The following is a 115,343-nucleotide window of genomic DNA, read 5'->3' as shown; positions in this document are numbered from 1 at the left end:
AGAGTCCCCAGACGGTGTAGGTGAAGTTGAGCGTGTAGACCCTGCCGTCGAGCGTGCCGTCGGCCACCACCCCGGGCAGCAGGGTGTCCCGGACCTTCGTGCCGGGGTCGTCCAGCGAGGGCGCGTCGAGCAGTTCGGTGAGGTCGGTCAGCTTGCCGGCGCCGACCAGGGTGGCCAGGTCGAGCCGGCCGGCGCCGGTGTTGTCGACCACGTCCGGCGGGGTGTCGGCGACGAACCGGGGTTGCAGCGCCTCGCCGACCTTCTGGATCGCCTTGTGCTCGACGGTCGCGCCGGGGAACCGTCCCTTGTAGATGTTCTCGGCGTTGACCGCGTACTCGTCGCCGTAGCCGCCGTCGAAGATGACCACCTCCAGCGGGGTCGAGGCGGGCACCCCGAGCGGGTTCTCGGCGCTGGTCTCGCCCTTGGCGGCGGCTGGCTGGCCGTCGTCACCGCCGCTGGTGACGCAGCCGGCCAGCGCCGGGGCGGCCAGCCCGACGGCGGCGGCCCGCAGCAGGGCGCGTCGTCTCGGGCCGGTGGTCGGTGCCGGCCCGGAGCGGGCCGGACGGAAAGAGTTCATGGCGCCTCGCCTTCTCTGCTCAGGCGGTGCGCCGGATGCGTCCGGCGTACCGCGCCTCTAGCTCGCTGTTGCGCTCCCGACCGCCGGGTACGTTCGCGGACAGGTAGACCGGTGGCCGGGTACCGGCGTCGAGCAGCCGGGCGACGACCTCCGCGACGACCTGTTGGGCGAGCAACGCGCCGGTGATCGAGGAGATCGCCCCGACGGCACCGCCGTCGGGCAGGGGCAGGGCGGCGTCGCCGTACGGCGCCCCGTTGTCGAGTACGACGTCCGCGAGGTCGGCGAGCCGCCGCCCCGACGGGTGTCCCGGGGTGACCCGGGCGGTGTGGTCGAGCGAGGTGATCCCGATCAGCGGGTGGCCGTGCTCCTTGACCAGCAGGGCGAACTCGACGATCACCCCGTTGACGCCGGAGTTGGAGGTGAGCACGAAGACGTCGTCCGGCTTGACCGGGGCCAGTTCGTAGAGCCGGTGCGCCACGGTCGGGTCGCGTTCCAGCAGCGGGTCTTCGAGTATCGACCGGTCGGCGCCGCCGTAGAGCACGAGGTCGCGCAGGGCGATCCGGTTGCTGGGGACCAGTCCGCCGGCCCGGCCGGCGATCTCCATCGAGAGCGCCTCGGAGTGCCCGCAGCCGAACGCCTGCACCACGCCGCCCCGGTCCAGCGCGGCGGTGATCAGGTCGGCCGCCCGGCGTACGCCCTCGGTCTGGGTCCGGGCGACCCGGTCGATCGCGGCGGTGACGGCGGTGAGGTAGGCGGGTGCGCCGATCTCGTTGGTCATTGGCCCTCCGTAACTTTGAGCTGTCGACGGGCGGCCCGCGGCGAGTCGTCCGGCACCCGGTGCGCGTCGACGGCCCGGGCAGTCACCTCGAACGCCTCGGTGGTGCGCTGGTAGGTCCGCTGGGCCACGGCGACGTAGATCAGGTCGAGCACCAGCAGTTGGGAGTGGAGCGCGGAGAGGGCCGCCAGCCGGAACGTCGTCTCCTGCACGGCGGTGGTCAGCACCACGTCGGCGACCTCGGCCAGCGGCGACCGCCGGAACGAGGTGACCGCGACGGTCAGCGCGCCGTGGTCGGCCGCCTCGGCCAGCACCTCGATCACCTCCCGGGTACGCCCGCTGTGCGACAGCCCGATCGCCACGTCGCCGGGGCCGAGCAGCGCGGCGTTGGTCAGCGCGGTGTGCGGGTCGGCCCGGTGCCAGACCGGGATCCGGATCCGTTCCAGCCGGAACGCCATCTCCCGGGCGGCGTTGCCGGAGCTGCCCAGCCCGAACAGGTCGACCCGGTTGGCCCGCGCGACGGCCTCGGCGACCCGGTCGACGGCGGAGAGGTCGACCTGGCCGGCGGTGTCCTGGATCGCCCGGGCGTCGGCGCTGGCCACCACCCCGAGCAGGTGGTCGAGCGGGTCGTCCGGCCCGATCTCCCGGTCGATGTCGGTGTCCCAGCGCGCCTGGGCGGCTCGGCCGATCTCGGTGGCGACGGCCACCCGGAGCTGCGCGTAGCCCCGGTAGCCGAAGACCCGGCAGAACCGGGTCACGGTCGCGGTGGAGGTGCCGGCCCGCTCGGCCAGGTCGATGATCGTGGCCCGGGCGGTCTCCTCCGGCGCGATCAGGATCTGCTCGGCGACCCGCTGTAGGGCGACCGGCAGCGTGGCCAGCTCGGTGCGCAGCCGGCCCAGCAGCCCGCTCTCCTCCATCAACATTCCTTTCACGACTTCCGGGTGATGAAAAAAGTTATGACCATCGAGCCGGTCACGTCAATAGGTTTGACATTTTCTATCGATACCCCGCACCATCGGCAGGGTGACCGATGCGCTCGTGCTCGGCGTCGACTGCGGCGGCACCGCCACCCGGGCGGTGCTGGCCACAGTGGGCGGTCGGATCGTCGGCCGTGGCCGGGCCCGGGCCGGCAACCCGGTCGCCGCAGATCCGGCCGTGACCGCCGCCGCGCTCGGCGAGGCCGCCGGGGCGGCGCTGCACGGACACGACCCGGCCCGGGTGGTCGGCGCCGTGGTCGGACTCGCCGGAGTGTCCCGGCTCGCCGAGCCGGAGGTTTCCGCCCGGTACGCCGCGCAGTGGGCACGGCTCGGGCTGACCTGCCCGATGCGTACCGTCGGCGACGCCGTGGTGGCGTTCGCGGCCGGCACGGCGGCGCACCGCGGCACCGTGCTGATCGCCGGCACCGGCGCGGTCGCCGCCGAGGTGCAGGACGACGCCGTCGGCCGGACCGCGGACGGCCTCGGCTGGCTGCTCGGCGACGAGGGCTCGGGGTTCTGGCTCGGCCTGGCCGCGGCGCGGTCGACGGCCCGGGCACTCTACCGGGGCCCGCCGACCGGTCCGCTGACCCGAGCCGTGGCCGGGCAACTCGGCAGTACCGATCCGGACGCCTTCGTGACCCGGGTCTACCAGCTCGGCCGCGACCGGCTGGCCGGGCTCGCTCCGCTGGTCAGCACGGCGGCCCGGGACGGCGACCCGAACGCGACGGCCATCCTGGAGAGCGCCGCCGAGCGGCTCGCCGGCACCCTGCTGTCGCTGCATCCGGCGCCCGGCCCGGTGGTGCTGGCCGGCGGTGTCCTGGCCGGGGTACCGGAGATCCGCGCCGCCGTGCAGCAGCGGCTCACCGCCCGACTGGGCCGGCCCGGCATGCCGGCCGGGGACGCCGCCGCCGGCGCCGCCTGGGTCGCCCTGCGTCTCCTCGGGTACGCCGACCCCGCGCTGCACGCCCGGCTCCTGGCCGCCCCGCCCGACACCGCCCGCCCCGGCACCGCCCGCCCCGGCAGCGCCCGTCCGGGGCGGACGGAGGGCCTACAGTCCCACTGACGGAGGTGCCAGGAAGTCACCATGGTGACTTCCTGGCACCTCGCTCGATGGAGACATCGGAACTACCTGGGGGTGAACTCCACCCAGTTGAGGTTCACCAGGCCGGTGGTCGGACCACCGGTGACCGGCTGGAAGACCAGGTAGAGCCGGTGACCACCGGCCGGCTGGTCGACCGCCAGGGTCTGGCTGGACCAGTCGTTGTTGCCGGTCGTGGCGTTCAGCGTGGCGGTACCGACCAGCGGGCCGGTCGGCGAGTCGAGCCGCAGCTCGACGGTGGCCCGGGGCGTACCGGCGGTGGCCGCCGAGCCGCCCGAGACCCGGAAGGTGACCGCGCTGGCGTCACCCAGGTTGATCGGGTCGAACGCGATCGCGTCACCCGCGTCGATCCCGTTGACGTGCTGACCGCCACCGGTGTCGCTGCTGTTGGCGATCGTCACGTTCTGCTTGACCTGGGCGAACTCGGCCTGCTGCCGGGGCGTCTGGATCACGACCTGGTTCACCGTGGTCAGCCCCGGCTGGCCGCCACCGCCGAGGTCGGTGTAGGAGGCGCTGATCCCGCCGTACAGGTAGCCGCCGGCGTGGTCGGCGCCGTCGGCCGGGGACTGGAGCACCCCGGTGCAGCCGGTCGTCGAGCCGTGCTCGTGGCCGTGGGTGTCGTGCCCGAGTACGAAGCTGACCGTCACCCGGGAACAGTCGATGGTGCCGTCCTCCGGGTCGGTGACCGTCACCGTGTACGGCACCGGGTCACCCCAGTTGAAGAAGGAACCCGGGACCGGGCTGGTCACCGTCACCGTCGGGGCGGTGTTGCCGACCGTGATGGTCCGGGTCAGCACCCCCGTCCGGCCGCTGGAGTCGGTCACCGTCAACCGCGCCGTGTACGTCCCGTTCGCGGTGTAGGTGAACGACGTGGTCGGATCGGCCGAGTCGACCGTACCGTCGCTGGTGAAGTCCCAGGCGTAGGAGATCGACTCCCCCGGGTCGGGATCGTGCGAGCCGACCGCCGAGAAGTTCACCGTCAGCGGCGCCTGCCCGGAGGTCGGGCTCGCGTTCAGCACCGCGACCGGCGACCGCTTGCCCTTGACGTAGCGGATCACCGAGAGCTGGGCGTCCGGGTTGGCGGTGAAGAAGCCGTCGCCGTACTCCAGCAGATAGAGGCTGCCGTCCGGGCCGAACTCCATCTCCATCGGGTTGTCGAAGACGAAGCCGGGCAGCAGTTGCTCGACGCCGGCCAGGTTGCCCCGGCCGTCGGTCCGCATCATGAAGATCTTGTCCCGGGTGAACTCGCCGAAGACCACCGCGTTGTCGTAGTACTCCGGGAACTTCGTCTCCGAGGTCGACTCCGGGTCGTAGTGGTAGATCGGTCCGCCGTGCGGGCCGACCCCGCCGGTCCCGATCACCGGCCACTTGAAGTCGCAGCTCGTCGGCGGCGTCTCCAGGTACGCCCCGGGGCACGGGGTACGCGCCTCGTAGGTGTACCAGAACTGCGGGTCCTGCACCGGCGGCAGCACCGTCCGGCCGGTGTTCCGGGGCGAGTCGTTCACCGGGGCACCACAGTTGAACGGCTTCCCGGAGGTGCGGGTGGCGAAGTCGTAGTCGACGTACGGCAGGGCCGGCGAGTAGCAGTACGGCCAGCCGTAGTTGCCGGCCTTGTCGGTGGCGAACCACCGACCGGTCCCCTCCGGTCCCCGGGCCGGGTTGGCGGTCCGGCTGTCCGGCGAGTAGTCGGCGACGTAGACCCGGCCCGAGGCGTCGACGTCGAACCGGAACGGGTTGCGCAGCCCCATCAGGAAGATCTCCGGACGGGTCTTGTCGTCGTGGTCCTGCGCCTCCGGGAAGAGGTTCCCGGCCGGGATCGTGTAGGTGCCGTTCGGCCGTACCCTGATCCGGAGCAGCTTGCCGCGCAGGTCGTTGGTGTTGCCGGCGGAGCGCTGGGCGTCGTAGCCGGGGCCCTGGGTCGGCGACTCGTTGATCGGGGTGAAGCCGTCCGAGCCACCGGCGTTGGTGTCGTCGCCGGTGATCAGATAGAGGTTGCCCTTCCCGTCGAACTTCACCTTGCCGGCGACGTGACAGCAGATGCCCCGGTCCACGTCGACCCGCAGGATCTGCTGTTCGGTGCTCATGTCCAGGTGCGGGTTCTCGCCGTCGACGAACTTGACCCGGGAGAGCTGGTTGTAGCCCTTGAACTTGTCCCAGACGGTCGGGTCGGCGCTGGTGGCCGGCGCGTCACCCTCGTTGACCCCCGGGGTGGCCGGGTTGTCGACCGGGGTGTTCAGCGGCGGCGAGTAGTAGAGGTAGACCCACCTGTTGGTGGCGAAGTCGGGGTCGATCGAGACGGTCTGCAGCCCGTCCTCGTCGTGGCTGTAGACCGGGATCGTGTTGATCACCGGGCTGGCGCCGCTGGCCGGGTCGTAGAGCCGGACCTGGCCGCCCCGGGTGTTGTGCAGGACCCGGCCGTCCGGCAGCACGGCCAGCGACATCGGCTCGCCCGGCTCGTCGTTGAGGGTGACCTTCTCGTAGTTGCCGGTCACGGTCGCGCCGCAGTCGCCCTCGACCACGCCGGCCGCCCACTGGATGCCGCCGAGGAGGTGCCGGGTGAACGGCTTGGAGCGATAGGTCTCGATGGCGTGGCCGAGCCCGGTGTACCAGGAGCGGCCGCCCTGGTAGTCCTTGCACCAGGCGATCGGGTGGTCGAAGCCCATCCCGCCACCGGCGAAGCTGCGCTCGTCGGCGGTGGCGAGCACGTGCGAGACGCCCCGGACGTTGGCGGAGAAGTTGTACCACTCCTCGGTCAGGGTGAGGGTGCGCGGCACCGTCTCGGTCGACGGGTGCGCCCGGTCGGCGACGTCGATGTTGCCCGGCTCGACCGGGGAGACGCCGGTGGCCTTCGCGCCGAGCAGGCTCTGGTAGAAAGCCCAGTCCGGCTCGGTCTCGGCCGCCGCATGCACCCCGGCGAACCCGCCGCCGGCCTTGACGTACTTCTCGAACGCCGCCTCCTGGGTGGCGTTGAGGATGTCGCCGGTGGTGTTGAGGAAGACCACCGCCCGGTACGTGCCGAGGTTCTGCTCGGTGAACGCCGCCGCGTCCTGGGTGACGGTGACCCGGAACCCGTGTTCCCGGCCGAGGTCACGGATCGCCTTCACCCCGTCCGGAATGGACGCCCGCCGCGCCCCCGCCGTCTTGGTGAAGACCAGTACGCCGTAGTCGCGTGGGGCCCGGGCGTCCGAGCGGAGCGCCGCCGGACCGTTCTCCTCGGCCACCAGCTGCTCGGCGGGTACGCCGCCGGAACCCGGTCCCGGGTCCGGTACCGCCGCCGCCGGGGCCTGGACCGTCAACGGGACGATCGTCGCGGTCGCCGCCAGCACGGTCAGCCAGCGCCGCATCCTTGTCGTCATCTCTCCTCCGTCTGCACGCCGTAGGGGTTACGGAAGGTGGGCGGTCACCGGCGGTAGATGGTCAGCTCCGACATGTTCGTGTAGCTGAGCGCCGCGAAGTCGAGCGACTGGCCGGGGTTGGCCGCGCCGCCAGGGGCGGTGTCCTGCTCCCAGTTGGCGTGCCGGAAGTCCGGGTCGCCGATGGTCTGGAAGAACTGCTGGAAGTTGATGTCGCCCTCGCCGAGCGGGGTCATCTCGTAGCCGTTGGCCAGCGCGCTGTTCCGGTTGCCGTCCTTGGCGTGGAAGAGCGGGAACCGCTTGCTCTGCGAGACGACGTTGAGGATCGGGTCGAAGAGGTCGGTCTTCTCCCGGCCCCACCGGTCGACGTACCTCTGGTGCTTGAAGCGGGCGACGTAGGCCCAGTAGATGTCCAGCTCGAAGAAGACGTACCTCGGGTCGGTCTTCCGGAAGAAGTACTCCAGCCGGCGGGTGCCGGAGGAGCGGGTCGGTCGGCCGTTCGCGTCCAGCGGCCCGGCGTCGAGCAGGAAGGAGTACGCGGCGTCGTGGTTGTGCGTGTAGAGCCGCAGCCCGCGTCGGCGGGCCTGCCGGCCCAGCTCGTTCCAGACGTCCGCCGCCGCGTCCCAGTCCGAGGTGTACGCCGAGTTCGTCGGGTCGCTGCCGGTGCCGATGTTCTTCATGCCGAGCGTCTCGGCGATGTCCATCTGCTGCTCGAAGGTGGCCGGGTTGATCGAGGCGTGGGTGCCGTTGGCGACCAGCCCGTTGTCGTCGAGGATCTTGCGGATCTCGGCCGGGGTGATCTGCCGGCCCAGGATCTCCGGGCTCTGGGTGTAGCCGGCGAACTCCACCTCCTGGTAGCCCAGCTCGGCGATCCGGGCCAGCACCCGCTCGAAGCCGTACGGCACACCGCTGTCGTCCGGTGCCGCGGAGATCCGGTCCCGGACGCTGTAGAGGATGATGCCCCGGTTGCGGCCCGGGATCAGCGGCTCGGCCCGCAACTGCCCGTGCGCGACGGCGGGGGTCTCGGTCTGGACCACGTTGGCGCCGACCGCGCTGAGCGCGGCGGCCGCACCGGCCGAGGCGGCCAGGATGCTCCGCCGGGTGAGCCGGCGCCGCTCGGCCGGGTCCATCGGTTCGCGCTGCGTCTTCCCCATGTCCTGCACCTTCCCGATTGGATCGATTCAAGGAGTCCTCGCTGGACAGTCCCGATGCTCCGGTGGGTGCCCGCGCGAAGAGAGTCGAGGAGTACGGGCGCGCTCACGTGCCACTCGTGGCGCGCGGAACGTACGTCGCGGCCGTGGCGGGCCGGACGCGAGATATGACGATCAGCGGTCGTCTCTGTTACGAATAGACACACGCTAGAGGCTGCGCAGCGAGAAGAAAAGAGCAGAGCTCGGCAACTTTGGTCGCGATCAACAAAAGTTCGCCGTACCCAGCGAAAAGTTTCCGTCAGAAGTAGGTGCGCAGCAGGTCCACGATGGTGTGGTCGTCGTCGACCACCGGCAGCACCCGCCACTTGTCGAAGGCGGTGCACGGGTGCGAGATGCCGAAGCAGACCAGGTCACCGGGGTACAGCTCGACGTCCGGCGGCACCGAAAGATAGCCGTGGTGGTCGTTGAGCCGGCTCACCGTCATCCCGGTGACGGCGTGCTCCACACCGGAGCGACGCCGGATCCGCAGCGGCACCGGCAGGCCCTCGTCGTACGGGGCGTCCCGCTTGCCCATCCCGACGATCGCCAGCCCCGGCTCCGGAGTGGAGGTGACCTGCGCCCAGAGTTCCAGTGCGGCGTCGAGCCGCCCCTGACCCGGGATCCGCCGGAACGGTGTGTGCGCGGCGTAGAAGCCGTGGTCGTGGGTGACGTAGGCGCCGCTGCGCAGCACCACCCGCAGGTCGTGACCGGTCAGCCAGGCACCGCCGAGCTCCTCGGCCACCAGGTCGAACCAGGCACTGCCACCGGCGCTGACGATCACCTCCGGGCCGACCAGCCCCCGGTGGGCCAGCTCGGTCGCCGCCGTACGGAGCCGCCGCAGGTACGCCGACACCGCCGCGCCGTCCGGCAACCCGCCCTCGTAGCCGGCGACGCCGTCGAGGCGTACCTGGGTCGCGGCGAGCGCCTCGGCGACCTCGACCACCTGCTCGACGGTGCGGCAGCCGGTCCGGCCGCCGGGGAAGCCGAGTTCGACCAGGACCCGCAGCGGCGCACCGGCCGGCCGGTCGGCCAGCGCCGCGCCGATCACCTCGACCCCGGCGACCGAGTCCACGAAGAAGAGTGCCTCGAAGCCCCGGTCGACCTCCCGGGCCAGCCAGCGCAGCGGCTCCGGGTCGAGCAGCTCGTTGGCGAGCAGCACCCGGGGTACCCCGAGGGCACGGCAGGCGAGCGCCTGGTTGGAGGTGGCCACGGTGATCGCCCAGGCACCGGCGGACAACTGGGCGTCGAGCAGCGACGGAGCCATGCTGGTCTTGCCGTGCGGCGCGAACGAGAAGCCGTGACGGGCACAGAACTCGGCCATCGTGGCGACGTTGTGCGCGACGGCGGACCGCCGGACCGCCAGTACCGGCCAGGTGACGGCGCCGCCGAAGAGCGAGTGCCCGGCGGCGCCGAACGCCGCGTCCGGGACCGGCCCGTCGGGCTGCCAGAACCCCTTGGCGCGCCAGTCGAGCGCGGGCTCGTCGAGTTGGTGGCGCACGGCTCTCCCCGGACAGGTTCGGATATGGCTCGCTATCGGCTGCCCAGCCTGCCCGACGCGAAGCCGATTCGTCAACGACTTGACGAGGACGGCCAGCAGGGCCGAGGCTATCCGCGCCACCGTTAACGGACCATTTTCGAACCTGGGGAGCCGGATGGTGATCGGTCTCGTCATCCACGCCAGCCACCGCGCCGTCTTCGAGGACGCCGCGCGCACGCTGGCCGGGGTGACGCTGGAGTGGGTCGTCTACGAGCACGAGGACGCGGTCCGGGGACTCGTCGACGGCCTGCTCGCCCGGCAACGCGTCGACGGCCTGCTGCTCGGCCCGGTCCCGTACGCGAAGTGCCGGGACCTGCTCCCGGCGGACCTGCCGGTGGCGATCCTGCGCTCGGCCGGGCTGGACCTGTCGCTGGCGCTGTTCAAGGCGCTCTCCCGGGGCTGGCGACCCACCCCGGTGAGCATCGACACCTACGACATCCAGACCGTCGACGAGGTGGCCCGGGCCCTGGAACTGGACCGGGCGCAGATCAGTTGCCTGCCGTACGACCCGGAGCAGAGCGTGGCCGAGATCGTCGCGTTCCACCGGTCGGCACTGGCCCGGACCGGCGCCGACTACGTGATCAGCCTGCGTACGGCGGTCGCCGCCCAGCTGCCGGAGAGTACCCGGGTCCTCGGCGGCCTGCCCGGGCCGGCCACCCTGCGGGCCCAACTGCACGAGCTGGCCCTCCAGATCCAGTCCAAACAGGCCAGTGCGCTGCGCTTCGCCGCCGGCATCTTCCTGGTCGGTCGGGCCGGGCCGCAGCTCGACCTGGACCGGGCCCGGGTGGGGCTGATGAACCTGCTGCTCAACACGCCGGAGTTCGGGGACGCCTGGATCGAGAACCGGGGCCGGCGCGGCGTGGTGGTCTTCGCCCACCAGGCCCTCTTCGAGCAGGCGACCAACAGCTGGGTGTCGCTGCCCGCGCTCGGCCAGGCGCAGGAGACCCTCGGCATCCGGGTGGCCGCCGGGTTCGGGGTCGGCGCCTCGGCCCGGAGCTGCCTGCACCTCGCCGAACGGGCCGTCGCCCGCGCCGAGCAGGAGGAGTCGCCGAGCGCGTACCTGGTCGAGGACGGTGGCGTCATCATCGGCCCGATGAGCCCGGCCGGGGCCGCGCTCGCCTTCACCTACCGGGAACACGGCGCCGAACTCGAACGGCTCGCCGGTGAGGTGGGGCTGAGCGCCGCGACGCTCTCCCGGCTCGCGGCGATCGAACGGTCGCTGGAGGGTCGGGCCATCTCCCCCGCCGACCTGGCCCAGCAGCTCGGCATCACCGACCCGAGCGGCCGGCGGCTGATCCGCAAGCTGAGCGACTCCGGACTGGTCGAGGTGGAGGGGAGCACCCAGGTGCACCGCAAGGGCCGCCCGGCCCGGCTCTACCGGCTGCGCATCGGCGCCGCCGGCGGGACGGGGCCGGCGGCCACCCCGGCCGAGGCGGCCCGGTGACCGCGCCCGAGATCGAGCCCGCCGTCGAGGCCGCCGTCGCGCCCGGTCCGGAGGGCTGGGACCTGCTCTTCACCGGCGCCGAGCTGCTCGACCCGGGTACCGGCCGGACGGGGCGGCACGACGTCGCCGTACGCGACGGCCGGGTCGCGGCGGTCGCACCCGTACTGCCCCGGGACCGGGCCGCCGAGCGGGTCGAACTGGCCGGCAGGCTGGTCACGCCCGGCCTGGTCGACCTGCACACGCACGTGTACGCCGGTGCGACGTACTGGGGCATCGACCCCGATCCGGTGGCCTGGCGCTCCGGCGTGACCACCTGGGTGGACGCCGGCTCCGCCGGGGCGTACGGGTTTGCGGCCTTCGCGGCCGTCTCGGCCCGGTACACCGTCCGGGTGCCCGCGCTGCTGAACATCTCGGCGGTGGGGCTGGTCGCTCCGGTCGGCGAGTCCCGGGAACTGGCCAACTGCGACGTGGAGCTGGCGGTGGCGACCGTACGGGCGCACCGGGAGCGCATCGTCGGGATCAAGGTGCGGATGGACCGGCACAACGTCGGTACGCACGGCCTGGCCCCGTTGCGCCGGGCGGTCGAGGTGGCCGGGGAGTGCGGGCTGCCGGTGATGGTGCACATCGGGGCCGGACCGCCGACGGTGGCGCAGATGCTGCCGCTGCTGCGCCCCGGTGACCTGATCACGCACTGCGCCAGCGGCATCGCGGCCGGACCGGACGGCTTCGACCCGGCGGCGAAGGAGGCGTACCAGGCGGGGGTGCGCTTCGACCTCGGGCACGGCTCCGGCGGCTTCGCCTTCGACGTACTGGAGGCGCAGTTGGCCGCCGGGATGCCGCCGCACGCCGTCTCCACGGACCTGCACAGCCGGTCGCTGCACGGCCCGGTCTTCGACCTGCCGACCACGATGGCCAAGATGCTGGCGGTCGGGATGAGCCTGCCGCAGGTGGTGGCGGCGGCGACCGTCGGACCGGCCCGGGCGCTCGGCCTGCCGGACGGGACCGGCACGCTCGCGGTCGGCGCCCCGGCCGATCTCGCGGTCTTCTCGACCGAGCCCGGCCGGCACGAGCTGGTCGACGTGCACGGGCAGCGCCGGTACGCACCACTGCGGCTGGTCAACGAGGCGACCTACCGGGCGGGCCGGCTGCTGCCACCCCGGCAGCCCGAACCCGTGCCGCCGTGGATTCCGCTCACCGGGGCGCAGCGCGCCGCACTCGCCGACCGGGACCGGGCGGTACGTCGACTTCTCACCCCACCCCTGGTGGGCCCGGACGGGCTCGCCGAACAGTTTCCCCGACACGGAGGTTGACCCATGCCCAAGCAGATCGTCGTGGCCGACCGGGCCGCACCGCCCGGCGGGCCGTACTCGCACGCGGTGGTCGCCGGGGACTTCGCGTACCTCTCCGGGGCCTGCCCGGTGCGCCCGGACGGTACCTGGGTGCAGGGCGGCTTCGCCGAGCAGGCCCGGGCGGCCTTCGCCAACCTGGCGAAGGTGGCCGAGGCGGCCGGCGGTGACCTCGACCGGGCGGTACGGGTCGGCGTCTACCTGCGCGACTTCGCCGACTTCCCGGCGATGAACGAGATCTACCGGGAGTTCTTCGGCACCGAGAGCCTGCCGGCCCGGACCACCCTGCCGGTGGCGCTGGAGGGCTTCGACATCGAGATCGACGCGGTGCTCTACCTGGGCGACTGAGCCGCCCCGGGCAGTGCCGTCCGGTCGGGCCGGACGGCGGTTCCGTGCTGTCCTGGCAACGGCTCTGAGCAGGGAAATTGTTACTTGACGGGTAGCCGGCGGAACCCCAGCCTGGATGACATCCATATCGACCTAATTACGAACCTAGCTCGTTATTCGAGGAGGAAGCCCGTGCGGAAACTCCTGGCACTTCCCGCGCTGCTCGCGCTGGCGCTCGGCGCCGGCGCCTGCGCGCCCTCCACCGACGCGCCAACCGACAGCACCGACAGCCGGACCGGCACCCTGCGGGTCTGGCTCTTCGACGAGGCCAACCGGGCCGCCAAGGAGGCGGTGGTCAACGAGGCGATCGCCGAGTTCACCGCGAAGAACGCCGACGTGAAGGTCGACGTCAGCTACCTGGCCACCGACACCCGGGCGGAGAAGTACAAGGGCGCGCTGAACGACCCGGCGAGCGCCCCGGACGTCACCGAGGTCGGCAACACCGACCTGGCCAACTTCGTCGCCTCGGGCGGGATGGCCGACGTCACCGAGGAGAACAGGAAGTGGGCCGAGGCCGCCGACCTGCCGGCCGACCTGGTCCAGACGGTGACCGTGGCCGACAAGGCGTACGGGGTGCCGTGGTGGATCGGCGTCCGCGCCCTCTACTACCGCACCGACGTCTTCGCCGAACTCGGGCTCACGCCCCCGACCTCGTACGCCGAACTGGTCACCGCCGCCAAGAAGATCCGGGCCGAACGCAAGGACATGCTCGGGATCGCCGTCGGCGGGCTCTACACCTTCGGCGCGCTGCCGTTCGTCTGGGACGCCGGTGGCGACATCGCGACCAACTCCGGTGGGAAGTACACCGCAGCCATCGACTCGCCCGGGTCGAAGGCGGGGATCAAGGCGTACACCGACCTCTTCAGTCCGGAGATCTGCCCGGCGCAGCAGTGCGTCGACCTGACCGGCGGCGGCACCGTCGAGGCGTTCGCGGCCGGCCGGGCCGGGATGGGCATCCTGGGCAACTTCAACCGCTCGGCGGTGGAGGCCGGTGCGGTGAAGGGGAAGTACGGCGTGGTGCCGCTGCCCGGCGCCAAGCCCGGCTCGATCGCGCCCGCCTTCGCCGGCGGCAGCAGCCTCGGGGTGTTCCGCTCCACCACGCACCGCAGCCTGGCCGTCGAGTTCATGCAACTGCTGGCGAGCAAGAAATACACCCTCAAGCTCTACGACGCGATGGGCTTCGTGCCGGCGATGAAGTCCGGCCGGACCGAGGTGATTGCCAAGGAGCCGTTCCTGAAGCCGTTCGTCGAGACGATGGAGGCGGGCACGAGGTTCGTCCCGGTGGACAAGGCGTGGACCACGATCGACGCCGAGAAGATCCTGCCGAACATGCTGCAAAAGGTGATCACCGGCCGGGCCACCGTCGACGCCGCGGCCGCCGAGGCGAACACCCAGATCACCGCGGCGTTCGGGAAGTAGCCACCGGTGCCCTCGTCCGCAACGATCCGCCGGCAGCAGCGGCTGATGCCGCTCTGGCTGCTGCTGCCGGCGCTCGCCGTGCTGGTGCCGATGTTCGCGTACCCGCTCTACCAGCTCGGCCTGCTCTCCCTCTTCGACTACGGGCAGCCGCAGGTCTCCGGCGGCGAGCCGGCCCGGTTCGTGGGGGCGGGGAACTTCCGTACCCTCTTCGGCGATCCGGCGTTCTGGACCGTGCTCGGCCAGACGGTGGTCTTCGCCGCCGGCTGCGTGCTGGTGACCCTCGCCCTCGGTGCCGCGCTGGCGGTGCTGATGACCCGGATCGGCAGGCTGGCCCGGACCCTGCTCTCGTACGCCGCGCTCACCGCCTGGGCGGCACCGGCGATGACCGGCTCGGTGGTCTGGATCTTCCTCTTCGACAGCAACCTCGGGCTGGTCAACGAGGTGCTGGGGCTGGACGGCTACAACTGGCTCTACGACCGGACCGTGGCCTTCGCCCTGGTCGGCGCGGTGGTGGTCTGGCACTCCTTCCCGTTCGTGATGATCACCCTGTACGCGGGGATCCAGGCCGTCCCGCCGTCGGTGCTGGAGGCGGCGGCGCTGGACGGTGCGGGTGCGGCGACCGTGTTCCGCCGGATCACGGTGCCGATGCTGCGGCCGCTGATCGCGATCGTGGTGATCCAGTCGATCATCTGGGACTTCAAGGTCTTCACCCAGATCTACGTGATGACCCGGGGCGGCGGCATCGCCGGCCAGAACATGGTGCTCAACGTGTACGCGTACCAGAAGGCCTTCGCCTCGTCGCAGTACGGCCTCGGCTCGGCGATCGGCATCGTGATGACCCTGATCCTGCTGGCGGTCACCCTGCTCTACCTGCGGGCGCTGCGCCGCACCGGGGAGGTGCTGTGAGTGCGAGGAGTGAGCCGGGTCTGCGAGCCCCGCAGTCACGAACGAAAGGCGGCACCGTAATGCGTCGCCGTGTCGCCGACGGGGTGGCGATCCTGGTCGCGCTGGTCACCGTCTTCCCGATCTACTGGATGGTGCTGTCGGCGCTGAAGCCGACCGGCGAGATCCTCTCGGCCGACCCGCGCCCGTGGACGCTGCACCCGACGCTGGACCACTTCCGCTCGGCGCTCGGGGTGAGCGGCTTCGGCCGGTACTTCCTGAACAGCCTGGTGGTGGCGCTGGCCGTGGTCGCGCTGAGCGCGCTGGTCGCCTTCCTGGCCGCGGTGGCGCTGACCCGCTACCGGTTCCGGACCCGCAGCACCGTCCTGGTGATGTTCCTGATCGCCCAGATGGTGCCGGTCGAGGCGCTGAGCATCCCGCTCTTCTTCCAGATCCGCGACCTCGGCCGGACCGTACCCGGGGTCGGGCTGAACACCCTCGGCTCGCTGGTACTGGTGCAGTTGGCGTTCAGCCTGCCGTTCGCGATCTGGATGCTGCGCGGCTTCGTCGCGGCGGTGCCGCCGGAGGTGGAGGAGGCGGCCACCATGGACGGGGCCTCCCGGTTCACCATCCTGTGGCGGATCCTCTTCCCGCTGATCGCGCCCGGCCTCGCCGCCACCAGCGTCTTCTCCTTCATCACCGCCTGGAACGACTTCCTCTTCGCCAAGACCTTCATCATCAGCGCCACCGAGAACCAGACCCTCCCCGCCGCGCTGCTGGTCTTCTTCAAGCCGGACGAGAACGACTGGGGCGGCATCATGGCCGCCTCCACCCTGATGACCGTGCCGGTACTCGTCTTCTTCGTCTTCGTCCGGCGCCGGCTGGTCTCCGGGCTGGGTGGGGCGGTGAAGGACTGATGCCGCTGCCCCGTCCGCTGACCACCCGCCCGGGGTCGGGGGCGTTCGTCCTCGGCCCGGCGACGACGCTGCGCGCCGATGCCGACTGTGCCGGGGTGGCCCGGCTGCTCCGGGAGACGCTGTCGCGCTCCACCGGTCTGCCCCTGCCGGACTCCTCCCCCGGCGACGGCGCCCGCAACGGGGGTGGTGCCGTCGCCGGGGGAGGCGACATCGCGCTCGCCGTCGACCCGGCACTGCCCGCCGAGGGCTACCACCTGCGGGTACGCCCCGACGGCGTCGCCATCACCGGTGGCGCGCCGGCCGGCGTCTTCTACGGTACGCAGACGCTGCTCCAGTTGCTGCCGCCGGCCGTGCACCGCCGGGCCCGGGTGGCGGCCGGCCCGTGGACGGTGCCGGCCGTCGAGATCTCCGACGCGCCCCGGTTCGGCTGGCGCGGCTGCATGCTCGACGTGGCCCGGCACTTCATGCCGGTGGCCGGGGTACTCCGCTTCGTCGACCTGCTCGCCGCGCACAAGCTGAACGTGCTGCACCTGCACCTCACCGACGACCAGGGTTGGCGGGTGCAGATCCGGCGGTACCCCCGGTTGACCGAGGTGGGCGCCTGGCGGCACGAGTCGATGGTCGGCTCCCGCCAGCACGAGCGCTTCGACGGCCGGCCGCACGGCGGCTACTACAGCCAGGACGACCTTCGGGAGATCGTCGGGTACGCGGCGGAGCGCTTCGTCACCGTCGTACCCGAGATCGACCTGCCCGGGCACACCCAGGCGGCGATCGCCGCGTACCCGGAACTCGGCAACGACCCCGGCGAACCGGTGGCGGTCTCGACCCGGTGGGGGATCTCCCGGCGGGTGCTGAACGTCTCCGACGGGACGCTCGACTTCGTCCGGAACGTGCTCGACGAGGTGCTGGAACTCTTTCCGAGCCGGCACGTCGGGATCGGCGGCGACGAGTGCGACAAGTCCGAGTGGCGGGCCAGCCCGGCCGCCCAGCGGCGGCGGCGCGAGTTGGGGCTGCGCGACGAGGACGAGTTGCAGAGCTGGTTCGTCCGGCAGCTCCAGCGGCATCTGGCGGCCCGCGGCCGGGCGCTGTTCGGCTGGGACGAGGTGCTGGAGGGCGGCCTGCCCGACCCGGCCACCATCGCGGCGTGGCGGGGACCGGCGCTGGCGGTCGCGGCGGCCCGGGCCGGGCACGACGTCGTCTCCTGCTGGGACACCTCCGCCTACCTGGACTACCGGCAGTCGGACCGGCCGGACGAGCCGATCCCGGTCGGCACCGTCCTCACCGTCGCGGACGTCCGGGCCTTCGATCCGGTACCCGCCGAACTGCCGGCCGAGCTGCGGCACCGGATCGTCGGCGCGCAGTGCAACCTCTGGACCGAGCACGCCGACAGCCCGCGTACCGTCGACTACCTGGCCTTCCCCCGGCTCTCCGCGTTCGCCGAGGCGGTCTGGTCGGCGCCGGGGTCGGCGGAGGGTTTCGACGACCGGTTGCGCGAGCACCTGGCCCGGCTGGACGCGTTCGGCGTGGAGTATCGCCCGCCGGCCGGACCGCTGCCCTGGCACCGTCGGCCGGACGCGGCGGGCTGGCCGCGCCAGCGGGCCGACCGGGACGCCGAGCTGGCCCGACTCACCGGCAACGTGCTGCGGCCCCGCCGGGCCGAACCCGGTTCCGAGGCCGGGACGACTCCGCCCGGTCCCGGCCGTCCGGCCGCCCCGTCGAGTTCATGATCCGGGGCAGCGCCTCGACTGTCCTCTCTGGAACAATGCTCGCCTGATCCGGCGCCCTGGCGTACCAGCAGAGAGGCTGAACCCCTTGTCGACACCGCAACCCGTGGACGGTACAGATCCAGAACCGATGCCGGGGAGACGTTCCCGACGCGCGATGATCCGTGGCGGCGGCCTCGCCGTGGCCGGGCTGGCGGGGGTGACCGGTGCCGGCATGTTCGACCCGGAACCCGCGTCGGCCGCCGCTGTCGGACCGTGGGAGTACGTCGCTCCGGGCGGCTCCATCCAGGCGGCGATCAGCGCGGGCGCCACCGCTGTCCAGCTCGGCGCCGGTCGGTACACCATCGCCGCGCCGATCGTGCCGACCCGGGGCTGCACCATCCGTGGCGTGGGCCGGCTCACCGAGATCGTCGCCCAGTCGACGATGACCGCGATGATCGAGATCGGCCAGGGCCGCGCCACCGACGGCGTCTACGTCGGCGACCTCGTGCTGGACTGCCAGCAGAGGGCCACGACCGGCATCGACGTGCACATCGTCGGCACCGAGGGCAACTACAAGGGCGAACCGGACTCGATGTGCCGGCTGGACAACATCTGGCTCTACAACCCGGTCCGGGACGGTGTGGCCTACCGGGGTACGGACACCCAGGCCACGGTGACGAGCCGGCTCCGGGTACGCGGCGCCGGTCAGTACGGGTTCATGATCGACGCACCGGACAACTGGTGGCACGCCTGCGAGGCGACCACCCGCGACTCCACCGGGGCGAACGCCGGCTTCTACGTCGGCGCCAACGCGGCCAACAACTTCTTCCAGGTGTGCAAATCCTGGTACACCCGGGGCTACGGTTGGCACGTCAGGGCCAACCGGAACAAGTTCGTCGGCTGCGAGTCCCAGGACACCAGGCTGCACGGCTGGTACGTCGAGTGGGACCGGAACACCTTCGTCGGCTGTGTCGCCGACACCGCCGCCATGTACGACGTGCAGGGCACCGCCGACACCGCCGACGGTTTCTACGTCGCCGACGGCGCCGCCACCTCGATGGTCGGCTGCCAGGCGTTCGACCGCCGGCCCGGCGGCCGCGTCGCCCAGCAGCGTTACGGCTTCAACGTCCCCGCCAGCATGGTCAGCGGCGGACGACTCGTCGCGGCGACCGGATGGGACAACACCGGCGGACTGATCCGGCAGCGGTAGCCCGACAGGGCGCTCTGGCAGGCAGCGAACAGGGCTGCCCCGGGACGACGGCGGGCCGCGCGCGCCACCGTGGCACGCGCGGCCCCGACCCGGGCCCGGGAGCACCGGTCCGCTATGCCGCCATCGCCACGCCCGTCCGGGCGGTACCGCGCGACTGCTGCGCCGTCACCAGGTGCCGGGCGTACGCCTCGGTGGTGAAGAAGGCCGGCAACTCCTCGCCGAGCGCGACCCGGACGAAGATCTCCGCCGCCCGGGTCAGCCGGTCCCGTTCCGACACCGACCGTTCCGCGTTCAGCCGCGTCACCTCCTCGACCAGGATCGACCGGACCAGTTCCTCGGTGACCCGGCCGCCCTCGGCCAGCGGCGTCGCGTGGTGCAGCCACTGCCACACCTGACAGCGGGCGATCTCGGCGGTGGCGGCGTCCTCCATCAGGTCGAAGATGGCCGCCGCGCCGGTGCCGCCGAGCCAGGCGTCGAAGTAGCGCAGCGCCACCGCCACGTTGCCGCGCAGCCCCACGCCGGTCACCCGGCCCGGCGTCCGGTCCACCGACAGCAGGTCGTCCGCGCCGACGGTGACCTCGGGGCGGCGCCGGTCGAGCTGGTGCGGCCGGTCGCCGAGCACCGCGTCGAAGGCGTCCCGGCAGACCGGGACGAGGCCGGGGTGGGCCACCCAGGAGCCGTCGAACCCGTCGGCGGCCTCGCGCTGCTTGTCGGCCCGGACCTTGCCCAGGGCGACCGCGTTCACCTCCGGGTCGCGGCTCGGGATGAAGGCGGCCATCCCGCCGATCGCGTGCGCGCCACGCCGGTGACAGGTCTGGACCAGCAGTTCGGTGTACGCCCGCATGAACGGCACCGTCATCGTCACGTCGCCCCGGTCCGGGAGTACGAAGTCGTCGCGCCAGCCGAAGTTCTTGACGATGCTGAAGATGTAGTCCCACCGTCCGGCGTTCAGCCCCGCGCAGTGCTCGCGGAGTTCGTACAGGATCTCGTCCATCTCGAACGCGGCGGTGACGGTCTCGATCAGCACGGTTGCCCGGATGGTCCCCTGCGGGATGCCGAGCCAGTTCTGCGCAAACCGGAAGACGTCGTTCCAGAGCCGTGCCTCGCGGTGGCTCTCCAGCTTCGGCAGGTAGAAGTACGGGCCGCTGCCGGCGTCGAGCTGCCGCCCGGCGCAGTGGAAGAGGTAGAGCCCGAAGTCGACCAGGCTGGCCGAGATCGCCCGCCCGTCGACCACGATGTGCTTCTCCACCAGGTGCCAGCCGCGCGGCCGGACGACGATGGTGGCGAGGTCGTCGCCGAGGGCGTAGCGCTTGCCGCCGGGCGCGGTGAAGTCGATCCGCCGGTCGATCGCGTCGACCAGGTTGAGCTGGCCGCCGATCACGTTGTCCCAGGTCGGCGCGAGCGCGTCCTCGAAGTCGGCCAGCCAGACCTTCGCACCGGAGTTGAGGGCGTTGACCGTCATCTTCCGGTCGGTCGGGCCGGTGATCTCGACCCGCCGGTCGTGCAGGCCCGGTGCCGGCGGCGCCACCCGCCAGCTCGGGTCGGCCCGGATCGCCTCGGTCTCGGGCAGGAAGCCGGGGAGCTGACCCTCGGCGTAGCGGGCCCGGCGGGCCCGCCGGGTGTCCAGCAGGGCCACCCGGCGGGCCGCGAACTCGCTGTCGAGCGCGACCAGGAAGTCCAGCGCCTTGGGGCTGAGGATCTCCTCGTAGCGCTCTCGCAGCGGCCCGGTGACGTGGATTCTCATGCGAACTGTTCCTCCTCGGTCGAACCGCGCAGCGCGGTGGTCTCGGCGGCCGGGTTCAGCACCGTACTGACCAGGTCGAAGTAGCCGGTGCCGACCTCGCGCTGGTGCTTGACCGCCGTGTAGCCGTACGCCTCGGCGGCGAACTCCCGCTCCTGCAACGACACGTACGCCGGCATGCCCTCGGTGGCGTAGCCCCGGGCCAGGTCGAACATCGAGTAGTTGAGCGCGTGGAACCCGGCCAGGGTGATGAACTGGAAGCGGTAGCCCATGTGCCCGAGTTCCCGTTGGAACTTGGCGATGGTGGCGTCGTCGAGGTGCCGGCGCCAGTTGAACGACGGCGAGCAGTTGTAGGCCAGCATCTGGTCCGGGTAGACGGCCTTGATCTCCTCGGCGAACCGGCGGGCCAGCTCCAGGTCCGGGGTGCTGGTCTCCATCCAGAGCAGGTCGGCGTGCGGGGCGTAGGCGAGTCCCCGGGCCACACAGGCGTCGAATCCGTTGCGCACCCGGTAGAAGCCCTCGGCGGTCCGCTCGCCGGTGACGAAGGGCCGGTCCCGCTCGTCGACGTCGGTGGTGAGCAGCGTCGCCGCCTGCGCGTCGGTACGCGCGATGATCACCGAGGGGACGCCGGCCACGTCGGCGGCGAGCCGGGCGGCGTTGAGGGTCCGGATGTGCTGCCCGGTCGGTACCAGCACCTTGCCGCCGAGGTGCCCGCACTTCTTCTCCGAGGCGAGCTGGTCCTCCCAGTGCACCCCGGCGGCGCCGGCCACGATCATCGCGGTCATCAGCTCGTACGCGTTCAGCGGCCCGCCGAACCCGGCCTCGGCGTCGGCGACGATCGGGGCGAGCCAGTCGATCCCGGCGTCGTCGCCCTCGGTACGGCGACCCTCGGCGGTCTCGATCTGACCGGCGCGCAGCAGCGCGTTGTTGATCCGGCGCACCACCGCCGGGACGGAGTTGGCCGGGTAGAGGCTCTGGTCCGGGTAGGTGTGCCCGGAGAGGTTGGCGTCGGCGGCGACCTGCCAGCCGGAGAGGTAGATCGACTTCAGCCCGGCCCGGACCATCTGCACCGCCTGGTTGCCGGTGAGCGCGCCGAGCGCCGGCACGAAGTCCTCCCGGTGCAGCAGCTCCCACAGCCGCCGGGCCCCCCGGTCGGCGAGGGTGTGCTGCTCCTGTACGACGCCACGCAGCCGGACGACCTCGTCCGCGTCGTAGGCCCGCTCGACGCCCCGCCAACGCGGGTCGGTGGCCCATTCGGTACGCAACCGCTCTGCCGGCGTGCTCATGGAAGTCTCCTCCGAGGTTGGGGTCGACGGTCGGCAACTCGCCGCCAATCAGGACTTGGCGAAACTGTGGCACGCTCTCCGCCGACGGGTCGAGACACGGAAACAGCCAACTATTGAAAAGTCGGATCCCCATTCTGCGAAGTTGTGAATGCGCTTCTTTACAGTTGTGTTAATGTGACGGGATCCGGGCGGAGGGAGGCGCCGTGGCCAAGACGTTCGCGGGTGCGCGGCTGCGCCGGCTGCGCGAGGAGCACGGCATCAACCAGATCGAGCTGGCCCGGCAGCTCGCCATCTCGCCCAGCTATCTCAACCAGATCGAGCACGACTCCCGCCCGCTGACCGTCCCGGTGCTGATCCGGATCACCGAGGTCTTCGGCGTCGACACCGCCTACTTCGCGCCGCACGACACGCCCCGGCTGGTCGCCGAGCTGCGCGAGGCGCTGCCGACCCGGGCCAGCCTGCCCGACCTCACGGAACTCGCCGGCAAGCTGCCCGAGGTGGCCGAGGCGGTGATCGACCTCTACCGGCGCTACCGGCAGGTCGACGACCAGCTCGCCGACGTGCTCGGCGACCGCGAGCTGGTGCCGGGTCGCAGCCCGCACGACCAGGTCAGCGACTTCTTCTACCGGCGACAGAACTACGTCCCGGAGCTGGACGAGGCGGCCGAGGCGCTGGCGGCGCAGATCGGGATCCGCCGGGGCGAGACCCGGGCCGCGCTGAGCGACCGGCTGGCCGGCCGGCACGGCGTCCGGATAGTCCGGCAGGACCCCGACTCGCTCGCCGGCGACCTGCACCGCTACCGGCCGGAGACCCGCACCCTGCACCTGTCGACGTCGCTGCGCTCGGGCCAGCGGGCGATCCGGATGGGCGCCCAGATCGCACTTCTGGAATTCGCCGACGTCATCGACGAAATCATCGAGGCGGAAAACGTCGCCGACCTTCAGACGCAGATCCTGATGCGGGTCGGATTGGCGAACTATTTCGCCGCCGCGCTCGTGCTGCCGTACCGGGAGTTCCTCACCGCGGCCGAGACGATGCGCTATGACATCGAACTGCTGACCGACCACTTCGCGATGGGCTGGGAGAGCGTCTGCCACCGGCTGAGCACGCTGCAACGCCCGAGGGCGCGCGGGGTGCCGTTCTCGTTCGTCCGGGTGGACCGGGCCGGCAACATGTCCAAGCGCCAGTCGGCGACCGGCTTCCCGTTCTCCCGCTCGGGCGGGACGTGTCCACTCTGGAACGTCTACGAGGCGTTCGGCGCACCGGGCCGGGTGATGACCCAGGTGGCGGCGATGCCCGACGGCCAGCGCTATCTCTGGATCGCCCGCACGGTCACCCGGCACCACGGCGGGTACGGCCAGCCCGGCAAGACCTTCGCGATCGGGCTGGGTTGCGAGACCCGGCACGCCGGCCGGCTCGTCTACTCCGCCGGGATGGACCTGCACGCCACCGAGGCGGCCACCCCGATCGGGCCGGGTTGCCGGACCTGCGAGCGGATGACCTGCCCGCAGCGGGCCGCCCAGCCGATCGGTCGGCAACTCGACCTCGACGAGAACCGCAGCACCTTCATCCCGTACCCGTTGCGGGAGCGGGACAGCTAGTCCACAGGGGACATTCAGCGGGAGCGAGGAAATCGCTTACCGTAACGGATTTGTTGGCTCTGCGTGACAGTACGGCTCGACTTACGTCGCATGCTCGACACTAGGTGGACGACCCCGGTGACGCTGCGGACTCTTGGCCCTAAGTCGACTGAGACCGGCATGGGGCACCGGGCCGGGTCGGCTGGTCCGCGCCGATCGCGGACGTTCACGGGGGTCCAGGCCGAGCGGACGCGTTCCGTCGTCGTGCGTACGTGCCTGTCGTGCACATCCCTCCCCCGTCAGCCGAACCGGGTCCGGATGCCGGTCACCACGAGGGAGGAACGACGAATGAAACGGCACATGCGGGAGGACTACCTCGTCGAGGGCGAGGGCCTGCTCCTTTTCGACGACAATCACGAACCGAGCACCCGCCGCCCGTCGACAACCGCCGAACTGCGCAAGTTCCGGTTCTCCCGGCTCGGCCCGGAGGGTCGGGCACTCTCCGAGCCGACCCGCACCGCCGTCGCCGAGGCGATGGTCGCCGGTGCGAACGCCGACTCGGCCGACCCGGCCGTTCCGGCCGGGTACACGTACCTCGGCCAGTTCGTGGACCACGACCTGACCATGGACAACACCGCCGCCGCGCTGGGCGAGGACGTCTCCGTCGACGAGCTGCTCCAGGGCCGCTCCCCGGCGCTGGACCTGGACTCGCTCTACGGCCGTGGGCCCGGGGACAAGCACGACCGGGTCTTCTACGCGGCTGACGGCGTACACCTCAAGACCGGCACCACGGCGGCGGTCGCCGGCGACGACCCGGTGGTCAACCAGGACCGGGACGGTTTCGACCTGCCCCGGTCCGGGCTCGGGTCGAGCAAGCGGGAGCGGCGGGCGGCGCTGATCCCGGACGCCCGCAACGACGAGAACCTGGTCGTCGCACAGACCCACCTGGCGTTCATCCGGTTCCACAACCGGGTGGTCGACCAGTTGGCCGAGGGCGGACTCGCCGGGCCGGCGCTGTTCCGGGCGGCCCGCTCGGTGGTGGTGAAGCACTACCAGTGGCTGCTGGTGCACGACTTCCTGCCCCGGATCGTCTCGCCGGACGTCGTCGACGACGTGTTCAGCCGGGGCCGCAGGTTCTTCGAGGTCTCCCCCGGCTACGGCTCGCGGCGACGGGACCGGGCCGTGCAGCCGGGCGACCGGCCGACGATGCCGATCGAGTTCTCCGTCGCGGCCTACCGGCTCGGACACAGCATGATCCGTGCCGTGTACGACTGGAACCGCGTCTTCAACACCTCCGGCCTGCCGGGCGTGCTGGCGCCGGGCACCCTGGAACTGCTCTTCCAGTTCTCCGGCACCAGCGGCATCCTCTCGCCGGACGGCACCGTCGCCGATCCGGAGTCCGGGTCGTTCGAGCGGCTGCCCACCAACTGGATCGCCGACTTCCGCCGGCTGTACGACTTCACCGAGGCGGGCCGGGACGACCTGGTCGCGGTCGTCAGGCGGGATGAGAACGATCCCGGGCAGCGGCAGCTCAACCTGACCCAGCGGATCGACACCCGACTGGTGGACCCGCTGCGCAACCTGCCGCTCGGATCGTTCGGCGGCCAGGAGGCGCCGCCGCCGATCGAGCTGAACCTCGCCTTCCGCAACCTCACCCGGGCCGTGATGGTGCGGCTGGCCAGCGGTCAGCAGATGGCGCAGCTCTTCGACCTGGTACCGCTCAAGGGCGACGAGATCCTGAGCGGGCTGGACGGGGCCGTACTGGACGGGCTGAGCGACGAGCAGAAGGCCGAGCTGACCACCAACACGCCGCTGTGGTTCTACATCCTGCGCGAGGCGGAGTTCAACGGCGGCCGGCTCGACGGTGTCGGTGCGCGGATCGTCGCCGAGGTGTTCCACCGGGCCATCGAGGGGAGCCGGATCTCGATCCTGCGTGACCCGACCTGGCGGCCGACGCTCGGACCGGACGACGAGACGTTCCGGATGGTCGACCTGCTGCTGTACGCCTTCGAGGGCAGCGCGGAACTGCTCAACCCGGTCGGCTGAACCGAGCCGTACCCCGACCCGCCCGGTGTGCCCGGCGAGTGTGCCGGGCACACCCGGGCGGGTCGGCTCAGCGGGCGACCCGGTACCAGAGGTTGGTGACCAACGCCGCCTCGGTCACGCCGATCCGTTCGAGCCGGACGTCGGCGCCGCCCGGCTCGGCGAAGAGCCGGGTACCGTCGCCGAGCAGGACCGGCACGACACAGACCAGGACCTCGTCCAGTACCCCGGCGGCGAGGCACTGCCGGGCGACGTCGGCGCCGAGGACGTTGACGTACCCGTTCCCGGCGGCGGCACCGGCGGCGGCGACCGCGCTCGCCAGGTCACCGACGAAGGTGACCCCCGGGACCGGTCGCTCCGGCGGGCGGTGGGTCAGCACGAACTGCGGCCCGCTCCACCCGCCGCCGAACGCCTCGCCCTGCTGCGGCGTGTCCCGGTACGGGTCGTCGCCGCCGTAGCTGCGGTTGCCGGCGAGGATGGCGCCCACCCTGCCGATCAGGTCGTCGATCGTCGGGTTCGGCCCGAGGTGCCTGGTCAACCAGGACATGTCACCTCCGGGGCCGGCGATGAAGCCGTCCAGGGACATGCTCGCCGAGTAAAGGAACGTGGCCACGGGTTACCTCCGGATCGCTTGGCTCTCACTCTCCCCGTTGCGACGGCCGGCCGGCCGGAAACTCATCGGTGGCCGGGCAGCGACGGAGGCAGCGCGAACGCCGGAAACAGCCCGGGGTCGTGGAACGCGACGATCTCGGTGATCCGACCGCCCCCGAACCAGAACACGGAGATCGCGAACGGCCGGTGGTCGGGTTCTCCGGGCCGCCGGACGTACGTGGCCACCGCGGGGCGCCCGTTCGCCCGGGTCGGCAGGGTCCGGAACCGGCCGACGTACCCCGGCAGCGCCGGATCCCAGCTCGTCGCCAGCGCTCGCAGCACCGACTCCCGCCCCCGGAACCAGGTCGGGTACGGCGGCATCGTCGTCCGGACGTCCTCGGCCAGCAGCTCGGCCACCGTGGCCAGGTCGGCGCGCTCCAGCGCGTCGACGTAGCGCCGCAGCACCGTCCGCTCCTCCTCGCTGGGTGCCGCCGTGGGCGCCCAGTCGAGGCGGCGCTCCGGCAGGTGCTCCCGGATCGTGGCCCTGGCCCGTTGCAGGGCGCTGTTCACCGACGCCACGGTGTTGTCGAGCAGGGTCGCGGTCTGGCTGGCCGGCCAGCCGAGCACGTCCCGCAGGATCAGTACGGCCCGCTGTCGCGGCGGCAGGTGCTGGATCGCGGCCAGGAACGCCAGCTCGATCGTCTCCCGGGTGACCGCCACGGCGTCCGGTTCGGTCTCGCTCGGCGCGGCCGGCTCCCACAGCCGGTCCGGGAACGGCTGGAGCCAGTGGATGTCGGTGGGCGGCGCCAGGTCGTCGTCCGGGTTCGACGGGCCGCTCAGGTGGTGCGGGAGCATCCGACGGGTCCGGCCGTCGAGGGCGTCCAGGCAGGCGTTGGTGGCGATCCGGTAGAGCCAGGCCCGGATCGTGGCGCGGCCCTGGAAGCCGGCGATGTTCTTCCACGCGCGCAGGAACGTCTCCTGCACCAGGTCTTCGGCGTCGTGGTAGGAACCGAGCATCCGGTAGCAGTGCACCCGCAGCTCCCGCCGGTGCCGCTCCACCAGGGTCCTGAACGCGGACTCGTCGCCGTCCCGCGCCGCCGCGACGAGCAGGTCGTCGTGCCCGGTCCCCACCTGCCGACCTCCGTCCGCCCCGTCCCGGTCTACCAGTTGCCGGCGCGGCGGTCCCGCCAGGCCCGACCGTCCGGATCGTAGACCAGCCGGTACGTCGGGACCGCCCAGAGCCGCTGGTGCCACGGCAGTCGGCTCGTCTCGTGCGGGACCAGCCGTCCCGGTGGCCGGGGACCCCGCCGGCCGCCCGCGTGCCAGTCCCGCAGCGCGTTCGCGGCGGATTCGACGGCGTCGACCGCCGAGTCCGGGTCGAGAAGGTCGTCGTCGTCGCCGGGTGCCCGGTCCAGGTGCTCGCGGAGCAGGGCCAGCCGCAGGTCACGGGGGAACCGGCGGGCGCCGTCGCCGAGGCCGGCCGGGTCGCGCGGCTCCCGCTCGTCGCGGGTGTCGTCGAGGACGGCGCAGGAGAGTTCGCTGTCGTGGGTCCAGGAGCGCCGGTTGAAGTTGTCGCTGCCGATGCTGCACCAGACGTCGTCCACCACGCAGACCTTCGCGTGCACGTAGACGGGGGTGCCGGCGTGGTTCTCCACGTCGTACACGTGCACCCGGTCGGCGGCGGCCTCCCGGCAGAGTGCGATGGCCTGCTCCCGGCCGACCTGGTTGGGTGGCAGTGCGAACCGGCCGTCCACGTCCGGATGCCGGGGCACGACGGCGACCAGGTGCAGGTCGGGGTTCTCGCGCAGCGCGTCGGCGAAGAGCTTCGCCACCTCCCGGGACCAGAGATACTGGTCCTCCAGGTAGACCAGCCGGCGGGCCCGCTTGATCGCCTTGGTGTAGCCACGGGCGATCGTCTGCTCGCCGAGCTTCGCGAAGCCGTAGGCCGGACGCATCGCCGGATAGGTCCGGAGCACCTGGATCCGGTGCGGTCCGCAGGCCGGCGGGTCGGGCGGCTGCGGTGGCAGCCGGTCGGCGTGCAGGTCGGCGCCGTCGAGCTTGTCGCGTACGGTGCTGATCGGCCCGTGCTGGTCCAGCGGCGCCGGGTCGGTCCAGCGCTCCCGGAAGGTGAGGTCGAGCGCGCCGACGACCGGGCCGCGGAGCGCGAGCTGCACGTCGTGCCAGGGCGGGCGGTCGCCGTACGCCCTGGCCATCCGCACGGCCTGCGGGTCGCCCCGATGGTCGGCGTCGTCGCGCCGGCTGTGGCACAGGTCGATGCCGCCGGCGAACGCGATGTCCCGCTCCGGCCGGCCGGGATGCCGGAGTACGACCAGCTTCTGGTGGTGCGAGCCGCCGCGCCGGACCCGCTGGTCGAGCAGTACCTCGCCGCCGGCCGCCTCGACCTCCTCGCCGAGGTGCCGGTTCTCCTCCTCGCTGTAGGCGAACCGGTCGAGGTGGGAGCGCCAGATCAAGCCCTTGACGACCACGCCGCGCCGGGCGGCGTCGGAGAGCAGCTCGACGATGGTGGGGCCGTCGTCGCGCATTCGCTCGTCCGGGTCGCCGCGCCAGTCGGTGAAGAAGACGTAGTCACCCGCTTCGAGCGCCTCGACCTCGGTGGCGAGCCGGTCGAAGTAGGTGGCGCCGTGGATCAGCGGCTCGGCCAGGTTGCCGTCGGTCCAGGCGGGGAGGGCGGAGTCGGGGTTGTCCCGCTCCGCCGCGCTGAGAAACCACTCCTGAACAGGCACGCGGCACCTTCCGGTAGGCGATCACCCCACGGTAGGACGGGCGCCGCCGCTCTGCATCCCGTACCCCCGGTGTCGGATGGCCCGGGACGGCGGCGACCGACATCCTGTTCGAGCGTGGTGACACCGTGGCACCATGGTGCCAGGGTGTCACCACGCTCAGACACATCCACGCCGCCGGGCCGGCCCGCGAAGCTCCCTCAGTTCGTCAGCGGCAGGGTGAGTCGGCTCGGCGAGAGCTGCACGGTGACCCCGGCCGCCAGCGAGTCGGTGGTCAGGTATTCACCGTGGTTGGCGACGAGCACCAGCCCGATCCGGCTGCCGACCGGGAAGACGTAGTCCTTCGGCTCCAGCCGGATCGTCACCGTGTAGGCGGTACCCGGCGTCAGCGGGGTACCGCTCGTCAGCGAGCTGCGGTTCTTGGTGTCGATGGCGCCCCGGCTCACCACCCGGGTCGGTACCCCGTCGGTGTAGTGCACCAGCACGGCGGTCAACGGGGTACTCGTCGAGGTGGCGCTGAACCGCACCTCGACCGTGCCGGCCCCGGCGAGGCGCCGGGCGGTGGTCAACGCCGGGGCGAGAAAGACCAGCCGGTTCGGCTTGGCCGTCTCCGGCTGGCTGGTCATCGCGTACTCGAGCTGGCCCCGACTGTCGGTGAACGACTGGCTGACCGCCGGGCCGGGCGCGGTGAGCAGGGTCCCGGCGGCGCCACCGCCCGGCCCGCCGAGGTGGTAGTTGGTCGAGGTGACCGTCCCCGGCCAGCTCGGATAGGTGCTCGTCGTGCCGCCGGGCCGCTTGATGGTGGCCTGCGGCTCGTTCATGATCCCGTTGGCGATGTCGTAGAGCCAGTGGTCCATCCAGCGGCCCACGGTGTCCCGCCCCACCAGGTCGCTGCCGAACGGGTCGACGTGCCCGCCGTCGTGCAGCCACAACTTGCGCGGCACGCCCTGGGCGGCGATGGCATCCCAGTACCGGCCGAAGTGGATGGTCTTGGTGTTGTTGTCCTGCTGGCCGTGCACCAGGAAGACCGAGGCGTCCACCGAGGCCGCCCCGTCCCGGTAGTCGCGCTGCTGCCAGAAGGCGTTCATGTCGGCGGTGGCGTCGTCGGCCGAGTTGCCGAGCGCGGTGTACCGGGCGTCGCACTCGGCGTCGTGCGCGGGCGAGGAGACGTACCGGGCCAGGGATTCCGGGTAGCGGCTGCCGAAGCCGCCGTACGCGATGCCCTGGGCGCGGGCGTAGTCGTACCAGGCGGAGATGCTGGCGATCGGGACGATCGTCTCCAACCCCTCGATGCCGGTCTCGGCGACGGCGATCGGCAGGGTGCCGGCGTACGAGACACCGATCATGCCGACCGCGCCGGTGCTCCAGTCGGCGACCGCGGGCGTACCGTCGGAGTAGCTCGCGGTGGCGCGGCCGTTCAGCCAGTCGATGGCGGCGCTCGCACTGCGGACGTCCTCCGGGCCGCCGATGGTGGCGCAGCCGTCCGACCCGGCGGTCCCCTGCATGTCGACCTCGACGACGGCGTAGCCGCGCGGCACGAAATAGTCGTCGTACCAGGCGGTGAAGTGTGCCGGGACGATCAGGTCGCCGCGCGGCGCGGTGCCGTCCCCGAAGTACGGGCTGGCGTGCATCACGGTGGCGACCTGCAGCCCGGCCTCGGTCTCCTCGGGCCGGATCACCTGCACGGCGATCCGGTCCGTCGCACCGTCCCCGTCACTGTCCATTCCGGAGTTGACGTAGACGGTCTCCTGGATCGCCGCGTCCCTGGCGAAGACGGGCTGGGTGGCGCCGTTCTCGACCCGCAGGCCGGGTGGCGCGGCGACGGCCGGCGCCGTGCCGACCAGCACGCCTCCCGCCGTCAGCACCCCGGCCGCCAGGGCGGCGGCGAACGATCTGGACATGGCTGTGCCAACGCGATGGCGCATGGTCCCTCCCCCGTACCGGACACGTGGCGCCACCATATCGACTCAGTACGATCTGACGGAAGTCGATGTGGGGAAGGCGAACAGGGCCGCGCGAGGCCGAGAGGGCGCGGTCAGCGCCGGCGGCGGCTCCGGTTCTCCTGCTCGTGCAGCTCCTCGACCACCTGGCAGGCGTTGTGCATCGGGTCGAGCCGGTCGGCGTGGATCGCCACGCGTTGCAGCAGCTCCTTGAAGGCCGACTCGTCCCGGCCGAGTACGCCGAGGATCTCGGCCTCGGCACCGGCCAGCGCGGCCTGCCGGTCCTGCCAGAGCGCCCTGCCGGCCTCGGTGGCGACGACCCGGCGGCTGCGCCGGTCGGCCGGGTCGGGTTGCCGGGAGACCAGTCCGGCGGTCTCCAGGTCGTCGATCAGGTAGGTGAGGACCGTCCGGTCGATGCCGAGCTGGGCGGCCATCGCACCCTGGTTGGTCGCCAGGTTCTGGCTCGCCGAGGCGACGACCTGGTAGCCCCGGGGGCCACCGGGCACGTCCTTGACGATCTCCTCCGCCGCGCGGAGGTAGCGCCGCATGATCACGCCGAGCGCCCAGGCGAAGTCGTCCTTGAGCAACTCCGCCGCGATCCGACCGCCGCCGTCCTCGGGACGTGCGGCGGATGGCGCGGGAGCTGCGGCGTCGGACACGTGACCAGCATACCCGTCAAGAAGATCATCGCCCGATAGATGTTCTGTGCAACAGAAGTGTTTGCAAAAAGATAATCTGGATCACAGTTGTGCTGTGTTACAACTTATCTGAAGCTAACTTGGTCGGGACCACAGAACATCCTGGAGGTAAGAGTGAGCCTGTTCCGACTCGACGCCAGCATCCGCGGCGAGCAGTCCGTCAGCCGGGCCGTCGCCGACACCGCCGAGGCGGCCTGGACCCGTACCCACCCGTCCGGGTCGGTCATCCGCCGCGACCTGGCCGCCTCACCGGTACCGGTCGACGCCTGGGCCACGGCGGTCAGCGCCGGATTCGTCCCGGCCGACCAGCGCGGCGAGGCGCAACTCCGGGCCGCCGCCCTCGCCGCCAGCTACGTCGACGAACTCGTCGCCGCCGACGCCTACCTGCTCGCCGTGCCGCTCTACAACTACGGCGTGTCCCAGCACGTCAAATCCTGGATCGACATCCTGCTCACCGACCCGCGACTGGCGCCCGGCCAGGCGTCGCCGCTGCGCGGCCGGCCGGCGGCGCTGATCGTCACCCGGGGCGGCGGCTACGGTCCGGGCACCCCACGGGAGGGCTGGGACCACGCCACGCCGTACTACCGCCGCTTCTTCGGGGACATACTCGAACTGGACCTGCACGTCAGCGAGGTCGAGTTGACCCTGGCCGAGGTCACCCCGGCGATGGAGCCGCTGCGGGACCTGGCCCGACAGAACCTCGAAGCCGGGCACACCTCGGCCGGCAAGCACGGCGAACTGCTCGCCCAGCACGCGCTCGGCAAGGTGGCCTGACCGGCCGCTCCGACCGGTACGCGTACGGGGCTCCGCCGCCCGGCACACCCCGTACGCGACCCCCGGCCACCTGCGTAGGCTTGCTGGTCGTGCTGATCCTGCTGCCCCCGTCGGAGGGGAAGACCGCGCCCCGCTCCGGCCGGCCGGTGAACCCGGACACGCTCAGCCTGCCGGCGCTCAACCCCGGCCGGGAACGCGTCCTCGACGCGCTCGTCGCGCTCTGCGCCGGACCGGACCGGAACCGGGCCAGGGAGGTGCTCGGACTCAGCCCGGGGCAGGACGAGGAACTGGACCGCAACGCCCGGCTGCGCACCGCTGCGGCCCAGCCGGCGGCCAAGGTCTACACCGGGGTGCTCTACGACGCGCTCGGCTTCGGCACCCTGCCCGGTCCGGCCCGGGCGCGGGCCCGACGCTCCGTACTCGTCTTCTCCGGGCTCTGGGGCGCGCTCCGGATGGACGACCGGATCCCGGCGTACCGCTGCGCGATCGGGGTGAACCTGCCCGGGCTGGGCGGGCTCGCGGCGTACTGGCGCGGGCTGCTCGACCCGGTGCTCACCGAGGCGGCCGGCGGCGGACCCGTGCTCGACCTCCGCTCCAGCGGGTACGCGCCGATGTGGCGCCCTACCGGCGGGCTGGCCGAGCGCACCGTGACGGTCCGGGTGCTGCACGAGCAGGTGGTCGCCGGTGAGCTCCGGCGTTCGGTGGTGAGCCACTTCAACAAGGCCAGCAAGGGTCGGCTGGTCCGCGACCTGCTGCTGGCCGGCGCGGCACCCCGGTCGACCGGCCGGCTGGTCGAGGCGCTGCGCGACCTGAAGTACACCGTCGAGGAGCAGCCGGTGGTCGCCGGCCGCCCGCGTCAGCTCGACCTGGTGGTCACCGAACTGTGACCTCACCCGGACCGGCCGGGGAACCCCTTTCCCGCCGCCCCTGAGCGGGTTTCCGGTCCCGGGCGGGCTAAGATCAGCGCGCCGTCCGCAGCCCTCGACCCCACTTCCGGGAGTGCTCGTGACCAACCAGGACTCCGTGCCGTCCGGTATCGACACCACGCAGATGAGCCACGCCCGCGCCTACGACTACGTGCTCGGCGGCAAGGACAACTTCGCGGTGGACCGGGAGGCCGCCAAGCAGGTCATCGCGCTCGCCCCGGACCTGCCCGCCCTCGGCAGGGCGCAGCGGAGGTTCCTGCTCCGGGTCACCCAGATGTGCGCCGACGCCGGCATCAAGCAGTTCCTCGACGTGGGCGCCGGCATCCCCACCGCGCCCAACGTGCACGAGACCGCCCGGGCCATCACCCCGGACGCCCGGGTGGTCTACGTGGACAGCGACCCGATCGTCTTCATCCACAACCGGGCCCTGCTGGCCACCGACGAGAACGTGGCCTCGATCCAGGCCGACGTACGCCGGCCGGACGAACTCCTCGACGACCCGCAGGTGCAGCGGCTGATCAACTTCGACGAGCCGGTACTGCTGCTCTTCATCGGCCTGTTCCACCTGGTCACCGACGCCGAGGACCCGGCGGCGCTGGTCGCGCGGTTCCGCGAGCGGTTGGCTCCCGGCAGCTACGTCTGCATCTCGCAGTTCTGCACCGACGGCAGCGACCCGGCGGCCAAGGCGAAACTGGAGGAGATCTCGGCCAACTCCCCCGCGCCGATGACGTTCCGGCGCCGGGAAGAGATCGAACGGTTCTTCGACGGCTTCGAGCTGCTCTCGCCCGGCGTCGTCGACCTGCAGCAGTGGTGGCCGGACGAGAATGCCGCGCCGACCATGCTCAAGGTCGCCGCCGGGGTCGGCCGGAAGCTCTAGCCCGGCCGCACCCGCGACCGTACTTTCGGCCGGTTCGGCGCCCCGGCTCAATTCCGTAGCCTGACCGGCGTGAACGTCGCGAACCGGCTGGCCGGTCGGGCCCGGGTCGCCGCCGACGCCGGGCTCGGCATCCTCTTCGGCGCCGCCCTGCTGAGCACGGCGACCGCGCTCGCCGCGAGCTGGGGTGGCCACTACTGGCTCTTCGGCTGCGCCGCCGGAGCGGTGGTCTGCGGCCTCGCCCTGACGCGGCGGCGACACCGGCTCGGGGCCGCGGTCGCCGGCCTCGCCGTCGCGGCCGTCGCCATCGTGGTCGCCCGGGCCGCCGGACTGCCCGCCGAGCCCGGCCCCGCCTCGGCCCTCGCCCTCGCCGTGCTGGTGGGTTCGGCGGTCCGGAGACTCCCGGTACGGTCGGCCGGCGCGATCGCGGTCGCCGGACTGGGCATCGTGGTCGGGGCCCATCTCGCCTTCCCACCCTCCGGCACCGTCGTCGGCGGCGTCCCCGGGCTGAACGCCCTGGGCTGGCTCGCCGCGCTGACGGTCGGGCTGGGCCTGCGGCTGCTGGCCGCCCGCCGCCGGGCCGTGGCCGATCGGGTACGCCGGGACGAGCGCCTGGAACTGGCCAGGGAACTGCACGACGTCGTCGCCCACCACATCACCGGCATCGTGGTGCAGGCCCAGGCGGCCCAGATCGTCGCCCGCCGGCATCCCGAGCGGGCCGGCGCGGCCCTGGCCGGCATCGAGTCGGCCGGCTCGGACGCGCTGGCCGCGATGCGCCGGGTGGTCGGACTGCTGCGCGACACCGACGACGCCGCCCCGACCAGCCCCAACCCCGAACACCTCGGCGAGCTGGTCCGGCGCTTCGACGGGCACGGGCCGGCGGTACGGCTGCGGCTGCCGGACGGCGAGGAGACCTCGACGTGGCCGCCCGAGGTGACCACTACGGTGCACCGGGTGGTACGGGAGTCGCTGACCAACGTCGCCCGGCACGCCCCACACGCCCGCTCGGTCACGGTGACCGTCGGCCGGGACCGGACAGCCGTCACCGTCGAGGTCGTCGACGACGCCCCGCCGGCCGCGACCCGCTACCCGCACCGTGCCGGCTACGGGCTGATCGGGATGCGGGAGCGTCTCGAAGCGCTCGGCGGCACCTTCCGGGCCGGGCCGGGTCCCGACGTCGGCTGGGCGGTACGCGCCACCGTGCCCGTACCGGCCGGGAGCCGTCGATGACCATCCGGGTGCTGCTCGCCGACGACCAGGCGATGGTACGCAGCGGCCTGCGGCTCATCCTGGAGGACCAGCCCGACATCGACGTGGTCGCCGAGGCCTCGGACGGCGGGCAGGCGGTCGCGCTCGCCCGACGACTGCGCCCGGACGTCAGCCTCGTCGACATCAGGATGCCGCGGCTCGACGGCATCGAGGTGACCCGTGCGTTGGCCGGCCCCGACATCTCCGATCCACTCCGGGTGGTCGTGGTCACCACCTTCGACCTCGACGAGTACCTCTACGGCGCACTCCGCGGCGGAGCCGTCGGCTTCGTACTCAAGGACGCCGGCCCGGCGCTGCTGGTCGAGGCGGTCCGGGCCGCGCACGCCGGTGACGCCCTGGTCTCGCCCTCGGTCACCGTGCGACTCCTGCGCCACCTGCGCAGCATCGGGGCACCCGGCAGCGGGCGGGCCGCCCGGGCCCTCTCCGAACGGGAGCTCCAGGTGGTCCGGGCCATCGCCCGGGGGCGTACCAACGCCGAGATCGCCGCCGAGCTGTTCATCTCGATCAGCACGGTCAAGAGTCACCTCTCCGGCATCCAGACCAAGCTGGGGCTGCGCAACCGGGTCGAGATCGCGGCCTGGGCCTGGGAGAACCACGTCGTCGGGCTCGGTTGAGGCATTCGGCCCGGCCGATTCCGGGTTTGCCCGCCGAGTTCCGGGGGTAGCCCGCCGGGACACCCGGGGAACGGAGCCGGCGGTTGAGGGTCGCGAAGTACCTGCACTCGTGCCTGCTCGTCGAGGAGGCCGGGGTGCGGCTGCTGATCGATCCCGGCCGGTTCAGCTTCGCCGAGGGCCGGGTACGCCCGGAGGACTTCGGCCGGCTCGACGCCGTCGCCCTCACCCACCACCACCCGGACCACGCCGACCCGGCGGCGCTGGTCGAGATCGTGCACCGGACCGGTGCGCGACTGCTCGGCAACCGGGAAACCGCGCAGGCGCTGCGCGGGTACGGACTCGACGTGACGGTGGTGGAGGCGGGCGAGTACCGGATCGGGGCACTCCGGCTCGACGGCGTTCCCGCCGACCACGAGCCGATCCTCGACGACCACACCCCGGCCAACACCGCGTACCTGGTCGGCGGAGTACTGCTGCACTGCGGCGACTCGCTGCACCCCGGGCTGCTGGCCCACCGGGGTGTCGCGGTGGCGGCGGTACCCGTGACGGCGCCCTTCCTGACCGAACGCGCGGTGGCCGGATTCGTCGCCCAACTCCAACCCGGTGCGGTGCTGCCGGTCCATGACGGTCACGCCCGGGACTTCTTCCTTCAGCAGCGCTACGACACCTACCGCCGGTACGTCGAGCGGCTCGGCGTCGTCTTCCACGCCCTGATCGAACCGGGCGCCGGCATCACCGTCGGGCGGCCCGGCCCCCCTTGACGCCGCCGTGCCCCGGGCGATTCGCCATTGCATTGCGGAATTGCGCAACCGATTCAGGAATTGATCTCCGTCGCGTCGGTAAACCGATATTGTCTGTTCCCGCGACCCTGTATGTGTACGTCAGGCTGCGTATTTCCGATTGCCCGATGTTGTGTCAGCCTGTCGAAGACGCGGGGGCGGAGAGGGCGATGGTCAACGGGGTGGAATTCGGGCTGCTCGGGCCCATCGACGTGCGGGTGGACGGCCGGCCGGTGCCGATCCGGTCGCCGAAGTGCCGGACACTGCTGGCGACACTGCTGCTGGAGACGGGCCGGCTCGTCTCGGTCGGACGGCTGACCGAGGCGATCTGGGACGACCGGCAGCCGGACAATCCTCGCCGGGCGGCGCAGTTGTATGTCACCCGGCTGCGGGCACTGCTCGAAGAGGCGGGCTCGCCACCACTGATCAGCACCGGTTCCGACGGCTATCTGATCGAGGCCGGCGACGATCTCGTCGACCTGGGGCGGTTCCGGCACTGGCTGCTGGCGGCCGACCGGGCGGCCCGGCGCTGCGATCCGGACGGCGAGTCGACGGCGCTGCGCGCCGCGCTGCGGCAGTGGCGCGGCGATCCGCTCTGCGACGTACCGTCCGAACTGCTGCATCGGGAGAGCGTCCCCGGCCTGCGGGAACAGCGACTCCGTACGCTGGAGCGGCGGATCGACGTGGACCTGCGGCTCGGCCGGTACGCCGAACTCGTCGAGGAGTTGCGCGGGCTGACCGCCCGGGACCGGCTGCGGGAACGGCTGTGGCTGCAACTGGTCACCGCACTGCACCGCAGCGGGCGCCGGGCCGAGGCGCTGGACGCCTACCACCAGGGTTGCCGGCACCTGGCCGAGGAGCTGGGGCTCGACCCCGGCGAGGAGTTCCAGCGACTGCACGCCCAGGTGCTCGCCGGCACCCCGACGGCACCCGCCGAGACGGTGGGGCTGCCGCCGGTACCCCGGCAGCTGCCGCCGGACGTCTCCGGCTTCGCCGGCCGGAGCGCCGAGGTGGACCGGCTGCACACCCTGCTGCACACCCGCGACCTCCGCCCCGGTGGCGCCCCCGGCATCCTGGTCCTGAACGGTACGGCCGGGGTCGGCAAGACCGCGCTGGCGCTGCACTGGTCCCGGCGGGTCGCGGAGTCCTTCCCCGACGGGCAGCTCTGGGTCAACCTGCGCGGCTACGACGACCGGGCCACGGTGACCCCCGAGCACGCGCTGGCGCTCTTCCTGCGCGCGCTCGGGCTGCCCACCGCGCAGATCCCCGCCGACCTCGACGGGCAGACCGGGCTGTACCGGTCCCTGATGGACGGCCGCCGGATGCTGATCGTGCTGGACAACGCGGGCGACGCCGAGCAGGTCCGGCCGCTGCTGCCGGGCGGGACCGGATCCTTCGTGCTGATCACCAGCCGCAACGAACTATCCGCGCTGGTGGTGACCGAGGGGGCCCGGTCGGTCCGGCTGGACCCGTTCACCACGTGCCAGGCCCGGCAGATGCTCGCCGCCCGGCTCGGCCGGCAACGGATCGACGCCGAACCCGAGGCGGTGGACCGGATCGTCGAGGCGTGCGGCCGGCTGCCGCTGGCCCTGGCCATCGTCGCCGCCCGGGCTGTCGCCCGCCCCGACTTCCCGCTGGCGGCGCTGCACCGGCAACTGGCCGAGGCCGGGGACGGGCTGGACAGGTTCGCCAGCCCGGACACGGCGGTGGACGTACGCGCGGTCTTCTCGTGGTCGCACCGGACCCTCGGCACGCCGGCCGCCCGGCTGTTCCGGCGGCTCGGCCTGCACCCCACCCCGGAGCTCTCCGCACCGGCCGCCGCCACCCTGGCCGGGGTCGACGAGCCGCGCAGCCGGCCCCCGCTCGACGAACTCGCCGCCGCGCACCTGGTCAGCGAGCATGCCCCGGACCGGTTCGTGGTGCACGACCTGCTCTACGCGTACGCCGCCGAACTCACCGCCGAGCAGGACCCGCCCGCACTGCGCGACGCCAGTCAACGCCGGCTGGTCGAATGGCTGACCCGCAGTGCCCTGAACGCCCGGCCGCTGCTCCAGCCGAGCGAGTCCGAGGTGACGGTGCCGGTGCCGGGAGTACCACCGGACGTCGCACCGCTGACCTTCTCCGCCGAGCGGCAGGCGCGGGAGTGGTACGGGACCGAGCGGCACAACCTGATCGCCGCCGTGGAACTCGCGCAGGCGCGCGGCTTCGACGACCTCTGCTGGCGCCTCGCCTACGCCACCTGGGTCCACCTGCACCTGACCCGGGCCTGGGCGGAGCTGATCCGCACCCACCGGGCCGGACTCCGCGCCGCCGAGCGGACCGGTGACCGGATCGGCCAGGCACACATGCTCAGCGGCATCGGCACCGCCTACCGGTCGACCCGGCAGACCGGGCTGGCGGTGCGGACGCACCAGCGGGCCCTGGAGATCTTCCGGGAGGTGGACGACCCGGCAGGCATCGCGACGGTGCTGAGCAACCTCGGCGCCGCGTACCGGGACGCCGGTGAGCACCTGCGCTCGCTGCGGTGCAGCCGGCAGGCGTACGCGCTGGAACGGGCGCACGGCGAGACCGGAAACATGTCGATCTCGCTCTACCAGATCGCGCTGACCCTGACCGTCGCCGGCCGGCCCGCCGAGGCGGTACCGGTGATCACGGAGTCCCTGGAGATCTTCCGGTCGATGGGTCACCGCCGGGGTGAGGCCCGGGCCTTGCAGGCCGCCGCGACCGCGCACAGCCAACTGGGCCGACACGGCGCGGCGATCGCCCAGTACCGGCGGGCCGCCGAGATCTACCGGGACCTCGACGACCGCTGGTACCACGCGGCCAGCCTGCACCGGCTCGGCGACGCGCTGCGGACGGCCGGGCGCCGCCAGGACGGCCGGGTGGTCTGGCGGCAGGCCCTCGCCGTCTACGAGGAACTCGGCGCGCCGGACGCGGCGGCCCTGCGCCGCAAGCTCCGGGAGTGAGCACCGCGCCGAGCCGCGTGCGCGTCAGCGCAGTTGCCGGAAGAACTCCCGGACATCGCCGACCAGCAGCTCCGGGGCCTCCATCGCGAGGAAGTGCCCGCCCCGGTCGAGTTCGGTCCACCGTACGACGTGATGGTCCCGCTCCGCCCAGCGCCGGATCGTCACGTCGTGGGTGGAGACCAGCACCCCGGTCGGTACGGTGCCGCGCGACGCCGCCGCCCACTCCCCGGCTCCGGCTTCCGCCCCGGCGCTCCCGTCGTCGCTGCCGCCCCCGTCCCAGTCCCCGGCCCAGTCGGTCGCCGACATCGACTCGTAGTAGATCTGCGCGGCCGAGCCGGCGGTGCCGGTGAACCAGTAGAGGGTGACGTCGGTCAGCATCCGGTCCCGGTCGACGCTCTGCTCCGGCAGGCCCTCCTCGGGATCGGTGAGTTCCTTGAACTTCTCCACGATCCAGCCGAGCTGGCCGACCGGCGAGTCGTGCAGCGCGTACGCCACCGTCTGCGGCCGCTTGGAGTTGCACTGGAGGTAGCCGTCGTTGAAGTCCTGCATCGCCTGCCAGCGGCGCTGCTCGACCTCGGTCAGCCCGTCCAGTTCGCCGTCGACGCCGGCCGGGAAGGTGAGCAGGGCGTTGAGGTGCAGCCCGACCACCCGGTCCGGATGGCGCCGGGCCAGCTCCGGGCCCACCCAGGCGCCGGTGTCGTAACCCTGTACGCCGTACCTCTGGTAGCCGAGTCGGGACATCAGCTCGCCGAGTACCGCCGCCATCCGGGCCGGCCCCATCCCGGGGCCGGCCAGCGGGGTGGAGAAGCCGAACCCGGGCAGCGACGGGATGACCAGGTGGAACGCGTCGGCCGGGTCGGCGCCGTACGCACCCGGCTGGGTCAGCGGCCCGATCACGTCGAGGAAGTCGACCACGCCACCCGGCCAGCCGTGCAGCAGGAGCAGCGGGGTGGCGGCCGGCTCGGTCGAGCGTACGTGCAGGAAGTGCAGGTTCTGCCCGTCGACGGTGGTGACGAACTGGGGGTACTCGTTCAGCGCCGCCTCGTGCACCCGCCAGTCGTACTTCGTCCGCCAGTACTCGGCGAGTTCCCGCAGATATCCCAGCGGTACGCCACGGCTCCAGCCGACGCCGGGAAGCTCGTCCGGCCAGCGCGTGTTCGCCAGCCTCGCGTGCAGGTCGTCGAGCTGGGCCTGGGGAATGTCGATGCGGAAGGGACGGATCAGGGGTTCGGGGTTGGTCATGGCGGTCACGCTAGGCCGCACTCCGGTCAGCTCCTGGCCGGAATTGCGCAGCCGCCGGGTGGGCCGGTCGGAGATCCGGGTGCCCACCCGGCGGCCGTCCCGACCGGAGGTCAGGCCGCTCCGGCCGGCCGGCCCTCACCCGCCGGCTCGGCGGTCCCGGAAGCCTGGGTCGGGCTGGACGACTGGGCTCCGGTGCTCGCGGTGGTGGTCGAGCCGGCCGGGCTGGATGACTCGGCCTCGGTGCTCGCGGTGGTGGCCGGGCCAACCGGGCTGGACGACTCGGCTCCGGTGCTCGCGGTGGTGCTCGGGCCGGCCGGTCCGCTGGTCAGCGCCGCCGCCTCGGCGGCCGCCGGCTTGGTCGACTCCTCGTCCGCTCCGCCGTCGCCCTCCTCGCCCTCGCCTTCCTCGCCCTCGCCTTCCTCGTCCCCGTCTTCTTCGTCCTCGTCTTCTTCTTCGTCTTCGTCGTCTTCCTCGTCCTCGGCGGCGCTGGTGGCGGCCGCGGGATCCGTCCAGGAGAACTCGATCTCCACGGAGATCTCGGCGCCGTCGCGCTCGATTTCCAGCTCACATTCGACCTGGTCGGTGACGGCGACCGCACCGGCCGCGCCGTAGAAGATCTTTCCCTCCGAATCGAGCTGGTGGGCCAGCTGGCGCAGCCAGCCCGCCAGGTCCGCCCGCGACACCGTACGCTCGTCCTCGTAGATTTCCATGGCCGCCATGCTCGCACTCCACACAGGACCGGCCGCGCCTGGGTCCGGCCGGGCAACGCCACGGTGCCGCCCCGATGCGGAGCACCGACGATCCCGGCCTACACCCCGCCACCGGCACACCGAGATCGTCGCCGGACGGGGGTACCGCCACCCACACCGCCGGGGCACGGGACCGGCCCGGGTCGGTCCGGGCTGGTCGACCAGGTTCGTGGTAGGCAGTGCCCAGGACCGCGACCGGATCGTTCACCGCCCGAGGGCCGGTGACGCGGGCGCCAGGCAGCAGAGACGAGAGAGAGCATGACGGGTCAGCGGATCGGTTTGGTGGTGCACGAGGGCCGGGCGGCGGCGGTGGCGGCGGCCCGGACCGTCCGCGGCTGGGCGGCCGACCACTCGATCGGGATCAGCGACATCGACGTCTGGGAGCCGTCCTGGGAACACCGGCAACGGCGCAACGCGGGTGACGAGGCCGAGGCCGCCGGGCACCCGGCGCTGGTGGTGACGATCGGCGGGGACGGGACGTTCCTGCGGGGCGCGCGGATCGCCGCCAAGGACGGGGTACCGGTGCTCGGCGTCAACGTCGGCCGGGTGGGTTTCCTGACCGAGATCGAGCCCACCGAGATCGACACGGCGCTGGAGGCGTTCTTCTCCGGCCGGGTACAGCTCGACGAGCGGCTGATGCTGACGCTCTGCGCCTCCCGGCCGCTGGAGATCCCCGGCGGGATGGAGGCGCTGCTGCGCTACGGGCGCGGGCCGCTGCTGCCACCGCCCCCGCCACTGCCCCGTACCGCCGAACCGGTCGACCAGCCCGGCGTGGCGCTGGACGTCACCGCACTCAACGACATCGTCTTCGAGAAGCTGGCCCGGGACCGTCAGGCGAGTCTCGGGGTGTACCTGGACGAGACCCTCTTCGCGTCCTACTCGGCCGACGCCCTCGTGGTGGGCAGTCCGACCGGCTCCACCGCCTACAACTTCGCGGCCGGTGGCCCGATCCTCTCCCCCCGACTCGGCGCGCTGGTCCTCACCCCGGTAGCCCCGCACATGGTCTTCAACCGCAGCCTGGTGATGGCCGCCGAGGAGGCGGTGACGGTACGCGTCCTCGACCAGTCGGGGCAGGTCGCGGTCAGCGTGGACGGGCAGCTTCGCGGGGTACTCGATCCCGGCGACTGGGTGACGGTGCTGCCGGCGCGCGAGCCGGCCCGGCTGGTACGGCTGCGCCCCTCCCGGTTCTACTCACGGTTGCGGGAGCGGTTCTCCCTCGCCGACGCGCCCGCGGCGGTGGCGGACAGCCGGCGGCCCGACCAGGCCGACGGCTGAGCGCACCCGGACGACGGACCGCGACGAACCGGCGACCGGGCCACGGGGGTGACTAGTACCGGCCGGGGTCGGCGCCGTTCGGGGTGTAGACGGGCGGCTGCGAGTGCGGATGCCCGTGGTGCTGTGGCTGGTGCGGGTGCTGCTGCGGCTCGAACATGTTCACCGCCGGCTCGGGCTGCTCGACCGGCTCGAACATGTTCACCGCCGGTTCCGGCTGCTCGACCGGCTCGCGCTGCTCCGGCAGGTCGGGCTGCTCGACCGGCTCCGCCGCCTGCTCGGCCATGGCCCGGTTGGCCTCCTGGCGCACCGCGACCATCTGGTATTCGCCGGTCTCCCCGGTGATCGCGGCAGCCGCCAGCACCGCGGCGGCGGCCCGGTCGGCCAGCCGCTTCGCCTCGCGCTGCGTCCGGGCCCGCACCTCGGCCGCCTGCCGCTCGGCCTGCTCGGCCGCCCGGCGGGCCTCGTCCAGCCGGTTGAGTTCGGCGGTCAGGTCCTGCCGGACCTCACCGAGCCGCTGCTGCAACTGGGCGAACTCCTGCTCCGCCGTGGCACCCTCCTGGCGGGACTGCGCCAGTTTCTGCTGCGCGCTCTCCTGGGCCGCCTGCAACTGGCCGAGCGACTGCTGCCGCGTCTCGATCTCCTCCTGGAGCGCCGCGAGCTGCTGCTGGTGCGCCGTGGCCTGCTCGTCCGCCCGTCGGCGCAGGTCGGAGGCGTACTGCTGTGCCTCCGACCGGAGGTTGGCGTTCTCCTCCTCGACCTGCTTCTGCACCCGGGTCAGCTCCGCCTCGGTGCTGTTGCGCAGCTCGGTCAGCTCCCGCTCCACGTTGGCCTGCCACTGGCCGAGTTCCTGCTGGGTACGCGTCCGGGCCGCCTCGATCTCCTGCTGGATCTGGTTGCGCGCCGCCTCCAGCATCGACTCGGCCTGGGCCTGCGCCCGCTCGGCCTGCTGGGCGCTCCGCTCGCTGACCCGCTGCGCCTCCTGCTCGGCGCGCTCCCGGCTGGCCTCGCCCTCGGCGACCAGCTTCTCGGCCTGCTCGCGGGCGTCCGCGAGGACCCGTTCCGCCTCGTTCTGGTGCTCGGTGGCCCGCTGGGCGGCGGCGTCGACGATCACCCCGGCCTGCTTCTCGGCCAGTGCCATGATCTGGTCGACCATCGGGCCCAGGTCGCGGAACGACGCCCGGTCCACCTGCGGCGGCCGGTCCCGCAACTCGGTCAGCTCGGCCTGCACCTGCTGGAGATGGACGGTCAGCCCCTGGATGTGGCTGAACGCCTGCTCGCGTTCGGAGACCAGCTTCGAGAGTTCGTTGGCGGTCTGCGCCACGTACTGCTCGACCTGCCGCTTGTCGTAACCGCGCAGCGTGGTCTCGAAACTGGGCCGCGAAGTCTTGTCCTCGTGCAGGTCGAACAGCTCCTGGCCTTGGGACATGCGCCATCCTCCATACGGTCGCGAGCCCGGTGCCGGCGTCCGGGGCACACGCCGCAGGGGTAGGGCTCAACCGGCGGATCATACACCTGGCGGCGGCCCGACGGGGTGGCCCGGGCTATCCGTACCCGGACCGGTGCTGCCCCGCCGGCCGTCGGGGTGACGGCCGGCGGGGCGTACGGTCACAGCCCGGCGGCGTGCGCGGCGGGCGTACCGCCGACGATCGGCAGTACGATCCGGCTGGTCTTCAGCGCCACGTCGATGGTGGCCCGGTTCGGGTCGGCCTGGCTGGAGTACTGCGGGTAGCTCCCGACGACGATCACGCCGATCCGGTGGCCCGGCTGGAAGACGTAGTCCTCCGGCAGCAGCGGGAAATCGAAGTTGTAGAGCTTGCCCGGGACCAGCGGGGCGGCCTTGCGGATCGACTGGCGGTTCTGGGCGTCCAGGATGCCCTTGGTGACCAGTTCGAGGTCGGCGGTGGCGACCCGCTTCTGGGTCTGCTTGTAGCAGCCGTCGTCGGTCGGGCTCGTCTCGCCCCAGCAGTCCTGGGTCTCCAGGGTGATGATGCCCTCCCCGGAGGCCCGGTGCGCCACCCGTTCGGCGGTGCCGTAGTCGACCAGGATCGCCCCGAAGTTGGTGTCGGTGGCGTTCGCGCCGGCCCGCAGCCGCACCACGGGCGTACCGGAGACGTGCAGCGGGGCCCGCAGCGGCTCCGAGAGGTACGCCAGCCGGTTGGGCGTGACGGTGTCCGGGTTGTTGATCATTGCGTCCTGGCGCTGCGCCGGGTCGTCGGCGAAGGTCTCGGTGGCCGGCTTCCGCGTCGGCACCAGCTTGAGACCACCGGCGCCGCCGGCACCCGGCTGGAGGAAGACCTCGGTCTCGGTCGTCCCCGGGACGGGCCAGTCGGCGTGCGTCTCCCAGACGTCGGCGGAGCGCTCCAGGTCGACCCGGGGCTCGTCCATGATCCCGTTCGGTACCTGGTGCAGCCAGTAGTCGAACCAGCGGTGCAGGGTGTTCACCCAGACCGTCCGGCGGGAGTCGAACGGGTCGACGTGCCCCTCCTGGGAGAGCCACAGCTTGCGCGGCACGTCGTGCGCGGCCAGCGCGTACCAGAACTTGCTGAAGTGGTCCGGGCGGACGTTGTCGTCGTTGAGCCCGTGGTAGAGCAGCACGCTGGCCTTGATCTTGTCGACGTTCCGGACGTAGCTGCGCTCGGTCCAGAAGGCCGAGTAGTCGCCGGTCTCGTCGCCGTCGGCAGCGGCCATCGCGTCCCGGACCGGTTTGCAGTAGTCCCGGCGGTCCGGGTTGGTCACCGTGTTGGCCAGCGACGCGACATAGCTGTTGCCTCGGGTGATCACCCCGTTGCTGCGGGTGTAGTCGTAGTACTCCGCCGGGCCGCTGATCGGCACGATGGTGGTCAGCCCCTTGACGCCGGTCACCGCCGTCGCCATCGCCAGCGAGCCGTCGTACGACTTGCCGATCATGCCGGTACGGCCGTTGTGCCAGTCGGCCCTGACCACCTGCCCGGCCGCGTTCCGCGCGGTGGCCCGACCGTTCAACCAGTTGATCGCCTGCTTGGCGCTCAGGTTGTCCGGGTCGCCGTTGGTGGTCGGGCAGCCGGTGGAGTTGTTGGTGCCGACCATGTCCAGCAGGATCACCGCGTACCCGCGCGGCACGAAGTAGTTGTCGTAGAAGAGCGGCCACTTGTCGAGCAGGCCGTCACCGTCCATGTCGACCTTGCACTCGGACTCGTTGCCCCGGCAGACGGTCGAGTAGTACGGGCTGGCGTCCATGATGACCGGCACCTTGAGCCCGTCGGCGGTGGCCCTGGGGCGCATGACGTCGAACGCGATGATGTCGCGCAGGCCGTCGTTGTCGCTGTCGAACGTCGAGTCGACGAAGAGCCGCTCCCGGATCGCGTCGGCGTACCCGAACACCGGTTGGGTGACCCCGTCACTCACCACGATGGACGGCCCGGCCTGGGCGAACGCCGGTGGCGTGACGCCCAGCACGGCCACCGCCGCCATCGGCAGCACCGCGAGTCCGACCCGCCAGATCCTACTGATCCGACCCATACACACTCCTCTTTCGCCGGTCAGGGGCGTGGGTAGGCTACGGGCGGAAATGGTGATCGAACAACGTACATCTGTCGGAAGCTGACCCGTCCGGGTTCGACGGCACGCGCAAGGACCTGCGGTGACCGGGCCGTCGTTGGGTCGGTGTCCGCCGGGATGGGTCGATGCGACGGCGGTGGTTGGTGCGGCACGGTGGCTCGGAGGGGTCGGCGGGCTTCCGGGTCGTGCCGGGCGCCGCCGACAGCGAGGTGGTCCTGCACGTTCCGCACGCCGGTCGGCTGATCCCGCCGGAGGTACGCGCCGAGCTGCTGCTCGACGACGCCGCCCTGGCGGCCGAACTGGCCCGGATGACCGACGCGCACACCGACCTGATCGCGGCCCGGGCCGCCGGCTCCGCCCGGTGTACCCCGTGGACGTTCGTCAACCTGCTCTCCCGGCTGGTCGTCGACCCGGAGCGCTTCCCGGACGAGCGGGAGTCGATGCGGGCGGTCGGGATGGCCGCCGTCTACACCCGGACCAGCGACGGTTCCCGGCTGCGCGCCGACGACCCGGTCGCCGAGGAGCGGCTGCTCGACCGCTGGTACCGCCCCTACGCCCGGGCGGTCACCGAGCTGGTGGCGGCCCGGTTGGCGGCCCGGGGTCGGGTGACCCTGCTGGACGTGCACTCCTATCCGAGCCGGCGGCTGCCGTACGAGATCGGCGGCACCGAGCGGCCGGCGGTCTGCCTCGGCACCGATCCGGCGCACACCCCGGGCTGGCTGCTGGCGGCCGGCCGGGCGGCCTTCGCCGGCTTCGGCGACACCGGCGTCGACACCCCGTTCGCGGGTTGCTACGTGCCGTTGCGCTACTACGGCCGGGACCGCCGGGTGACCGCCCTGATGGTGGAGATCCGGCGGGACGGCTACCTGGTCGAACCCGGCGGCCCGCCCACCGACGGCCTGGCCGCGCTGGCCGGCGCCCTGGCCACCCTGGTCGACGCGGTGGACGCCGGCACCGACCGTCACCGCCGGGTTTGACGCCCGGTGCTCCGGGCGCTAGAAACATGCAGTCAGCATCGTCGATGTCTGACCGACCGATCCGGGTGGTAGACCGACCAGCAGGAGACCAGATGCCGCTCCCCACCACCGCGGCGGTCGTCCGCGGCGCCGGCAAGCCCTTCGTCGTCGAGCAGATCGTGCTGAACGGCCCGGCCGAGCACGAGGTCCTGGTCCGGATGGTCGCCGCCGGCATGTGCCACACCGACCTGACCGTGCAGGCCGGCTTCGCCCCGTTTCCGCTGCCCGGGGTACTCGGCCACGAGGGTGCCGGCGTGGTGCAGGCGGTCGGCTCGGCCGTCACCTCGGTGGCACCGGGCGACCGGGTGCTGCTCTCCTTCTCCTCCTGCGGAAGCTGCCGGTCCTGCCACCGCGGCGAGCCCTCGCTCTGTCACACCTGGCTGCCCCGCAACCTGCTCCGCGGCGCCCGCCCGGACGGCACCGCCCCGCTGGCCGGGGCGGACGGCGGCGAGCTGCACGGCCACTTCTTCGGGCAGTCGTCCTTCTCCGCGCTGGCCCTCGCCGACGAGCGCAGCGTCGTCCGGGTCGACCCGGAGGCGCCGCTCGAGGTACTGGCCCCGCTCGGCTGCGGCGTGGCGACCGGCGTCGGCACCGTCTTCAACGTGCTGCGCCCGTACCCCGGCGCCAGCATCGCGGTCCTCGGCACCGGCGCCGTCGGGCTGAGCGCGGTGATGGCCGCCGCGTTGAGCCCCGCCACGCAGATCATCGCGGTGGACCGGGTGCCGGACCGGCTCCGGCTGGCCCGCGAACTCGGCGCCACCGACACCGTCGACACCGGCTCGGACGACCTGGCCGAGGCCCTCGCCCGGCTGACCGACGGGCACGGCGTCGACCGGATCCTCGACGCCACCGGCGTGCCGGCGGTCATCTCGGCCGGTCTGGCCAGCCTCGCGGTCGGCGGGATCTTCGCGTTCGTCGGCGTGCCGCCGTTCGGCACCACCGTCCCGGTGGACGTCAACGCCATGCTGCCCGGCCGGTCGGCGGTCGGGGTGACCATCGGCGGCGCGGAGACACAGTCGCTGATCCCGACCCTGATCCGGCTGCACCGGCAGGGCCGGCTACCGGTGGACCGGCTGGTCACCGGGTACGACTTCGGGCAGATCCAGCGCGCCGCCGACGACGTCCACGCCGGTCGTACGATCAAGCCGGTGTTGCGCTTCGCCGACGAGTAGCCGCCGGACGCCCCGGCGACGCCTACCGCGCGGCGACCTCGTCTCCGGCCGGTTCCACCGGTACGGCGGTCGGCGGCGGGGTCGGGGTCGACTTCGGCCGGATTGTCAGCGCCGCGACGACGGCGGCGGCGACGCCACCGACCACCCCGACGATCGCGGTGGCGGACATCGCCTCGACGAAGGCGTCCCGGGCCAGCCGGGCCAGGTTGCCGTCGCCGGTGGCGGTGGCGATCCGCAGGGCGTCGCCGATGGACTCCCGGGCCGGACCGGTGACCTCGGCCGGCATCGCGCCCCGGTAGGCGGCGGCCAGTACGCTACCCAGCACCGCGACGCTGAGCGCCGTGCCGATCTGCTGCACGGTGTCGTTGACCGCCGAGCCGACGCCGGCACGTTCCGGCGGCAGCGCGGCGAGCAGGGTGCCGACGGCCGGCGGTCCGGTGACGCCGCTGCCCGCCCCGATCAGGACCAGCGCGACGGCCAGCGTCGGGTAGCCGTCGGCGGGCCCGATCGAGGCGAGCACCCCGAAGCCGACGGCCATCAGCGACAGCCCGGTGGCGATCGCTACCCGGGCACCGAACCGCCGGTCGACCAGTACGCCGAGGCCGTTGCAGGCCATCACGGTGACCAGCATCGGGACGAACGCCAGGCCGGCCCGCATCGGCCCGTACCCGAGGACGAACTGGAGGTACTGGGTCAGGGCGAGCAGCACGCCGCCGGCCGAGAGCGAGAGCAGCACGATGGAGAGACTGGCCCCGCCGAAGTTCCGGTCCCGGAAGAGCGACATCGGCAGCATCGGCTCGGCGACCCGGCGCTCCCAGAGCGCGAACGCGCTGAGCAGTACGGCCGCGCCGACCAGCCCGGCGACGGTCGGCGGGGAGGACCAGCCCTCCTTGGCCGACGAGATGACCGCCCAGACCAGCGCCGCCATGCCGGCGGTGGAGAGCAGCGCACCGACCACGTCGGGTCGGCTGGCCGGACCGCGCGACTCGGGGATGATCAGGAGCGCCGCGACGATGCCGAGGACGGCGATCGGGACGTTGAGCAGGAAGACCGACCCCCACCAGAAGTGCTGCAACAGCAGCCCGCCGAGGGTCGGGCCGCCGAGCGCGCCGAGCACCAGCACGGAACTCCAGATCGCGATGGCCTTCTTCCGTTCGGAGGAGTCGAAGACGGTGGTGAGGATCGAGAGCGTGCTGGGCATCAGGAAGGCGGCGCCGACCCCCATCAGGGCCCGGGCCGCGATGAGCTGACCGGGGGTCTGGCAGAGCGTGGCCAGCACCGACGCGCCGCCGAACACGACCAGCCCGGTCACCAGGGCGCGTCGCCGGCCGTGCCGGTCGGAGAGGCTGCCGGCGGTGAGCAGCAGGCCGGCGAAGACCAGGATGTACGAGTCGAGGATCCACTGGATCTCCGAGGCGCTCGCCCCGAGGTCGCGGATCAGCGCCGGGATGGCGATGTTGAGCACCATGTTGTCGATGACGGCCACCAGCAGGCTCAGACAGAGCACGCCGAGGATCCACCAGCGACGCGGGTGAGATGTGGACACCAGGACCTCCGCTCGTACAGCGTTCGAGGAATCTCGCACACCGTACCAGCAAACTAGAACGGCGTACCAGAAATCTCGAACGCTGTGCGAGGCCCGGTAGAATGGTCGGGTCGAGAGGATCGCGGATGCCGAAGTCCGACCCGTTCACCGACTCGGTGTGGCTGCGCCCGCCCCGGGGCCGGGGCGAACAACCCACGCTGAGCCGTGAGCAGATCGTCCGGGCCGCGATCGAGCTGCTGGACGCCGAGGGACTGGCCGGGCTGAGCATGCGCCGGCTCGGCACCCGGCTGGGTTCGGGCGCCACCTCGGTGTACTGGTACGTGACGAACAAGGACGAACTACTCGAACTCGCGGTCGACGAGGTGATGGGCGAGGTCTACGTCCCCGAGGTCGGCGACACGAGCTGGCGGGTCGGCGCGTCGGTGCTGACCGCCGGCACCCGGGAGATGCTGCTCCGCCACCCGTGGGTGATCGGCCTGCTCGGGGTACGCCCGAACCTGGGCCCGAACGCGATGCGGATCGGCGAGCGTACCGTGGCGCTGCTCTCCGCCGCCGGCTTCGCCGGGCTGGAGCTGTCCCACGCCAGTGCGCTGCTCACCTCGTACGCGATCGGTTCGGCGACCACCATCTCGGCGATGGTCACCAGCATGCGGCAGTCCGGCATGTCGATCACGGAGATCGTGGCGAAACTGGAACCCCAGCTCGGACGGATAGCCAAGGACCATCCGCAGTACGACAGGTGGCGGCAGGAGGTCGGGGCGACCGCGTACGTCCCGGAGCGGATCTGGGACGAGAGCTTCACCTTCGGGCTGGACCGGCTGCTCGACGGGCTGGAATCGTGGCTGGACCGGCCGGACCGGTGACCGCCGCCGGCTGATTGCCGGGAGCGCGGCCTCCCCGGCCGACCGCCGGGAGCGGTCCCCTGCCCGGCCGGCGCGGGCGGTCCTGCCGATGCCGGCGGCATGCTTCGGAGCCGGCAACTCGGGAATAACCGCCCGATGCTGGGCTTTCTACCCGCCACGCCCTGGGCACTCGGCCCCAGCGTCGGCGTCTTCGCCGTCGCCGGTCTGGTCACGATCCTCGGCAGCATCCGGCTCGTCGCCCTGGGCGACGCCCTCGCGGACCGGACCGGTTGGGGCGAGGCCGTCTTCGGCGTGGTCTTCTTCGGCGTCGCCACCGGGCTCTCCGGGATCGTGATGACGGCGGTCACCGCGGCGGGCGACCATCCCCAGCTCGGCTACAGCAACGCGGTCGGCGGCATCGCCGCCCAGACCACCGCGGTCGCGGTCGCGGACGCCTTCTACCGCCGGGTCAACCTCGAACACGCCGCCGCCTCCTCCGCGAACCTGCTCTTCGGCTGCCTGCTGATCGCCCTGCTCACCCTCGCGCTGCTCGGCAGTTACAGCCCGAACGTCACCGTCGCCGGCATCCACCCGATCTCGGCCGTGATCGTCGCGTGCTACCTCGGCGGGCTCCGGCTGATCCGGACCGCCGGCACCAGACCGATGTGGCAGGCGGTCGGCACCAAGGAGACCCAACCCGACGTACCGCAGGACCACGGTGCCCTCGACCGGCACCGCGCGGGCACGCTCTGGGGGCGGTTCGTGCTGGTCGGGGCGCTCGTCGCGGCGAGCGGCTGGGCGGTGTCGCTGGCCGCCGAGAGCGTCGTCGAGACCACCGGCCTCACCGCCGGCTTCACCGGCGGGGTCCTGCTCGGCATCGTGAACGGGCTGCCGGAGACGGTCACGGCGATCGCCGCCGTCCGCCGGGGTGCGGTCACCCTGGCCGTCGCGGCCGTCCTCGGCGGGAACATCCTCGACGTGATCACCCTGGTGGTCGGCGACATCGCGTACCGGCAGGGCTCGATCTACCACGCCGCCGGCAACGACGACCTCTTCATCACCACCACCGGGCTCTTCATGACCGCGATCCTGCTCGCCGGGCTGCTCGTCCGGCAGACCTGCGGCTGGGGGCGACTCGGCTTCGAGGGCGTACTCCTGCTCGGCACGTACCTCGCGATGACGATCATCCTCGCCACCTGACCCCTACCGGACCGCCGGCGACCGGCTAGGTTTGGTGGCCACACCAAGCAGGACGAGGAGGCCGGACTTCCGGTGGACGGCTACGGGCTACAGGTGGCACTGGTTCTGTTCCTGGTACTGGTCAACGCGGCCTTCTCCGGCAGCGAGATGGCGCTGGTGTCGCTCCGGGAGAGCCAGATCCAGCGGCTGGAGCGGCAGTCGCGCGGCGGCCGGGTGCTGGCGAAGCTGGCCCGGGACCCGAACCGGTTCCTCGCCACCATCCAGATCTTCATCACGCTGGCCAACTTCCTCGCCTCGGCCGCCGCCGCCGTCTCGCTGGCCGCACCCCTGGTGCCGCTGCTCGGCTTCCTCGGTTCGGCCGCGGAGCCCGCCTCCGTCATCCTGGTGACGATCCTGTTGACCTTCGTCAGCCTGGTCCTCGGCGAACTGGCGCCGAAGCGGATCGCGATGCAGCGGGCCGAGGGCTGGTCGCTGGTGGTGGCCCGCCCGCTCGACGTGCTCGCCGCGTTCTCCCGGCCGGCGGTCTGGCTGCTCAGCAAGTCCACCAACCTGGTGGTCCGGCTCACCGGGGCCGACCCGGAGGGCGGCCCGGAAGAGGTCAGCGCCGAGGAGCTGCGCGAGATGGTCACGGCGCAACGCGGACTCTCCGCCGAGCACCGGACCATCATCAGCGGCGCCTTCGAGATCGCCGACCGGATCCTGCGGGAGATCCTGGTACCGCGCGGGCAGGTCGTCACCCTGCGCGCCGACCTGCCCACCTCGGCGGCCCGGCGGCAGCTCGCCGAGTCCGGGCACAGCCGCGCCCCGGTCGTCACCCGGGGCGGCCTCGACGACGTACTCGGCGTCGTGCACCTGCGGGACCTGCTCGACGACGGCGGTACGGTCGCCGGGCACGTCGCCCCGGCGCTCTTCCTGCCGGAGACCCTCGGCGTCACCGACGCGCTGCGGCAGATGCGCCAGCAGCGCCAGCAGTTCGCCGTGGTGGTGGACGAGCGGGGCGCCAACGACGGCATCGTGACGATGGAGGACCTGATCGAGGAGATCGTCGGCGAGATCTACGACGAGACGGACCGCGACGTCCAGGCCGTGGTCCGGCAGCCCGACGGGACGCTCCTGGTCGCCGGCACGTTCCCGATCCACGACCTGCCCGACATCGGCCTCGACCTCGACGAGCCCGACGACGGCGACTACACCACGGTCGCCGGCCTGATCCTCGCCCGGCTCGGACACATCCCGACCGCGCCCGGCGAGACCGTCGAGCTGCCGGCCTTCACCGCGCAGGTCGCCGAGATCGACCGGCACGCCATCACCAGGGTACGGCTCCGTCCGCGACCGACCGAGGCGAACGGCGACGAGGCGGCCGACGACGAGGCCGGTACGGTCGCCGGACGCGGCTGACGAACGCCGGATCGATCGGAGGGTGCGTACGAGGCATCGACGATCTACGGTGGAGCGGTCGTGTCCGCTACGCAATCCTGGGGAAGCCACGTGACGAAGGAAGCGCCGCCAGCAGACCACGCACGGCCGGACGGGCTCGACACCGGAGTGCCGCACTCCGCCCGGATCTGGAACTACTGGATGGGCGGCAAGGACAACTTCGCCGCCGACCGCGAGGCCGGTGACGCCTACCGGCAGCAGTTCCCCGGGATCGTCCCGCTGGCCAAGCAGTCCCGGCGCTTCCTGATCCGGGCCGTGCACCACCTGGCGGCCGAGGCGGGCATCCGCAACTTCCTCGACATCGGCACCGGACTGCCCACTCTGGACAACACCCACCAGGTGGCCCAGCGCGTCGCCCCGGAGTCCCGGATCGTCTACGTCGACAACGACCCGCTCGTGCTGACGCACGCCCGCGCGCTGCTCAGCAACACCACCCCGGAGGGGGTCACCGACTACGTCGACGCGGACTTCCACGACCCCGACCAGATCATCGCCGACGCCCGGAACATCCTGAACTTCACCCAGCCGATCGCGGTCATGTTCATGGGCGTACTCGGGCACGTCGCCGACCACGAGGAGGCACGCTCCATTGTGGCCCGGGTGATGGCGGCCGTACCCAGCGGCAGCTACCTGGTGCTGTGGGACAGCACCAACACCACCGAGGGGTTCGACGAGGCGCAGCAGGGCTACGACGACACCGGCGCGGTGCCATACGTGCTGCGCAGCCCGGAGCAGATCGAACGCTGCTTCGACGGCCTGACCCTGCTGGAGCCGGGGATCGTCTCCATCTCGCAGTGGCGCCCGGACAGTGCCGACGCGGAGCCGGTCGACGGGTACGGCGGGGTCGGTCGAAAGCCCTGACGTCCGGTCCGGGTCAGGAGGCGGTCCGGGGCCCGAACGCGGTCAGGAAGCGGTCCCGGAACGCGTCCATCCGCCAGACCGGGGCCTGCCGACCGGGCTTCAACCCGTCCTGCCAGCCCCACCGGGAGATCCGCCCCAGCACGGCCGGGTCGTGCGCCACGATGGTGATCGGCACGTCCCGGCTGGCACCGGTACCGGTGACCACCGGCGAGGGCTGGTGGTCACCGAGGAAGACGACCACGGTGTCGTCGTCGCCGTACCGCTCCACATAGGAGATCAGGCTGTTCAGCGAGTACGCGATGGACCGCCCGTACTCGGCCCGCACCTTCCTCCGGTCGCCCCAGAGCGCGCTCTTCGGCTCCCCCTGGCTCGCCATCGGCGCGAAGACCGACCCGTCGCCGAGGTCGTCCCACTCCACGAACTGCGGAAGGGGCGTCCAGGGCGCGTGGCTCGATACCAGGGTTATCCCCGCCATCAGCGGAGCCCGCTCCGGCGTGCCGTGCTCGTACCGTTCGAAGGCGGCCAGGACGAACTGGTCCGGCATGGTGGCCCAGCTGAACTTCGGGCCGTGGTAGCCGAGCTGCCGCGAGTCGTAGACCTTCTGGTAGTCGTACAGCTCCCCCTCGGGCCAGGCCCGGGTGACGCCCGGCATGATGCCGACGGTGCGCCAGTCCGCCCGCCGGAAGGCCCCGGTGAGGGTGAGCCGGTCGGTGGTGACGATGTTGCGGTACCGCTGCTGGTTGTCGATCCAGAGACCGGACAGGAAGGTGGAGTGGGCCAGCCAGCTGCCGCTGCCCGCCGTCGGTGAGGTGAGGAAGGCGCTGCGCGAGCCGAAGCCGGCGGCGGCCAGCCGCCGGGTGCCGGCGTCGAGCGCCGCGTTGACCGGCGGGGCGATCGCCGGATCCTCGACGGCGCTGCGCCCGTAGCTCTCCACGAAGACCAGCAGCACGTCCTTGCCGCGCAGGCCGGTGAGCAGCCGGTCACCGGGGACGTCGCGGAAGGCGTCCACGGCGGCCTGCCGGGTGAACTCCTGCTGGCTGCGCAGGCCGTCGCGGACCTGGTGGGCCCGGGCGTGTGCCAGGCCCGCCGTGTTCCGGGCCGCCACGGGTACGCCGGGGACGATCTGCACCCCGAGCACCGCACAGGCGAGCCAGGCCGCGCCGAGCACCACGAGGGTACGGGTCGCGGCGACGCTGTGCCGGGTCACCAGGTGGGTCAGGCGGAGCACCGCCAGCGTCATGAGCACGAGTACCGCGACCACCAGCAGTACGGCCACGATCGCCGCGCCGACCGCGCCGGCCCGGCCGAAGGAGTCGGTGAGGAACGAGATCGCGTCGTCCAGCAGTACCCAGTCGAGGACCGGGTCGAACTGCCGGGCGAGTACGGCGTAGAAGCCAACGTCGACGAGCTTCAACAGGCCCAGCAGGCCGAGGGTGACGCCACCGAGTACGGCCGCCACCCGGCGCGCCCCCGGGCGCAGGGCGAGCAGGAGCAGGAGGCCGAGGAGTGCCTCCACCGGAATGCGCGCCAGCGTGCCGGGGGTGAACTGCTCGGGTCGGTTGCCCACGGTGAGGGCGAGCAGTACGAGCAGCACCGCGAGCGCGGTCGTCACCTGCGTCGCGATCCGCCGCACGAGCGGACGGGGCCGCTCTGCCGCCTCCCCGTCGGCCGCCTCCGCGCCGCCGGCCGCCTCCGCGCCGCCAGCCGCCGCTCCGCCGCCAGCCGCCGCTCCGTCGGCGGCGGGGCCGGCACCGTCGTCGCCGCCCGCGGTCTCGCCGTCACCCTCGGCAGCGGTCGGGTCGTCCTCGGGGTGCCCGTCCGGCAGCGGACCGTCCGGCAGCGGACCGTCCGCCGTGGTCGTCGGTGCCTGGTCCTGTGCCTGACGGAAGCGCGTGAAGAGTGACAACCCGAAGATCCTCTCCTGGAGGCCGTGTTGGCGGGGCGGGCCAGGCGTGCAACGCGTGGCCGCCCGTGAGCTAGAACGGGATTCCCGCGCCTACGGTTCAACGAGGACGCCGCGCCGGGCAGCGCCGTTGCGTGATCGCGCAACGAATCGACCGGGTGATCTTGTCGGCCCGAGACATCGGTGCCGTCCTGTGTTTGTATCGCGGCGTACCGATTCCCGGGGGGAGGGAGTTGTCATGACGGGCAGGGGCACGGGGGCGCTGGCCGTCGGGCGGGCGGTGCCGCTACTGGTCCGCTGGGGGGTCTCCGCCGATGCCGACCTGGTCTATCGCTGCCTGGTCACCTTCGGTTCCCGCAGCACCGGCGACATCGCCGCCAGTCTCGGACTCGCCGCGCGCCGGGTCCGCGAGGCGCTGGACGAGTTGGCCGAGGCCGACCTGGTCGCGCCGAGCGCCGCGCCGTCCGGCTCCGGGGCCGACGCGGTGACCTGGCGGGCCGTGGCGGCGGAGCTGGCGGTGGCGACGCTGCGACGCCGCGCCCTCCGGCGGGCCGCCCCGCCGGTCGAGGGCCCGGCCGGCCTGCTGCGACCGGGTATGGTCCGGCCGTTTCCGGCCCGGCGGCTGCCGGATCGCGAGGCGACCCGTCGGCGCATCGCCGAACTGGTGGCGCTGGAGCGGGTCGAGCACCTGGCGATGAATCCGGAGGAGATCTTCGACACCGAGGCGCTGGCGATCGGCGCCCCGTTGGACATCGCGCTGCTGCGGCGCCGGATCCGGCTGCGTTCGCTGGGCCGGGCGCCCGCCGACGGCGACCGGTCGTCGCGGCACGCGACGGAGTTCGCCCGGCTGGGCGGGGAGTACCGGGAAACCTCCCGGCTGCCGCACAAGCTGATGATCTTCGACCGCCGCGTCGCGCTGGTCGCCGTCGACCCGTACGGGCTGCACCACGGCACCTGGGAGGTCGTCGAACCCGCGGCGGTCGAGTCGTTCGTCTCGCTCTTCGTCCGGTACTGGACGGAGGCGACAGATCCACGCCGGAACGGAGTACCGGAGGTCGTGCTCACACCACGGGAGAAGGCGCTCGTCGCACTGCTCGCCGAGGGGCATACCGACAGCAGTGCCGCGAAGGAACTCGGCATGTCCACCCGCTCGGTCACCTACGCGCTGCGGTCCCTGATGGACCGGCTCGGGGTGGAGAACCGCTTTCAGCTCGGCCTCGCCCTCGGCGCGATGCAGGCGGCGAGCCCACCGAGGAACAGACCGCCCGTGGAGGGAGAAGACCGATGAGACACCTGTTCGCGGCGGTGGCCGCCGCCCTGATCACCTCGCTCACCGCCGGGCCGGCGACGGCTGCCGAGCCGGTGTGGGAGCGGATCTCCTGCACCTCCGGCGCGATCGAGGTCGCGGCGACGGACGAGACCAAGGACGGGGTGTTCCTCACCCTCGCGGGTCAGCTCGACTGCGCCGAGGAGAAGACGGCCGCCGCCTTCGGGTACGGCATCTACGAGCCCGGTCGCGCCGAGGGCCTCGTGTACGGGTCGCACCTGCGGCCGTACGCGCCGGCCGGGGCCAGCCCGTTCGCCGACCGGAAACGGGTGCCGACCGGGCGGGTGGACTTCGCGATCTGCGTGGTCACCGACTACCTGGTCCGGGTCGAGTGTGTCCGGGTGGTGTGGGACCTGCTGGACCACGAGATCCAGGCGCGCCCGCTGGAGACCACCGATCCGCTGGTCAATCGCATGGTCCGACTCGTCTCGCCGGACTGGGGACCCCGGCCGGTCTGCGGGAGCTGCTGGTAGCGGTCCGGTCACCCCGGCCCGGCCGGCGGCTGTGACAGAACCATGACACGACCCGCACGCTCCCCGGACCCGGGCACCGCATCCTTGGCTGGTGCATCCGGTATCGCCGTACCCGTCAACGACACCGCCGGGACCTCCGGCCCGGTCCGACCGCCGGCCGGCGCCCGCCGCCCGGGAACCGGCCCGCCGGCTGCGCCGCGCCGCCCTCGGGTACCTGCTCGCGTTCGTGCTGACCGCCGTCGGGTTCGTCGGCACCGGTGCGGGGCAGTTGCTGGACGGCACGCTGCTGCCCCGGGCCGAGCGGGGCGGCGGGTACGAGCAGCCGACCGAGCTGGTCGAGCCGGCACGGGCCGTACTGGCCTGGTTCGGCGACCCGGCGGTGCTGGGCCTGCTGCTCGTCGCCGTACTGCTGCTCGGTCTGCTCGGTCGGCGGCCCTGGGCCGGGGTGGTCGGCGTGGGCCTGGTCGGCGCCTCGGTGGTCGTCGCGGGCGTCGCCAAGCAGGTGATCCTGCGGCCGGAACTCGGGGTGGCCGACTCGACGACGCACAACAGTTTCCCCAGCGGTCACGTCGCGGCGGCGATGGCGCTGCTCCTGGCGGTGCTGCTGGTGCTTCCCGCGCCGGCCCGGGGATGGTGTGCCGCCCCGGGGGCGGTGGGCGTCTGCACGGTCGCCGCCTGCACCATGATCGCGGGGTGGCACCGGTTCAGTGACGTCCTCGGCGGGGTGCTGCTGGCGGCGGCGCTGTTCTGCCTGGCCGCCGCCGTGCTGGCCCGGCCGCGCCGGGACACCGGTGCCGCTTCGGCCGCCGTCGAGGTCGGGTCCTTCGGGCTGCTCGGCGGGGTGCCACTGCTGGCGCTGCTGGCCGGCGTGCCGGCGTACCCCGCGGACACCGCGACCGGCGGTGCCGGCGGGCTCTTCGTCGCGATCGTGGCCGGAAGTGGATTCGTCGCCCTGGTCGTCGCCACCGTGCTGGTCCTGCTGCGCCCGGTGGATTTCGTCCGCCCCTCCCCCGGTCGCGGCCCCACCCCCGGTCGCGGACCCGGGCCGGGCGCGGAATCGGACAGTTCGGCAGCGGGGGTCCGATCCGTGCCACGGATCATGATCGACAAGGCAACTTCGACGGGAATGCAATAGTTGGTGACATGTCTCGGGTGCTGTTGATCGAGGACCATCAGACGGTGCGCGACGGCCTCCAGTTGGCCCTGACCCGGCAGGGGCACACCGTGGACGCCGTGGCCACCGGCGAGCAGGGGCTGGCCCGGCTGGGTACGGACACCGCCGACGTCGTCGTCCTGGACCTCATGCTGCCCGGGATGGACGGCTTCGAGGTGTGCCGCCGGATCCGGTCGGCCGGCGACCTGCCGATCATCATGCTCACCGCCCGCAACGACGACATCGACGTGGTGGCCGGGCTGGAGGCCGGTGCCGACGACTACGTGGTCAAGCCGGTGCAGGCCCGGGTACTCGAGGCGCGGATCCGCGCGGTGCTGCGGCGGACCGGCGGCGAACCCCGGCGCCCCGGCCCGGAGCCGACGGTGCAGCGGTACGGCGCGCTGACCATCGACCGGTCGGCGCTGGTGGTCAGCAAGGCCGGGGTGCCGATCGGCCTCGCCCCGACCGAACTGCGGCTGCTGCTCGAACTCTCCGGCACGCCGGGCCGGGTGCTCAGCCGGCAGCAACTGCTGGAGGCGGTCTGGGAGCACGGCTACCTCGGCGACTCCCGACTGGTCGACGCCTGTGTGCAACGGTTGCGGGCGAAGATCGAGGACGACTCCGCCGCCCCGGTCTACGTGCAGACCGTCCGTGGCTTCGGGTACCGGTTCGGCCCGTTGTGAACCGCGCCCGACCGCACGGCCGGCACTCGCGGCACGGGGCTGCGCGACGTGGCCGGGCCCCGTGCTGAGCCCGCTGCGGTGGCCGCCGGGCCTGCGGGTCCGGCTGCTGCTCGCCTTCGTCTCGCTCGGCCTGACCACCACGGCGGTGGTGGCCGGCGCCGGCTACGTCCGGGCCCGCAACGTCATCCTGCAAACGGCCCAGGACGCGGCCGTCGTCACGTTGAAGGAGCAGGTCACCCAGCTCGCCCCGATCCGAACCCTGCCACCGAGCCAGGCCGACCTCGACGCGATCGCGGCGGAACTCTCCGGCCGCGACGACACCGCGATCGCCGCGTACCAGGGGCGCAGTTCCGCACCCGACCAGGTCTCCGCGGTACTCCCGCCGGAGTTGCGCAGCGCGGTCGCCAGCGGGCGGGTCGTCTGGCAGCGGCAGACCGCGCAGGGCTTCCCGTACCTGGTGATCGGGACCCAGGTCATGCTCAGCCAGCCGGACGGCACAGCACGACCGTCCGGGCTGGAGATATACCGCCTGCACAGCCTGGAGGCCGAGCAGCGCAGCATCGACCGGCTCGCCGCGTCGGCCTGGTCGACCGGCGCGCTGTCGCTGGCGCTCGCCGTCGTGCTGGCGCTGCTCGCCGCCCGGGGCGTACTGCGGCCGGTCCGGGAACTCGACCGGGCCGCCCGCCGGCTCGGCGACGGCGACCTGAGCACCCGGCTGGCCGTACGCGGCTCCGACGAACTGGCCCGCGTCGCGGACACCTTCAACCACACCGCCCAGCAGCTGGAACGGCAGGTCGGCGAGTTGCGCCGGATGGAGGCGGACGCCCGGCGCTTCGTCGCCGACGTCTCGCACGAACTGCGTACCCCGCTGGCCGCGATGACCGCGGTCACCGACGTACTCGACGAGGAGGCACCCCGGCTGCCCGGCGACGCGGGCCGGGCCGCCCGGCTGGTCAGCCAGGAGACGCAGAGCCTGACCCGGCTGGTCGACGACCTGATCGAGGTGAGCAGGTTCGACAGCGGCACCGCCGCTCTCGCCCTCGACGACGTCGACGTGCCGTCGGCGGTACGCGCGACACTGCGCGCCCGGGGCTGGACCGAGCGGGTGGTGGCCGACCTGCCGCCGGACACCCGGGCCCGGCTCGACCCCCGCCGGCTGGACGTGATCCTGGCGAACCTGGTCGGCAACGCGCTGCGGCACGGCGCCCCGCCGGTGACGGTACGGCTGCGCGCCGAGCCGGACTGGATCGTCCTGACGGTCGGCGACCGTGGCCCGGGGCTGGACCCGCTGGTGCTGCCGCACGTCTTCGACCGCTTCTACAAGGCGGACAGCGCCCGGAGCCGCTCCGAGGGCAGTGGTCTCGGTCTCGCCATCGCCTGGGAGAACGCCCGGCTGCACCGGGCCGGCGCCGAGCGGGGCAGCCTGGTGGCCGGGAACGATCCGGCCGGCGGCGCGGTGTTCACGCTCCGCCTGCCGCGCCGCTGCACCGATCCGGCGCCGGCCGTCGCCGACCGGACCGGTTCCGACGGGGGGCGTCCGTGACCGGCTTCCGGCGGCGGGTGGCGCTCGCCGCCGTCGCGCTGCTGGCGGTGCTCGCCGCCGGGTGCGGCGTGCGGCCGTCCGTGGTCATCACCGGCGGTCCCGCCCCGGTGGGACGGGTGCAGGGGGTGGGCCTGTACTTCGTCGCGGAGCAGCGGGTGACGCTGGTGCTGCGTCCGTCCACACCGCCGGGTTCGGTCGACACCGCGCTGGCACTGCTGCTGGCCGGTCCGGACCCGCGCGAGCGGCAGCGGGGCTACCGCAGCGAGATCCCGGCGGGCGCCGGGCCGGCGGTGACGACGTCCGACCGGTCGGGTACGACGGTGAGCCTCGGCACCGACGTGACGGCCCTGTCGGCGCGGGCGGTCGACCAGCTCGTCTGCACCGTCCGGTACGCCCTGCCGGCGGACCGGCCGGCGGAGCGCTCCATGGTCACGCTGACCGGCCCGGACGGGAGCCGGGGGCCGTACGGCTGCGACCCACCGGAATGCCCGGCCGCGCCGGACGGGGCGGAGGACTCCCCCGGCGCCGACCGGTGCCTGCCGGCCGACCTCGGGCCCGCCCCGGCCCGGACCGCCGGCCCCGGCTCCTGAGCCGCCTCGCCCGGCGCCTCGCCCGGCGCCTCACCGGGCGGCCGCGGCGTTCCGGGCGCCGTCGATCAGGATGTCGAGCAGCCTCGGGAAGGCGATCCCGGCCCGGGCCCAGATCCGCGGGTACTGCGACGCGTCGGTGAAGCCGGGGAAGGTGTTCACCTCGTTGACCACCGGCTCCGCCGAGCCGCCGTCGGCCAGGTCGTTGCCGGACAGGTCGTCGGCGGGCAGGAAGAAGTCGACCCGAAGCAGCCCCCGGCAGCCGAGTGCGTGGAAGGCCCGGAGCGCCCGGTCCTGCAACAGCCGGGTGGTGGCGGCGTCGAGCGGGGCCGGAATCTGGAAGACGGCCCCACCGTCGTACTTCGCGGCGTGGTCGAAGAAGGCGGCGCTCGGCGGCACGCCGATCTCCAGCGGCGGCCCCGCCTCGACCCGTCCGTCCGGGTACTGGAGTACGCCGACGTCGATCTCCCGGCCGGGTACGGCCCGCTCGACCAGCACCTTCGGATCGGCCTCGCGGGCCAGCCGGAGCGCGGCCGGCAGTTGCCACCACTGGTCGACCCGGGACACGCCGAGGCTGGAGCCCGCCCGGGCCGGCTTGACGAAGACCGGCAGGCCCAGCCGCTGCTGTTCGGCCTGCGACAGGTACTCGCCGTCCCGCAGCGTCACGCCGGTGGTGACCCGCAGCCCCTCGGCACCGAGCAGCTTCTTGGTCACCGCCTTGTCCATTCCGGCCGCGCTGGCGAAGACCCCGTTACCGACGTACGGCACACCGAGCCAGTCCAGCATCGACTGGACGTTGCCGTCCTCGCCGTACGGGCCGTGCATGGCCGGGAAGACCACGTCCTGGGCGGTGAGCACCCGCAGCGCCGCCGACAGCGTGACGGGTACGCCGTCGACCTGCCACCGGCCGTCCCGCTCGACGAGTACCCGGGTCACCCGGTAGGCGTCCCGGTCGAGGTGGGCGAGGATGCTCGCCGCCGAACGGCGGGACACCTCGTGCTCGCCGCTGCGCCCGCCGTACAGCACCGCCAGCCGGATACTCATCCTCGACACTCCCCTGCACTCCGGCCGCCACGCGGCAGGCGGGCACCGCGCCCGCTGGTCCGTACCCTCATTCCGCTGCCGGCCTCGCCGGTCGGTACCGGCGGGCGACCCGGGCGCCGATGCCGGTCAGGATCTCGTGCGGGCTGGTCCGGGCCCACCCCGCCCACTCGGCCGCCGTCGGCCAGCCGAAGCCCGCCCGGGCCGGGCCGAAGAGCACCACCGGGTCGCCGAGCGCCACCGGCAGCTCCCCGGCGTCGACCACGCACTGGTCCATCGCGATCCGCCCCACGATCGGTCGCCGGACGCCGGCCAGCCACACCTCGGCACGCCCCTCGGCGGCCCGGGGCAGCCCGTCCGCGTAGCCGAGCGGCAGCAGCGCCAGCGTCGTCGCCCGCTCGGTCACCCGGTCCGGCCCGTAGGAGACGCCGGTACCGGCCGGCACCCGCTTGACGTTCACCACCGTGGAACGCAGGGTCATCGCGGCCCGCAGCCGGTACGCCCCGGCGCCGGGGGCGCCGAACGGGTCGACGCCGTAGAGCGCCAGTCCGATCCGGCAGAGGTCGTACCGGGTCGCCGGGGCGGCCAGCGCCGCCGCCGAGTTCGCCAGGTGGGCCAGATCCGGCCGCAGTCCCGCCGCCCGGGCGATCCGCAGCGCCTCCTCGAAGGCCGCCACCTGCCGGCCGACGCCCCGACCCTCCGGCGTTTCGGCGCCGGCCAGGTGCGACCAGACCCCCCGGACCCGGACGGTCCCCTCGACCTCGTACTTGCGGGCCCAGTCGACCAGATCCGGCCAGTCGTCGCGGTTGGCGCCGTTGCGGGACAGTCCGGTGTCGGCCTTGAGCTGGACCGTCGCGGGCCGGCCCGACCGGCGCGCCGCCTCGGCGATCGAGTGCAGGTGCGGCACGGTCGAGACCCCGAGGTCGACGTCGGCGCCGATCAGCCGGCCGAAGTCGTCGTCCGGACGGTGCAGCCAGCTCAGCACGGGCGCGGTGAGACCCGCCGCGCGCAGCGCCAGCGCCTCGCCGGCCGAGGTCACCCCGAGCCAGCTCGCGCCGGCCGCCAGCGCGGCCCGGGCCACCGGTACGGCACCGTGCCCGAACCCGTCGGCCTTGACCACCGCCATCAGCGCGGTACCGGCGTGCGCCGCGACCGTACCCAGGTTGGCCGCGACGGCCGCGAGGTCGACCTCGGCCTCGGCCAGCGCGCTCATCCGCGCCACCCCGGCGGTACGGCGTCCGCGAGCCGCCTCTCCGGATCCACCTGGCCACCGTCGGGGCCGCCGCGATCGCGCGGCACCTCGCCGTCCCGCCACAGTGGCCGGGGGCGACGCCGACGGCCGGCGGGGCGGGGCGCCGGCAGGTCGAACATCCAGCCGGCCCGCAGCAGCAGCAGTCCCCGGTGCAGTGCCAGGGTCAGGGCGAGCAGGGCCGAGGTGAGCAGGATCGGATAGCCGAGCGCCAGCGCGAACTGTCCGGACCGTCCCAGCCCGGAGAGCGGGCCGTGCAGTACCCGGTCGGCGAGCGCCAGCAGCGGCAGGTGCAGGACGTACACCGGGAGGGTCCGCCGGCCGAGGGCGGCGAGCGGGTCGCCGAGCCGGCGCCACCGGGCCAGCCGGGCGGCGGCGGTGAGGCCGAAGGCCACCGCCGCGACCGAGACCAGCAGCCACAGCCCCGGCCAGCCCTGCGCGCCGGTCCAGGCCATCCCGGCCAGTGCGGTCAGGTAGCCGGCGGCGGTGAGCAGCAGGCGGCGCCGGGTCGCGGTCGCCACCCAGCGTGACAGGTACGGCCGCAGGTGCAGCCCGCCGAGGAAGAAGACCAGGTTCTGGTAGACGCCGCCCCGGTTGCCGGCGGTGGCGAGCAGTCCCGCCGTACTGGCGGCGGAGAGGCCGGCGGCGACCGCCAGCAGCACCGGCGCGGGGACCCGGCGGGCCAGCTTGGCAACCGCGAAGTAGAGCGCGAGGGCGTAGAGGTACCAGAGGTTGGACGGGCTGACGGTGAGTTGGGCCAGCAGGCCGGTGACCGAGCCGGCCCGGTCGGTCGGGAAGTCCGGCGCGGCGGCGAGCAGCAGGGTGTGGATCGGCAGCCATCCGGCGTACAGGTAGAGGAACCGGGCGATCCGGGACCGGCCGACCCGGCGCCACGGCCGGTCGACGGCGTTCGCCGCGAAGAGGCCGGAGATGGTGAAGAAGAGCGGCATCCGCAACGGCAGCAACTGCTCGCCCAGCGTCCCCCACACCCCGGGCAGCGGTACGCCGAGATGCCACTCGATCCGCAGGTAGTGCTTGACGATGACGTGCCAGAGCACCACGAGGGCGCTGCAGGCGCCCTTGGCGACGTCGGCCCAGCGCTGCCGGGGCGGCGACGGGACGGCGCCCGGACGGGCGGCTGGCGGGTGGGGCTCGGAACTCACCCGAGCGAAGGTGCCACCACCATGTCCGGAGCCGGTCCGCGCATTGTCACGACCGGGTAATAGCCGTCCGGCTCTCCGGGTCGGGGTGGACGGTCAGGGCCGGCGGCCGACGGACGGTCAGGGCTTGCGGCCGACTCCGACGAGGTTGTCCAGCGGGCGCGGTGGGCCGGCCTGGCTGGGCTCGGGCCGCCACCGGGTGACGTCGACCAGCCCCGGCTCGACCAGCTCCAGCCCCTCGAAGTAGCTGGCGATCTCCGCCGGGGTACGCATCGCGTAGGGCGGGTTGGCCGACTGGTTCCAGATCTTCATCACGTCGTTGAGTTCCGGGTTGGTGTCGGCACCGTCCACGGCCACCAGATAGCTCCCGGCGGGCAGGGCGTCCATCAGCCGGCGTACGACCGCGCGCGCCTCCTCGACGCTGGGCAGGTGGGCCAGGATCCCGGAGAGGATGACCGCGACCGGCTGGCTGAGGTCGAGGGTGCGACCCGCCTCCCGCAGGATCGTCTCGGTGTCCCGGATGTCGGCGTCGATGTAGTCCGTGGCGCCCTCCGGCCCGCTGGTCAGCAGGGCCCGGGCGTGCACGAGCACGAGCGGGTCGTAGTCGACGTAGACGATCCGGGCCTGCGGGGCCACCGCCTGGGCCACCTCGTGCGTGTTGTTGGCGGTGGGCAGCCCGGTGCCGACGTCCAGGAACTGCCGGACCCCGGCCTCACCGGCGAGGTAGCGGACCACCCGGTTCAGCACGGCGCGGTCGGCACGCGCGATCTCGACGATGATCGGGAACGCCTCGGCGATCTCGTCGCCGAGCGCCCGGTCGACGGGGTAGTTGTCCTTGCCGCCGAGCCAGTAGTTCCAGACCCGGGCCGTCTGCGGAACCTCGGAGTCGATCTTCGGCCTGGACGACTCCTCCGCGCCGGAGCTGCCTTCCTCGCCGGACGTGGAAATCTCCTGGGTCACGGGCAGAACCCTCCGGGCGGTCGATCGATCTGGCGGAGGTCAAGGATATCCACCGTCATCGCGGCGCCTCGTCGAGGTCGCGGATGATCCGGTCCAGGATCTGGAAGGTGTCCTTGAGCGGCGCGGCCTCGACGAAGAGCCGGTTCACCGCCTCGAAGTAGCAGTCGACGTCCTCCCGCTTGTCGAGATAGAGCGCGCTGGTCAACTGTTCGATGTAGACCAGGTCGGCCAGCTCCTGCTGCGGGAAACGCAGGATGGTGAAGGCGCCGCCGGCCGCGGCGTGCCCACCGGCGGCGAGCGGGATCACCTGTAGCTTCACGTTCGGCATCTTCGTGACGATGCTGATCAGCGCCTCAAGCTGGTCGCGCATCACCTGCGGCCCGCCGACCGGGCGGCGCAGCGCGGCCTCGTCCACCACCGCCCAGAACATCGGCGGATCCGGACGGGTCAGCACCTGCTGCCGCTCCATCCGCAGCCGCACCCGGCGGGCGAGTTCGTCCTCCCGGGCCGCGCCGTGGCCGAGGCGCACCACCGCCCGGGCGTACTCCTCGGTCTGGAGCAGCCCCGGGACGAACTGGACCTCGTAGCTGCGGATCAGCGTCGCCGTCGCCTCCAGCCCCAGGTAGCGCTGGAACCAGTTCGGCGTGACGTCGCTGTACGGGTGCCACCAGCTCGACGTGTTCGCCTCGCGTACCCGGGCCAGCAGCGTGGCCCGCTCCTGCTCGTCGTGCACGCCGTAGAGCGAGAGCAGGTCGAGTACGTCGCGCTCCTTGAAGCCGACCCGGCCCAGCTCCATCCGGCTGATCTTCGACTCGGAGGCGCGGATCGGCTCCGCCGCTTCCGCCCTGGTCAGTCCCCGCTCCTCGCGCAGTCGTCGTAGTTGGGCCCCGACCAGGATCCGTACGGCCATCGCGCCGTCGCCGGGTCCGTCCGGCTGTGCTGATCCGCTCACCCCACACCTCCGGGTTGCTTCCCGACGCCAAGCATGCCATCGAGAGTCGGCCAGAGCTACCGATCGGCCACGGTTTGCGATCATCAAACCGACGGTAGCCGGGTCAACACCGGACGGCGGGTACGCCAGAATGGTCGACGTGGCGGTACCGGATGCGCAGTTCCTACGGATGGTGGAGACGCTCGCCGAGGTCGAGCGGGCCCAGGCGCGGGACTACACCTCGTTCAGTGTCCGGGGCACGCGCTTCGGCTACCACTGGCCGCGCACCAGGACGGTCGGACTGAAGCAGACCCTGTCCGAGCAGGCGGCGCTGGTCGCCGAGCGGCCGGACGTCTTCGAGGTGCAGTTCACCTCCGGCGGCTTCGGCTGGGTCGTCGTCCACCTGCCCGGGATCGACGCCGACGAGCTGGCCGAACTGGTCTACGAGGCCTGGTCCCTCTCCGCGCCCGGAGACCTCGTCGACGGACATCCGCTCGTGCCGGCCCCGCCACCCGCACCGGGGCGGTAGCCGGCTCACGGCCCCCGGGGGTCCGGTCGTTCGACCCGGACCGGGTCGCCGCGGACGAGGTCGTCGTGGATGCGCCAGCGGGCGGTGGCGACGGCCCGGCCCGCCGCCCGGTCGCCGTCCGCGATGCGCCGCCGGATCAGCTCCAGGGCGATGCGGCGGTTCTGGCTGAACTGCCGCTCGGTGTCGACCACCACCACGATCCCGGAGGGACGGTGGGTGGCCCGCACGGCGGTGCTGGCCTTGTTCCGGTGCTGCCCGCCCGGGCCGCCGGTGCGGCAGCCGACGATCTCGACGTCCGCCTCGGCGAACGACGTCTGCGGGGCGTCGAGCTGGCAGGGGCCGGCGACGACGTACCAGTTCTTCCGGCCGGCGCGCGCCCGGTAGGGGCTCGGCGCCTGCCAGCAGAGGGTGCCGGTCCACGAGGCCGCGAACTCCTCGGCGCCCGCTCCGGAGATCCGCACCAGGACCGACCGGTAGGTGCCGGGCCGGTCGCCGGGAACGGTCTCGGCCCGGGACGTGCTCAGGCCCCGCCGCAGGGCCTCCGCCTCCAACCGGCGCACGAGCTGGGCGACGGCCCAGGCGCACTCCTGCGGGCCGCGCCCGGCCGAGATCAGCAGATGTTGCGGGGCCGGCGCTGCGGTCACGACCGGCCCCGGCCGCGGCGGTGCTCCGGCCGGTCCCGTCGCCCGGCCGGCCGGGTGTTGCCACCCCGGTCGATCGTCTTGTACGTGACCAGCGGAACCGTCGTCGCCGCCGGGGTGGCGAGGCCGTGCTCGACCAGGTCCGCGATCACCTGCTCGATCCGCTTGTACGCCGTCGGCGCCTCCTCGAAGAGCAGTTGCCGGTCGCCGCAGACCACCAGTGATCCCACCGGGGTACGCCGGAGTTCCTCGACGGTGTGCTTGACCCGGCCCCGGCGCAGCGCGTCGGCCCGGGACATCTTCCGGCCGGCGCCGTGCGCCACGGAGAAGTTGGCGTGCGCCCCCGCATGGGCGGCGACCAGATAGGAGCAGGTGCCCCGGGTACCGGCGATCAGCACGTCCCGGCCGTCGCCCGGTGCGGCTCCCTTGCGGTGCAGGTACGTCCCGTCGCGGACCTCGACCAGGTTGTGGCACTCGTCCACGATCGGCTCGGTCGGCTCGGCGCCGAGGGCGTGCAGGACCCGGGCGGCGAGCAGCCTGCGGTTGACCGAGCCCCAGCGGACGGCGGCGTCGTGCAGTGCGAGGTAGCCGGCCGGATCGGCGGCGGGGCCCGCGCCGTGCCGCTCGGTGTGTGCCCGCAGGATGCGCTCGCCCAGCCCCCGGGAACCGCTGTGCACGATGAGCACGAGGTCGTCGACGGCGAGCCCGAGCCGGGCCACGTGGCCCGGGTCGAGGACGGTCTGGATCCGCGCCAGTTCCACGAAGTGGTTGCCCCGGCCCACCGTACCCAGGCCCTCCAGGTGACCGGCCGGGATCTCGGCGTCCACGGCGGCCCAGGCCGGGTCGTCGGCGTCCCGCTCCGGGTCCAGGGCGACGTCGAGGTCGGGGAACCGGCGGGCGATCTGCTCGGGTACGACCCGCTTCAGGTCGACCGGGAAGACGGCGATGCCGCAGCCGATGTCGGAGCCGACCAGGAACGGGTACAGCACGGTCGAGGTCATGGCGGCGCCGATCGGGGCACCCTTGCCGGGGTGCAGGTCGGGCATGCCGGCGACGGAGAGCATGCCGTCGAGGGCGGCCACCTGGTGGCACTGGTCGACGGCGTCGGACTCGATCCAACTGCGGGCCGAGGCGAAGACGGTGACGGTGGCGGACCCGGCGCCCGGAGCGGACTCCGGCCGGGACTTCTGCAGCGACAAGGACGCTCTCTTCCAAAAAGGGTGGGGACGGACGGCGCTACGGCGCACCCCGGGCGCGCGCGACGGCGCGGCACAGGGCTTCGGCTCACCTGGGTAGTGCCCGTCAGAACGTCATGCCCCCACCCTGGTCGGACCCGGCCGATCGAGCAACCGGTTTTCGGCGCCCGGCGTCCGGAGCCGGGGCGGTCCCGGGCTCCGGGTCCGGCCGCTCCGTCCGGTGCGCCGATCGCCGTCGAGCCCCCCGCGCGGCGGGCCGGCCTGGCATGATCGTCGATTGTCCACGTCGGTGTGACGGGCTGTCCGGAGGCGAGCATGTCCCTACGTCGTACGGTCGCAGCGCTGGTGGCGGCCGCCCTGGTGGTCGCCGGGACGGTGCTGCCGTCCACCCCGGCGGTGGGCGCCGTGGCCAGCGGCGCGATCTTCAACAACCCGACCGCGACCGCCGAGCAGTACCGGATCGTCGACCACATCCGAGGGCTGGTGCAGGGCGCCCCGGCGGGTTCGACCATCTCCATCGCGATGTACCACTGGACCTCCACCTCGGTCGCCGACGACATCGTGGCGGCCCACAACCGCGGGGTGAACGTACGGCTCGTGCTGGACTACCTGTCGGAGCAGTACCCGGCGGTGGACACCATGCGGGCGGCGCTGGGCAGCAACCGGGCCAACCGGTCGTGGCTGATCTTCTGCACCCAGGGCGCGGCCTGCATCGGCAACTCCGGCTCGCCGATCATGCACAACAAGTTCTTTCTCTTCTCCAGCACCTCCGGCTCGAACAACGTACTGGTGCAGAGTTCGGCGAACCTGACGGTCAGCAACGCCACGGCGTACTGGAACAACGCCGTGACCCTGGTCGGAAACGCCGGCCTCTACGACGCCTACCTCGACTACTTCGGCGACCTGGCGGCGAAGGCCAAGAACAGCGACTACTACCGCACGGTCGGCAGCGGCAACGCCAAGGCGTACTTCTTCCCTCGGGCGGGGTCGGACCGGACCACCGACACCATCTACAACATGCTCAACGAGAACGTGACCTGCGAGGGCAACACCACGGTCGGTACCGAGACCGGTCGGACGATCATCCGGATCGGGATGTGGTATTTCAGCCGGAACGGCATCGCCGAGGAACTCCGCTCGCTGGCCGACCGGAAGTGCTGGATCGAGGTCGTCTACACCACCATGGACGCCGACGTGCTCCGCATCCTGAGCGGCCACTCCCGGATCGTCCTCTACCGGATCAGTGGCGACTACATCGTGCACTCCAAGTACATGCTGATCGAGGGCACCTATGCCGGTACCCGGAACAGCAAGTGGGTGACGACCGGCAGCCACAACTACACGAACGCGGCGCTGCGGGAGAACGACGAGGCGCTGCTCCGGATCGAGTCCGCGACGATCCACGACCAGTACCGGTCGAACTTCTGGGCCCTGCGCGCGGCGGCCTCCTGACCTTACCGACGCGGCAGGGCTCAGCTGGTGGCCGCCGGGCCTCCCCGCCACTCCTCGGCCGGGGTGTGCGGGACCGGCACCGGCCGCTCCGCCACGGTCGTCAGCTCGATCCGCCGGCCCTCGGCGGCCGACCGGAGCAGCGCGGTCATCGTCTCCAGCACGTGCAGGGCGAACCCGCCGCCGGCCCGGGGCGGTCGTCGACCGTCCGCCCGGACCAGGTCGATCAGGCCCAGCCCCCGGGAGCCGTGGGCGTAGCCCGCCCGTGGTTCCAGCGCCCGCCAGCCGGTACCGCCGAGCGGGAAGAGCCGGACCTCGCCGTCGAAGCGGTTCGGGTCGGGTACGGCGAGGCTGCCCGTCTCACCGTGCACCTCGATCGGTGCGGCCGTCGTCGCCACGCCGTCGAAGCTCGTCGTGATGGTGGAGAGGGCACCGTCGGCGTGTTCGAGCACCCCGGTCACGTGACTGTCCACCTCGACCGGGACCCGCTCTCCGGTACGCGGGCCGGAGCCGATCACCCGCTCGGTACGCAGCCGGCTGCCGGCGCCGACCACCGCGCGTACCGGCCCGAGCAGGTGAACCAGGGCCGAGATGTAGTACGGCCCCATGTCCAGCAGCGGGCCGCCGCCCGGGGCGTAGTAGAAGTCGGGGTGCGGGTGCCACCGCTCGTGCCCGGGGGTGACCATCACGGCCGAGGCGGAGAAGGGGCGCCCGATGAGGCCGCCGTCGATGGCTGCCCGGGCGGTCTGGGTACCCGTGCCGAGGACGGTGTCCGGGGCGCAGCCCAGCCGGACACCGGCCGACGTGGCCCGCTCGACGATCGCGCGGCCGTCCGGGAACGTGACGGCGAGCGGCTTCTCGACGTAGACGTTCTTGCCCGCGTCGATCGCGGCGAGCGAGAGTTCGGCGTGCGCGGCCGGGATCGTCAGGTTGAGCACGGTCCGCACGTCGGGGTGGTCGAGCAGGCGCTCGACGCCGCACGCCTCGGTGCCGGGCAGGTCGGCGGCGACCGCCGCCGACCGGGCGGCGTCGAGGTCCGCCACCGCCGCGATGCGCAACTCGGCGTGGTCCGCCAGCGTCTCCAGGTACGCCCGGGAGATGACCCCGAGACCTACGATGCCGACGCCGTGCGGGTCGCCCACACCATCCCCCTCTCGATGACGGTACGCACGCTCGGGTGCTCCAGCACGTCGAGGCTGTGTCCCGGGGTGGTCACGACGATCCGCCCGGCACCCCAGCGCCGGGTCCAGATCGCCGGCGAGGTGACCGGCCGGTGCCACGGGTGCCACTGCCGCGTCGGGTGCGTCGTGGTGGCCAGCACGTCGATCAGGTCGTCGTGCAGCACCCAGTACTGCTCGGTGACCAGGTCGAAGTCCTCGATCCCCGCGGTGATCGGATGCTCCCGGCCCAGCTCGGTGATGTTCACCGTGTGCGGCAGGAAGTTGTCCTGCTCGCCGCCGTGCCGCTCGCACGGCTCCTTGCCCGGATGGGTGGCGAACTGACCGCCCACCAGGTGCAGATAGTCGGAGGAGGCCCGGAACGAGTCCGCGATACCGCCGTGCCAGCCGGTGAAGCCGGTGCCGGCGACGACGGCGGCGGAGAGGCCCGCCAACTGCTCCGGGGTGATCTGCGACATCGTCACGCACTGCACGACGAGGTCGGTGTCGGCCAGTTCGGCGGCGTCGGCGTAGACCTCCGTCGACTCCTCGACCCGTACGGCGTAGTCGTTGCGTTCGAGGAACGGAATGAACAACTCGGTCGCCCTGACCGGCTGGTGTCCCTCCCATCCGCCGCGAACCACCAGTGCCCTGCGCTGCGCCACGCTCACTCCTCTTCCGCCCGTCGTCCGGGCAGGCTCGCGCCGCCGGCGCGGCGGTGTGCCGCCGACGCCCAGGCTTGTCGATCACTGAAACCGTAGTCGCCCAGCCTGCGGCGGTCACGGTGATCTACGCCCTTGCCGACGTCCCGCTGTCGGGGTTCGCGGTGGGTCAGGTCCTGCCGGAGCGTCCGGAGCCGGCCAGCGCCTCGCCGAGGATCCGCACCGCCTTCGGTCCGATCCCGTGCATCGCCAGCAGTTCGGCCTCGGTCAGTCGGGCGACCTGGTCGAGGGTGCGGATGCCGGCGTCGAGCAGTGCCTGGGTGGCCGGTCGTCCGATGCCCCTCGGCAGGTCACCGACCTCACCCGGGACGGCGATCTGCGCGGCGGCCGCCCGTGTGGCGAGCCGCTTCGGTGCCCGGGCGAGCCAGGCCCGGTGTACCCAGTGGTTGAGCTGCTGACCGCCGACGTCCCGCAGCGGGACGCGTACGCCGACCTGCGTCCCGCCACGGGTCAGCCGGGTACCGGTCGGATGGGCCGCGAGGAGTTCCTCCACCTCCGGACCGGGCAGGTGGAGCCGGACGTGGTCGTCGCCGTCCGTCGAGGCGAACCACCTGTCGTGCACGGTGAACTCGACCGTGCCGGCCCGGGTGCCCCGCTCGACGGTTTCGGGCAGCGAGAGCGCCGTCCTGCGAAGCTGCGCGATGGTCGTCATCGGTTCACCCTCGCACGCCTACCGGCCCGGGGGCCCGCCGGCCCGGGATGCCCGACTCCGGCGTCGACCGGCTGCCCGCCCGGGTCAGGAGCCGCCCGGGGTCAGTCGGGTGGAACGCAGGAAGTGCAGGGCGCGCGGGAAGTCACGCAGCCGCTCCGCCATCAGGTCGAAGGCGTTGTCCACGGTACGCAGCGGCACCTTCCGACTGGCGAGCACCTCACCGAGCCAGACGGCGAAGTCGGCGAAGAGGGTGCCGTCGTCCACGTAGACCGCGGCGGCGAGCGTGTCGACGATGTGACCGAGATCGGCGACGGTGGCGTCGAGCTGCGCCGGGGTGTACCGCGCGACGTCGGGGATCCGGGCCACGCAGAGGTCGATCAGCTCGACCCGGGCGGCGACCAGGCCGGCGTACTCGGCGTCGTCCACGTCGACGGCGGCGGACGTGTGCCAGGCCGGCAGGGACATCCCGGTCAACGCCGTGGAGGCGGCCCGGGCGTCCGGGACCCACGGTACGCCGAGCCGCGCCGCCCACCGGCCGTCCGGCCCGAACCCCCGGCCGCCGACCAGCACCGGCACGTCGCTACGCCGGCACGCCTCGACGAACCGGGCCGCGTGCGGCAGCCGCATCGGCAGCGAGCAGCCGAGCGCCACCGCCCGGGGATCGTGTCGGTGCAGGTAGGAGACGAGATGCGCGGCCGGCACGCTCGCGCCGAGGAAGGTCACGTCCCAGCCGTCCAGCCGGAGCACCTCGGCGACGAGCCGGGCCGGCAGCGCATGCCACTCGCCGTCCATGCAGGCGACCACCACCCGGTCCCGGTACGGCCGTGGGCGTACGGCGGAGGCGACCGCCGCGACCACCCGCTCGCTGACGTGGGTCGCGGCGTGTTCCTGGGCCACGCTCCACTCGTTGCGCTGCCACCACTCGCCGACCTGCGCCTGCGCCGGTGCGACCAGGGAAAGGAGTACGTCCTCCGGGGGGACGCCGCGCTCCAGCAGCTCCAGCGCCAGGTCGATCGCCCCGCTCTCGTCGGCCTCGTCCAGCCGGCGCAGATAGTCGGGATAGGCCTCCTGCACCGCCCCGCTCAGCACGGCGGTCACGAGACCACCCGCAGGTGCCGCGCCGCCGCGCCGGGCGGTACGGCCCGGATCGCGAAGACGGCGATGTCGTCGTGGTCGCGCCCGCCGAGCCAGTCGCCGCAGACCTGCTCGACCCGCTCGGCGAGCGCGGGCGCCGGCATGCGGGCACAGCCTTGCAGCGCCTCGACCAGTCGGGTGGTGCCGAACTGCTCGCCGCGGATCCCGCCGCGCGCCTCGGTCACGCCGTCGCTGAACAACAGGCACGTCTCGCCCTGGCCGAGTTGCACGGTGACCGAGGCGATCCGGGGGTCGGGCACCACTCCGACGAGCATGCCGCGCAGCTCGACCGACTCGACCCCGCCGTCGGCGCGCAGCACCAGCGGCGGCAGGTGTCCGCCGCTGGCCAGCGTCAGCGACAGCCCGCCGGACGGTGCCGGATGCGCCCGGCCGAGCACCATGGTGGCGAAGCGGCCGTGCCCGTGCGCCCGGGTGGTCTCCAGCAGCGAGCCGTTGAGCAGCGAGATCAGCCGAGCGGGATCGGACTCGATGCGGCGCAGCGCCTGGATGCCCTGCCGGATCTGGCCGGTGAACACCGCCGCGTCGACCCCCTTGCCGGAGACGTCACCCAGGAAGAAGAGCGTGCTGCCGTCGGGCTGCGCGTGCGCGCCGTAGAAGTCTCCGCCGATCCGCAGCGAACTCTGCGCGGGCCGGTAGGCGGCGCCCCACTGCACGCCCGGGACGGGCGGCGGGTCCGTCGGCGCGAGGCTGGCCTGGAGGGTGTCGGCGACCTCGGCCTGGTCGCGGTAGAGCACCGCCGCGTCGAGCGCCCCACCGGCCCGCGCCGCGTAGCCGCGCAGCAGCTCCAGGTCGTCCCCGTCGAGTTCGCCGCCCTCGCGTACCACCAGCAGTGCGCCGGTCGGCGCGGCCCGGCCCGGCAGCGGGACCACCAGTACCGAGACCGAGGCGGCGTCGCGGCCGTCGAGCCAGCCGACGTCGGCGCACTGGTCGGCCAGCCAGTCGACCTCGGACGGCTCGCCGCCCTGCCACGCCTCGACCACCGCCGGCGGTACCTGGTCGGCGGTCAGCAGGCCGCCGTCGACCACGTGCCGTTCGCCGTCGTCCAGCGACGCCCGCCACCACCGGACCCGGCCGCGACGCGGCATCAGCACGATCACGGCGACGTCGCCGAGCCTGGGTACGGCGAGCCGGGCGGCGGCCCGGGCCGTCCGGTCCTCGTGCAGCGGGTTGCCCAGCAGTTGGCTCGCGGTCTCCAGAAACCGCGCCCGCCCCCGTTCGGCGAGCAGCGCGTCGGAGCGGGCGATCGCGTCGGTCACGTCCTCGACGTACCAGACGGTGCTGGCCACGCCGCCGATGCTCAGGTTCACCTGGCGGCACCGCACCCGGCGGTCGGCCAGGGTCAGTTCGCCCGGGACGAGCGCAGGCACGCCGGAGCCGGCGATGGTCCGGCCGACGGCAAGTCCGGGCAGCAGGTGACCGGCGGGCTGGCTGAACCCGAGGACGGTTCCGGAGGAGTCGCACACCACCACACCCTCGCGGAAGTTGTCGACGACCTCGTCACCAAGTGTTGGTGAGATGACCACGGAAGGTGTCGACGACTCGACCGTACTCGCGCCGTTCGACGCCACCCTGGGAACCGGGCGACGGCCCGACTCCCAGCCGGCGAGATTGGCGGTGTTCACGCGAGTCGTACTCCTGTCCTCATGCCTGCGCCCCACCCTACGCGGTTACTTGTCACCCGGCATGTATCGGCGACGGCGGCCCTGACCTCGGCGATCGCCGCTGTCGTCCCGTCGGGCAGCACGGGTGCCGGTGCCCTAGAGTTGAACGGCGTGGAAGAGCTCGGAGGTGACCGGTTGGATCAGGCGATACCGACACCGATACCGCTGACCATCGACGTCCGCCAGGGCGAGCACACCGTCGTCACGGTCAGCGGCGACCTCGACTTCCCCTGCGCCGAGCTGCTGCGGACGGCACTGGCCTCCGCGCTGGACTCCGCGCCGCGTGCGCTGACCGTCGACCTCGAACGGCTGACCTTCGTCGACAGCACCGGCCTGGCCGTCCTGGTGTACGCCTGGAGTCGCGGCCGCGAGTCGGGCATTCCGGTCACGGTACGCCCGATCCCGCCGTTCCTCTCGGCGACCCTGGAGATCACCGGCCTCACCGAACTGCTGGACCGCGCGACGGAAAGCCCGGGGCCCTCGGCGGAGGCGGCCACCGCCTGAGCACCGCCCGCCGGTCGACACCGCCGCGATGCACCCCCGATGTCGGCTTCCCGGGCCGGTTCGCCCAAAGACGGCCACCCGGACCAGATACGCCGGATTCGGCAGGTACGGCGGGAGCGGCGCCGGACGATTGCCCAGTCACATCGAAGGTGATTAATCTGATCACCATGACGGTCCCGACGCGCCACCGGGCAATGACGGCGGCCCTTTCCGCGGCCCTGATCCTCGGCGGCGCGACGGCAGTGCCGCTGCCCGTCGCCGCCCAGTCGGGCGGGTCGGCCGGGGCGGGCACCCCGGGGCAGGGCAGCGGGCCGGACGTCAGTCCGCCGCTCGTCCCGGCCAACCCCCGGACGCTGTTCGAGGGCTACACGCTGACGCTGCTCTGGGACGCCTCCTCCGACGACCGGGGCGTCACCGGCTACGAGCTCTTCTCCAACGGCAGAAGGTTCGCCACCACCACCGGGACCAGCCTCAGCATGCCGGTCCCGCCGCCGATGCTCTTCACCTTCGGCATCCGGGCGCTCGACGCCGCCGGCAACTCGTCGCCGTTCGCCATCATCAAGCTGGGCTCGCTGCCGGACAGCGTTCCCCCGGACGCCCCGGCCAACCTGCGGCTCACCGGCCCGCGCGACGGCTACTACCGGCTCAGCTGGGACCCCTCCCGGGACAACGCCTTCATCGCGGGTTACCAGGTGCGGCAGACCGGCACCGCCACCGCGACCACCCTGGTCGGCGACACCTTCGCCTACGGCGTCTCGCGCGGGTTCGGCGAGTACCTGTTCGAGGTGCGGGCCTTCGACAGCTCGGGCAACCACTCCGCCCCGGCGCGGATCGGGATCGCCGTCGACCCACCGCCGCCGACCCCGCCGACGACTCCGGCGCCGTAACCCGCCGGCATCCGCGACCGGTCGACGCTGCCGCCGGGTCCACCTTTCGCCGGTGGGCGGGTGATCTGCGGCCGGAGCCGGGAGCGGGCGCCGGCGGCCAGCGGTCTTCCCGGTTGCCGGGCAGCGCCGGGTCGCCCAGTTGGCGACGCCGACGCCCCGCGAGCGGGAGGTGCCGACGCACCCGGGCCGGGTGATCGAGGCATAGCCGGACGCCGATTGACAAAGTTTGGTAACCAAACTTAATCTCGGCTCTCCGGGGGCACCGCGACGCCCTCCCCTGCGGCGTGCCCCATCACCTTCCGGCGCCGGAACCCAGGCAAGGAGTCCCATTGTGAGTCTGCAGAGCACGGTGCGAAGAGCCCGATGGCGGGTCGGTCTGGTCGCGGCGAGCGCCGCCGTACTGCTGGTCTCGGGGGTGACGGTGGCGGTCAGCGCCCAGGCGGCCGCGGGCTGCCGGGTGGCGTACTCGACCTCGGCGCAGTGGTCGGGCGGCTTCACCGCCAACGTCGGCATCACCAACCTCGGTGACCCGGTCAGCGGCTGGAGCCTGGTCTGGACGTTCCCGTCCGGTCAGCGGGTCACCCAGGCGTGGAACGCGAGCGTCACCTCCTCGGGCAGCCAGGTGACCGCGACCAACGTCAGCCACAACGGCACGATCGCGACCAACGCGACGGTGTCGTTCGGCTTCAACGGCTCCTGGACCGGTACGAACACCGTGCCGACGTCGTTCGCGCTCAACGGTGTCGCCTGCACCGGCGAGGTCGGCGGGCCGACGGGCCAGCCGAGCACCCGGCCGCCGACCAGCGCGCCGCCGACGACCCGGCCGCCGACCACCCCGCCCCCGGCCGGCAACGCGATGGCGGCGGTCGCCGCGATGCAGCCGGGCTGGAACCTCGGCAACTCGTTCGACGCGGTCGGCGCCGACGAGACCGCCTGGGGCAACCCCCGGGTGACGGAGGCGCTGCTGGACAACATCCGGGCGCAGGGATTCAACAGCATCCGGATCCCGGTCACCTGGAGCAACCACCACGGCGCGGCGCCGAGTTACACGATCGACGCGGCCTGGCTCAACCGGGTACGCGAGGTGGTCAACTGGGCGCTCGCCGACGGCTTCTACGTGATGATCAACATCCACCACGACTCGTGGCAGTGGATCAACACGATGCCGACCGACCGTACGAACGTCCTCAACCGCTACAACGCGCTCTGGACCCAGATCGCCGCCGCGTTCCGGGACGCCTCACCCCGGCTGACCTTCGAGAGCGTCAACGAGCCGCAGTTCACCGGCAGCTCCGGCGACGCCCAGAACGCGACCCTGCTGCACGAGCTGAACACGTCGTTCCACCGCATCGTCCGGCAGTCCGGCGGCGGCAACGCCACCCGGCTGCTGGTGCTGCCCACCCTGCACACCTCGGCCGACCAGCCCCGGGTCGACGAGCTGGTCAGCACCTTCAACACGCTGAACGACCCCAACCTGATCGCCACCGTCCACTTCTACGGGTACTGGCCGTTCAGCGTGAACGTCGCCGGTGGGACCCGCTTCGACGCCACCGTGCAGCAGGATCTGACCGGCGTCTTCGACCGCGTCTACAACGCCTTCGTCGCCCGCAACATCCCGGTCATCATCGGCGAGTACGGGCTGCTCGGCTTCGACCGGCACACCGGCACGGTCGAGCAGGGCGAGAAACTGAAGTTCTTCGAGTACCTCGGCTACTACGCCCGCAACCGCCGGATCACCACCCAGCTGTGGGACAACGGGCAGCACTTCGGCCGTACCTCGTTCCAGTGGAGCGACCCGGAACTCTTCGCGCAGATCAGGTCGAGCTGGACCACCCGCTCCGGCACCGCGTCCAGCGACCAGGTGTACGTGCCGAAGACCGGCGCGATCACCAGCAAGAGCCTGACGCTGAACCTGAACGGCACCACCTTCGCCGGCCTGCGCCAGGGCAACACCGACCTGGTCAACGGCACCGACTACACGGTCTCCGGCAACACCCTCACGCTCACCGCCGCCGCCGTCACCCGGCTGGTCGGCTCCCGGGCGTACGGCGTCAACGCGAACATCCAGGCGCGGTTCTCCCAGGGCGTGCCGTGGCGGATCAGCATCATCACGTACGACCCGCCGGTGCTGACGAACGCGACCGGACCGGCCGCCTCGTTCGCGATACCCACCCAGTTCCGGGGTGACCAACTCGCCACCATGGAGGCGAAGTACGCCGACGGCAGCAACGCGGGCCCGCACAACTGGACCTCGTTCAAGGAGTTCGACGTCGCCTTCGCCCCGAACTACAGCGCGAACTCCATCACGCTGAAGCCCGAGTTCTTCGCCGAGGTGAACGACGGGCAGCGGGTCACCCTCACCTTCCACTTCTGGAGCGGCACCACCGTCACCTACTACGTCACCGAGTCCGGCGGGAACGTCACCGGTACGACGTCGTGAACCGCGCCGGGGTGCCGGGGCTCCGGCCCCGGCACCCCGGTTCGCACTGCCCCCTACCGCATCACCCGCACGCCGAGGGCCTCGTCGAAGAGATCGGCGACGCTGAAGGCGGAGACCGTCGCCCGGTTCACCTGGGCGTTGCCCACGTGCGTGCCGTAGGCGACCGTGCCGACGAACCAGGGGCCACCGCTGTCACCGACCTGGGTGATGTTGTCCCGTACCGCCACCTGCCGGTGCGAGGTGCCCCGCTGATCGGTGATCGAGACGTCCAGGTCGGCGATGAACGAACAGCGGCGCAGGCCGGTGCTCTGGCCGAAGACGCACGCCTGGTCCCCGATCATCATGTCGGCCAGGGCCCGGACGCCGGTCACGTTCCGAATCTCGGTCGAGCCGGCGACGAAGTCGTCGGTCACGGGTACCCCGGAGGTCGTCGACCATTCGACGTCGCCGAAGTCTCCGAGATGCTCGTCGAAGAGATCGAGCGGGTGGCGGGCGCCGTTGTGCGCGGCCTGGCTGTTGTTGCAGTGCGCGGCGGTCGTCACGCCGACGAATCCGCCGGGACTCACCGAGAATCCGGTGGTGCAGAGCAGTCCCGCACCGGGCCGGGTGGTGGGCATCCCGCCGAACAGGCTGGTGTGCCGGATGTTGGCCGGGCCCTCGACGACGTCGAGGTCGAGCCCGGTCCGCAGTGCGGCGGGCAGCGCCGTGGCGACCGTGGCGGCCCGCAACGCGTTGCCCGGCTCGGCGGTGACCGTCGCCCGCACCTGCCCGGCGGTGATGTCGGCGGCCGTGGTGATCGAGGTGTACCCCATCGCCTTGAGGTGCCGGTGCACCGCCCTGGACCGGTCGGCCAACTCCCCGGCCGAGTACGGCTGGCCGTCCACGATCCGGATCGGGACTCCGGAGGCGGCCACCATCGTACGGACGAACTCCGGCGCCGCGCCCTTGACCAGGAACGTGGGCGCCTCCCCCGGGGTGTCGGAGAGGACCGCACCGACGTACGTGTCGGGCAGCCGCGCCGCGAGCGCCCGGTGCAGTGGGCGTACCCGCTCGGCCAGCTCGTGCCGGGCGCGCGCCTGGGCCAGCGTCCAGCCCTGTTCCTTCGCCAGCGTCGCCAGGTCGGCCGCCAGCGCCTGGGCCTCGGTCTGCCGGGTCGGCCCGACCGGCTCCGCCGAAGCGGTGCCGGGCAGGGCGAAGGCCGGCACCGGTTGCCCGGACGTCGAGACCAACCCGAGCACCACCGCGGCGACCACTGCCATCCCGGCTCTCGATGTCATCGTCGGATCCTCCCTGACTGGGTGCGGCACATGCGGCAACCTCGATCGGTCACGGTAGGGCCGCGGACCACCCGCCGAGGGGTCCGGCTGGACAGCGTTGGACAGGGTTGGACAGCGCTGGCCCCGATGCCGGGCTCCGGGCTCGCCGGCTGACGTGCAGGCGGCGGCGGTCAGCCGGCGGCCGAGGCACCCTTTCCGGTCGCCGCGCCGGAGCCGCCGACCAGGGCGGATGCCCGGCCCTCCGCCCGGGCGCGGTCGAGCAGCTCCGCCAGCCGCCGCCGACGCCGCCGGAGCAGGGTCCGGGAGGTGAGGAGCACGGCCGCGAGGAGGGCGGCGAGGGCCAGTTGCGGCCAGGGCAGGGCCCAGGCCGTCACGGTCGCCGAGCCGGGCCGGATCTCGGCACCGGCCGGGTCGCCGCCGAGCACGGCCGGGGTCAGCCGGACGCTCGTGCGCAGTGGTCCGAGCGCCCAGACTTTGCCGACCCGGACCTCGACCTCCCGGCCGCCGCCGGGCAGCAGCTCGCCGGCATCGGCCCGGGCAGCCCGCTCGCCCAGGCCGAACAGTCCGGCGGTGGCCACCGTGCCGGTGCCGGTCACCGCGACGTTGCCGTCGTTCGTGCCGGTGTACCTGACCAGGACGGTCCCGGCCGCGAAGGGATTCCAGGAGTACCGGTAGCCGACGGTGAGGCCGTCGACCGCCAGGCTCGCCGCGATCGTGCCGCTGACCCGGGTCATCACCCGGAACCCGACCCGGCTCTCCACCGCCACCGTGCCCCCGGCGCTGGTGACCGTCGCCGCGATCCCGGCCGGATGGTCGCCGGGCGTGGCGTCGCGCGGCACGGTGACGGTGAACGGCACCACCTTCGTCGCCCCGGCCCCGACCCTCACCTGCGGCTGTACGCCGATCCAGGTGCCGCCGTCGACCGAGGGGCGGTCGGAGGGGAGCATGTTGAAGCGCCCCCGGTCGGTGAGGTAGCCGTCGGCCGCCTTCAGCGAGAAGACCACGGCGGCGTCGCTGAAGTTCCGTACCGCCAGGTGCTCGGTCAGCACCTCGCCGGGGTCGAGCGTGTGCTCGATCCACCGCCGGCCGTCCGGACCGTGCCGGTCGGCGGGCTGCACCGCCCAGGTGAGCGCCGGCCCGCCCGGCTCCGCCCCGGCGGCGGGGGCGAACGGCACGGTGCCGAGCAGCACGGCCAGTACGGCGAGCAGCCGAGGCAACGCACGGACCATCACGGGATCCTCCACCGCGGGGATGTGGTGGGAGCCGCCGGGACGCGGCCCCCACCGCGCCTCACTCGAACAGGGACAGCGTCAACGTCGAGGCGTACTCGCCGGCCGGGACATCCACCGGGGTACGCAGGTAGAGGTCCGCGTCGACCGAGTACGAGTCACCGGCGACCGCACCGGAGTCGAAGGTGGAGACCAGCAGCTCCTGGTCGACCAGGCCGACGTTGTTGCCCGGCTGGGTCGGCTCGTCGAGGACGGTCACCACCTCCTCGCCCTCGCTCACCTGGCCGGTGTCGCCGCCGTCGAGCAGCCGCGGCTTCCAGCCGAGGTGGTCGGCGCCGATCGGTGCCTGGCCGGCGCTGCCGACGAAGTCGGTGGCGCTGCCGAGTACCGCCCAGGCGGCGCCCTCGGGCACCTCCGCCGGGGTACGGGTGTCGGAGACCGTCACCGTCGGCAGGGTACCGACGAACTGCCGGACCAGCAGGGTCGAGCCGTCCTCGGCGAGCGCGACCGAGTCGGCGGCGATCGACAGGGCGAGTACCCCCGGTTCCTCGATCGGTTCGATCTCGACCGTCACCTCGACGTCGGCGCTGTCGCCCGGCTCGGCCGCCGCCGGTGCCGGCAACGCCATGGTGCCGGCCAGTACCACTCCGGCCGCGACCAGCCGACCGCGATCCGATGTCCTCATTCGATTCTCCGTTGTCTTCGTGGTTGGTGGGGATGGCGGAGATCAGTCGGTGCAGCCGACGGCGGGGTGTCCGGCGGAGTGCACGGTGGTCACCTCTTCGCCGTGCACCGTCCCGGTGACCCGCACCGTCACCCGGCCCGCCGGCACCGAGGCCGCCCGGGTGGCGAACGACTGGTAGGCGTTGCCCCCGGGCGCGACCGCCGGCACGGAGCGCTCGCCGTACGCGGTCTCCAGCACGATCCGGACCGGTGCGTCGTGGTCGTTGCGGGCCTGCACGGCGAGGTACGCCCGGCCGGCGAGGCAGCGCGGCACGGCGGTGACGGTGGCCGGCAGCTCGGGCCGTACGCCCGGGTCGTCGGCGTTCACCCGCCACTCGGTGATCGCGACCGCCGAGTAGGTGCTGCCGTTGCCGTTGGCCCGGATCGTGGCCCGGACCCGGGGCGTGCTGACCGGGTCGAAGGTGACGGTGTTGAACGCGGTGCTGCTGGTGCCGTACCCGGAGGCGCCGGTGACGTCCCGCCAGGCCGAGGTCGACTCGTCCCAGTACTGCAACACCCAGCCGTCGGGCTCGGCGACGCCGTCCCCGGTGCCCTGGTCGGCGTCCCGCCAGAACTTCAGCTCGGTACCGGTGATCCGGATGGGGCGGGCCCAGTCGTACTGGACCCACTGGGTCGCCGGACGGCTGCCGGACCAGGTGCCCCAGAGCTGTGCCTGGGCCGGGTTCGGCGGGTCGGCACCGTCGTTGAGCGCGGCGACGCTGTTCCAGCCGGCGGTGTAGGAGGCGGTCGGGGTGCCGACCGGGCCGATGTTGCCGGTGAGCGGGCCGGAGAGGTCGGCCGGGATGGTGACGGTCCGGGCGGTCTCCAGGTTTCCGGCCGCGTCGAGGGCCCGGAACGAGACGGTGTGCCGGTTCGGGTCCGGAGCCGCGATCGGGCCGGTGTATGGGGTCCAGGCGCCGGTGTCGACGGCGTACTCGATCCGGGCGACCCCGGAGGTGGCGTCGCTCGCGCCCAGCGTGACCCGCCGGGTGCCTCCGTCCACTGTGGCGGTGCTGGCCGGCGGCGTCGCGTCGATGCGTACGGCGAGGTTCGCCCGGGTGGAGACGTTGCCGGCCCGGTCGGTCGCGGTCGCGGTGACGGTGTGCTCGCCGTCGCCTGCGACGGTGACGTCGAGCTGGCGTACCCCGGTGGCGACGCTCGGCTCGGCGTCGTCGACCCGGGACTCGATGGTCAGCCGGCCGCCCCGGTCGTCGACCCCGGCGGCCCGGACCCGCACCGCCGAGCGGTACCAGCCGGCGGTGCCGGCGCTGCCGCTCGGGGTGAGCGTCACCGTCGGGGCGGTCTCGTCCCCCTCGGTGTCGTCCGGTGAGATGACGGTGACCCGCGCGGCGACCCGCCCGGCGGCGTAGCCGAGCACGGTGCCCCGGGTGTCGAACGTGCCGGGCCGGGCGACCAGCTCCGGGCCGACCGGGTCCCAGAAGACCGGCACCCGCAGCGTCTCGGCGCCGAACGACACCGGCAGCGTGCCGGGCAGCTCCGTCTCGCCGACCTCGACCGTGATCGGTGGCGCGGTGACGGTCTCCGGCTGCGCGGCGAGGACCTTCCACTCCTCGACCGCCACCGCCGAGTAGCTGCTGCCGTTGGTCGAGGCGTCGAAGGTCGCCCGGAGCTGCGTGCTGGTCACCGGGTCGAAGGTGGTGTGCTGGAAGCCCTGGGTGCCGGTCGGATAGCCGCTCGGGTTCGGCACCTCGACCCACTGCCCGGCGTCGAGGTCCCAGTACTCGATTCGCCAGCGGGCCGGCGCGGCGACGCCCACCCCGCTGCCCTGCGGCTGGTCGTTCCAGAAGTCGATCTGCGAACCGGCGATCCGCATCGGCTGGTCCCAGGTGTACTGCACCCACTGCTGGGCCGGGTTGTTGCCGGTCCAGGTCCCCCACATGTCCGGCGGCAGCGGGTTCGACCGGACGATCTCGTCGTTGAGCGCCTTCACCCAGTACTGGGTGGGCACCGGCTCGTTGGAGACGCCGACCGTCGCCTCCTGGGCGATGTTCGCCCGGGGCGTCAGGTCGCGTCCCCGGACCGGGGTCGGCGTCACCGGCCTCATCCGGGGCGGGCTCTGGGTGTCGTCCCACTCCAGCGGGTCGATCGCCACCGATCGGCGGAAGTGGCCGCCGCCGGTCGCGTCGGCGGTGTGGTATGCCAGATACCACCGGCCGTCGAACTCCACGATGCCCGGGTGACTCGTCGTCGAGGAGACCGGCCGGAGGATCGTGCCCCGATAGGTCCACGGTCCGGCCGGCGACGACGCCGTCGCGTAGCCGATGCAGGCGTGGTAGTTCGCCGGGGTGCACGGCGAGGTCGGGCCGGCGTTGTTCCCGGCGTACGCGAAGTAGTAGGTGTCGCCGCGCCGGAAGATCCAGGGCGCCTCGAAGAAGCCGGTCAGCCCGGTGACGGCACGCGGGGTGCCGACCGGGGTCTTCATGTCCGGCTGGAGTTCCAGCGTCCGGAGCTGGCCGAACGAGCCCCAGTAGACGTACACCCGCTGGTCGGGGGCCTGGCCGTCGATCAGGACCGTCGGGTCGATGTTGTGGATGGTGTTCGCCGTGGGCACCCGCTGGGAGATGATCGGGCCGCCCGCGTGGTCGGTCCACGGGCCGGTCGGGCTCGTCGAGACGGCGACGCCGATGGCGAACTTGTCGGCGGCCGAGCTGTCCCGCTCGTGGATCGGGACGTACCAGTAGTAGCGGCCGTCGACGCCCCGGACCACCTGGCCGGCGTACGCCCGGCCCGGTGTGGCCCAGCCGAAGACCTGCTCCGGTCGCATCAGCGACGGGTAGTGGGTCCACCGGCCCGCCTCGACGTCGGTGGTCCGGAACGCGCCCCACTCGTTCATGACGAAGTCGTTCGTGGAGGGTCCGGCCTCGTCGTGTCCGGTGTAGATGTACAGCTCGTCCCGGCCGCTGGAGTTGCCGGGGGCACCGGCCGGCACCACCAGCGGGGCCGGGTCGGCCGAGTAGTAGCTGCCGTCGCCGAGGATCGGGTTGACGGTGTTGGTGAAGGTGTGGGAGTCCGGGGGCTCGGCGGCCCGGGCCGGCGTGCCGGCCGCGACCAGGCCGCCGGCGAGGAGCCCGGCGACCAGCACGGTGGCGGCCCGGCCGGGAAGCCGGCGCGCCGGCCGGTGGGGTGCCGCAGCGGCGCCGCGCCGCACGGTGCTGTTCACGGTGTCGATCTCCTCGCTGTCGCGGGCGGGGTGGCGGCGCCGGTGTGGCGCCGCCACCCCGGGGGTCAGCCGCAGTCGAGTGCGCCGTAGGGGGTGCCGAGCTGCGCCGTCACCGGCTGGCCGTCGACGGTTCCGGTGGCCTTCACCGTCGCGCTACCGGCCGGCACCGCGCTGGTACGGGCGTTGAACGCCTGGTAGGCGGCCTTCCCCGGAGCCACCGCCGCGACCGTACGCGTCCCGTACGGCGTGACCAGCTCGATCGCCAGCGGCACCGCCTCGGCGTTGACCGCGTTCACCGAGACGTAGGCGTTGCCGCCGATGCACTGGGTGCGGGTCTGCACCCGGACGTCCCAGGCCGGCTCCTCCGCCGGGTCGCCCACGGTCAGGGTCAGGGTGGTCCGGGTGGTACCCGCCTCGCTGACGTAGTCGGGCAGCACCAGGTTGCCGATCACGGTGTACCGGCCGGGGGTGTCGACGACGCTCTCGTCGAAGTCCCAGTCGACCCCGATCGCCTGGTTGTCCCGGGACCCGTCGTTGTAGGAGACCTCCACCCGCTCCGGCAGGTACGGCAGCTCGCCGACCTCGACGTCCTGCTGGAACGTCTCGGCACCCTGGATCGAGATGCCGCCCGGGGCGGTCTCCGGCCGCACGTAGACCCGGGCCTCGGCGATCAGCCCGTACGCGTCGTTCGTGCCGTAGACCACGAACGGCTCGACGTTGGTCTCCGCGACCATCTCCGGGGTGATCTCCTGCCAGTCGAACCCGACCCTGCCCCGGGCACCGCTGGCGTAGATCCCGTCGAGTTCGGCCGGCAGGGTCGGCACCTGGCCCACGGTGGTCCGGATCAGCACCGGGGACCGCACCGACTCGACGGTCTCGCCGTTGGCGCGCCAGCGCAGCACGCCGGTACCCGCCCCGCTGCCCTGCACCCCCCAGATCCGGATCCGCAGCCGGCTGGTGGTGATCGGGGTGAAGTCGAGGTGGTTGTAGGTGTTGGTGGCGAGCGCGTCGGCGTACGCGGACCCGTTGGTCAGGGTCACCGGGGTCCAGGTGGTGCCGTCGGTGGAGGACTCGACGGCGTACGTGGTGGCCGTCGGCCGACGGGTCCCGCCGTTGTCGTCGTACCAGTAGATGTCGGTCGACGAGAGCCGCACCGGCGAGGTCCAGCGGTATTCGAGCCACGCCTCCCGCTCCGGGCTGGTGCCGTTCTGCGGCAGGTTCCAGTTGCCCCAGCCGTTTCCGGCGCCCGGGTTCGAGTTGGCCGGCGTGCTCGCCTCGTTGACCCGCTGGTGGTTCTCCCAGGACGCGGTGCCGCTGGTGGTGATCGCCGCCGTGGCACCGAACTCCGCCACCACCTCCCGCTCGGCGAGGGTCACCGGCACGGTCGCCTCCGACCGCTTCTCGCCGTCGTCGGCGAAGAACCGGAAGACGTACTCCCCGGTGACCGTGCCGGTCACCCGGGTCGTCGTCGCCGACGGGTCGGCGAAGATGACGCCCGCGCCGGCCGGCTTCGAGACGGTCTCCCAGCCGAAGCGCAGCTCCTTGTCGTACGGGACGCCGTCGTCGGCGGCGGTGCCGACCAGCCGGGTGGAGAGGTTCCCGTCCGCCGAACCGTCCCGGACGGCGGTGACCGTCGGGGCCTGGTTGGCCACGTCCGGCACGTCCCGGCCGGAGTCGAAGACCTGGATCTCGGAGATCGCGGTGAAGAAGGTCGGGTTGTTGGTGAAGGCGATCCGCACCCGCTGCGTCGTCACGGTCTCGAAGAGCGCCTCGTTGAACTTCGCCGACGGTACGGTCGGGTTCTTGAACTGGCCCGGCACCTCCCGCCAGCCGCCGTCGCCGTCGGGCACCTGGATCCACCAGCGGGCCGGCTCGCGATAGCCGCCGGCCTGCCGGTCACTGACGAAGAAGACCTTCACGTTGTCGAAGGACTTCGCCGCCCCGAGGTCGAGTTCGACGTAGCCGTTCCGGTCGGTGGTGCCGTAGTTGCCCCAGTACGGTTCGTTCGCGGTGACGCCGTCGGTCACCGCGGCCAGCGAGACCGGCCGCTCGGTCTCCTTGATCGCACCCGGTGTGTGGTTCATCGAGGTGCTGCTCCAGCCGGGCGTGTGGAACTGCCGCCACGGCGTCGGCCGGACGCCCTGCTGGGTGTAGGAGGAGCGCAGTTCGGCACCGGTCGCCAGGTTCGGCGCGTCCTCGGTGAGGTCGATGCCGGCCGTCTTGAGATATCCGACGACGCGGTCGTCCTGCACCGGGGTCTCCACCGCGCTCGGGAAGTCGGTCCCGGTGGCGGCGGTGAAGGTGACGGTCACGCCCGGCTCGGCCTGCACCTGGTTGGTGTTCGGGTCGTAGCTGAGCTTGCCGAGCCGGTCGGTGCTGACCTTCCGCTCGCCGTTGAGGAAGAGGCTGTAGCCGGCGCCGAGGCCGTACTTCGTGCCGTCCGGGTCCCAGACGACGGTGACGTCCTGCCCGTGGTAGCGCAGGTTGTTGACCATGAAGTGGTCGTAGCCGAATTTGATCGGCCACAGCTCGATCTTGTCGTCGGAGCGCGGCTGGAGCCCCGCCATGTCCTCGACGAAGATGTAGCTCATGTTGCCGAGCATCACGTGGTTGGGGTTGTTCCGGTTGTAGGTCTTCGTCGTCGGGTTCCAGTTGGAGTAGTACTCGGCCTGGTTCGGCGCCCGCACGTCCGCGTTCGGGTAGATGCTCCAGGCCATCCAGTCCAGCAGCCGCTTGGCGTACTCCGGGGTGATGTACTTCTGCTCCGGGTCGTAGTGCCGCAGCGCCGAGCGGACCCCGCGATACTGCACCGTGAAGTTGATGTTCGAGAAGTTGTTGGAGCCGCCGATCCCGTACGCCGCCCGGTCGTACTGGTTGGCGGTGTAGAACGGGAAGATCGGGAAGTTGTCGCCGTAGGTGAGGAAGCGGAACCCGTCGACGTAGGACTGCCACTGGTCGAACGGGATCAGGTTCTCGGCGTAGACGTCGTAGAGGTTCGACTCCTTCGCCGGGATCAGCGTGCGGGCCGATTCCGGCAGCGGGTTCGGCCGGCCGTTGGAGCTGGCCGCGCTGGTGGCGCCGTGCGACGTGCCGGCCAGGAACATCCGCATGTCCGGGCTCCACAGCCGGGCCAGGATCGCGTCCCGGATCTCGTTGGCGCTGGCCGCCATCTGGTCGACCTTGGCCTGGTCGCTGCCGGCGATCTGGTGCAGTTGCCTGGCCGCGTCGAAGGCACCCCAGACGTACGCCGACTCCGGGCGCTCGATCGTCCGCGCCCCGGGTGCCCCGGCGTTCGCCTTCGGGAAGCCGAACGAGATCGCGTCGGCGTCGTTGCCCGGCATGTAGTTGGTGTCGTAGGCGATCAGCTTGTCGTCGTTGCCGTCGTAGTGTTCGAGCTGCCCGACGCCGTCGCCCTCGAAGTAGCCGGCGAACTTCCGGGCGATCTCCGCCCCGCCGCCGTGCACGTTGTACGCCTCCAGCCCGGCGGTGCCGAGGTACTGCGAGTAGTGGTTGTTCCAGCTCGTGTGCCCAGGGCTGTCCAGGAACGCCGAGGAGCCGGAGAGTTCACCGATGTTGAGGATCTGCCCGTACGGCAGGTAGGGGGTACGCAGCCACTTGGTGTCCTGGAGGTGCATCGGCTGGGTCAGCGCCACCGAGTTCTGGTAGAGGTTCACCCCCTCGATCGTCGTCGGGTACTGGTAGACGTGGCCGGGCGCGTTCGCGTCCAGGCTGTTGTAGCGCTCGCCCCACCACCGATAGACGATCGCCTTCTCCAGGGCCGGGTCGGGGACGTCGACGTACGGCACGTCCTGCGCCCAGCGCCGGTTGAAGTCGGTGATCCCGGTCCGGACCGCCTCGCCCGCAGGCATCGCGGCGTACCGCCGGTAGCTCGGCACCGTCTCCGGCAGGGTCGCCGAGGAGACGGCGCCGACGACGGAGAGCGAGACCGTGCCGCCGGCCGGCACGGTGACCTCCCGGTCCAGGTTGCTGCCGCTGCGGGTGAAGCCGGCGCCGGTGAGGTCGACCCGGACGGTGTTCCAGGCGGTGTCGACGAGGCCGTTGTTGGCGCCGCTGGTGATGGTGCGGGTGCCGGTGAGTTCGGCGGCCCCCTCGCCGGCCTGGGTGGCCAGCGGCGACGCGGCGCGGACGGTGAAGGTCGCCGCCTCCGCACCCGGGTTGCCGAGGTTGATCGCGGTGACCGCGACGTTGTCGTAGGTGATGAACTTGGTCAGCTCGGCGGTGACCCCGGTGCTGCCGATCGTGTAGCGACCCCTGGCGTGGCTGGGCGCGTTGAACCGGTCGGCGCCGACCTCGGTGACCGTCTGCCCCGGCACGGTGACGGTGTAGAGGTTGCCGAGGTTGTTGGGGCCGCCGACGAAGGTGTTGCCGGCGAAGCCCATCACGGAGAAGTTGCTGTTGCTGGCACCGCGCAGGTAGAGCGAACGGCCCCGGGTCATCAACACCGCCGAGCCGAGCGTGCCCCGCACCCCCAGCACCCGGTCGAGGTAGTAGTCCGTGCCGCCGGCCGCGAGATCCCTGTCGAAGATCGACTGGTACATGCTGGACGCGGTGAACGGCACGCCCGGCTTGAGCTGCTCGGCCACCTCCGCGACGTTCGTGTAGACGGGGTCACCGATCTCCATCGCGTGGTGCTGCCCGTCGGTGTAGACACCCACGTCGCCCTCGTTGCCCGGCAGGACCGGGGGCGCGGCGTGCGCGGGCGAGGGCGGGCCGACCACCCCCGCCACGACGAGCGCGGCGAGCGCGGCCCAGGTGGGCGCCCTCCTGGTACGTCTATTGCTCATCTCGTCCTCCTGGTGGGGGTTGGCGCGGTCAGCTCGTCGGGATCCAGACCCGCATGGTGGACGGTCCACGGTTGGCCCAGGCGTGGTACGGGACCAGCGGAACCTCGACGAGGTCCCCCGCCGCCCCGTGCACCGGTCCGGCCCCGTCGCCGCCGTAGGGCCAGTCCCGGTCGGGCGGGTCGAGGCGCCGGCAGTTCACCACCACCCGGCTGCCCGCCATGCCGGGTGGCCGGCTCAGGTCGACCCGGAGTTCGTCGACGCTCCCGCCCCCCGGCAGGTCCACCGACTCCACCGCGTACACCAGCGGGCCGCGTTCCACGGCGACGCAGCCCCGGACCGCGTCGATGCGCGGGTCCGGGTGGCTGAACCGGGGCGCCATGGGCAGCCGCAACACCACCTCGTCGCCGGCCCGCCAGACCCGCCGCTCGGTGGCGTAGCCGGGGCGTACCGGCCGGGTCTCGCCGTCGACGGTCAGCGTCGCGCCCTGCTCCGCCCAGCCCGGCACCCGCAGCGCCAGCGTCCACGGACGGTCGTCGCCGCCGTCGTCGACCCGCACCCGGATCTCCCCGTCCGCCGGGTAGCCGGTGCTGACGGTGATCCGCCGTTCCGCCCCGTCCACCGGGCGGTGCACGACCGTACCGGAGGCGTACTGGTGCAGCTGGAGGCCCTCGTCGTCGGTGGTCGCGACGTACGCCGCCAGGCTGGCCAGGGTGCGGGCCACGTTCGTCGGGCAGCACGACACCTCGTACCAGGGGGCCCGCTGCGCGGCGGCGGCCCGGATGCTCGGCCGGTCGTCGTCCGGGACCGTCCCGGGCTCCCGCCGGTGCAGCGTGTTGGTGTAGAAGAAGCTCCGCCCGTCGGCCGCCGGTGACGTCGACACCACGTTGAAGAGCGTCCGCTCGATCAGGTCGGCGTACCCGGAGTCGCCGCAGGCGAGCAGCAGCCGCCAGGCCAGCATCACCGACCCGACCCCGGCACAGGTCTCCGAGTAGGCGCGGTCGGGCGGCAGCACCCAGTCCTCACCGAACGCCTCGTCCTGGTGCCGGGAGCCCTGCCCACCGGTGACGTACGTGCGCCGGGCCACCGCGGTCCGCCACTGGTCGCGTACCGCCTTGAGCAGGCCGGGGTCGTCGGTCTCGGTGGCGACGTCGACCGCACCGGCGGCGAGGTAGTTCGCCCGGACCGCATGCCCGCGCAGCACCGTCGCCTGGCGTACCGGGGTCTCGTCCTGGAAGTACTCCCGGCGCCACTCCACGTCGCCGAGCCGGCCGTGGCCGCGCCGCTCGACGAAGAGCGCCGCCTGGTCGAGGTAGCGGTCGTCCCCGGTGACCCGGCCGAACTCCGCCAGCGCGGGCTCGATCTCCGGGTGCCCGCAGAGGCCGTCGATGCCGTCCGGCCCAAAGGTCCGGCAGACGTTGTCGGCGGCCCGCCGGGCGATCGCCACCAGCCCGTCGTCGGCGTCCGGGCGGGTACGCGCCCGCGCGACGGCGGCCTGGAGGAGGTGGCCGACGCAGTAGAGCTCGTGGCCCCAGCGCAGGTCCGACCAGCGCGGCGGCTGGCCGGGGTGACCGAACTTCGTGTTCAGGTAGCCGTCGGCGTCCTGGGCCCGACCCACCCGGCGCACCACGGCGCGGAACCTCGCCTCCAGTCCCGGGTCGTCGCTGCGGCCGATCTCCCAGGCCATCGCCTCCAGGAACTTGTAGACCTCCGAGTCGGAGAACTCCCGCCCCCGGCGCCCCCCGGCCAGGTCGCCGCCGTCGGCCACCAGGTCGAAGTTGCGGATCCAGCCCTCCCGTTCGAGCCAGTGCCCGATGTGGTCGAGACTGGCCGCCGCGTTGACGGACTGACGTTCGGCCCAGAAGCCGCCGGTGATGCGGACCTCGTCCAGTCCGAGCGGCCGGAGCCGCCCTCGGCTCGGCAGGACGGGGGCCGCCGTGGAGGCGCTGGGTGCCATGGTCATCCCTTCAGTGCGCCGGACATGAATCCGCGCACGTAGTGTCGTTGGAGCAGCAGGAACAGCACGACGCACGGAAGCGCCAGCACGACGACGCCGGCTTCCGTCGCGCCGTAGTCGACGACGCCCTGCACCTGGCCGCGGAGGTTGGAGACGGCGAGCGGCAGCGTCATCCGCTCGGAGTCGTTGATCAGGATCAGCGGCGCCATGAAGTCGTTCCAGGCGGCGAGGAACGCGAAGAGTCCCACGGTGATCAGGCCCGGCTTGACCGCCGGGATCAGTACCCGCCACAGCGCGCTGAACGACGAGCAGCCGTCGACCTTCGCCGCCTCGTCGAGTTCGCGCGGCACCGCCTCGAAGGAGATGCGCATCAGGAAGGTGGAGAACGGCAACTGGAACATGGTGAGCACCAGGGCGACACCGACCAGGGAGTTCGCCAGCCCGACCTCGTTGAGCAGGACGTAGAGCGGGATGAGCAGGGTCGCGTACGGCACCATCAGGATGGCCAGGGTGAGCAGGAAGAGGAGGTTCCGGCCGGGGAAGCGGAAGCGGGCGAAGGCGTACCCGCCGAGCAGTGAGACCAGCAGCGTGAGCGCGACCGTCAGCAGCGAGACGAACGCCGAGTTGGCGAGGTAGCGCCACACCCCGGCCTGGTAGTCGGCGAGGGTCGTGTAGTTGCCGAAGCCCCATCCGGTCACCTGGTTGGTGCCCGCCTGCGGGGAGACCGAGGCGACGGCGGTCCAGACCAGCGGAAAGAGGAAGATCACCGCCACCGCTCCGGTGAAGACCCAGTAGGGCGTCCGGAAGGCGACACCGGCGATGGTGAGGCCGCGCGGCCTCGGCCTGCTCGGCACCCGCTCCGGCGGCCGGGGCGGCCCCGCCACCGCGGCCCGGGTGGGCCTGGAATCGACGGTCATGGCGTCAGTTCTCCTCGGACCGGAAGGCGCGCAGTTGCAGCGCGTTGATGAGGACCAGGGCCGCCAGCACGATGACCGAGAGCGCCGCCGCGACGCCGAGGTCGTTCTGCCCCTGGAACGCGATCATGTAGATGAGCTGGACCACCGTGATGGTGCTGTTGTCCGGGCCACCCTTGGTGAGGATGTAGAACTGCTCGAAGGCGAGCAGCGAGCCGGTCACGCAGAGCACGGTGGTCAGCGCCAGCGTCGGGCGGAGCAGCGGCAGGGTGACGCTGCGGAACGTCTGCCAGCGGGTCGCCCCGTCCGACCGCGCCGCCTCGAAGACGTCCGCCGGGATGCTCTGCAACCCGACCAGCATCAGCACCATGTAGAAGCCGGCGTAGCGCCAGACGATGAGGAACACCGTGGAGAAGAGCGCCGCGTTCGGCGAGCCCAGGAACGTGATGCCGAGCCGCTCCACCACCGGCGCCAGCGGGCTCGCGTACGGCGAGTAGAGCACGTAGAACAGCAGGGACGCCGACGCCAGCCCGAGCGCGCTCGGCACCAGGAAGGACGCCCGGAGCAGGTTGTTCCACCGGCTGGACTCCTGCACCAGCAGGGCCATCCCCAGGCCGAGCGCGAGCAGCAGTACGGTCGCGATCACCGTGTACTTGAGGGTGAAGACCACCGAGTCGGTGAAGAAGCGGTGGTTGACCGCCTTGGTGAAGTTCTCCGGCGCGTTGATCCCCTGGTCGCCGCTGAGCAACGGCCAGCGGGACAGCGACATCTTGATCACGAGCAGCAGTGGCACCACGAACAGCGCCACCACGAATGCCGCGGTCGGCGTGGCGTAGATCCAGCCGAGCAGGGCCTGCCGTCGGCTGGGCCGGACCGGGCCCGGCCTCGCCGCACTGGGTGGCCGGGCCGGTGCGCTGACGTTCATCACAACTCCTCGTTCGATCGGCGACGGGCCGGACCGGCGACGGTTGGCGAGTGCGGCGCGGCCGACGTATGCCGGGTCCGCACAGCGGCGGACCGGCACACGCCCGCGGCGACGCCGCCTACTGCTGGAGTACCGCCGTGATTTCCTTGTTGTCCTTCGCCAGGTCCCCGCCGCCGTTGAGCACCTGGTTGCGGACCAGGGTCAGCCAGGGGCTGCCCGGTGCGTTGAACGCCTGCTGGAAGTTGAGTGCGACCGGGGTGTCGCCCTTGCCGGCGACCTCGTTGATGGTGACGAGGCGGGGGTCCTGGGCGGCGTACCTGTTGTTCGCCAGGTCGGAGCGGGACACCACGTCCTTGTTCTTGGCCAGCACCTCTACCTGGGCTTCCTCGGACATCATCCAGCTCAGGAAGTTCCAGGCCTGCGCGGCCTTCTTCGAGTCCTTGGAGACGCCGATGCCGTCCCCGCCGACGAAGGTCGAGGCGCCGCCGTCCGGGCCCGGGATGCCGGCGACACCGACGTCGAACGGCGTCGACGACAGCAGCGTCGCCGGGTAGAACATCAGCCCGACCTTGCCCTCGGTGAACGCCGCCGTCCAGGTCGGCCCGGTCTCGCCGGCCGAGGCGGGCAGGACCGCGCCGGACTTCCACAGGTCGGCCCAGGTGCTGTACACCTTCTGCGCGGTCGGGTCGGCCAGCCTCGCCTCGGTGCCGTCCTCGCTGAGCACCTCGCCGCCGCTGGCCCAGATGGACGGGAACCAGGTGAAGACGAGGCAGCCGCCGCAGTTCAGCCCGGCCGCCGTGCCGTAGACGCCGGCCTTCCTGATGGCCTGGACGGCCTTCGCGGCGGCGGCGTACTCCGCCAGGTTCGCCGGGGCCTTCTCCGGGTCCAGCCCGGCGTCCTTGAAGAGCTGCTTGTTCCAGAACAGCATCGACAGGTCGAGTACGAAGGGCAGCACGTGCGCCTTGCCGTCCTGGGTACCGGCCGAGAGGTGGCCCTTGTTGATGGCGTCCTTGAAGCCGAGACCGTCGATGTTGCTGCTGAGATCCTGGAAGAGTCCCTGGTTGACCCAGTTCGGCACGTAGACGATGTCGGCGGCGAAGAGGTCCGGCAGCCCGCCGGAGCCGGCCGCCGCGCCCACCTTCGCGACGTAGTCGTCGTTCGGGACGACGGTCAGCTTGACCTTGTTCTGGTGACCGGCGTTGTACGCCTCGACGAGCAGCTTCGCCTGCTTCTCCAGCGGTGCCCGGGTCCAGAGCGTCAGTTCGCTGCCGTCGTCGACGCCGGTGGGACCGGCCTCGGCCACGCCGCCCTGGTCGCCCGGGCCGTCGTCACCGCACGCCGTCGCGCTGAGGATCAGCGTCGCCGCGAGGACTCCGGCCAGGGACCGCCGGACGGTCCGCCCGTCCGATCTTCTTTTCATGATTCTCCTCGGATTCGTGTGGGATGTGCGCCGTTCTCCTTGTTGGTGCGGTAGAGGTGCGGCTAGAGCCGCTGCGCCAGGCGGTGGTAGCCGCTGTTCCAGCGCAGGTGGTTGGCGAACGAGCGGTGGTCGGTCCGAGCGTCGATCATGAGCAGTTCGACGCCGGACATGTCGGCGAAGTCGACGAGCGCCCCCGTGCCGACCGCCGTACTGAGTACGGTGTGGTGCGGGCCGCCGGCGAGCAGCCAGCACTCGGCGGAGGTGGCGAGGTCGGGACGCGGGATCCAGACCGCGCGGGCGACCGGCAGCCGGGGCAGCGGCTCGTCCGGCTCGACCAGGTCGATCTCGTTGGCGGTCAGCCGCAGCCGCCCGCCCAGGTCGGCGAGGCCGACGACGAGTCCCGGGCCGGGTGCCGCGGTGAAGACCAGCCGCACCGGGTCCTCCCGGTCACCGATCGACAGCGGGTGGATCTCCAGGCTCGGCCGGGTGGCGGCGATGCTGGGGCAGACCTCCAGCATGTGCGCGCCGAGGATCTTCGGCTCGCCCGGACCCCAGTGGTAGGTGTAGTCCTCCATGAAGGAGGTCCCGCCCGGCCGGTCCCCGGCGACCACCTTGAGGATGCGCAGCAGGGCGGCGGTCTTCCAGTCGCCCTCCCCGCCGAAGCCGTAGCCGTCGGCCATCAGGTTCTGCACGGCAAGGCCGGGAAGTTGCCGCAGGCCGCCCAGGTCCTCGAAGTTGGTGGTGAAGGCGTCGAAACCGCCGTCGACGAGAAACTGGCGGAGCCCGAGTTCGATCCGGGCGCCGTAGCGCAGGGCGGCGTGCCGCTCGCCGCCGCGCCGCAGTTCCGGTACGACGTCGTAGCGCTCCTGGTAGTCGGCGACCAGCCGGGTGACGTCCGCGTCGGCGACCTCGTCGACCGCCGCGACGAGCGCGTTGACCCCGTAGGCGTTGACCGAGACCCCCAGCGTCGCCTGGGCGCCGACCTTGTCGCCGTCGGTGACGGCGACGTCCCGCATGTTGTCGCCGAAACGGGCCATCCGCAGCGACCGCGCGGCGCGGGCGCCGGTCGCGGCGCGGGCCCAGTCGCTGACCCGTTCGTGTACCGCCGGATCGCCGGCGAAGCCCGCGACGGTCTTGCGGGCCACCCCCAACCGCGACTGGACGTACCCGAACTCGCGGTCGCCGTGTGCCGCCTGGTTGAGGTTCATGAAGTCCATGTCCAGCTCGGTCCAGGGCAGCGACCGGTTGGCCTGGGTGTGCAGGTGCAGCAGCGGCTTGCCGAGCGCGGAGAGGCCGGCGATCCACATCTTCGCCGGTGAGAACGTGTGCATCCAGGCGACGACGCCGACCACCCGGTCTTCGGCGGTGGCGTCCAGACACGTCCGGCGGATCGCGTCGGCGGTGGTCAGCACCGGCTTCCAGACGAGGCGAGGCTGCGCCCGCAGACCGTCGGCGAGCCGCTGGCACACCTCGCGGGACTGTGCGGCGACCTGTTCGAGCACCTCTTCGCCGTAGAGCGACTGGCTTCCCGTCAGGAACCAGATCTCCGCCGGCTCGTTCGCCATGCCCACCTGCGTCACTCCGTTCCACCCGACCGGCCGGATCCGCATCGAAAGCGGCGACGGTTCCGGTCAAGGTCGCTGGCGGCCAGCCACAGCCGCGGGTCAACCGGGCGCGGTGCTCCGCGCCGGAGCGCGCCGAGGCGCCGAGTGGTCGTCACGGTCACCGGCCCCCTCACTGCGCCGAAAACCTTTTCGGAGGATTCTGGTGGCCCGGTTACGGTCATGTCAACAGTGGATTTCGACGCCTGCCTGCGGATCATCGACCAGGATCGACAGCGGTCCGTCCGGCCGCCGGTACCCGCCGAAATGCTTTCGGGACGACCGGCCGACCCGGCAGAGCAGCTCCGCCGAGCCGCGCGCCGCGCTCCCGGCCGGTGCGTGACCCGGCTCCGGCCCAACCGGCCGACACCGCCGCGACGAGCCGCTGCCGGAGTCGTCCGCGGGCCACCCCCGGCGCGGTCCGGGGTTGAAAGCCTTTTCGGCACCGATCTGGGCACTCGCCTGGCGGCCGCCGAGGGTCCGCCGACGCCGGCTCCCCTCGTCGGTATCCTCTGGGCCGACGCCCGTTCCGCCGGGCCTACCGGAAGTCCCGCCGTGGCACCACGCCGTGGCCTCCGGCGCAAAGCGCACGTCGAGGAGGGTGGTGGCCGGAGAACCGGATCCGCACGCGGCAGCGGTCAGCCGCTCGGACGCGCTGATCCAGTTGGGCCGCTGGGCGCAGGCCGAGGCGCTGCTCCGCCCGGTGCTCGCCACCCGCCCGGACCATCCGACCGCACTGGCCGACCTGGCCTGGATCCTGCGCAACACCGGCCGCCAGGACGAGGCGTACGAGGTCGCCCGCCGGCTGGTGGCGGTCGAGCCGGACTGGCCGACCGCGCTCACCGGGCTGAGCGACCTGCTCTGCCAGCGGAACGAACCGGCCGAGGCCGAACCGTACGCCCGCCGGGTGGTGCAACTCGACCCGGAGAACTCGGCGGGCTGGCTCGCCCTGGCCACCGTACTGGGCAAACTCGGTGCGGAACACGGCGAGGAGGCGCTGCACGCGGCGCGCGAAGCGGTACGGCACGGCCCGGAATGGCCACGGGCACACTCCGTGCTGTCGATGACGGAGTTCAACCACGGCGACCTCGACCGGGCGGAACGGTCGATGGCCAGGGCGCTCGCCCTGGACCCCGACCACGTGGCCTACCACAACGCGCTCGGGATGATCCAACTGGAACGCGGCGGGCTGGACGAGGCGCTCGGCACCTTCCAACGGGCCGCCGCACTGTCACCGGACGCGACGTCGATCGCCAACATCTTCCGGTTGCTGGAGAGCCACGGCGTACCGGAGCCGTTCGTCGAGTTGTACACCCGGCTGCGTACGGCCGTCGGCGACCCCGGCACGGTCGACCCGACCGACCCGCACACCATCGACCACCGGCTGCACTACGTCGACCGGCTCTGGGAGCGCGGCGCCCGCGACACCGCCTGGACGCTGCTGGAGGCGGTACACCGCGACAACCCCGAGCAGGAGTCGGCGCTCACCGGCTACGCCTACTACGCGCTCCGGCTCGGCCGGGCCGCCGAGGCACTGAGCGCCGCCCGCACCGCCGTACGGGTCGCCCCGGACTCGGCCGAGGCGCGCCAACTGCTCGACGAGGCGACCCGTGCCGTCGAGGACCTGCCGACCGGCTAGCCGGATCGCCGCCCGGGTCGGATCCGACCGTCCTGGATGGACGCCGAGGCGGGTGGTAGGGGTAGCCCTCGGTCGAATGGAGGGGTCAGCTTCAATGCGCTCCCCCGGTCCCGTAACACAGACTCGGTCCACCGACTTGCTCGGACGGCAGTCGCAGTCTCACGGGAGGAAGCATGTCGCACTCGGACAGCCCCATCGTCAGCCGGCGCACGCTGCTCGGTGGCGCCGCCGTCGCCGTACTCGGCGGCGGGCTGACGGCCACGGTGGGCGCACCGGCCGCCGGTGCGCCGCCCCGCCCCGGTGCTCCGGCATCCGGGCCGGTCGACCGGCGGGCGGTGCACGCCGTGGCGACCCGGCTGGACCGCGACCTCGTCGAGCTGCGCCGCGACCTCCACCGGCACCCCGAGACGGCGGGCGAGGAGCGGCGCACCTCCGCCGTGGTGGCACGGCGACTTCGCGCGGCCGGCCTGGAGGTCAGGACGGGGGTCGGCGGTCACGGGGTCGTCGCGGTCCTCACCGGCGCCCGGCCCGGCCGGACGGTCGCCTACCGGGCCGACATGGACGCGGTGCCGCCGGGCGACCAGTTCGGCGGCGGCACGCGACCGGCCCACCTGTGCGGGCACGACCTGCACACCGCCGTGGGGGTGGGGGTGGCACAGGTACTGGCACTGCTGCGCGACCGGCTCACCGGCTCGGTGGTGTTCGTCTTCCAACCCGCCGAGGAGGCGCTCGCCGGCGCCGCCGCGATGCTCGACGACGACCTGTTCGGCCGGGCCCGGCCGGCGGAGATCCACGCCCTGCACTGCGGTCCCTTCCCGGTCGGCCAGTTCGTCGTCACGCCCGGGTCGGGGCTCCCCGGCCAGGACCGGGGCGTGGTGACCCTGATGGGTTCGGACGCGACCGCCCGGGCGCAGCGGCTCGCCGCCGCGATCAACGCCCTCGGCACCGTCTCCCCGCCCGCCACGCCCGCGGACCTCGAACGGCTGGTCACGGACATCCAGACCCCGGACGGGCCGTTGGCCGAGTTCGTCTTCATGCGGGCGGAGGCACCGGACGCGGCCGGCCCGCCGGAGGTCCGGATCTCCTACCGCTGCTGGCCGGAACAGCGGTACACCGGGATCCGCGAGGAGATCCGCCGACTCGCGAACTCGTCCGGCGGGGCGTCGGTGAGCTTCCGGGACACCCCGTTCCCGGCCATGCTCTGCCCGGAGCGGGAGGGCCTGGCCCTGCAGCGCCATCTGCGGCAGAGCCTCGGGGCTGCCCGGGTGGCGAGGCTGCACGCCCCGGTACCGTTCAACGGCGAGGACTTCGCCCTCTTCCTCGACCGGCTGCCCGGCACCTACACCTTCCTCGGCGTCCGCGCCCCGGGGGCCGGCATCGAGACCAGCGCTCCACACTTCGGCACCTTCGACCCGGACGAGCGGGCCATCGGGTACGGCGTCCGCGCGATGGCCGGCTGGCTGGCCCGGCGTACCCACGGTTAGCGCACCCCACCCCGTCCCGTCCGGTACGGGCCGGGTCGACGGCTCCGCGCCGCCCACCGGTCGACCCCGGCGGGCGGCGTCACCACGGCAGACCGGTCGCCAGGGCCGCGATGGCGAGGCCATGCGCCAGTACGGCCGGAGTGAGGCCGTGACGCAGGCGCAGGAAGGCGCAGACGAGCCCCTCCCACGCGGTGAACGCCAGGAGCGGCCAGCCGAGGTCGGTGACGGTGGAGGCGAGGAAGCTGTGGCAGGCTCCGAAGAAGAGCCCGGACAGCAGCGCGGCGCGTACCGGGCTGGTCAGCTGGGCCAGCCGGGACTGCAACAGGCCCCGGAAGAGCACCTCCTCGAAGAGGTTGCCGGCGAGGCAGAAGAACAGGATCACCGGGATCGCGGAGTGCGCGACGGTGCCGCCCCGGTCCACCGGTGGCCAGTGGCTGGCGATGGCCAGAACCGGGCCCGCGGCCAGGGCGGCCCCGGCGATGCCCAGGCCGACCCCGGCGAGGTCGGGGCGTTGTCGAGGGACGAGCGCGCGGAGCCGTCGGTCGCCGGCCAGTACCGTCGCGGTGAGGGCCAGGGTGGCGACGCCGAGCGCGGCCAGCAGTGCGGTGTCGGTGCTGAACCGCAGCCAGGGCGCCAGGCCGCCGACGGTGCCGAGCCGCCACAGCCCGAGGGGTGTCATGGCGTCGCGGATCAGGACGAAACCGAGGATGAGCAGGACGATCGACAGCAGTGGATCACGTTGCCGGCGGGTCAGCAGCAGGCAGCCGGTGACCAGCGTGAGGCCGGGTGCTATCCGCAGCAGATAGCCGAGGAGGTCGGTCAGCATGCCCGGGTACACCCCCCGGGCGCACCGGTCGGCACCGGACCCGCACCCGCCGAAGGCGGCGGTACGGTCCACGGCGCACGGCGTAGCGGCAGAGCCGCCGAACAATCACGCACAGAGTCCTCCCGGGACAGCCACACCGGGTGGAGAGTCAGGCGAGCACCTCCACCCGGCACCAGGTGCCGAAGTCGAAGGTCTCGCTCACCTCCGACAGGCGGAGGTCGGATGGCCGGACCCGCTCGGGCAGGTCAGCATGTCGACCATCGCGTTGGGAGCTACTCCCCTTGCGACCGCAACACTACCGGAGCGAGGTGCACGGCACGACCCGTCGATCCGCCGGCCGCCGACCGTCCACCGACCGACGGCTCAGGGCGCGGGGCGCTGTCCCGGGATGCCCTCGACCGCCGCGAGAAACCGGGACTGGTCGTCGTGGGTCGTCGGGTTGACGATCCGGATCCACGAGCCGTCGTCGAAGACGACGGTGGACGGGAACCGCAGCAGTCGGCTGGGACCGCCCTCGGAGTCGATCCGGGCCACCCGGTCACGAGGCACGCTCCAGAGCAGTCTCGGCTGGCGCCGGTCCGGCCGGCCCTCGTCGGGCCGGCGACCCATCCGCAGCAGGTGCAGGTGCGAGTCGGTCACCGCCAGCGGCGTACCGGTGTAGCGGTCGAGGAAGAGCAGCAGGCTACCGGCGAGAGTGGCGAGATCGCCGCTGAAGACGTACCGACGCCGGTAGGCGATCTCGGCGAGCTGGTCGGCCAGCGGGCGGTACCGGCTCAACCGGAACAGTGCCCGGAACGCCTCCTGCTCCTCGGTCAGCGGCAGCGGCCCCCGGTGCGCCGGCCGGTGCCCCGGCGCGGACTCCGGCGTCGCCTGCTCCGGCGACGCCTGCTCCGCCAGGCCGGCGGCAACCGCGGCGGCCTTGGCCGGGTGCAGCAGCACACCCGAGGCGAACCGCACCGGTGTCATCACCGCGTCCAGCCAGGCGACCGGGTTGACGATGTGCAGCAGGCCGAAGAGCGCCCGGGGATCGAGCGCCTCGGCGATCTCGTCGGCCATCAGGTCCGCGAGCTGGCTGCCGGCGCGGTGCGTCTGCGAGGTACGGAGTGAGGCGAGCCCGACGTAGCGGAGCTGCTCGCCGGGGAGCAGCGGGGCGACGAGGAGCCGTTCGGGCTCGTCGCTGGTGCGGAGCTCCTCACGCAGCTCACGCACCCTGGCCCGGGCTGCCCGTACGCCGCCCAGCATCGCGTCGGTGAGCCGACCGAACCGTCCCGTCACACCACCGCCCCCTTTCGACCGACTCGACGGTTCACCGGCCGCCCGTCCGCGCCGGCCGCCGCGAGCACCGCCACCGGCCCGACCGCCCCCGCTGGCGAGCAGGGCGCCGAAGCCGAGACTCGGGCCGGCGCCCGGCCCGGGCTCGCGCAGGCACGGACGAACCGGCCGTGCCGAAGACGCCTGCGACAGCGGCTGCCGGATCCGCTCGGCCGCCGGTCCGCACAGGCTAACGGTGGTGTGCTGGCACCCCGGGACGCGCCCCGCGCGGTGACGGCCAGCCGAGCCGTTCCGGCGCCTGGGCGTGCCGGGAATCGTGCCCTGCGAGTTGGCACGCATAGGTACCGGTCGAAATCGGCGCGGTCGACGCGGTTCCGGATCGGGCCGGTTTGACCTATGGTGATGATCATGACGCTCCGGCTGTTCACCCCGGCTGGACCGGCCGGACAGCCCCGGGGCCGGCGATGACCACCGCCAATGCCCGGCCGGGACGACCGTGTCCGCCGGCACGCGGATCCCGCCACCGAACCAGGCGATCCCTGGGCCTTCGAGAAGGGTGGACGACTCATGAACCAAGGGCTGAGCAGGCGCCGAGTTCTCGGTGAGGCGGTCGGACTGGCCGCCGGAGCCGCGGCCGTCGCGGCGGGGCTTCCGTCCGGTGCCGCAGCCGCCGCTCCGGCGCAGGCCGGGCCCGATCCCGCCCGCTGGCGCAAGCAGGCGACCCGGGTGACGATCGTCCGCGACGACTGGGGCATTCCACACGTACGCGGTCACACCGACGCCGATGCGGTGTTCGGCATGATGTACGCGCAGGCCGAGGACGACTTCAACCGGATCGAGCGGAACTATCTGGTCAGTCTCGGCCGCCTCGCCGAGGCCGAGGGCGAGACCGCGATCTGGCAGGATCTGCGCCAGCGGCTCTTCGTCGACCCCGAGGCCCTGAAGCGGGAGTACGCGAAGACACCCGGCTGGTTGCGCGAGCTGATGCGGGCCTGGGCGGACGGGCTCAACTACTACCTCGCCACCCATCCGGAGGTACGCCCGCGCGTGCTGGACCGGTTCGAGCCGTGGATGCCGCTGAGCTTCTCCGAGGGCAGCATCGGCGGTGACATCGAGCGGGTGCCCCTGAGCCAGCTCGAAGCCTTCTACGGCGGCCGGACGCTGCCGATGACCGACGAGGAACGCGGACTGCTGTTCCGGGAGCCGAGCGGCTCGAACGGCATCGCGATCGCGCCGAGCCACACCAGGGACGGCAACGCACTGCTGCTGATCAACCCGCACACCAGCTTCTTCTTCCGCTCGGAGCAGCACGTGACGAGCGGCGAGGGACTGAACGCGTACGGCGCGGCCACCTGGGGCCAGTTCTTCATCTACCAGGGCTTCAACGCGAAGACCGGCTGGATGCACACCTCCAGCGGCGTCGACAACGTCGACGAGTTCGCCGAGACGATCGTGACCAGGGCGGACGGCCAGCGCTACTACCGCTACGGGAACGCGCTGCGGCGGGTGGCGACGAAGACGATCACGCTCTCCTACCGTACGGCGGACGGTGGGCGGGCAGAGCGCACCTTCACCACCTTCGCCACCCACCACGGCCCGGTCGTACGCGAGGCCGACGGCAAGTGGATCGCGTTCGCGCTGATGAACCGGCCCGTCGAGGCGCTCCAGCAGAGTTTCCTGCGCACCAAGACGCGTGACTACTCGGACTTCATCCGGGTGGCGGGGCTCAAGGCCAACAGCTCGAACAACACGCTCTTCGCGGACTCGAAGGGCGAGATCGCCTTCCTGGTGCCGCAGTTCATGCCGATCCGCGACGATCGCTTCGACTATCGCAGGCCCGTCGACGGCAGCGACCCGGCGACCGACTGGCGCGGGCTGCACAGTCTCCGGAGCCTTCCGCAGGCGGTGAACCCGAGGAACGGCTGGGCGTTCAACACCAACAACTGGCCCTGGACCGCGGCCGGCCCGGACAGCCCGGACGCCGCCGACTATCCGCGCTACTTCGACCAGGCCGGGGAGAACCCGCGTGGGCCGCAGGCGATCCGGGTACTGACCGCGCGCCGCAAGTTCACCCCGCAGACCCTGATCCAGGCCGCCTTCGACCGCTACCTCACCGCCTTCGCCCGGCTGGTACCGGGGCTGGTGGCGGCGTGGGACCGGCTGCCCGAGGGTGACCCGCGAAAGGCGGGTCTCGCCGGCCAGGTCGACCTGCTGCGCGGGTGGGACTACCGCTGGGGCGCCGAATCGACCGCGACGTCGCTGGCGGTGTTCTGGGGCGAGGCGCTCTGGGCGCCCCTGGCACAGGCGGCCCGGGACGCGGGCATGTCCATGTGGGACTATCTGGCCGAGCGCGCCACCGACGCGCAACGACTTGAGGCGCTCGACGCGGCGAGCCAGCGGCTCACCCAGGACTTCGGCAGTTGGCAGGTGCCCTGGGGCGAGATCAACCGCTTCCAGCGCAACGACGGCGCGATCACCCAGACCTTCGACGATGCCAAGCCGAGCATCCCGGTACCCTTCACCTCCGCGCAGTGGGGTTCGCTCGCCTCGTTCGGCGCACGGCGCTGGCCCGGCACGAAGCGCTACTACGGCACCAGCGGCAACAGCTTCGTGGCGGTGGTGGAGTTCGGGCCGAGGCTGCGGGCCTGGGCGGTGACGGCCGGCGGCGCCAGCGGGCATCCCGACTCGCCGCACTTCAACGACCAGGCCGAGCGCTACGCAAGCGGCAACCTCCGGCCCGTCTACTTCTATCCGGAGGACCTTGAGGGCCATGTCGAGCGGCGCTACCGGCCGGGCACCTGACGGACCGGGCCCGGCGTGCTCCGTCACGCCGGGCCCTGCCGGGCAGCGCTGACCCCCACCACACCCGGCAGCACGACACCAGGGGACCACACCGGACGGCGGCGACCACCTCTCCGCGCCCGCCACGTTCCGGGCCACAGCCGCGCCCGCCGCGTTCCGGGCCACAGCCGCGCCCGCTCGGGCGGCGCTACGGGTCGAAGAACTCAGAGTTCCCGAACCTGATCATCCACCCGCATTCCGGGCACGATCTTGCCTTCTCTATAGACACTTCCCTATCCTCGCTGGAGAAAGCGCTTTCCCTTCCGCTCTGACGCTGGCTGCCAATCGACCAGCGCCAGCGATCTCGCGGACCTCGGTGCGGGCCGGGCCACGGCGGAGCCGCGACCCGATCCACGCGCGGAAGGGCAGGTCCAGCCCTGTGCACCAGCGGTGCGAGCGCACCGGCGCCGGGGGCCGGATCGGCAGCCTCGGCGACCCGCCGACATGAGCGCGGCAGGTACCGGCACACCAGCACTCCGGAGACGAAGGTGAGGCGAAGATGAGACGACGACCAACCGCATTGCGGCTTCAGGCGGCGCTGGCAACGGCGGCCGTCGCGGTCGCGGTCGGTGTCGCGCTACCGATGCCCCAGGCGTCGGCCGCGGTCGGCAGCGCCACCGGCTATGCGACGCAGAACGGTGGAACCACCGGCGGTGCGGGCGGACAGACGGTCCGGGCCAGCACCGGGACCGCTATCCACACGGCCCTCTGCAACCGGGCCAGTAGCAGTACCCCGATCACCATCGAGGTCTCCGGGACCATCAACCACGGCAACACCAGCAAGGTCTCCGGCGACAGCTGCAACACCGCCGCCGACAAGATCGAGCTCAAGGAGATCAGCAACGTCACGATCATCGGGGTCGGCGGAGCCGTCTTCGACCAGCTCGGCATCCACATCCGCGACTCCAGCAACATCATCATCCAGAACGTGACCATCCGGAACGTCAAGAAGTCGGGATCGCCGACCTCCAACGGCGGCGACGCGATCGGGATGGAGAGCACCGTCCGCAACGTCTGGGTCGATCACGTCACTCTGGAGGCCTCGGGCGGGGAGTCGGAGGGCTTCGACGGCCTCTTCGACATGAAGGACAACACCCAGTACGTCACCCTGTCGTACAGCATCCTGCGCAACTCCGGCCGTGGTGGCCTGGTCGGATCCAGTGAGAGCGACCGCTCGAACGGCTTCATCACGTACCACCACAACCTGTACGAGAACATCGACTCCCGTACGCCGCTGCTCCGTGGCGGCATCGCGCACATCTACAACAACCACTACGTGAGCCTGCACGAGTCCGGCATCAACTCCCGGGCCGGAGCCCGGGCCAAGGTGGAGAACAACTACTTCAGGAACTCGAAGGACGTGCTGGGCACCTTCTACACCAGCGAGGCCGGTTACTGGCAGGTCAGCGGCAACGTCTTCGACAACGTGACCTGGTCCAGCCCGGGCAGCGACACCAACCCGGCCGGCCCCAACCCGCAGTCCAACACCACCGTCAGCATCCCGTACTCCTACCGCCTCGACGGGGCCGGCTGCGTGCCGGACGTCGTCCGGCAGACGGCGGGCGCGAACACGGGCCTGCGGGTCTCGGACGGCAGCTGCTCGCCGCAGGGACCGACGCCGACCCCGACCCGCCCCACGCCGACGCCGACGCGGCCCACACCCACGCCGACGACCCCCACGCCGACCCCGACCCAGCCGCCCAGCGGGACCAACCTCAGCATCGGGGCCGGCTCGGACGGCTCCAGCAAGGCCGACGGCACGGGCTACGGCAACGTGCGGGACGGTGACATGAACACCTACTGGTCGCCGGCCGGCTCGACCGGGTCCATCTCGATCAAGTGGGGTTCCGCCACCACCGTCTCCAGGATCAACATCCGCGAGGCGTCGGGCGCCGTCGGCAACATCGGGTCCTGGCGGGTGGTCAACCACGACACCGGTGCGGTCCTGACCTCCGGCAGCGGAGCGGGGGTCATCACCTTCCCCGCGACCTCACTACGCAAGATCACTTTTGACATCACCAGTTCGACCAGCACGCCGAGAGTCGCCGAATTCGAGACCTACGCCGGGTAGCGGCGCGGTCCCGCTGGCCTCGGGGTCCGGCTTCCCGGACCCCGAGGGTGGCCGGTGACGTCAGCCGGCGACCGGCATACGGGCCAGCGCGTGCCGGACTAGTCCGATCAGCGCCCGCTTGCTGGACTCCCGCTCCCGGGCATCGCACCAGAGGAGCGGCACCGAATCGTCGAGCTTCAGCGCCGACCGGATCTCCGCCTCGGTGTACAGGCACTCGCCGAAAAACCGGTTCACGGCGGCGACGAAGGGAATTCCGCGCCTCTCGAAATAGTCGACGGCGGGAAAACTCGTGTCCAGCCGGCGGGTGTCGATCAGCACGACCGCGCCGACCGCACCCTGTGCGAGTTCGTCCCAGATGAACCAGAACCGGTCCTGGCCGGGCGTACCGAAGAGATAGAGCACCACGTCCGGTCCGATGGTGATCCGTCCGAAGTCGAGCGCGACGGTGGTCCGGGTCTTGCCCTCGACCCCCATGACGTCGTCGACGCCGACGCCGGCCTCGGTCAGCACCTCCTCGGTGGTCAGCGGCGGAATCTCGCTGACCGAGCCGACCAGGGTGGTCTTGCCCGTACCGAAGCCGCCCGCCACGACGACCTTGACCGACCTGCGATCCACGTTCGATTTCCTTCTTGCCTAGAGTCTTTCCAGCCCGGCGAGGACCGTTTCCAGAAGCCGCCGATCGGCGATCTTCTGCTGTGCCGGTGCGCCGACGCGGAGGTATCCCTGCTCGATCAGCACGTCCACCATGACCTTGGTGATGGTGAGCGGGCGGTGCAGGTAGGCACCGATCTCGGCGATCGACACCCAGCGGGTGCAGCGGTCGACGATCTCGCGGTACTCCAGCTCCAGCCGACCCGGGTCGACCGGCAGGGCGATGACCTGGGTGGCCAGGTCGAGGTTGCTGTTGCGCGGACTCGTCCGCCCCTTGACGAGGATGTACAACGGCACCAACCCGGCCTGCGCCGCGTCGTCGCCGTCCCACACGTCATACGCCATAACCCCTGCCCTGCTGGCCGTTGGCGACCGTCGCGGTCCGGCGTACCTCGGCGCCGAGGTGCTCACCGATCCGGATCACCAGCCGGCTCATCTCGTACGCGACCGTGCCCATGTCGACGGTCTGCTCACAGAGTACGGCCAGCCGGGCGTTGCGGCCCGCGGCGGCGACGAACAGGGTGTGGCCGTCGTACTCGACGATGACCTGCTGCACCTGCCCGCTGTCGAACCGTCGGCCCGTGCCGGCGGCGACGCTGTGCAGGGAGGAGGCGCCGGCGGCCAGCAGCTCCGCCGCGTCCTGGGCCAGCCCGGTGGACTTCTGGACGATCAGCCCGTCGGTCGACAGGACGACGGCGTGGACGACGTCGGGAACCTCCACCAACTGGTCCAGCATCCAGGTGAGGTCGTTACCCGAGGTCGAGTTGGTCTGCACCAGTCCATTGTAGAAGTCCCGGGTACGGGGGACGGCGCCACCGGCTCAGGGGGTGACGGCGGCGCCGAGTCGGGCCGCGACGGCCGCGACCGCCGCCCGCAGTTCCGGCCCACCCTCGACCCGGAAGGCGAACGGCACGCTCGGCAGCCACTCCTCGGCGTACATCGCGGGGTTGCTGGTGCTGCCGACCAGCACGCAGCCGGCACCGGCGGGTTCGAGCCGTCCCATCGGGGGCCTAATCCATGGGGCCACCTCGGCCGCCGGGGCGTCGAAGACGACCCGGGTGCGGAACTCCCACCCGGTTCCCAGGTTCTCCTCCAGCGCCGCGACCGGGTCGAGGCCGTCGGGCGGCTCGAACGGGTACCCGGTCTGTCGGACCGCGCGGACCCGGTCGAGCCGGTAGGTGCGGACCGCGTCCGCGCGGTGCGAGTGGCAGAGCAGATACCAGCGGCCGTACCGGACCACGACCGCCCAGGGGTCCACCTCGGCGTCCCACTCGTTGCCCGACTCCGTCCGGTAGGTGACCAGCACCCGGCGTCGGGCCGCGACGGCGGTGACCAGCGCACTGGTGGTGGCGGGATCGGGGCGGGACGAATGCCGGTCCGGCGCGGCCGAGGCGTGCCGGCGCAGCGCCGCCGCCTGCCGGCCGACGCTCTCGGGGAGTACCTGGATGACCTTGCCCAGGGCGGAGCCGACCAGGTCGTCGGCGTCGGCCTCGGCGGCTGCCGGCTGACCGTCGAGCACCGCCATGACCAGACCGAGCGCCTCCGCCTCGGTGAAGACGACCGGAGGCAGCCTCGTCCCGCGGCGCAGCCGGTACCCGCCGTACGGGCCCCGGATCGACTCGACGGGGATGCCGGCCTCACGGAGGATTCCGACGTACCGCCGCGCGGCCCGCTCGGTGACGCCCAGCCGACCGGCGAGTTCACCGGCCGTGGTGCCGGGACGGGCCTGGAGGATCTCCAGGGTACGGAGGGCGCGTGCGGTGGGGCTCGTTTCGGTCGGCACCCGAGCAGCCTAGGCGCCAGCCGAGACGTACCGGAAGTAGATCGTCCGGATCAGGGCCTAGCGTCGTGCCCCGGGGCGCACCGGTTCCAGGGCCGGACGCGACCCGACCGCGCAGAGAGGAAGACTGATCATGGACGTACTGCTCATCGCCGGCCTCTGGCTCGACGGATCCGCCTGGGACGACGTCGTGCCCGCACTCCGGGCATTCGGCCACCGACCCGTGCCGATCACCCTTCCCGGGCAGGGTGACGGATCCACCTCCGCCACCCTCGACGACCAGGTGGCGACGGTGCTCGCCGCCGTGGACGCGGCGCCGGGGAAGCCGATGGTGGTCGGGCACTCCGCCGCCTGCACGCTGGCCTGGCTGGCCGCCGACGCCCGCCCGGAGAAGGTGGCCAAGGTCGTCCTCGTCGGCGGCTTTCCCGTCGCGGACGGCGGTTCCTACGCCGAGTTCTTCGAGCTGAGGGAGGGCGTGATGCCCTTCCCCGGCTGGGAGCCCTTCGAGGGCCCGGACTCCGCCGACCTCGACGAGGAGGCCCGGCGGTCCTTCGCGGCCGGCGCGATCCCGGTCCCGGAGGGGGTGGCCCGGGGGGTGGTACGGCTGGTGGACGAGCGACGGTTCGACGTCCCGGTGGTCCTCGTCTGCCCGGAGTTCTCACCGGACCAGGCGCAGCAGTGGATCGCCGCCGGGGAGGGACCCGAACTCGCCCGGGTCACGCGTCTCGACCTGGTCGACATCGATTCGGGCCACTGGCCGATGATCAGCAAACCGGGCGAGTTCGCCCGGCTGCTCGCCTCGGTCGCCGACGGCTCCTGACGACGGTGGGCCCGCCTCGCCGGTCGGGGGCGGGCTCGCCACCCGTCACCCGCCCCAGCACCGCCAGGCGTTCACCGTCCACACTCTTTTGTCACCACGGACAAAAGTGGAGACGATCCTGCCGAAAGATCTGGACATCTCGACGGCAAGAACTTAGTGTCGGACAACATCAACATATTTAAACGAGCTAACCGGCGGCGCGGTCAGCTCGTCGTCTGAGAGTCACGGCTCGACCGGGGGCGCCAACTCTCCAGGTCACCGTGCCCGCAGACCCGGCGCGGCCGTCGCGCCATGCCCGGAACGGCGTCGCTCCGCGTCGGCTCGGCAACACGGCCCGCGTCACCTGGCCCACCGGTCCGACCTCGCCCTAGTCCACCCTCCCCCACCGAGACACTCCGTCCACACCAGCCGTGACAGGCCGGCAGCCGCAGCGCCGGACCCACCGTCGCGGATCCAGCGGTGTGCGGTCTGCCGCCATGTCGTCCGTCGATCCACGCGAAGCCCCGACGGGTCGTCGACGTTGCCCCAAGACTCGCGAAAGGTGTGTTCGACATGCCAGCCTTCCCAGTGCGATGCGGCCCGCCGAGGCGTTCGCGGCCGCTCCCCCGGCTCGGCACCGGCCGCTCCGGACGACCGATGAGGATGCTCGCGGCGATAGTCGTCCTGATCACCGGCTCGGCGCTCCTCGCCGTCCCGGCCAGCGCCCGCCCGGTGGACACCGAGCGGAGCAGAGCCAGCGATCCCACCTCGGCCGGCGAGCTACAGGCCCAGGTGCTCACCTGGACGGGCGGCAACAGCACCGAGGCGTACGTCTCCGCACCCACCACCGCCGTCGCCGGACCGGCCACCCTGGTCTTCGAGAACAGCGTCGCGACCGGCAACACCAGCGGGATGCAGCACACCCTCACCTTCGACACCGGGAATCCCGAGTACAACCGCGATGTCGACGTGAACATCCTGGCCGACCCGTTCGACGCCAACCAGGGCCGGTGGACCGTCGACGTGGTGCTCACGGAGGGCACCTACCGCTACTTCTGCGCGATCCCCGGGCACGGCGCGATGACCGGACTGCTCGTCGTCACCGGCGGCGGCGCGGACACGACCCCGCCGACGGTGACCGCCGAGGTCACCGGGGATCGGGACGAGAACGGCGGGTACGTCGGCGCCGCCACGGTCACCCTCTCCGCCACCGACACCGGATCCGGCGTCGGGCGGGTGGAGTACTCGTTGGACGGTGGCGCGTACGGCACCTACTCCGGCCCGGTCACGGTGAACGCCCCCGGGCAGCACACGGTGACCTACCGGGCCACCGACGTCGCCGGCAACACCTCCGCCGTACAGTCGACCACCTTCCAGGTCGTCGAACCGGCCGACCCCGACACCACCGCACCCACCGTCACCGCCGCCGTCACCGGCGAACAAGACGACGAGGGCGCCTACATCGGCATGGCCACCGTCACCCTCACCGCCACCGACACCGAATCCGGCGTCGAACGCACCGAATACTCCCTCGACGGCGGCAGCTACACCGCCTACACCGCCCCGGTCACGGTGAACACTCCCGGGCAGCACACGGTGACCTACCGGGCCACCGACGTCGCCGGCAACACCTCCGCCGTACAGTCGACCACCTTCCAGGTCGTCGAACCGGCCGACCCCGACACCACCGCACCCACCGTCACCGCCGCCGTCACCGGCGAACAGAACGACGAGGGCGCCTACATCGGCATGGCCACCGTCACCCTCACCGCCACCGACACCGAATCCGGCGTCGAACGCACCGAATACTCCCTCGACGGCGGCAGCTACGCCGCCTACACCGCCCCGGTGATGGTGCACCAGCCGGGCCGGCACACCGTCAGCTACCGGGCCACCGACAGGGCGGGCAACACCTCCGCAGCCCAGTCCGTCACCTTCGAGGTGGCCGACACGTCCACTCCGGACACCACGGCGCCGACCGTGACCGGCGGGGTCACCGGGGACCGCGACGACGATGGCGGCTACCTCGGTGCCGCCACGGTGACCGTCACGGCCACCGACACCGAGTCGGGCGTGGACCGGATCGAGTACGCGGTCGACGGGCAGGCGTACGCGGCGTACACCGCCCCGGTCACCGTCAACACGCCCGGCGAGCACACCGTTTCGTACCGGGCCACCGACAGGGCGGGCAACACCTCGGCGGCGCAGTCCGTCACGTTCACGGTGGTCGAGCTGCCGGACGACTCCACCCCGCCGACCGCGACCGCCACCGTCGCCGGTAACCGGGACGGCACCGGGGCGTACGTCGGCGCGGCCACCGTGACCGTCTCGGCCACCGACGCCGGATCGGGGGTGGACCGGATCGAGTACTCGCTCGACGGGCAGCCGTACGCCGAATACACCGCCCCGGTCACCGTCAACCAGCCCGGCCAGCACACCGTCTCGTACCGGGCCACCGACGTGGCCGGCAACACCTCCACGCCCGGGTCGGTCTCGTTCAGCGTGGTCGCCCCGCCCGACCCCGACAACACCGCCCCCACGGTGACCGCCGCGATCACCGGTCAGCAGGACGGCAGCTGGGCGTACGTCGGCAGCGCCACCATCGTGCTCACCGCCGCCGACACCGGGTCCGGGGTCCACCGGGTCGAGTACGCCCTCGACGGCCGGGGCTACGTCGTCTACTCCGGCCCGCTCACCGTGAACACCCCGGGTGCGCACACGGTCAGCTACCGGGCCACCGACCGGGCCGGCAACGTCTCGGGGACCGCGTCGGCCACCTTCACGGTGGTGCCGAGCGGCCCGCCGGCACCGAGCTGCCGGGTGACCGACAGCCGGCCGACGGTCTGGCTCGGCACCTCGAACAGCGGTGTGCCGAACCGGGTGGTCGAGGGGCGCTGCTCGATCAACGATCTGATCTTCGACGAGCGGGTCTGGCCCAGCCACGCCGAGTTCGTCGAGCACGTCAGGGCGGTCGCCGAGCACCTGCACCACCGGGGCAGGATCCTGCTGAGGGAGCAGAACGCGCTGGTACGCACGGCCCGCGACTCCGGGGTGGGCCGGTCCGAGGCGAAGCAGGGCTACCAGCCGCTGCTGGACCGCACCGCCGCCTCGTTCAAGCTCTGGGAGCAGGTCGGCGCCGGCGGCTTCACGCGCAACGCCGACGGGTCGATCACCAGTAGGGCGGTCGACGGTCTCGGCATGCTCTGGTTCCCGGTCCGCAGCTACGGCGACTTCTCGCTCAAGCTCCAGTGGCGCGACGACGCCCCCGGGGACGGCCGGGCCAACAGCGGGGTCTTCGTCCGCTTCCCGCAGGTGCACCAGCACCCGCAGGAGTCCCGCCCCGAGTGGGTGGCCATCAAGTACGGCCACGAGTTGCAGATCTTCGACCGGACCGACGGCGACCAGTACAAGAGCGGCTCGGTGTACGGCT

General features: G+C 72.4%; 89 protein-coding genes (2 of these 89 cut by a window edge). 42 read left to right on the top strand and 47 right to left on the bottom strand.

Annotation, left to right across the window (positions count from 1 at the left end):
- The 3 genes in view from ngcE to C6W10_RS17270 are tightly spaced (at most 19 nt apart) and all read right to left on the bottom strand, a layout consistent with a single transcriptional unit that may run on beyond the window.
- Positions 1–577 carry the 5' end (the start) of an N-acetylglucosamine/diacetylchitobiose ABC transporter substrate-binding protein gene (ngcE, locus tag C6W10_RS17280; RefSeq protein WP_107258962.1) on the bottom strand. 860 nt of this gene lie to the left of the window's left edge, so only the first 577 of its 1,437 coding nucleotides appear in the window; it begins with the start codon at positions 575–577; the stop codon falls past the left edge of the window.
- Between the two features lie 19 nt (positions 578–596).
- Positions 597–1,355: a sugar isomerase domain-containing protein gene (locus C6W10_RS17275; protein WP_107258961.1), complete on the bottom strand. Its 759-nt coding sequence runs from the start codon at positions 1,353–1,355 to the stop codon at positions 597–599.
- Positions 1,352–2,269, bottom strand: coding sequence for a MurR/RpiR family transcriptional regulator (locus C6W10_RS17270; protein ID WP_234358954.1), 918 nt, complete (start codon positions 2,267–2,269; stop codon positions 1,352–1,354). The genes C6W10_RS17275 and C6W10_RS17270 overlap by 4 nt, the downstream gene beginning before the upstream one ends.
- A gap of 106 nt (positions 2,270–2,375) precedes the next feature.
- On the opposite strand from C6W10_RS17270, the gene C6W10_RS17265 reads away from it, so the two are divergent.
- Positions 2,376–3,392, top strand: a complete 1,017-nt coding sequence (locus tag C6W10_RS17265) for an N-acetylglucosamine kinase (protein ID WP_107258959.1) — start codon at positions 2,376–2,378, stop codon at positions 3,390–3,392.
- 62 nt (positions 3,393–3,454) lie between these two features.
- Here the strand turns inward: C6W10_RS17265 and C6W10_RS17260 are convergent, their stop codons facing one another.
- The 3 genes from C6W10_RS17260 to C6W10_RS17250 form a co-directional block, all read right to left on the bottom strand.
- Positions 3,455–6,784, bottom strand: a complete 3,330-nt coding sequence (locus C6W10_RS17260) for a ThuA domain-containing protein (protein ID WP_107258958.1) — start codon at positions 6,782–6,784, stop codon at positions 3,455–3,457.
- A gap of 44 nt (positions 6,785–6,828) precedes the next feature.
- Positions 6,829–7,935, bottom strand: a complete 1,107-nt coding sequence (locus C6W10_RS17255) for a sugar phosphate isomerase/epimerase (protein ID WP_234361823.1) — start codon at positions 7,933–7,935, stop codon at positions 6,829–6,831.
- A 295-nt stretch (positions 7,936–8,230) separates the two neighbouring features.
- A complete protein-coding gene (locus C6W10_RS17250; protein ID WP_234361821.1) occupies positions 8,231–9,469 on the bottom strand; it encodes an alanine racemase in 1,239 nt (412 codons plus the stop codon).
- 154 nt (positions 9,470–9,623) lie between these two features.
- Here C6W10_RS17250 and C6W10_RS17245 point away from each other — a divergent pair, with 154 nt between their 5' ends.
- The 8 genes from C6W10_RS17245 to C6W10_RS17210 all read left to right on the top strand — a co-directional run bounded on the left by C6W10_RS17245 (position 9,624) and on the right by C6W10_RS17210 (position 18,819).
- Entirely contained in the window at positions 9,624–10,952 is a 1,329-nt protein-coding gene (locus tag C6W10_RS17245) for a helix-turn-helix domain-containing protein (protein WP_199853046.1), read from the top strand.
- Positions 10,949–12,262 carry an amidohydrolase/deacetylase family metallohydrolase gene (locus C6W10_RS17240; RefSeq protein ID WP_234361819.1) on the top strand — a complete coding sequence of 438 codons (1,314 nt, stop codon included), beginning with the start codon at positions 10,949–10,951 and terminating at the stop codon, positions 12,260–12,262. Before C6W10_RS17245 ends, C6W10_RS17240 begins: the two co-directional genes overlap by 4 nt.
- A 3-nt stretch (positions 12,263–12,265) precedes the next feature.
- A complete protein-coding gene (locus C6W10_RS17235) occupies positions 12,266–12,646 on the top strand; it encodes a RidA family protein (RefSeq protein ID WP_107258956.1) in 381 nt (126 codons plus the stop codon).
- A 171-nt stretch (positions 12,647–12,817) separates the two neighbouring features.
- A complete protein-coding gene (locus tag C6W10_RS17230) occupies positions 12,818–14,104 on the top strand; it encodes an extracellular solute-binding protein (RefSeq protein WP_107258955.1) in 1,287 nt (428 codons plus the stop codon).
- Between the two features lie 6 nt (positions 14,105–14,110).
- Complete coding sequence (locus C6W10_RS17225; RefSeq protein WP_234358950.1) at positions 14,111–15,010, top strand: carbohydrate ABC transporter permease; 900 nt, start codon at positions 14,111–14,113, stop codon at positions 15,008–15,010.
- 59 nt (positions 15,011–15,069) lie between these two features.
- Positions 15,070–15,903: a carbohydrate ABC transporter permease gene (locus C6W10_RS17220; RefSeq protein ID WP_107258953.1), complete on the top strand. Its 834-nt coding sequence runs from the start codon at positions 15,070–15,072 to the stop codon at positions 15,901–15,903.
- Positions 15,903–17,630 (top strand): beta-N-acetylhexosaminidase, encoded by a 1,728-nt coding sequence (locus C6W10_RS17215; protein WP_107258952.1) that lies wholly within the window; start codon positions 15,903–15,905, stop codon positions 17,628–17,630. The genes C6W10_RS17220 and C6W10_RS17215 overlap by 1 nt, the downstream gene beginning before the upstream one ends.
- Before the next feature lie 127 nt (positions 17,631–17,757).
- Positions 17,758–18,819 carry a hypothetical protein gene (locus tag C6W10_RS17210; protein ID WP_159104627.1) on the top strand — a complete coding sequence of 354 codons (1,062 nt, stop codon included), beginning with the start codon at positions 17,758–17,760 and terminating at the stop codon, positions 18,817–18,819.
- A gap of 112 nt (positions 18,820–18,931) precedes the next feature.
- Here the strand turns inward: C6W10_RS17210 and aceB are convergent, their stop codons facing one another.
- Positions 18,932–20,563 carry a malate synthase A gene (gene aceB, locus C6W10_RS17205; protein WP_107258950.1) on the bottom strand — a complete coding sequence of 544 codons (1,632 nt, stop codon included), beginning with the start codon at positions 20,561–20,563 and terminating at the stop codon, positions 18,932–18,934.
- Entirely contained in the window at positions 20,560–21,846 is a 1,287-nt protein-coding gene (gene aceA, locus C6W10_RS17200; protein ID WP_107258949.1) for an isocitrate lyase, read from the bottom strand. The genes aceB and aceA overlap by 4 nt, the downstream gene beginning before the upstream one ends.
- Before the next feature lie 203 nt (positions 21,847–22,049).
- Between aceA and C6W10_RS17195 the strand changes: the two genes are divergently transcribed.
- Both C6W10_RS17195 and C6W10_RS17190 read left to right on the top strand, forming a co-directional pair.
- Complete coding sequence (locus C6W10_RS17195) at positions 22,050–23,447, top strand: short-chain fatty acyl-CoA regulator family protein (protein ID WP_107258948.1); 1,398 nt, start codon at positions 22,050–22,052, stop codon at positions 23,445–23,447.
- A gap of 327 nt (positions 23,448–23,774) precedes the next feature.
- The gene (locus C6W10_RS17190; RefSeq protein WP_107258947.1) at positions 23,775–25,472 is read left to right on the top strand and encodes a heme peroxidase family protein; all 1,698 of its coding nucleotides are present in this window, start codon (positions 23,775–23,777) and stop codon (positions 25,470–25,472) included.
- Positions 25,473–25,539: 67 nt separating this feature from the next.
- Here the strand turns inward: C6W10_RS17190 and C6W10_RS17185 are convergent, their stop codons facing one another.
- From C6W10_RS17185 to C6W10_RS17165, 5 genes are all read right to left on the bottom strand, one after another.
- On the bottom strand, positions 25,540–26,082 hold the full coding sequence (locus C6W10_RS17185; protein WP_107258946.1) for a dihydrofolate reductase family protein: 543 nt from the start codon (positions 26,080–26,082) through the stop codon (positions 25,540–25,542).
- 62 nt (positions 26,083–26,144) lie between these two features.
- A complete protein-coding gene (locus C6W10_RS17180) occupies positions 26,145–27,191 on the bottom strand; it encodes a sigma-70 family RNA polymerase sigma factor (protein ID WP_107258945.1) in 1,047 nt (348 codons plus the stop codon).
- 29 nt (positions 27,192–27,220) lie between these two features.
- Complete coding sequence (locus C6W10_RS17175; protein ID WP_107258944.1) at positions 27,221–28,804, bottom strand: phospholipase D-like domain-containing protein; 1,584 nt, start codon at positions 28,802–28,804, stop codon at positions 27,221–27,223.
- 197 nt (positions 28,805–29,001) lie between these two features.
- On the bottom strand, positions 29,002–30,702 hold the full coding sequence (locus C6W10_RS17170; RefSeq protein WP_107258943.1) for a CocE/NonD family hydrolase: 1,701 nt from the start codon (positions 30,700–30,702) through the stop codon (positions 29,002–29,004).
- A 134-nt stretch (positions 30,703–30,836) separates the two neighbouring features.
- Positions 30,837–31,400 carry a MarR family winged helix-turn-helix transcriptional regulator gene (locus C6W10_RS17165; RefSeq protein WP_234358949.1) on the bottom strand — a complete coding sequence of 188 codons (564 nt, stop codon included), beginning with the start codon at positions 31,398–31,400 and terminating at the stop codon, positions 30,837–30,839.
- Positions 31,401–31,553: 153 nt separating this feature from the next.
- Between C6W10_RS17165 and C6W10_RS17160 the strand changes: the two genes are divergently transcribed.
- From C6W10_RS17160 to C6W10_RS17130, 7 genes are all read left to right on the top strand, one after another.
- Positions 31,554–32,213, top strand: coding sequence for an FMN-dependent NADH-azoreductase (locus C6W10_RS17160; protein WP_107258942.1), 660 nt, complete (start codon positions 31,554–31,556; stop codon positions 32,211–32,213).
- A gap of 89 nt (positions 32,214–32,302) precedes the next feature.
- Positions 32,303–33,100 carry a peroxide stress protein YaaA gene (gene yaaA / locus C6W10_RS17155; RefSeq protein WP_107264026.1) on the top strand — a complete coding sequence of 266 codons (798 nt, stop codon included), beginning with the start codon at positions 32,303–32,305 and terminating at the stop codon, positions 33,098–33,100.
- A 118-nt stretch (positions 33,101–33,218) separates the two neighbouring features.
- A complete protein-coding gene (locus C6W10_RS17150) occupies positions 33,219–34,016 on the top strand; it encodes an SAM-dependent methyltransferase (protein WP_159104626.1) in 798 nt (265 codons plus the stop codon).
- A gap of 69 nt (positions 34,017–34,085) precedes the next feature.
- Complete coding sequence (locus tag C6W10_RS17145; protein ID WP_234361818.1) at positions 34,086–35,243, top strand: histidine kinase; 1,158 nt, start codon at positions 34,086–34,088, stop codon at positions 35,241–35,243.
- Positions 35,240–35,896, top strand: coding sequence for a response regulator transcription factor (locus tag C6W10_RS17140; RefSeq protein ID WP_107258940.1), 657 nt, complete (start codon positions 35,240–35,242; stop codon positions 35,894–35,896). Before C6W10_RS17145 ends, C6W10_RS17140 begins: the two co-directional genes overlap by 4 nt.
- 83 nt (positions 35,897–35,979) lie before the next feature.
- Complete coding sequence (locus C6W10_RS17135; RefSeq protein WP_107258939.1) at positions 35,980–36,657, top strand: MBL fold metallo-hydrolase; 678 nt, start codon at positions 35,980–35,982, stop codon at positions 36,655–36,657.
- 188 nt (positions 36,658–36,845) lie between these two features.
- The gene (locus C6W10_RS17130) at positions 36,846–39,641 is read left to right on the top strand and encodes a BTAD domain-containing putative transcriptional regulator (RefSeq protein ID WP_159104625.1); all 2,796 of its coding nucleotides are present in this window, start codon (positions 36,846–36,848) and stop codon (positions 39,639–39,641) included.
- 24 nt (positions 39,642–39,665) lie between these two features.
- Here C6W10_RS17130 and C6W10_RS17125 read toward each other — a convergent pair whose 3' ends face one another.
- Positions 39,666–40,883: an epoxide hydrolase family protein gene (locus tag C6W10_RS17125; RefSeq protein ID WP_107264024.1), complete on the bottom strand. Its 1,218-nt coding sequence runs from the start codon at positions 40,881–40,883 to the stop codon at positions 39,666–39,668.
- Positions 40,884–40,993: 110 nt separating this feature from the next.
- On the bottom strand, positions 40,994–41,602 hold the full coding sequence (locus C6W10_RS17120) for an amphi-Trp domain-containing protein (RefSeq protein ID WP_107258937.1): 609 nt from the start codon (positions 41,600–41,602) through the stop codon (positions 40,994–40,996).
- 288 nt (positions 41,603–41,890) lie between these two features.
- Here C6W10_RS17120 and C6W10_RS17115 point away from each other — a divergent pair, with 288 nt between their 5' ends.
- A complete protein-coding gene (locus C6W10_RS17115; RefSeq protein WP_107258936.1) occupies positions 41,891–42,907 on the top strand; it encodes an NAD(+)/NADH kinase in 1,017 nt (338 codons plus the stop codon).
- 52 nt (positions 42,908–42,959) lie between these two features.
- On the opposite strand, the gene C6W10_RS17110 is transcribed toward C6W10_RS17115, so the two are convergent.
- Positions 42,960–44,333, bottom strand: coding sequence for a hypothetical protein (locus C6W10_RS17110; RefSeq protein ID WP_107258935.1), 1,374 nt, complete (start codon positions 44,331–44,333; stop codon positions 42,960–42,962).
- Between the two features lie 179 nt (positions 44,334–44,512).
- Positions 44,513–46,405 (bottom strand): CocE/NonD family hydrolase, encoded by a 1,893-nt coding sequence (locus tag C6W10_RS17105; RefSeq protein WP_234361816.1) that lies wholly within the window; start codon positions 46,403–46,405, stop codon positions 44,513–44,515.
- A gap of 164 nt (positions 46,406–46,569) precedes the next feature.
- Here C6W10_RS17105 and C6W10_RS17100 point away from each other — a divergent pair, with 164 nt between their 5' ends.
- Together C6W10_RS17100 and C6W10_RS17095 are read left to right on the top strand one after the other, a co-directional pair.
- The gene (locus C6W10_RS17100) at positions 46,570–47,421 is read left to right on the top strand and encodes an N-formylglutamate amidohydrolase (protein WP_107258934.1); all 852 of its coding nucleotides are present in this window, start codon (positions 46,570–46,572) and stop codon (positions 47,419–47,421) included.
- 92 nt (positions 47,422–47,513) lie between these two features.
- Positions 47,514–48,632, top strand: coding sequence for an NAD(P)-dependent alcohol dehydrogenase (locus tag C6W10_RS17095; RefSeq protein WP_107258933.1), 1,119 nt, complete (start codon positions 47,514–47,516; stop codon positions 48,630–48,632).
- A 22-nt stretch (positions 48,633–48,654) separates the two neighbouring features.
- Here the strand turns inward: C6W10_RS17095 and C6W10_RS17090 are convergent, their stop codons facing one another.
- Positions 48,655–50,178 carry an MFS transporter gene (locus C6W10_RS17090; protein WP_107258932.1) on the bottom strand — a complete coding sequence of 508 codons (1,524 nt, stop codon included), beginning with the start codon at positions 50,176–50,178 and terminating at the stop codon, positions 48,655–48,657.
- 125 nt (positions 50,179–50,303) lie between these two features.
- Here C6W10_RS17090 and C6W10_RS37375 point away from each other — a divergent pair, with 125 nt between their 5' ends.
- The 4 genes from C6W10_RS37375 (at position 50,304) to C6W10_RS17065 (ending at position 54,518) form a co-directional block, all read left to right on the top strand.
- Entirely contained in the window at positions 50,304–51,041 is a 738-nt protein-coding gene (locus C6W10_RS37375) for a TetR/AcrR family transcriptional regulator (protein WP_159079424.1), read from the top strand.
- 135 nt (positions 51,042–51,176) lie between these two features.
- Positions 51,177–52,220, top strand: a complete 1,044-nt coding sequence (locus C6W10_RS17075) for a sodium:calcium antiporter (RefSeq protein WP_107258930.1) — start codon at positions 51,177–51,179, stop codon at positions 52,218–52,220.
- A gap of 72 nt (positions 52,221–52,292) precedes the next feature.
- Positions 52,293–53,618: a hemolysin family protein gene (locus C6W10_RS17070; protein ID WP_107258929.1), complete on the top strand. Its 1,326-nt coding sequence runs from the start codon at positions 52,293–52,295 to the stop codon at positions 53,616–53,618.
- 90 nt (positions 53,619–53,708) lie between these two features.
- Complete coding sequence (locus tag C6W10_RS17065) at positions 53,709–54,518, top strand: SAM-dependent methyltransferase (RefSeq protein WP_107258928.1); 810 nt, start codon at positions 53,709–53,711, stop codon at positions 54,516–54,518.
- A 13-nt stretch (positions 54,519–54,531) separates the two neighbouring features.
- On the opposite strand, the gene C6W10_RS17060 is transcribed toward C6W10_RS17065, so the two are convergent.
- Positions 54,532–56,424 carry a sulfatase gene (locus C6W10_RS17060; RefSeq protein WP_159104624.1) on the bottom strand — a complete coding sequence of 631 codons (1,893 nt, stop codon included), beginning with the start codon at positions 56,422–56,424 and terminating at the stop codon, positions 54,532–54,534.
- A 235-nt stretch (positions 56,425–56,659) separates the two neighbouring features.
- Between C6W10_RS17060 and C6W10_RS38595 the strand changes: the two genes are divergently transcribed.
- The 6 genes from C6W10_RS38595 to C6W10_RS17030 all read left to right on the top strand — a co-directional run bounded on the left by C6W10_RS38595 (position 56,660) and on the right by C6W10_RS17030 (position 62,190).
- Positions 56,660–57,709: a helix-turn-helix transcriptional regulator gene (locus C6W10_RS38595; RefSeq protein WP_234358945.1), complete on the top strand. Its 1,050-nt coding sequence runs from the start codon at positions 56,660–56,662 to the stop codon at positions 57,707–57,709.
- Entirely contained in the window at positions 57,706–58,221 is a 516-nt protein-coding gene (locus tag C6W10_RS17050; RefSeq protein ID WP_107258927.1) for a hypothetical protein, read from the top strand. The genes C6W10_RS38595 and C6W10_RS17050 overlap by 4 nt, the downstream gene beginning before the upstream one ends.
- Positions 58,222–58,312: 91 nt before the next feature.
- Positions 58,313–59,356 (top strand): phosphatase PAP2 family protein, encoded by a 1,044-nt coding sequence (locus tag C6W10_RS17045; protein WP_159104623.1) that lies wholly within the window; start codon positions 58,313–58,315, stop codon positions 59,354–59,356.
- Between the two features lie 8 nt (positions 59,357–59,364).
- The gene (locus C6W10_RS17040) at positions 59,365–60,057 is read left to right on the top strand and encodes a response regulator transcription factor (RefSeq protein ID WP_107258925.1); all 693 of its coding nucleotides are present in this window, start codon (positions 59,365–59,367) and stop codon (positions 60,055–60,057) included.
- A gap of 61 nt (positions 60,058–60,118) precedes the next feature.
- Positions 60,119–61,600, top strand: coding sequence for a HAMP domain-containing sensor histidine kinase (locus tag C6W10_RS17035; protein WP_107258924.1), 1,482 nt, complete (start codon positions 60,119–60,121; stop codon positions 61,598–61,600).
- Positions 61,597–62,190: a GerMN domain-containing protein gene (locus tag C6W10_RS17030; RefSeq protein ID WP_107258923.1), complete on the top strand. Its 594-nt coding sequence runs from the start codon at positions 61,597–61,599 to the stop codon at positions 62,188–62,190. Before C6W10_RS17035 ends, C6W10_RS17030 begins: the two co-directional genes overlap by 4 nt.
- 30 nt (positions 62,191–62,220) lie before the next feature.
- Here C6W10_RS17030 and C6W10_RS17025 read toward each other — a convergent pair whose 3' ends face one another.
- The 5 genes from C6W10_RS17025 to C6W10_RS17005 all read right to left on the bottom strand — a co-directional run bounded on the left by C6W10_RS17025 (position 62,221) and on the right by C6W10_RS17005 (position 67,507).
- Positions 62,221–63,231: a D-alanine--D-alanine ligase family protein gene (locus C6W10_RS17025; RefSeq protein ID WP_107258922.1), complete on the bottom strand. Its 1,011-nt coding sequence runs from the start codon at positions 63,229–63,231 to the stop codon at positions 62,221–62,223.
- A gap of 67 nt (positions 63,232–63,298) precedes the next feature.
- Positions 63,299–64,441, bottom strand: coding sequence for an alanine racemase (gene alr, locus C6W10_RS17020; RefSeq protein ID WP_107264020.1), 1,143 nt, complete (start codon positions 64,439–64,441; stop codon positions 63,299–63,301).
- On the bottom strand, positions 64,438–65,640 hold the full coding sequence (locus C6W10_RS17015; protein WP_107258921.1) for an acyltransferase family protein: 1,203 nt from the start codon (positions 65,638–65,640) through the stop codon (positions 64,438–64,440). The genes alr and C6W10_RS17015 overlap by 4 nt, the downstream gene beginning before the upstream one ends.
- Positions 65,641–65,757: 117 nt before the next feature.
- Positions 65,758–66,597, bottom strand: a complete 840-nt coding sequence (locus C6W10_RS17010; protein ID WP_369938556.1) for an SAM-dependent methyltransferase — start codon at positions 66,595–66,597, stop codon at positions 65,758–65,760.
- 55 nt (positions 66,598–66,652) lie between these two features.
- Positions 66,653–67,507 (bottom strand): helix-turn-helix transcriptional regulator, encoded by an 855-nt coding sequence (locus C6W10_RS17005; RefSeq protein WP_107258920.1) that lies wholly within the window; start codon positions 67,505–67,507, stop codon positions 66,653–66,655.
- A 181-nt stretch (positions 67,508–67,688) separates the two neighbouring features.
- Here C6W10_RS17005 and C6W10_RS17000 point away from each other — a divergent pair, with 181 nt between their 5' ends.
- Positions 67,689–68,057 carry an MmcQ/YjbR family DNA-binding protein gene (locus tag C6W10_RS17000; protein ID WP_107264018.1) on the top strand — a complete coding sequence of 123 codons (369 nt, stop codon included), beginning with the start codon at positions 67,689–67,691 and terminating at the stop codon, positions 68,055–68,057.
- A 5-nt stretch (positions 68,058–68,062) separates the two neighbouring features.
- Here C6W10_RS17000 and prfH read toward each other — a convergent pair whose 3' ends face one another.
- A complete protein-coding gene (prfH, locus tag C6W10_RS16995) occupies positions 68,063–68,701 on the bottom strand; it encodes a peptide chain release factor H (protein WP_107258919.1) in 639 nt (212 codons plus the stop codon).
- A complete protein-coding gene (locus C6W10_RS16990; RefSeq protein WP_107258918.1) occupies positions 68,698–69,897 on the bottom strand; it encodes an RNA ligase RtcB family protein in 1,200 nt (399 codons plus the stop codon). The genes prfH and C6W10_RS16990 overlap by 4 nt, the downstream gene beginning before the upstream one ends.
- Before the next feature lie 312 nt (positions 69,898–70,209).
- Between C6W10_RS16990 and C6W10_RS16985 the strand changes: the two genes are divergently transcribed.
- Entirely contained in the window at positions 70,210–71,346 is a 1,137-nt protein-coding gene (locus C6W10_RS16985; protein WP_107258917.1) for a phosphatidylserine/phosphatidylglycerophosphate/cardiolipin synthase family protein, read from the top strand.
- Between the two features lie 20 nt (positions 71,347–71,366).
- On the opposite strand, the gene C6W10_RS16980 is transcribed toward C6W10_RS16985, so the two are convergent.
- The 5 genes from C6W10_RS16980 to C6W10_RS16960 all read right to left on the bottom strand — a co-directional run bounded on the left by C6W10_RS16980 (position 71,367) and on the right by C6W10_RS16960 (position 76,651).
- Complete coding sequence (locus tag C6W10_RS16980) at positions 71,367–72,485, bottom strand: Gfo/Idh/MocA family protein (RefSeq protein ID WP_107258916.1); 1,119 nt, start codon at positions 72,483–72,485, stop codon at positions 71,367–71,369.
- Positions 72,455–73,165, bottom strand: a complete 711-nt coding sequence (locus C6W10_RS16975; RefSeq protein ID WP_107264017.1) for a ThuA domain-containing protein — start codon at positions 73,163–73,165, stop codon at positions 72,455–72,457. The genes C6W10_RS16980 and C6W10_RS16975 overlap by 31 nt, the downstream gene beginning before the upstream one ends.
- 166 nt (positions 73,166–73,331) lie before the next feature.
- The gene (locus C6W10_RS16970) at positions 73,332–73,874 is read right to left on the bottom strand and encodes a helix-hairpin-helix domain-containing protein (protein ID WP_107258915.1); all 543 of its coding nucleotides are present in this window, start codon (positions 73,872–73,874) and stop codon (positions 73,332–73,334) included.
- An 84-nt stretch (positions 73,875–73,958) separates the two neighbouring features.
- The gene (locus tag C6W10_RS16965; RefSeq protein ID WP_107258914.1) at positions 73,959–74,972 is read right to left on the bottom strand and encodes a B12-binding domain-containing protein; all 1,014 of its coding nucleotides are present in this window, start codon (positions 74,970–74,972) and stop codon (positions 73,959–73,961) included.
- Positions 74,969–76,651 carry a PP2C family protein-serine/threonine phosphatase gene (locus tag C6W10_RS16960; RefSeq protein ID WP_234361815.1) on the bottom strand — a complete coding sequence of 561 codons (1,683 nt, stop codon included), beginning with the start codon at positions 76,649–76,651 and terminating at the stop codon, positions 74,969–74,971. Before C6W10_RS16960 ends, C6W10_RS16965 begins: the two co-directional genes overlap by 4 nt.
- Positions 76,652–76,801: 150 nt before the next feature.
- Here C6W10_RS16960 and C6W10_RS16955 point away from each other — a divergent pair, with 150 nt between their 5' ends.
- The 3 genes from C6W10_RS16955 to C6W10_RS16945 all read left to right on the top strand — a co-directional run bounded on the left by C6W10_RS16955 (position 76,802) and on the right by C6W10_RS16945 (position 80,521).
- On the top strand, positions 76,802–77,194 hold the full coding sequence (locus C6W10_RS16955; RefSeq protein WP_159079423.1) for an STAS domain-containing protein: 393 nt from the start codon (positions 76,802–76,804) through the stop codon (positions 77,192–77,194).
- A 167-nt stretch (positions 77,195–77,361) separates the two neighbouring features.
- Positions 77,362–78,081 (top strand): fibronectin type III domain-containing protein, encoded by a 720-nt coding sequence (locus tag C6W10_RS16950; RefSeq protein ID WP_159104622.1) that lies wholly within the window; start codon positions 77,362–77,364, stop codon positions 78,079–78,081.
- A 331-nt stretch (positions 78,082–78,412) separates the two neighbouring features.
- A complete protein-coding gene (locus C6W10_RS16945; RefSeq protein WP_369938552.1) occupies positions 78,413–80,521 on the top strand; it encodes a cellulase family glycosylhydrolase in 2,109 nt (702 codons plus the stop codon).
- 53 nt (positions 80,522–80,574) lie between these two features.
- Here the strand turns inward: C6W10_RS16945 and C6W10_RS16940 are convergent, their stop codons facing one another.
- From C6W10_RS16940 to araA, 10 genes are all read right to left on the bottom strand, one after another.
- Entirely contained in the window at positions 80,575–81,798 is a 1,224-nt protein-coding gene (locus C6W10_RS16940; RefSeq protein ID WP_159104621.1) for a hypothetical protein, read from the bottom strand.
- Positions 81,799–81,968: 170 nt separating this feature from the next.
- Entirely contained in the window at positions 81,969–83,027 is a 1,059-nt protein-coding gene (locus tag C6W10_RS37370; protein ID WP_159104620.1) for a hypothetical protein, read from the bottom strand.
- 61 nt (positions 83,028–83,088) lie between these two features.
- Entirely contained in the window at positions 83,089–83,712 is a 624-nt protein-coding gene (locus C6W10_RS16930; protein ID WP_107258910.1) for a hypothetical protein, read from the bottom strand.
- A gap of 42 nt (positions 83,713–83,754) precedes the next feature.
- Complete coding sequence (locus C6W10_RS16925) at positions 83,755–86,931, bottom strand: family 43 glycosylhydrolase (RefSeq protein ID WP_369938549.1); 3,177 nt, start codon at positions 86,929–86,931, stop codon at positions 83,755–83,757.
- A gap of 65 nt (positions 86,932–86,996) precedes the next feature.
- Positions 86,997–91,736: an Ig-like domain-containing protein gene (locus C6W10_RS16920; protein WP_234361814.1), complete on the bottom strand. Its 4,740-nt coding sequence runs from the start codon at positions 91,734–91,736 to the stop codon at positions 86,997–86,999.
- 28 nt (positions 91,737–91,764) lie between these two features.
- The gene (locus tag C6W10_RS16915; protein WP_234361813.1) at positions 91,765–93,696 is read right to left on the bottom strand and encodes a glycoside hydrolase family 127 protein; all 1,932 of its coding nucleotides are present in this window, start codon (positions 93,694–93,696) and stop codon (positions 91,765–91,767) included.
- Positions 93,693–94,607, bottom strand: coding sequence for a carbohydrate ABC transporter permease (locus tag C6W10_RS16910; protein WP_107258908.1), 915 nt, complete (start codon positions 94,605–94,607; stop codon positions 93,693–93,695). Before C6W10_RS16910 ends, C6W10_RS16915 begins: the two co-directional genes overlap by 4 nt.
- Before the next feature lie 4 nt (positions 94,608–94,611).
- Positions 94,612–95,529 (bottom strand): carbohydrate ABC transporter permease, encoded by a 918-nt coding sequence (locus C6W10_RS16905; RefSeq protein ID WP_107258907.1) that lies wholly within the window; start codon positions 95,527–95,529, stop codon positions 94,612–94,614.
- Between the two features lie 118 nt (positions 95,530–95,647).
- Positions 95,648–96,949 carry a sugar ABC transporter substrate-binding protein gene (locus C6W10_RS16900; protein WP_107258906.1) on the bottom strand — a complete coding sequence of 434 codons (1,302 nt, stop codon included), beginning with the start codon at positions 96,947–96,949 and terminating at the stop codon, positions 95,648–95,650.
- A gap of 62 nt (positions 96,950–97,011) precedes the next feature.
- On the bottom strand, positions 97,012–98,514 hold the full coding sequence (gene araA / locus C6W10_RS16895) for an L-arabinose isomerase (RefSeq protein WP_107264012.1): 1,503 nt from the start codon (positions 98,512–98,514) through the stop codon (positions 97,012–97,014).
- Positions 98,515–99,154: 640 nt separating this feature from the next.
- Here araA and C6W10_RS16890 point away from each other — a divergent pair.
- Positions 99,155–100,189 (top strand): tetratricopeptide repeat protein, encoded by a 1,035-nt coding sequence (locus C6W10_RS16890; RefSeq protein ID WP_159104619.1) that lies wholly within the window; start codon positions 99,155–99,157, stop codon positions 100,187–100,189.
- A 173-nt stretch (positions 100,190–100,362) separates the two neighbouring features.
- A complete protein-coding gene (locus tag C6W10_RS16885) occupies positions 100,363–101,673 on the top strand; it encodes a M20 family metallopeptidase (RefSeq protein WP_107258904.1) in 1,311 nt (436 codons plus the stop codon).
- A gap of 79 nt (positions 101,674–101,752) precedes the next feature.
- Here the strand turns inward: C6W10_RS16885 and C6W10_RS16880 are convergent, their stop codons facing one another.
- Together C6W10_RS16880 and C6W10_RS16875 are read right to left on the bottom strand one after the other, a co-directional pair.
- The gene (locus C6W10_RS16880) at positions 101,753–102,499 is read right to left on the bottom strand and encodes a CPBP family intramembrane glutamic endopeptidase (protein WP_107264011.1); all 747 of its coding nucleotides are present in this window, start codon (positions 102,497–102,499) and stop codon (positions 101,753–101,755) included.
- 363 nt (positions 102,500–102,862) lie between these two features.
- Positions 102,863–103,774 (bottom strand): hypothetical protein, encoded by a 912-nt coding sequence (locus tag C6W10_RS16875; protein ID WP_107258903.1) that lies wholly within the window; start codon positions 103,772–103,774, stop codon positions 102,863–102,865.
- Between the two features lie 564 nt (positions 103,775–104,338).
- On the opposite strand from C6W10_RS16875, the gene C6W10_RS16870 reads away from it, so the two are divergent.
- Both C6W10_RS16870 and C6W10_RS16865 read left to right on the top strand, forming a co-directional pair.
- Complete coding sequence (locus C6W10_RS16870; protein ID WP_107264010.1) at positions 104,339–106,573, top strand: penicillin acylase family protein; 2,235 nt, start codon at positions 104,339–104,341, stop codon at positions 106,571–106,573.
- Positions 106,574–107,111: 538 nt separating this feature from the next.
- The gene (locus C6W10_RS16865) at positions 107,112–108,683 is read left to right on the top strand and encodes a polysaccharide lyase family 1 protein (RefSeq protein ID WP_107258902.1); all 1,572 of its coding nucleotides are present in this window, start codon (positions 107,112–107,114) and stop codon (positions 108,681–108,683) included.
- A 60-nt stretch (positions 108,684–108,743) separates the two neighbouring features.
- Here the strand turns inward: C6W10_RS16865 and C6W10_RS16860 are convergent, their stop codons facing one another.
- From C6W10_RS16860 to C6W10_RS16845, 4 genes are read right to left on the bottom strand one after another with little or no spacing between them, the layout of a single operon-like run.
- Entirely contained in the window at positions 108,744–109,298 is a 555-nt protein-coding gene (locus tag C6W10_RS16860) for an ATP/GTP-binding protein (RefSeq protein ID WP_107258901.1), read from the bottom strand.
- A gap of 18 nt (positions 109,299–109,316) precedes the next feature.
- Positions 109,317–109,679 carry a DUF742 domain-containing protein gene (locus tag C6W10_RS16855; protein ID WP_107258900.1) on the bottom strand — a complete coding sequence of 121 codons (363 nt, stop codon included), beginning with the start codon at positions 109,677–109,679 and terminating at the stop codon, positions 109,317–109,319.
- Positions 109,669–110,109 carry a roadblock/LC7 domain-containing protein gene (locus C6W10_RS16850; RefSeq protein WP_369930291.1) on the bottom strand — a complete coding sequence of 147 codons (441 nt, stop codon included), beginning with the start codon at positions 110,107–110,109 and terminating at the stop codon, positions 109,669–109,671. Before C6W10_RS16850 ends, C6W10_RS16855 begins: the two co-directional genes overlap by 11 nt.
- A gap of 45 nt (positions 110,110–110,154) precedes the next feature.
- Positions 110,155–111,117, bottom strand: coding sequence for a YafY family protein (locus tag C6W10_RS16845; protein WP_107258899.1), 963 nt, complete (start codon positions 111,115–111,117; stop codon positions 110,155–110,157).
- A 130-nt stretch (positions 111,118–111,247) separates the two neighbouring features.
- On the opposite strand from C6W10_RS16845, the gene C6W10_RS16840 reads away from it, so the two are divergent.
- Together C6W10_RS16840 and C6W10_RS16835 are read left to right on the top strand one after the other, a co-directional pair.
- A complete protein-coding gene (locus C6W10_RS16840) occupies positions 111,248–111,934 on the top strand; it encodes an alpha/beta fold hydrolase (protein WP_107258898.1) in 687 nt (228 codons plus the stop codon).
- A gap of 636 nt (positions 111,935–112,570) precedes the next feature.
- On the top strand, positions 112,571–115,343 hold the 5' portion of the coding sequence (locus tag C6W10_RS16835; RefSeq protein ID WP_159104618.1) for a family 16 glycoside hydrolase. It continues 278 nt past the right edge of the window; only the first 2,773 of its 3,051 coding nucleotides appear in the window; the start codon lies at positions 112,571–112,573; its stop codon lies beyond the right edge, outside the window.

Origin of the sequence: Plantactinospora sp. BB1 (assembly GCF_003030385.1) — a bacterium.
Taxonomy (GTDB): domain Bacteria; phylum Actinomycetota; class Actinomycetes; order Mycobacteriales; family Micromonosporaceae; genus Plantactinospora.
This window is presented reverse-complemented; position numbering and strand designations above follow the sequence as displayed.

Coding starts and splice junctions, on each gene's coding strand:
- C6W10_RS17275 (WP_107258961.1), bottom strand. CDS start 1,355: ATGACCAACGAGATCGGCGCACCCGCCTACCTCACCGCCGTCACCGCC.
- C6W10_RS17270 (WP_234358954.1), bottom strand. CDS start 2,269: ATGGAGGAGAGCGGGCTGCTGGGCCGGCTGCGCACCGAGCTGGCCACG.
- C6W10_RS17260 (WP_107258958.1), bottom strand. CDS start 6,784: ATGACGACAAGGATGCGGCGCTGGCTGACCGTGCTGGCGGCGACCGCG.
- C6W10_RS17255 (WP_234361823.1), bottom strand. CDS start 7,935: ATGGGGAAGACGCAGCGCGAACCGATGGACCCGGCCGAGCGGCGCCGG.
- C6W10_RS17245 (WP_199853046.1), top strand. CDS start 9,624: ATGGTGATCGGTCTCGTCATCCACGCCAGCCACCGCGCCGTCTTCGAG.
- C6W10_RS17235 (WP_107258956.1), top strand. CDS start 12,266: ATGCCCAAGCAGATCGTCGTGGCCGACCGGGCCGCACCGCCCGGCGGG.
- C6W10_RS17220 (WP_107258953.1), top strand. CDS start 15,070: ATGCGTCGCCGTGTCGCCGACGGGGTGGCGATCCTGGTCGCGCTGGTC.
- C6W10_RS17215 (WP_107258952.1), top strand. CDS start 15,903: ATGCCGCTGCCCCGTCCGCTGACCACCCGCCCGGGGTCGGGGGCGTTC.
- C6W10_RS17210 (WP_159104627.1), top strand. CDS start 17,758: ATGCCGGGGAGACGTTCCCGACGCGCGATGATCCGTGGCGGCGGCCTC.
- aceB (WP_107258950.1), bottom strand. CDS start 20,563: ATGAGAATCCACGTCACCGGGCCGCTGCGAGAGCGCTACGAGGAGATC.
- aceA (WP_107258949.1), bottom strand. CDS start 21,846: ATGAGCACGCCGGCAGAGCGGTTGCGTACCGAATGGGCCACCGACCCG.
- C6W10_RS17190 (WP_107258947.1), top strand. CDS start 23,775: ATGAAACGGCACATGCGGGAGGACTACCTCGTCGAGGGCGAGGGCCTG.
- C6W10_RS17170 (WP_107258943.1), bottom strand. CDS start 30,702: ATGTCCAGATCGTTCGCCGCCGCCCTGGCGGCCGGGGTGCTGACGGCG.
- C6W10_RS17140 (WP_107258940.1), top strand. CDS start 35,240: ATGACCATCCGGGTGCTGCTCGCCGACGACCAGGCGATGGTACGCAGC.
- C6W10_RS17130 (WP_159104625.1), top strand. CDS start 36,846: ATGGTCAACGGGGTGGAATTCGGGCTGCTCGGGCCCATCGACGTGCGG.
- C6W10_RS17125 (WP_107264024.1), bottom strand. CDS start 40,883: ATGACCAACCCCGAACCCCTGATCCGTCCCTTCCGCATCGACATTCCC.
- C6W10_RS17120 (WP_107258937.1), bottom strand. CDS start 41,602: ATGGCGGCCATGGAAATCTACGAGGACGAGCGTACGGTGTCGCGGGCG.
- C6W10_RS17115 (WP_107258936.1), top strand. CDS start 41,891: ATGACGGGTCAGCGGATCGGTTTGGTGGTGCACGAGGGCCGGGCGGCG.
- C6W10_RS17110 (WP_107258935.1), bottom strand. CDS start 44,333: ATGTCCCAAGGCCAGGAGCTGTTCGACCTGCACGAGGACAAGACTTCG.
- C6W10_RS17105 (WP_234361816.1), bottom strand. CDS start 46,405: ATGGGTCGGATCAGTAGGATCTGGCGGGTCGGACTCGCGGTGCTGCCG.
- C6W10_RS17100 (WP_107258934.1), top strand. CDS start 46,570: ATGCGACGGCGGTGGTTGGTGCGGCACGGTGGCTCGGAGGGGTCGGCG.
- C6W10_RS17095 (WP_107258933.1), top strand. CDS start 47,514: ATGCCGCTCCCCACCACCGCGGCGGTCGTCCGCGGCGCCGGCAAGCCC.
- C6W10_RS37375 (WP_159079424.1), top strand. CDS start 50,304: ATGCCGAAGTCCGACCCGTTCACCGACTCGGTGTGGCTGCGCCCGCCC.
- C6W10_RS17075 (WP_107258930.1), top strand. CDS start 51,177: ATGCTGGGCTTTCTACCCGCCACGCCCTGGGCACTCGGCCCCAGCGTC.
- C6W10_RS38595 (WP_234358945.1), top strand. CDS start 56,660: ATGACGGGCAGGGGCACGGGGGCGCTGGCCGTCGGGCGGGCGGTGCCG.
- C6W10_RS17050 (WP_107258927.1), top strand. CDS start 57,706: ATGAGACACCTGTTCGCGGCGGTGGCCGCCGCCCTGATCACCTCGCTC.
- C6W10_RS17040 (WP_107258925.1), top strand. CDS start 59,365: ATGTCTCGGGTGCTGTTGATCGAGGACCATCAGACGGTGCGCGACGGC.
- C6W10_RS17025 (WP_107258922.1), bottom strand. CDS start 63,231: ATGAGTATCCGGCTGGCGGTGCTGTACGGCGGGCGCAGCGGCGAGCAC.
- alr (WP_107264020.1), bottom strand. CDS start 64,441: ATGAGCGCGCTGGCCGAGGCCGAGGTCGACCTCGCGGCCGTCGCGGCC.
- C6W10_RS17005 (WP_107258920.1), bottom strand. CDS start 67,507: ATGGCCGTACGGATCCTGGTCGGGGCCCAACTACGACGACTGCGCGAG.
- C6W10_RS16985 (WP_107258917.1), top strand. CDS start 70,210: ATGTCCCTACGTCGTACGGTCGCAGCGCTGGTGGCGGCCGCCCTGGTG.
- C6W10_RS16970 (WP_107258915.1), bottom strand. CDS start 73,874: ATGACGACCATCGCGCAGCTTCGCAGGACGGCGCTCTCGCTGCCCGAA.
- C6W10_RS16950 (WP_159104622.1), top strand. CDS start 77,362: ATGACGGTCCCGACGCGCCACCGGGCAATGACGGCGGCCCTTTCCGCG.
- C6W10_RS16940 (WP_159104621.1), bottom strand. CDS start 81,798: ATGACATCGAGAGCCGGGATGGCAGTGGTCGCCGCGGTGGTGCTCGGG.
- C6W10_RS37370 (WP_159104620.1), bottom strand. CDS start 83,027: ATGGTCCGTGCGTTGCCTCGGCTGCTCGCCGTACTGGCCGTGCTGCTC.
- C6W10_RS16930 (WP_107258910.1), bottom strand. CDS start 83,712: ATGAGGACATCGGATCGCGGTCGGCTGGTCGCGGCCGGAGTGGTACTG.
- C6W10_RS16920 (WP_234361814.1), bottom strand. CDS start 91,736: ATGAGCAATAGACGTACCAGGAGGGCGCCCACCTGGGCCGCGCTCGCC.
- C6W10_RS16915 (WP_234361813.1), bottom strand. CDS start 93,696: ATGACCATGGCACCCAGCGCCTCCACGGCGGCCCCCGTCCTGCCGAGC.
- C6W10_RS16910 (WP_107258908.1), bottom strand. CDS start 94,607: ATGACCGTCGATTCCAGGCCCACCCGGGCCGCGGTGGCGGGGCCGCCC.
- C6W10_RS16905 (WP_107258907.1), bottom strand. CDS start 95,529: ATGAACGTCAGCGCACCGGCCCGGCCACCCAGTGCGGCGAGGCCGGGC.
- C6W10_RS16900 (WP_107258906.1), bottom strand. CDS start 96,949: ATGAAAAGAAGATCGGACGGGCGGACCGTCCGGCGGTCCCTGGCCGGA.
- araA (WP_107264012.1), bottom strand. CDS start 98,514: ATGGCGAACGAGCCGGCGGAGATCTGGTTCCTGACGGGAAGCCAGTCG.
- C6W10_RS16885 (WP_107258904.1), top strand. CDS start 100,363: ATGTCGCACTCGGACAGCCCCATCGTCAGCCGGCGCACGCTGCTCGGT.
- C6W10_RS16880 (WP_107264011.1), bottom strand. CDS start 102,499: ATGCTGACCGACCTCCTCGGCTATCTGCTGCGGATAGCACCCGGCCTC.
- C6W10_RS16870 (WP_107264010.1), top strand. CDS start 104,339: ATGAACCAAGGGCTGAGCAGGCGCCGAGTTCTCGGTGAGGCGGTCGGA.
- C6W10_RS16865 (WP_107258902.1), top strand. CDS start 107,112: ATGAGACGACGACCAACCGCATTGCGGCTTCAGGCGGCGCTGGCAACG.
- C6W10_RS16855 (WP_107258900.1), bottom strand. CDS start 109,679: ATGGCGTATGACGTGTGGGACGGCGACGACGCGGCGCAGGCCGGGTTG.
- C6W10_RS16840 (WP_107258898.1), top strand. CDS start 111,248: ATGGACGTACTGCTCATCGCCGGCCTCTGGCTCGACGGATCCGCCTGG.